The 114,517-nt window shown below is 72.8% G+C and carries 100 protein-coding genes and 1 tRNA gene (2 of these 101 only partly in view); 56 read left to right on the top strand and 45 right to left on the bottom strand.

Going from position 1 to position 114,517, the window contains the following annotated elements; all coding sequences use genetic code 11:
* The 5 genes in view from CG736_RS37110 to hisF are tightly spaced (at most 29 nt apart) and all read left to right on the top strand, a layout consistent with a single transcriptional unit that may run on beyond the window.
* On the top strand, positions 1-70 hold the final stretch of the coding sequence (locus CG736_RS37110; protein WP_043913442.1) for a hypothetical protein. The gene continues 74 nt to the left of window position 1, outside the view; only the last 70 of its 144 coding nucleotides appear in the window; its start codon lies beyond the left edge, outside the window; it ends in the stop codon at positions 68-70.
* A gap of 12 nt (positions 71-82) precedes the next feature.
* Positions 83-718 (top strand): imidazole glycerol phosphate synthase subunit HisH, encoded by a 636-nt coding sequence (gene hisH / locus CG736_RS16615; RefSeq protein ID WP_100586991.1) that lies wholly within the window; start codon positions 83-85, stop codon positions 716-718.
* A 29-nt stretch (positions 719-747) separates the two neighbouring features.
* Positions 748-1,476 (top strand): bifunctional 1-(5-phosphoribosyl)-5-((5-phosphoribosylamino)methylideneamino)imidazole-4-carboxamide isomerase/phosphoribosylanthranilate isomerase PriA, encoded by a 729-nt coding sequence (priA, locus tag CG736_RS16610; RefSeq protein WP_035861549.1) that lies wholly within the window; start codon positions 748-750, stop codon positions 1,474-1,476.
* Positions 1,473-1,907: a Rid family hydrolase gene (locus CG736_RS16605; RefSeq protein WP_100586990.1), complete on the top strand. Its 435-nt coding sequence runs from the start codon at positions 1,473-1,475 to the stop codon at positions 1,905-1,907. Before priA ends, CG736_RS16605 begins: the two co-directional genes overlap by 4 nt.
* Complete coding sequence (gene hisF, locus CG736_RS16600) at positions 1,904-2,674, top strand: imidazole glycerol phosphate synthase subunit HisF (protein ID WP_100586989.1); 771 nt, start codon at positions 1,904-1,906, stop codon at positions 2,672-2,674. Before CG736_RS16605 ends, hisF begins: the two co-directional genes overlap by 4 nt.
* Positions 2,675-2,701: 27 nt before the next feature.
* Here hisF and CG736_RS16595 read toward each other — a convergent pair whose 3' ends face one another.
* From CG736_RS16595 to CG736_RS16585, 3 genes are all read right to left on the bottom strand, one after another.
* Complete coding sequence (locus tag CG736_RS16595) at positions 2,702-3,481, bottom strand: VOC family protein (protein WP_100586988.1); 780 nt, start codon at positions 3,479-3,481, stop codon at positions 2,702-2,704.
* Between the two features lie 79 nt (positions 3,482-3,560).
* Entirely contained in the window at positions 3,561-4,199 is a 639-nt protein-coding gene (locus CG736_RS16590; protein WP_100586987.1) for a TIGR03085 family metal-binding protein, read from the bottom strand.
* 21 nt (positions 4,200-4,220) lie between these two features.
* Positions 4,221-4,691: a septum formation family protein gene (locus tag CG736_RS16585; protein ID WP_100586986.1), complete on the bottom strand. Its 471-nt coding sequence runs from the start codon at positions 4,689-4,691 to the stop codon at positions 4,221-4,223.
* Positions 4,692-4,883: 192 nt separating this feature from the next.
* Between CG736_RS16585 and CG736_RS16580 the strand changes: the two genes are divergently transcribed.
* Positions 4,884-5,150: a hypothetical protein gene (locus CG736_RS16580; RefSeq protein WP_100586985.1), complete on the top strand. Its 267-nt coding sequence runs from the start codon at positions 4,884-4,886 to the stop codon at positions 5,148-5,150.
* The gene (locus CG736_RS16575) at positions 5,150-6,832 is read left to right on the top strand and encodes a WXG100 family type VII secretion target (protein ID WP_100586984.1); all 1,683 of its coding nucleotides are present in this window, start codon (positions 5,150-5,152) and stop codon (positions 6,830-6,832) included. Before CG736_RS16580 ends, CG736_RS16575 begins: the two co-directional genes overlap by 1 nt.
* 39 nt (positions 6,833-6,871) lie before the next feature.
* Here the strand turns inward: CG736_RS16575 and CG736_RS16570 are convergent, their stop codons facing one another.
* Positions 6,872-7,570 carry a hypothetical protein gene (locus tag CG736_RS16570; RefSeq protein WP_100586983.1) on the bottom strand — a complete coding sequence of 233 codons (699 nt, stop codon included), beginning with the start codon at positions 7,568-7,570 and terminating at the stop codon, positions 6,872-6,874.
* 108 nt (positions 7,571-7,678) lie between these two features.
* Between CG736_RS16570 and hisI the strand changes: the two genes are divergently transcribed.
* The 16 genes from hisI (at position 7,679) to CG736_RS16500 (ending at position 25,003) form a co-directional block, all read left to right on the top strand.
* Complete coding sequence (gene hisI, locus CG736_RS16565; protein WP_100586982.1) at positions 7,679-8,053, top strand: phosphoribosyl-AMP cyclohydrolase; 375 nt, start codon at positions 7,679-7,681, stop codon at positions 8,051-8,053.
* A 51-nt stretch (positions 8,054-8,104) separates the two neighbouring features.
* Positions 8,105-9,607, top strand: coding sequence for an anthranilate synthase component I (locus CG736_RS16560; protein ID WP_100586981.1), 1,503 nt, complete (start codon positions 8,105-8,107; stop codon positions 9,605-9,607).
* A gap of 280 nt (positions 9,608-9,887) precedes the next feature.
* The gene (locus CG736_RS16555) at positions 9,888-10,436 is read left to right on the top strand and encodes a TIGR02234 family membrane protein (protein WP_100586980.1); all 549 of its coding nucleotides are present in this window, start codon (positions 9,888-9,890) and stop codon (positions 10,434-10,436) included.
* 131 nt (positions 10,437-10,567) lie between these two features.
* Positions 10,568-10,816, top strand: coding sequence for an HGxxPAAW family protein (locus CG736_RS16550; protein ID WP_100586979.1), 249 nt, complete (start codon positions 10,568-10,570; stop codon positions 10,814-10,816).
* A 91-nt stretch (positions 10,817-10,907) separates the two neighbouring features.
* Positions 10,908-11,342, top strand: a complete 435-nt coding sequence (locus CG736_RS16545) for a DUF2752 domain-containing protein (protein ID WP_232734029.1) — start codon at positions 10,908-10,910, stop codon at positions 11,340-11,342.
* Between the two features lie 196 nt (positions 11,343-11,538).
* Positions 11,539-12,351: an indole-3-glycerol phosphate synthase TrpC gene (gene trpC / locus CG736_RS16540; RefSeq protein WP_043913417.1), complete on the top strand. Its 813-nt coding sequence runs from the start codon at positions 11,539-11,541 to the stop codon at positions 12,349-12,351.
* 9 nt (positions 12,352-12,360) lie between these two features.
* Positions 12,361-12,510: a tryptophan biosynthesis modulator TrpM gene (trpM, locus tag CG736_RS38965; RefSeq protein ID WP_167349402.1), complete on the top strand. Its 150-nt coding sequence runs from the start codon at positions 12,361-12,363 to the stop codon at positions 12,508-12,510.
* A gap of 55 nt (positions 12,511-12,565) precedes the next feature.
* Complete coding sequence (gene trpB / locus CG736_RS16535) at positions 12,566-13,798, top strand: tryptophan synthase subunit beta (protein WP_100586977.1); 1,233 nt, start codon at positions 12,566-12,568, stop codon at positions 13,796-13,798.
* Positions 13,799-13,800: 2 nt separating this feature from the next.
* Positions 13,801-14,610: a tryptophan synthase subunit alpha gene (gene trpA / locus CG736_RS16530; protein WP_100586976.1), complete on the top strand. Its 810-nt coding sequence runs from the start codon at positions 13,801-13,803 to the stop codon at positions 14,608-14,610.
* A gap of 173 nt (positions 14,611-14,783) precedes the next feature.
* Complete coding sequence (locus CG736_RS36275) at positions 14,784-14,954, top strand: hypothetical protein (RefSeq protein ID WP_157815609.1); 171 nt, start codon at positions 14,784-14,786, stop codon at positions 14,952-14,954.
* A 129-nt stretch (positions 14,955-15,083) separates the two neighbouring features.
* A complete protein-coding gene (locus CG736_RS16525) occupies positions 15,084-15,596 on the top strand; it encodes a MauE/DoxX family redox-associated membrane protein (RefSeq protein WP_100587073.1) in 513 nt (170 codons plus the stop codon).
* Positions 15,597-15,644: 48 nt separating this feature from the next.
* Entirely contained in the window at positions 15,645-16,517 is an 873-nt protein-coding gene (locus CG736_RS16520) for a DsbA family protein (protein WP_369880206.1), read from the top strand.
* A gap of 90 nt (positions 16,518-16,607) precedes the next feature.
* A complete protein-coding gene (lgt, locus tag CG736_RS16515) occupies positions 16,608-17,600 on the top strand; it encodes a prolipoprotein diacylglyceryl transferase (protein ID WP_100586974.1) in 993 nt (330 codons plus the stop codon).
* A 184-nt stretch (positions 17,601-17,784) separates the two neighbouring features.
* Positions 17,785-18,525 carry a VIT1/CCC1 transporter family protein gene (locus CG736_RS16510; RefSeq protein WP_100586973.1) on the top strand — a complete coding sequence of 247 codons (741 nt, stop codon included), beginning with the start codon at positions 17,785-17,787 and terminating at the stop codon, positions 18,523-18,525.
* Between the two features lie 426 nt (positions 18,526-18,951).
* Positions 18,952-23,550 (top strand): glutamate synthase large subunit, encoded by a 4,599-nt coding sequence (gene gltB, locus CG736_RS16505; protein WP_100586972.1) that lies wholly within the window; start codon positions 18,952-18,954, stop codon positions 23,548-23,550.
* A complete protein-coding gene (locus CG736_RS16500; RefSeq protein ID WP_100586971.1) occupies positions 23,543-25,003 on the top strand; it encodes a glutamate synthase subunit beta in 1,461 nt (486 codons plus the stop codon). The genes gltB and CG736_RS16500 overlap by 8 nt, the downstream gene beginning before the upstream one ends.
* 151 nt (positions 25,004-25,154) lie before the next feature.
* Here CG736_RS16500 and CG736_RS16495 read toward each other — a convergent pair whose 3' ends face one another.
* Positions 25,155-25,520, bottom strand: a complete 366-nt coding sequence (locus tag CG736_RS16495; RefSeq protein WP_100586970.1) for a nuclear transport factor 2 family protein — start codon at positions 25,518-25,520, stop codon at positions 25,155-25,157.
* Between the two features lie 97 nt (positions 25,521-25,617).
* Here CG736_RS16495 and CG736_RS38615 point away from each other — a divergent pair, with 97 nt between their 5' ends.
* The 3 genes from CG736_RS38615 (at position 25,618) to CG736_RS16480 (ending at position 30,787) form a co-directional block, all read left to right on the top strand.
* Positions 25,618-28,278, top strand: coding sequence for an AAA family ATPase (locus tag CG736_RS38615; RefSeq protein WP_304528211.1), 2,661 nt, complete (start codon positions 25,618-25,620; stop codon positions 28,276-28,278).
* Between the two features lie 124 nt (positions 28,279-28,402).
* Positions 28,403-29,272, top strand: coding sequence for a helix-turn-helix transcriptional regulator (locus tag CG736_RS16485; RefSeq protein WP_100586969.1), 870 nt, complete (start codon positions 28,403-28,405; stop codon positions 29,270-29,272).
* A 57-nt stretch (positions 29,273-29,329) separates the two neighbouring features.
* Entirely contained in the window at positions 29,330-30,787 is a 1,458-nt protein-coding gene (locus CG736_RS16480) for an aldehyde dehydrogenase family protein (RefSeq protein WP_100586968.1), read from the top strand.
* An 86-nt stretch (positions 30,788-30,873) separates the two neighbouring features.
* On the opposite strand, the gene CG736_RS16475 is transcribed toward CG736_RS16480, so the two are convergent.
* The 3 genes from CG736_RS16475 to CG736_RS16465 all read right to left on the bottom strand — a co-directional run bounded on the left by CG736_RS16475 (position 30,874) and on the right by CG736_RS16465 (position 34,245).
* The gene (locus tag CG736_RS16475; RefSeq protein WP_100586967.1) at positions 30,874-31,380 is read right to left on the bottom strand and encodes a GNAT family N-acetyltransferase; all 507 of its coding nucleotides are present in this window, start codon (positions 31,378-31,380) and stop codon (positions 30,874-30,876) included.
* A gap of 9 nt (positions 31,381-31,389) precedes the next feature.
* The gene (locus CG736_RS16470) at positions 31,390-32,283 is read right to left on the bottom strand and encodes a hypothetical protein (RefSeq protein WP_157815608.1); all 894 of its coding nucleotides are present in this window, start codon (positions 32,281-32,283) and stop codon (positions 31,390-31,392) included.
* A 126-nt stretch (positions 32,284-32,409) separates the two neighbouring features.
* The gene (locus tag CG736_RS16465) at positions 32,410-34,245 is read right to left on the bottom strand and encodes a bifunctional UDP-sugar hydrolase/5'-nucleotidase (protein ID WP_100586965.1); all 1,836 of its coding nucleotides are present in this window, start codon (positions 34,243-34,245) and stop codon (positions 32,410-32,412) included.
* A gap of 350 nt (positions 34,246-34,595) precedes the next feature.
* Here CG736_RS16465 and pyk point away from each other — a divergent pair, with 350 nt between their 5' ends.
* Positions 34,596-36,023 carry a pyruvate kinase gene (pyk, locus tag CG736_RS16460; RefSeq protein ID WP_100586964.1) on the top strand — a complete coding sequence of 476 codons (1,428 nt, stop codon included), beginning with the start codon at positions 34,596-34,598 and terminating at the stop codon, positions 36,021-36,023.
* Between the two features lie 41 nt (positions 36,024-36,064).
* On the opposite strand, the gene CG736_RS16455 is transcribed toward pyk, so the two are convergent.
* Positions 36,065-36,991, bottom strand: coding sequence for an NADP-dependent oxidoreductase (locus CG736_RS16455; protein WP_100586963.1), 927 nt, complete (start codon positions 36,989-36,991; stop codon positions 36,065-36,067).
* 268 nt (positions 36,992-37,259) lie between these two features.
* On the opposite strand from CG736_RS16455, the gene CG736_RS38960 reads away from it, so the two are divergent.
* The gene (locus CG736_RS38960; RefSeq protein ID WP_100586962.1) at positions 37,260-38,579 is read left to right on the top strand and encodes a response regulator transcription factor; all 1,320 of its coding nucleotides are present in this window, start codon (positions 37,260-37,262) and stop codon (positions 38,577-38,579) included.
* A gap of 106 nt (positions 38,580-38,685) precedes the next feature.
* Here the strand turns inward: CG736_RS38960 and CG736_RS16445 are convergent.
* Positions 38,686-38,759 (bottom strand) — tRNA-Leu (locus CG736_RS16445).
* A 68-nt stretch (positions 38,760-38,827) separates the two neighbouring features.
* Between CG736_RS16445 and CG736_RS16440 the strand changes: the two genes are divergently transcribed.
* The gene (locus CG736_RS16440) at positions 38,828-39,511 is read left to right on the top strand and encodes a response regulator (protein ID WP_043913385.1); all 684 of its coding nucleotides are present in this window, start codon (positions 38,828-38,830) and stop codon (positions 39,509-39,511) included.
* 67 nt (positions 39,512-39,578) lie between these two features.
* Here the strand turns inward: CG736_RS16440 and CG736_RS16435 are convergent, their stop codons facing one another.
* The 7 genes from CG736_RS16435 to CG736_RS16405 form a co-directional block, all read right to left on the bottom strand.
* Positions 39,579-40,295 carry an ABC transporter ATP-binding protein gene (locus tag CG736_RS16435; RefSeq protein WP_100586960.1) on the bottom strand — a complete coding sequence of 239 codons (717 nt, stop codon included), beginning with the start codon at positions 40,293-40,295 and terminating at the stop codon, positions 39,579-39,581.
* Positions 40,292-41,119: an ABC transporter ATP-binding protein gene (locus tag CG736_RS16430; protein WP_232734040.1), complete on the bottom strand. Its 828-nt coding sequence runs from the start codon at positions 41,117-41,119 to the stop codon at positions 40,292-40,294. The genes CG736_RS16435 and CG736_RS16430 overlap by 4 nt, the downstream gene beginning before the upstream one ends.
* A 5-nt stretch (positions 41,120-41,124) precedes the next feature.
* Positions 41,125-43,089, bottom strand: a complete 1,965-nt coding sequence (locus tag CG736_RS16425) for a branched-chain amino acid ABC transporter permease (protein WP_100586958.1) — start codon at positions 43,087-43,089, stop codon at positions 41,125-41,127.
* Between the two features lie 4 nt (positions 43,090-43,093).
* Positions 43,094-44,023 (bottom strand): branched-chain amino acid ABC transporter permease, encoded by a 930-nt coding sequence (locus CG736_RS16420; RefSeq protein WP_100586957.1) that lies wholly within the window; start codon positions 44,021-44,023, stop codon positions 43,094-43,096.
* An 87-nt stretch (positions 44,024-44,110) separates the two neighbouring features.
* Positions 44,111-45,340 (bottom strand): branched-chain amino acid ABC transporter substrate-binding protein, encoded by a 1,230-nt coding sequence (locus tag CG736_RS16415; RefSeq protein ID WP_043913377.1) that lies wholly within the window; start codon positions 45,338-45,340, stop codon positions 44,111-44,113.
* A gap of 288 nt (positions 45,341-45,628) precedes the next feature.
* Entirely contained in the window at positions 45,629-46,288 is a 660-nt protein-coding gene (locus CG736_RS16410) for a Tat pathway signal sequence domain protein (RefSeq protein ID WP_100586956.1), read from the bottom strand.
* A gap of 97 nt (positions 46,289-46,385) precedes the next feature.
* Complete coding sequence (locus CG736_RS16405) at positions 46,386-46,838, bottom strand: PaaI family thioesterase (protein WP_043913376.1); 453 nt, start codon at positions 46,836-46,838, stop codon at positions 46,386-46,388.
* A gap of 201 nt (positions 46,839-47,039) precedes the next feature.
* Here CG736_RS16405 and polA point away from each other — a divergent pair, with 201 nt between their 5' ends.
* The 3 genes from polA (at position 47,040) to CG736_RS16390 (ending at position 50,947) form a co-directional block, all read left to right on the top strand.
* Positions 47,040-49,724: a DNA polymerase I gene (polA, locus tag CG736_RS16400; protein WP_369880210.1), complete on the top strand. Its 2,685-nt coding sequence runs from the start codon at positions 47,040-47,042 to the stop codon at positions 49,722-49,724.
* A gap of 99 nt (positions 49,725-49,823) precedes the next feature.
* A complete protein-coding gene (locus tag CG736_RS16395; protein ID WP_100586954.1) occupies positions 49,824-50,417 on the top strand; it encodes a GNAT family N-acetyltransferase in 594 nt (197 codons plus the stop codon).
* A 56-nt stretch (positions 50,418-50,473) separates the two neighbouring features.
* Positions 50,474-50,947, top strand: coding sequence for a lipase chaperone (locus CG736_RS16390; protein ID WP_100586953.1), 474 nt, complete (start codon positions 50,474-50,476; stop codon positions 50,945-50,947).
* A gap of 12 nt (positions 50,948-50,959) precedes the next feature.
* Here the strand turns inward: CG736_RS16390 and hrpB are convergent, their stop codons facing one another.
* Positions 50,960-53,476: an ATP-dependent helicase HrpB gene (gene hrpB, locus CG736_RS16385; protein ID WP_100586952.1), complete on the bottom strand. Its 2,517-nt coding sequence runs from the start codon at positions 53,474-53,476 to the stop codon at positions 50,960-50,962.
* Between the two features lie 2 nt (positions 53,477-53,478).
* Positions 53,479-54,390 (bottom strand): class I SAM-dependent methyltransferase, encoded by a 912-nt coding sequence (locus CG736_RS16380; protein ID WP_369880209.1) that lies wholly within the window; start codon positions 54,388-54,390, stop codon positions 53,479-53,481.
* A 423-nt stretch (positions 54,391-54,813) separates the two neighbouring features.
* Here CG736_RS16380 and rpsA point away from each other — a divergent pair, with 423 nt between their 5' ends.
* From rpsA to CG736_RS16365, 3 genes are all read left to right on the top strand, one after another.
* Complete coding sequence (gene rpsA / locus CG736_RS16375) at positions 54,814-56,304, top strand: 30S ribosomal protein S1 (RefSeq protein ID WP_043913368.1); 1,491 nt, start codon at positions 54,814-54,816, stop codon at positions 56,302-56,304.
* 1,608 nt (positions 56,305-57,912) lie between these two features.
* A complete protein-coding gene (locus CG736_RS16370) occupies positions 57,913-60,018 on the top strand; it encodes an MMPL family transporter (RefSeq protein ID WP_198520520.1) in 2,106 nt (701 codons plus the stop codon).
* 56 nt (positions 60,019-60,074) lie between these two features.
* The gene (locus CG736_RS16365) at positions 60,075-60,719 is read left to right on the top strand and encodes an MBL fold metallo-hydrolase (protein ID WP_100586950.1); all 645 of its coding nucleotides are present in this window, start codon (positions 60,075-60,077) and stop codon (positions 60,717-60,719) included.
* Positions 60,720-60,726: 7 nt separating this feature from the next.
* Here the strand turns inward: CG736_RS16365 and CG736_RS16360 are convergent, their stop codons facing one another.
* Positions 60,727-61,605 carry an alkaline phosphatase family protein gene (locus CG736_RS16360; RefSeq protein WP_100586949.1) on the bottom strand — a complete coding sequence of 293 codons (879 nt, stop codon included), beginning with the start codon at positions 61,603-61,605 and terminating at the stop codon, positions 60,727-60,729.
* 207 nt (positions 61,606-61,812) lie between these two features.
* On the opposite strand from CG736_RS16360, the gene coaE reads away from it, so the two are divergent.
* From coaE to CG736_RS16330, 6 genes are all read left to right on the top strand, one after another.
* On the top strand, positions 61,813-62,409 hold the full coding sequence (gene coaE, locus CG736_RS16355) for a dephospho-CoA kinase (RefSeq protein ID WP_100586948.1): 597 nt from the start codon (positions 61,813-61,815) through the stop codon (positions 62,407-62,409).
* Between the two features lie 113 nt (positions 62,410-62,522).
* Positions 62,523-64,616 carry an MMPL family transporter gene (locus CG736_RS16350; protein WP_100586947.1) on the top strand — a complete coding sequence of 698 codons (2,094 nt, stop codon included), beginning with the start codon at positions 62,523-62,525 and terminating at the stop codon, positions 64,614-64,616.
* Positions 64,617-64,773: 157 nt separating this feature from the next.
* Positions 64,774-66,033 (top strand): helix-turn-helix domain-containing protein, encoded by a 1,260-nt coding sequence (locus CG736_RS16345; protein WP_100586946.1) that lies wholly within the window; start codon positions 64,774-64,776, stop codon positions 66,031-66,033.
* Between the two features lie 65 nt (positions 66,034-66,098).
* A complete protein-coding gene (locus CG736_RS16340; protein WP_232734039.1) occupies positions 66,099-66,848 on the top strand; it encodes a TIR domain-containing protein in 750 nt (249 codons plus the stop codon).
* Complete coding sequence (locus CG736_RS16335) at positions 66,845-68,794, top strand: hypothetical protein (protein WP_100586944.1); 1,950 nt, start codon at positions 66,845-66,847, stop codon at positions 68,792-68,794. Before CG736_RS16340 ends, CG736_RS16335 begins: the two co-directional genes overlap by 4 nt.
* On the top strand, positions 68,791-69,930 hold the full coding sequence (locus CG736_RS16330) for a hypothetical protein (protein ID WP_100586943.1): 1,140 nt from the start codon (positions 68,791-68,793) through the stop codon (positions 69,928-69,930). Before CG736_RS16335 ends, CG736_RS16330 begins: the two co-directional genes overlap by 4 nt.
* 48 nt (positions 69,931-69,978) lie before the next feature.
* Here CG736_RS16330 and CG736_RS16325 read toward each other — a convergent pair whose 3' ends face one another.
* From CG736_RS16325 to soxR, 3 genes are all read right to left on the bottom strand, one after another.
* Positions 69,979-70,809, bottom strand: coding sequence for a sulfurtransferase (locus CG736_RS16325; RefSeq protein WP_100586942.1), 831 nt, complete (start codon positions 70,807-70,809; stop codon positions 69,979-69,981).
* 68 nt (positions 70,810-70,877) lie between these two features.
* The gene (locus CG736_RS16320) at positions 70,878-71,729 is read right to left on the bottom strand and encodes an SAM-dependent methyltransferase (protein WP_100586941.1); all 852 of its coding nucleotides are present in this window, start codon (positions 71,727-71,729) and stop codon (positions 70,878-70,880) included.
* A gap of 99 nt (positions 71,730-71,828) precedes the next feature.
* Positions 71,829-72,320 carry a redox-sensitive transcriptional activator SoxR gene (gene soxR, locus CG736_RS16315; RefSeq protein WP_100586940.1) on the bottom strand — a complete coding sequence of 164 codons (492 nt, stop codon included), beginning with the start codon at positions 72,318-72,320 and terminating at the stop codon, positions 71,829-71,831.
* A 65-nt stretch (positions 72,321-72,385) separates the two neighbouring features.
* On the opposite strand from soxR, the gene CG736_RS16310 reads away from it, so the two are divergent.
* The gene (locus tag CG736_RS16310; protein ID WP_100586939.1) at positions 72,386-73,090 is read left to right on the top strand and encodes a hypothetical protein; all 705 of its coding nucleotides are present in this window, start codon (positions 72,386-72,388) and stop codon (positions 73,088-73,090) included.
* Positions 73,091-73,141: 51 nt separating this feature from the next.
* On the top strand, positions 73,142-74,047 hold the full coding sequence (locus CG736_RS16305) for a transketolase family protein (RefSeq protein ID WP_100586938.1): 906 nt from the start codon (positions 73,142-73,144) through the stop codon (positions 74,045-74,047).
* Positions 74,048-74,064: 17 nt separating this feature from the next.
* On the opposite strand, the gene treZ is transcribed toward CG736_RS16305, so the two are convergent.
* From treZ to glgX, 3 genes are read right to left on the bottom strand one after another with little or no spacing between them, the layout of a single operon-like run.
* On the bottom strand, positions 74,065-75,798 hold the full coding sequence (gene treZ / locus CG736_RS16300; RefSeq protein ID WP_100586937.1) for a malto-oligosyltrehalose trehalohydrolase: 1,734 nt from the start codon (positions 75,796-75,798) through the stop codon (positions 74,065-74,067).
* Complete coding sequence (gene treY, locus CG736_RS16295; protein ID WP_100586936.1) at positions 75,798-78,188, bottom strand: malto-oligosyltrehalose synthase; 2,391 nt, start codon at positions 78,186-78,188, stop codon at positions 75,798-75,800. Before treY ends, treZ begins: the two co-directional genes overlap by 1 nt.
* Positions 78,189-78,245: 57 nt before the next feature.
* Positions 78,246-80,369, bottom strand: coding sequence for a glycogen debranching protein GlgX (gene glgX / locus CG736_RS16290; protein ID WP_100586935.1), 2,124 nt, complete (start codon positions 80,367-80,369; stop codon positions 78,246-78,248).
* Between the two features lie 437 nt (positions 80,370-80,806).
* On the opposite strand from glgX, the gene CG736_RS16285 reads away from it, so the two are divergent.
* Together CG736_RS16285 and CG736_RS16280 are read left to right on the top strand one after the other, a co-directional pair.
* Positions 80,807-82,057: an SAV2148 family HEPN domain-containing protein gene (locus CG736_RS16285; protein WP_232734027.1), complete on the top strand. Its 1,251-nt coding sequence runs from the start codon at positions 80,807-80,809 to the stop codon at positions 82,055-82,057.
* A gap of 103 nt (positions 82,058-82,160) precedes the next feature.
* Positions 82,161-82,865, top strand: a complete 705-nt coding sequence (locus CG736_RS16280; RefSeq protein ID WP_100586934.1) for an exonuclease domain-containing protein — start codon at positions 82,161-82,163, stop codon at positions 82,863-82,865.
* A 21-nt stretch (positions 82,866-82,886) separates the two neighbouring features.
* On the opposite strand, the gene CG736_RS16275 is transcribed toward CG736_RS16280, so the two are convergent.
* The 4 genes from CG736_RS16275 to CG736_RS16260 all read right to left on the bottom strand — a co-directional run bounded on the left by CG736_RS16275 (position 82,887) and on the right by CG736_RS16260 (position 88,683).
* Positions 82,887-84,335 carry a S1 RNA-binding domain-containing protein gene (locus tag CG736_RS16275; RefSeq protein WP_100586933.1) on the bottom strand — a complete coding sequence of 483 codons (1,449 nt, stop codon included), beginning with the start codon at positions 84,333-84,335 and terminating at the stop codon, positions 82,887-82,889.
* An 89-nt stretch (positions 84,336-84,424) separates the two neighbouring features.
* Complete coding sequence (locus CG736_RS16270) at positions 84,425-85,408, bottom strand: polysaccharide deacetylase family protein (protein ID WP_100586932.1); 984 nt, start codon at positions 85,406-85,408, stop codon at positions 84,425-84,427.
* Positions 85,409-85,539: 131 nt separating this feature from the next.
* Positions 85,540-86,427: a phosphotransferase enzyme family protein gene (locus tag CG736_RS16265; RefSeq protein WP_100586931.1), complete on the bottom strand. Its 888-nt coding sequence runs from the start codon at positions 86,425-86,427 to the stop codon at positions 85,540-85,542.
* Between the two features lie 48 nt (positions 86,428-86,475).
* Positions 86,476-88,683, bottom strand: a complete 2,208-nt coding sequence (locus CG736_RS16260; RefSeq protein ID WP_100586930.1) for an MMPL family transporter — start codon at positions 88,681-88,683, stop codon at positions 86,476-86,478.
* A 512-nt stretch (positions 88,684-89,195) separates the two neighbouring features.
* Between CG736_RS16260 and CG736_RS16255 the strand changes: the two genes are divergently transcribed.
* The 3 genes from CG736_RS16255 to CG736_RS16245 all read left to right on the top strand — a co-directional run bounded on the left by CG736_RS16255 (position 89,196) and on the right by CG736_RS16245 (position 93,799).
* Positions 89,196-91,364, top strand: coding sequence for an MMPL family transporter (locus tag CG736_RS16255; RefSeq protein WP_100586929.1), 2,169 nt, complete (start codon positions 89,196-89,198; stop codon positions 91,362-91,364).
* Between the two features lie 311 nt (positions 91,365-91,675).
* Entirely contained in the window at positions 91,676-91,879 is a 204-nt protein-coding gene (locus CG736_RS16250; RefSeq protein ID WP_043913331.1) for a cold-shock protein, read from the top strand.
* Between the two features lie 174 nt (positions 91,880-92,053).
* Positions 92,054-93,799 (top strand): DEAD/DEAH box helicase, encoded by a 1,746-nt coding sequence (locus CG736_RS16245; protein WP_232734026.1) that lies wholly within the window; start codon positions 92,054-92,056, stop codon positions 93,797-93,799.
* 79 nt (positions 93,800-93,878) lie between these two features.
* Here CG736_RS16245 and CG736_RS16240 read toward each other — a convergent pair whose 3' ends face one another.
* Positions 93,879-94,328 carry a MarR family winged helix-turn-helix transcriptional regulator gene (locus CG736_RS16240; RefSeq protein WP_100586928.1) on the bottom strand — a complete coding sequence of 150 codons (450 nt, stop codon included), beginning with the start codon at positions 94,326-94,328 and terminating at the stop codon, positions 93,879-93,881.
* 126 nt (positions 94,329-94,454) lie between these two features.
* Between CG736_RS16240 and CG736_RS16235 the strand changes: the two genes are divergently transcribed.
* From CG736_RS16235 to CG736_RS16215, 5 genes are all read left to right on the top strand, one after another.
* Positions 94,455-94,961 (top strand): hypothetical protein, encoded by a 507-nt coding sequence (locus CG736_RS16235; RefSeq protein WP_100586927.1) that lies wholly within the window; start codon positions 94,455-94,457, stop codon positions 94,959-94,961.
* Between the two features lie 128 nt (positions 94,962-95,089).
* On the top strand, positions 95,090-95,416 hold the full coding sequence (locus CG736_RS16230; RefSeq protein ID WP_043913321.1) for a type VII secretion target: 327 nt from the start codon (positions 95,090-95,092) through the stop codon (positions 95,414-95,416).
* Complete coding sequence (locus CG736_RS16225; RefSeq protein ID WP_100586926.1) at positions 95,413-96,348, top strand: WXG100 family type VII secretion target; 936 nt, start codon at positions 95,413-95,415, stop codon at positions 96,346-96,348. Before CG736_RS16230 ends, CG736_RS16225 begins: the two co-directional genes overlap by 4 nt.
* A gap of 25 nt (positions 96,349-96,373) precedes the next feature.
* Positions 96,374-96,979, top strand: coding sequence for a hypothetical protein (locus tag CG736_RS16220; RefSeq protein WP_100586925.1), 606 nt, complete (start codon positions 96,374-96,376; stop codon positions 96,977-96,979).
* Positions 96,980-97,008: 29 nt separating this feature from the next.
* Positions 97,009-97,395, top strand: coding sequence for a hypothetical protein (locus CG736_RS16215; protein WP_100586924.1), 387 nt, complete (start codon positions 97,009-97,011; stop codon positions 97,393-97,395).
* A gap of 30 nt (positions 97,396-97,425) precedes the next feature.
* Here CG736_RS16215 and CG736_RS16210 read toward each other — a convergent pair whose 3' ends face one another.
* The 11 genes from CG736_RS16210 to CG736_RS38955 form a co-directional block, all read right to left on the bottom strand.
* Complete coding sequence (locus tag CG736_RS16210; RefSeq protein ID WP_100587069.1) at positions 97,426-98,211, bottom strand: sirohydrochlorin chelatase; 786 nt, start codon at positions 98,209-98,211, stop codon at positions 97,426-97,428.
* Positions 98,212-98,399: 188 nt separating this feature from the next.
* Positions 98,400-99,290 (bottom strand): ABC transporter permease, encoded by an 891-nt coding sequence (locus CG736_RS16205; RefSeq protein WP_100586923.1) that lies wholly within the window; start codon positions 99,288-99,290, stop codon positions 98,400-98,402.
* Positions 99,277-100,080, bottom strand: a complete 804-nt coding sequence (locus tag CG736_RS16200; protein WP_043913313.1) for an ABC transporter ATP-binding protein — start codon at positions 100,078-100,080, stop codon at positions 99,277-99,279. The genes CG736_RS16205 and CG736_RS16200 overlap by 14 nt, the downstream gene beginning before the upstream one ends.
* A 139-nt stretch (positions 100,081-100,219) precedes the next feature.
* Positions 100,220-101,362, bottom strand: a complete 1,143-nt coding sequence (locus CG736_RS16195) for an aliphatic sulfonate ABC transporter substrate-binding protein (RefSeq protein ID WP_100586922.1) — start codon at positions 101,360-101,362, stop codon at positions 100,220-100,222.
* A 223-nt stretch (positions 101,363-101,585) separates the two neighbouring features.
* Positions 101,586-102,923 carry a sulfate adenylyltransferase subunit 1 gene (locus CG736_RS16190; RefSeq protein WP_100586921.1) on the bottom strand — a complete coding sequence of 446 codons (1,338 nt, stop codon included), beginning with the start codon at positions 102,921-102,923 and terminating at the stop codon, positions 101,586-101,588.
* 2 nt (positions 102,924-102,925) lie between these two features.
* Entirely contained in the window at positions 102,926-103,855 is a 930-nt protein-coding gene (gene cysD, locus CG736_RS16185; protein ID WP_369880208.1) for a sulfate adenylyltransferase subunit CysD, read from the bottom strand.
* A 5-nt stretch (positions 103,856-103,860) separates the two neighbouring features.
* Entirely contained in the window at positions 103,861-104,427 is a 567-nt protein-coding gene (gene cysC / locus CG736_RS16180; protein ID WP_100587068.1) for an adenylyl-sulfate kinase, read from the bottom strand.
* 54 nt (positions 104,428-104,481) lie between these two features.
* Positions 104,482-105,180: a phosphoadenylyl-sulfate reductase gene (locus CG736_RS16175; RefSeq protein WP_100586919.1), complete on the bottom strand. Its 699-nt coding sequence runs from the start codon at positions 105,178-105,180 to the stop codon at positions 104,482-104,484.
* Entirely contained in the window at positions 105,164-105,340 is a 177-nt protein-coding gene (locus CG736_RS37105) for a hypothetical protein (protein WP_189271285.1), read from the bottom strand. The genes CG736_RS16175 and CG736_RS37105 overlap by 17 nt, the downstream gene beginning before the upstream one ends.
* Entirely contained in the window at positions 105,337-107,061 is a 1,725-nt protein-coding gene (locus CG736_RS16170; protein ID WP_100586918.1) for a nitrite/sulfite reductase, read from the bottom strand. The genes CG736_RS37105 and CG736_RS16170 overlap by 4 nt, the downstream gene beginning before the upstream one ends.
* Positions 107,062-107,250: 189 nt before the next feature.
* Positions 107,251-107,334 (bottom strand): putative leader peptide, encoded by an 84-nt coding sequence (locus tag CG736_RS38955; protein WP_318264789.1) that lies wholly within the window; start codon positions 107,332-107,334, stop codon positions 107,251-107,253.
* A gap of 172 nt (positions 107,335-107,506) precedes the next feature.
* On the opposite strand from CG736_RS38955, the gene CG736_RS16165 reads away from it, so the two are divergent.
* Complete coding sequence (locus CG736_RS16165; RefSeq protein WP_100586917.1) at positions 107,507-108,712, top strand: YihY/virulence factor BrkB family protein; 1,206 nt, start codon at positions 107,507-107,509, stop codon at positions 108,710-108,712.
* A 305-nt stretch (positions 108,713-109,017) separates the two neighbouring features.
* Complete coding sequence (gene rsgA / locus CG736_RS16160) at positions 109,018-110,100, top strand: ribosome small subunit-dependent GTPase A (RefSeq protein ID WP_100586916.1); 1,083 nt, start codon at positions 109,018-109,020, stop codon at positions 110,098-110,100.
* 115 nt (positions 110,101-110,215) lie between these two features.
* On the opposite strand, the gene CG736_RS16155 is transcribed toward rsgA, so the two are convergent.
* From CG736_RS16155 to CG736_RS16145, 3 genes are all read right to left on the bottom strand, one after another.
* Positions 110,216-110,731 (bottom strand): methylated-DNA--[protein]-cysteine S-methyltransferase, encoded by a 516-nt coding sequence (locus CG736_RS16155; protein ID WP_100586915.1) that lies wholly within the window; start codon positions 110,729-110,731, stop codon positions 110,216-110,218.
* The gene (locus CG736_RS16150) at positions 110,728-112,275 is read right to left on the bottom strand and encodes a DNA-3-methyladenine glycosylase 2 family protein (protein ID WP_232734025.1); all 1,548 of its coding nucleotides are present in this window, start codon (positions 112,273-112,275) and stop codon (positions 110,728-110,730) included. The genes CG736_RS16155 and CG736_RS16150 overlap by 4 nt, the downstream gene beginning before the upstream one ends.
* Before the next feature lie 174 nt (positions 112,276-112,449).
* Positions 112,450-112,947: a MarR family winged helix-turn-helix transcriptional regulator gene (locus tag CG736_RS16145; protein WP_100586914.1), complete on the bottom strand. Its 498-nt coding sequence runs from the start codon at positions 112,945-112,947 to the stop codon at positions 112,450-112,452.
* A 144-nt stretch (positions 112,948-113,091) separates the two neighbouring features.
* Here CG736_RS16145 and CG736_RS16140 point away from each other — a divergent pair, with 144 nt between their 5' ends.
* Positions 113,092-114,517, top strand: the 5' portion of a protein-coding gene (locus tag CG736_RS16140) for an MFS transporter (RefSeq protein ID WP_100586913.1). It continues 23 nt past the right edge of the window; only the first 1,426 of its 1,449 coding nucleotides appear in the window; the start codon lies at positions 113,092-113,094; its stop codon lies off the right edge, out of view.

Here is a 114,517-nt window from a genome sequence, read left to right as displayed (position 1 = left end):
GAAGAGCGTGATCCTCGTCCTCGCCTTCGCGTCGGCCATGTGCCTGGCCGGCGGCATCCTGCGCTACTAGGAGTACCGCGACATGAGCAAGAACGTGGTGGTGCTGGACTACGGCTCCGGCAACCTGCGCTCCGCCCAGCGCGCCGTCGAACGGACCGGCGCCGACGTCACCGTCACCTCGAACTTCCAGGAGGCGATGAACGCCGACGGGCTGCTGGTGCCCGGCGTCGGCGCCTTCGAGGCGTGCATGCGCGGCCTGAAGGCGGTGCGCGGCGAGCAGATCATCGGCCGCCGGCTGGCCGGCGGCCGCCCGGTGCTGGGGATCTGCGTCGGCATGCAGATCCTGTTCGAGCGGGGCGTCGAGCACGGCGTCGAGACCGAGGGCTGCGACGAGTGGCCCGGCGTGGTCGAGCCGCTGGAGGCGCCGGTCGTCCCGCACATGGGGTGGAACACCGTGGACGCCCCCGAGGGCACCCGGATGTTCGCCGGGATGGACGCCGACACCCGGTTCTACTTCGTGCACTCCTACGGTGTGCGGCACTGGCTGCTGGAGACCCACTCGGAGAAGATCCGCGCCCCCAAGGTGGCATGGACCACCCACGGGCAGCCGTTCGTCGCCGCGGTGGAGAACGGCCCGCTGTGGGCCACCCAGTTCCACCCCGAGAAGTCCGGCGACGCCGGCGCCGCCCTGCTGACCAACTGGGTCGACACCCTCTGACGCCCTCCGACTTGGGAGACCAACGGAACATGACGAACCGCCTCGAACTGCTGCCCGCCGTCGACGTCCGGGACGGCCAGGCCGTCCGCCTGGTCAAGGGCGCCTCCGGCACCGAGACCTCCTTCGGCGAGCCGCTGGCCGCCGCCCTGGCCTGGCAGAACGCCGGCGCCGAGTGGCTGCACCTGGTCGACCTGGACGCCGCGTTCGGCACCGGCAGCAACCGCGACCTGCTCCGCGAGGTCACCGGCCGACTCGACATCAAGGTCGAGCTGTCCGGCGGCATCCGCGACGACGAGTCGCTGGCCGCCGCGCTCGCCACCGGCTGCACCCGGGTCAACCTCGGCACCGCCGCCCTGGAGAGCCCCGAGTGGGTCGCCAAGGTGATCGCCGAGCACGGCGACAAGATCGCCGTCGGCCTGGACGTGGTCGGCACCACCCTGCGCGGCCGCGGCTGGACCCGCGACGGCGGCCAGCTGTTCGACGTCCTGGCCCGCCTGGACTCCGAGGGCTGCGCCCGCTACGTGGTGACCGACGTCAACCGCGACGGCACCCTGACCGGCCCCAACCTGCAGCTGCTGCGCGACGTCTGCGCCGCCACCGACCGACCCGTGGTCGCCTCCGGCGGCGTGTCGTCGCTGGACGACCTGCGCGCGATCGCCACCCTGGTGCCGGAGGGCGTCGAGGGCTCGATCGTCGGCAAGGCCCTCTACGAGCAGAAGTTCACCCTCGAAGAGGCCCTGGAGGCTGTGTCCCGATGACCGACGAAACCCCGGCCGCCGCCCCTCAGCACTCCGAGACGTCCCTCCGGGAGGACGCGTACGGATACTCCCGGGCAGTGGCGGCCGGGGACTTCGTCCTGGTCGCGGGCTGCACCGCCTTCGAGGACGGGGTCGCCCCGGTCGAGGGCGGCCCGTACGAGCAGACGATCGCCGCCTTCAAGGCGGCCTTCGACGCGCTCGACCCCTACGGACTCACCGCCGCCGACGTGGTCCGCACCCGGATGTACCTCAACCACCTCCGGGACCGCGACGAGGCCGGCCGCGCCCACAAGGAACTGTTCGACAAGGTCCGCCCCGTCACCACGATCGTGGTGGTCGAGGGCCTGACCGACTCCCGCATGATGGTCGAGGTCGAGGTGGAGGCCCACCGCCCCGGCCTGGCCCGCACTCTGGAAGGCAAGCAGCCGTGACACTCGCAGTACGCGTCATCCCCTGTCTGGACGTGGACGCCGGACGCGTCGTCAAGGGCGTCAACTTCCAGAACCTGCGCGACGCCGGCGACCCGGTCGAACTCGCCAAGCTCTACGACGCCCAGGGCGCCGACGAGTTGACCTTCCTCGACATCACCGCCTCGTCCGGCTCCCGGGAGACCACCTACGACGTGGTCCGCCGCACCGCCGAGCAGGTGTTCATCCCGCTCACCGTCGGCGGCGGCGTGCGCACCGTCGAGGACGTCGACAAGCTGCTGCGGGCCGGCGCGGACAAGGTCGGCGTCAACACCGCGGCGATCGCCCGCCCCGAGCTGATCCGCGAGATCGCGCAGCGCTTCGGCCGCCAGGTGCTGGTGCTGTCGGTGGACGCCCGGCGCTGCTCCGAGGGCACCCAGACCGCCTCCGGCTTCGAGGTCACCACCCACGGCGGCCGCCGGGGCACCGGCCTGGACGCCGTCGAGTGGGCGGTGCGGGCCGCCGAACTGGGCGCCGGCGAGATCCTGCTGAACTCGATGGACGCCGACGGCACCAAGGACGGCTACGACCTGGAGATGATCGGCGCCGTCCGCAAGGCCGTCTCGCTGCCCGTCATCGCCTCCGGCGGCGCCGGCAAGCTCGCCGACTTCGCGCCCGCCGTCGACGCCGGCGCCGACGCGGTGCTCGCCGCCAGCGTCTTCCACTTCGGCGACCTGACGATCGGCCAGGTCAAGGACGAACTGCGGACCACCGGGCACCCCGTCCGCTGAGCGCGGTGACGCCCCGTCGGTGAACGGCTACCGACGGGGCTCCGGCTCCAGGATCGCGAACTGCGCGCCGAACGGGTCGGCCAGCACCGCGATCCGCCCCACCGTCGGCACCTGCTCCGGCGGCACCACGACGCTCCCGCCGGACGTGCGCACCTGATCGGTGGTCAGCAGCGCGTCCGCCACCGCGAAGTGTGCCAGCCAGCCGACGTTCACCCGCGGGTGCACCCCGGCCACGCCGCCGAACGAGTCCTTGAACGGGTCCTCGCCCTCGGCGGTCGACAGCACCGTGTAGTCCACGCCCGGCACGCCGCTGTCCCGGGTCCGCCAGCCGAACAGCGCCCGGTAGAAGCGCAGCGCCTCGGCGGCGTCGGAGGTGTGCAGCTCCGCCCAGCACATCGCCCCGGTCTCCCCGACCGCCTCCAGGCCGCGGGTCCGCCCGGGCTGCCAGACCGCGAAGTTGCCGCCCGTCGGGTCGGTGAACTGCGCGAACCGGCCCTCCGCCGGCACGTCCGACGGCGGCACCCGCACCGTGCCGCCGGCCCGGGTGACGGCCGCCGCGGTGCCGTCGGCGTCCTCGGTGCGGAAGTACACCGTCCAGGCGGGCAGCGCCTCCGCCTCGGTCAGCGGGCCGGCCGCGGCGACCGTGCGGCCCTCGTTGCGGAAGAAGCCGTAACCGCCGGCCGCCGGGCCGCCCGACTCGAAGGTCCAGCCGAACACCGCGCCGTAGAACAGCTCGGACTCGGCGAGGTCGGGGCTGCCGAGGTCGATCCAGTTCGGCGATCCGGTCCGGAAATCGGTGCTGACCATGGGCGCTCCAAGGAGGACGGGGTGGGCGGGCCACCGCCAGGCTGGCAGCTCCGGCCCGGCGGGGCGGGCCGACGCGCCGTCAGTCCTCGGGCAGCGGCAGCACCTCGGCCAGCTCGGCGACCGCCGCCGGCTCGCCCTGCACCGTCACCGCGGCCTTCGCGCCGCGCCCGAACAGGAACAGCACCAGCTCGCCGGGCTCGCCGGTCACCGTCACCACCGGCCGGTCGTGCCGACGGACCGTCACCTCCCGGCCGTCCGGGCGCACCAGCCGCAGCGACACCGGCGGGCGGGTCTCGCCGAACCGGGCCGCCATCGGCACCCGCCGCCACAGCGTCTCCGCCAGCTCGGGCGCCACCGGCTCCGGCTCGAACGGGACCGCCCGGCGGACGTCCTCGGCGTGCACGAAGTACTCCAGCAGGTTCGCCGCCTCGTCCACGCCGGGCAGGTTGAACGGCGACAGCGCGGGCGGGCCCGAGCGGAAGGACTTCACCAGCCGGTCGTACGGGCGCCGGGCGGTGCGGTCCTGCACCCGCCGGGTCCACCCGGCGAGCGGCCGGATCCTGATCCCGGCGGCCGCGTCCGGCCGGCCCTCCCGCACCACCAGGTGCGCCACCAGGTCCCTGGTCAGCCACCCCGCACACAAGGTCGGCCGGTCCGGGCCGGCCGCCGACAACAATCCGGAAAGACGGGCACGCTCGGCCCGCGCAAGGCTCGACATGCCGCACAGCCTACGCAGCGGTCAGGCCTTGAAGGTCAGCGCACAGGTGATGCCGCGCATGCCCTGCTGGTAGAACTCCACCGGCAGGCCGACCGAAGTGCCGTGCCGCGGGCCGCCGGTGGTGCGCGCCAGGGCCTGCCTGGTCGGCTCCTTGCACAGCTCGGTCATGCTGCGGAAGATCGCCGGCAGGTCGGCCAGCCCGTCCGGCAGGTCCGCGTTGGCGATCGACTCGGCGTCGTGCGGCTGGTCGCAGGGAACGGCCGTGGGCTGCTGCACGTTGCTCAGTCGCGGCACCTGGAAGCACGTCCCCGGGGTGAAGTACGGGTACGGAATCTCCTTGGTCGGACTCGGTGAAGGTGCCGGGGACGGGCTGTGCGCGGGCGGCGGAGCGGCGACCGGGGGGTGCGGGTCGGGCCACAGCAGTACGGCGGCCACCGCCGCGAGAACGACCGCCACCACCGCGGTCAGGACGGTCTTCTGACGCCCGCTCATGCCAACCCCCTGTTTCCCCCGCCATTGTGCTGGTCCGCAGGTGGCCGCGTCAGTCCTTTTCGGACATCTGTTTGCGAAGCCTTTGCCCACGGATCAGTAGGATGACCGGCTTGTTGCATAGGTCGCCGAGAGAGGGCAACTGCCATGGGGGACAGCGGGTTTCGGGTGGAACAGGGAGCACTTGACCGATATGTGTCACTGCTCGTGGAACAGTCCGAACAGCTGAGCAGGATCGCGTCGGCCACCGCCGCGATCACCATCTCGTCCGATGCTTTCGGACACCTGCCGAACGCCCAGCACCTGGCGTCGGCGTACCAGGAGCACGCGAGCGCGAACCGGGAGAACATCGGCGCCCTCGGCAGCGCCGTCGGCGGCACCTCCGAGGGGCTGGCGGGCGTCTCGCAGAACTACCAGGACCACGAGCAGTACGTGGTGCGCGTGATGGGCGGTGGCCAGTAATGCGGGGCGGGCGCAGCGGGGGCGGCGGAGGCCGGACCTCCACGGGCGGTTCGAGCAGCCACGGCGGCAGCACCGGCAGCCACGGCGGCCAGACCGGCAGCACCGGCAACCACGGCGGGCAGTCCGGCCCGCCGCCGCACGTGCCGCAGCAGCAACAGCCGCACGTCCCGGCGCAGCCGCAGCAGCCGCCGCACACCGGGCAGCAGCCGCAGCCGCACGTCCCGGCGCAGCAGCAGCCGCCCCACAACGGCCAGCAGCAGCCGCAGCACCCGGCCGACGACGACGGGGACGGCGCGGACGGCGTCGGCCCGATCGACCCGCGGGAGAACTGGTTCAAGGGCAAGCTCAAGGACAGCGCCGGCACCGTCATCGACAGCGTGAGCCAGCGCGCCGGTGACTGGGCGGCCGACAAGCTGTTCGGCCCGAAGGACCCGGAGAACCCCGAGCCGGGCGGCGGCGCCGCGCCGTCGACCGAGCTGGACGGCGCCGGTGCGGGCGGCGGGGACGTCGAGGGTCCCGGCAGCATGCTCGGCCGGGTGGCCGGTCAGGTCGGCGCCGAGGCGGCGGGCGGCGGCTGGGGCGACACCGGCACCGGCCGGATCATGATCGGCCGGGGTTCGCTGCCGCCCGGTCTGTCCCTGGACGGCCCCAGCGACGCCTACGCCTGGGCGCACGCCCGGGTCGAGCAGGCGATGGCGAACCTCGATCCGGCGCAGCACCCCGACCGGGGCGGTCTGGGCGGGATGCTCGACGAGGCGGTCGAGTGGGCGCTGGAGCAGTCCGGCCTGCTGGGGATGCTGGAGAAGGTCACCGGCAACCTGGCCGAGCTGAACGCCGCCGCGGAGGAGTGGCAGGCGCAGGCGCACGCCGTCCAGTCGGTGGCGTCCGAGCTGCGCGGCGGCGCGGTGCCGCTCTCCCAGGGGTGGGCGGGCAGCGCCAGCGACGCGTTCGGCGGCCACATGGGCGAGGTCGCGGACGCGCTCGACCAGACCGCGAAGGGCATGGAGCAGACCGCCCGGATCATCAACTCGGCCGCGCAGGAGTGCGCGATGGCCGAGGGCATGATCATCGAGATCATCAGCGAGGCGATCGAGTCGCTGATCGAGTCGCTGGCCGCCGAGGCGGTGATCGCGGTGGTCACCATGGGCGTCGGCCTGATCGCGGACGCGCTGATCACCGAGGCGCAGATCGCCCGCTTCGTGGCGAAGGTCGCCAAGGTCTCCACCGAGCTGGCGCGCAAGCTGGAGGAGCTGCTGAAGGCGCTCAAGGAGCTGGGCAGCGCCGTGAAGGCCGTCCGCAACCTGGAGGGCATCAGCAAGGCGCTGACCAAGGTCAAGGACGTGAAGACGGCGTTCAACGGCCTCCGCGAGCTGGAACAGGGCGAGGGGAAGATCGCCCAGGCCGCCCAGAAGCTCGACGCCAAGGCGAGCGAGTGGGCGGAGGGCAAGCTCCGGGAGGGGCTGGGGATCGAGGACGGCGACCCGGCGCAGCGCGGCGACGGCACGCTCAAGGGCAGCCTGAAGGCGGCCGGGCAGTCCTCCTGGGCGGTCGCCAAGGAGGGCCTGACGAGCGACGTCAACAAGGAGGCGGTCAAGCAGGAGCTCCTGCACGACGTCGGCCTCGCGCACGACCCGGCGCCGTACCGGGTGGACGAGTCGCGGATCGCGACCGCCTTCGGCTGACCGGCCCCGCCGGGGTGGCGGCGGGGCCGACCGGTACGGTCAGCGCCCCGCCGTCGCCGCGCGGAACGCCTCCCGCTCGTCCGAGTCCTGGAAGTCCAGGGCGATCCAGGAGCCGTCCGCGAACAGCAGGTCCTGGCGGGCGGCCCAGACGTCGTTCGGGGTGTCCGGGCGCAGCCACCAGCTGCCGAAGGGCAGTTCGTACAGCGGGACGGCCCGGTAGTGCTGGTTGTGCTGAAGGCTGGTCCAGCGGCTGAGGACCAGCAGCCGACGGTCCGTCAGCAGCACCGTGAACCAGTCGTGGTCGGCGCGCAGCTTCTCGCCGGGCGTGGTGCGCACCGCCCGCCAGAACTGCCGTGCCGTCGAGCCGTCGCCGCCGCTCAGCGAGCCGCCGTGCAGCGGCCGGCGCAGCGCGCGGTAGGCGCGCCGGGTCAGCGACAGGCCGTACGGGCGGCGCAGGTGCAGGTTCGGCACGAAGACCTCGACGAACCAGCGCGGCAGGAAGTACGTCCAGAATCCGCGCCAGAGCGCGGCGAAGAAGTTGTGGATCCAGGCCAGCGGGGCGTAGCTCGCCGCGCGGACGGTGTCCCGGTCCCACCAGAGCGGCGCCAGACGGTCCAGTTTCATCGCCCAGGCGCCGATCATCGGCTCGCCGGGGTGGAGGTGCTCGCCCGCCGTCCGCTGGAGCCGGTAGTCACCGAACGCGGCGGCGGGCAGTGGTTGCGACTGGTACTGGCTCACCTGGCAAATCCCCCAACATGCACAGCAGCTCTGCTTTTTGTCGGGGCTCAAACTACCGGGTCGGGCCACCCGCCCGGGCCGACCCGGGCGCCCTGCGAGAATGGGGGAATGTCGACCAACCCCGCCGCCCCCGGCAGCACCGCCCTGGACCCGGCGATCGCCGCCCGCCTCAAGCGCACCGCGGACGGCCTGCTGCCCGCCGTCGCCCAGCAGTACGACACCGGTGAGGTGCTGATGCTCGGCTGGATGGACGACGAGGCGCTGCACCGCACCCTGACCACCGGCCGCTGCACGTACTGGAGCCGCAGCCGCAACGAGTACTGGGTGAAGGGCGACACCTCGGGCCACTTCCAGCACGTCAAGCACGTCGCGCTGGACTGCGACGGCGACACCCTGCTGGTCAAGGTCGACCAGGTCGGCGCGGCCTGCCACACCGGCGACCGGACCTGCTTCGACGCCGACGTGCTGCCGCTGTCCCGCTAGCCTGTCCCTGCTTCGACTGCCCACCTGCCCCTCTCATCCGATCGGTGCCCCATGGAACTTGAGGCTTTCCGCACGCTCGCCGCAGACACCCGGGTCATTCCCGTCACCCGCCGGCTCCTCGCGGACGGCCTCACCCCGATCGGCGTGTACCGCAGCCTGGCGGCCGAACGGCCCGGCACCTTCCTGCTGGAGTCCGCCGAGCAGGGCAGCTGGGCCCGGTACTCGTTCGTCGGGGTGCGCTCCGGCGCCGTCCTGACGGTCGGTCAGGACGGCGGCGCGCGCTGGCTGGGCGAGCCCCCGGTCGGCATCCCGACCACCGGCGACCCGCTGGAGGTGCTGCGCGCCACGCTGGCCGCCCTGCACACCCCCCGGCGCCCCGACGACGGCCTGCCGCCGCTCACCGGCGGCCTGGTCGGCTACCTCGGCTACGACGTGGTCCGCCGCCTGGAGAACCTGCCCGACCTCACCCCGGACGACCTGCAACTCCCCGAGCTGACCCTGCTGCTGGCCACCGACCTGGCGGTGCTCGACCACGCAGACGGCACCGTGCTGCTGATCGCCAACGCCGTCAACCACAACGACCTGGCCACCGGCGTGGACGAGGCGTACGCCGACGCGGTGGCCCGGCTGGACGCGATGGAGGCCGACCTGCGCCGCCCCGTCGACCCGGGCCTCGCCACCTGGACACCGACCGAGGTGGCGGCGCACTCGCCGTTCGGCGGCGAGCCCTACCGCAAGGCGGTGGAGGTGGTGAAGGAGCGGATCCGGGCCGGCGAGGCGTTCCAGGTGGTGCCCTCGCAGCGCTTCGAGTCCCCGTGCGAGGCGTCCGCGCTGGACGTCTACCGGGTGCTGCGGACCACCAACCCCAGCCCGTACATGTACCTGTTCCGCTTCCCCGGCCCGGACGGCGGCGCGGAGGGCGGCTTCGACGTGGTCGGCTCCAGCCCGGAGGCGCTGGTCAAGGTCGCCGAGGGCGAGGCGATGGTGCACCCGATCGCCGGCACCCGGCACCGCGGCGCCACCGCGCTGGAGGACGCCGAGCTGGCCGCCGAGCTGCTCGCCGACCCGAAGGAGCGGGCCGAGCACCTGATGCTGGTCGACCTGGGCCGCAACGACCTGGGCCGGGTCTGCGCGCCGGGCTCGGTCGAGGTGGTGGAGTTCATGACGATCGAGCGCTACAGCCACGTCATGCACATCGTCTCGACCGTCACCGGCAAGGTCGCCGAGGACCGCAGCGCGCTCGACGTGCTCACCGCCTGTTTCCCGGCCGGCACGCTGTCCGGCGCGCCCAAGCCCCGTGCCATGCAGATCATCGAGGAGCTGGAGCCGACCCGCCGCGGCCTGTACGGCGGCTGCGTCGGCTACCTGGACTTCGCCGGCGACTCGGACACCGCGATCGCGATCCGCACCGCGGTGATCCGCGGCGGCACCGCGTACGTCCAGGCCGGGGCGGGCGTGGTCGCCGACTCCGACCCGCACGCCGAGGACACCGAGTGCCGCAACAAGGCCACCGCGGTGCTGCGGGCGGTCGCCGCCGCCAACACCCTGCGCTGACCGGCCCCGCGGCGGGGTGCCGACGTGCGGTCGGGGCTGTGTCGGTCGGTGGCGGTCGGGCTGCGGTGTGCGGTCGGGCTGTGTCAGTTGGTGGCGGGCGGGCGGTGGTGAGGGGCGGTGGCGGGCTGCGGTGTGCGGTCGGGGCTGTGTCGGTCGGTGGCGGGTGGCAGGTGGCCGGGTGGTGGTGAGGGGCGGTGGCGGGCTGCGGCGTGCGGTCGGGGACACTGGACGGGTGAGTGAGACCCCCGCTGCCCCCAAGTCCCGAGGCACCCTCGCGCTGATGCTGCTGCTGACCGCGCTCGGTGCCACGCTGGTGCTGACCGCCGTCGGCCGCACCTGGGCGGAGGGGGTGGCGCCCGGCACGGCCGGCGGCCGGATCGAGATCGCCGCCTCGGGCAGCAAGCTGACCGGCCTGCCGACCGGCATGGCGCTGGTGGCGATGGCCGCCGCCGTCGCGGTGTTCGCGGTGCGCGGCCGGGCCCGGATGCTGGTCGGCCTGCTGACGGTGCTGGCAGGCGTCGGCGCGGTCGCCGGGGCGGTCATCGGCCGCACCGACACCGCGGGCCTGCACGACCTGGCCGCCGCGCAGCTCGGACTGACCAGCGCGCACGCCGAGGGGATCACCCGCACCGGCTGGCCGTGGGTGGCGCTGGCGGGCGGGCTGCTGCTGTTCCTGGCCGGCGCCGTGACGGTCCGCTTCGGCCGGAACTGGCCCGCCATGGGCTCCCGTTACGAGGCGCCGACCGCCCGGCGGTCGCCCCGCCCGGCCGGGGACAGCCCCGCTGACCTGTGGAAGGCCCTGGACCGCGGCGAGGACCCCACCGGCTGAGTGTGCTCGGCACCACTGCGGCCCCCGCTTGGGGACGCCGTGTTCGGCCCGGCACAATGGGGGTGTCAACCCGTCGAGCGCCGCCCAGGATCGCCCGACCGGGGCCCCGGATAACAAGGAGCAGCATCAAGATGGCTTCAGCAGCGCACGGCCACACTCCCGCCGCGTGGACCGGCGTGGTCATTTCCTTCGTCGGTTTCTGCGTGGCCGGCGTGGCCATGATCATGCCGAACGTCGTGCTGACCATTGCGGGCCTCGCCGTGGTCCTGATCGGCGGTGTCGTCGGCAAGGCGATGTCGATGGCAGGCATGGGCAAGCAGCCCAGCAAGAACTACGCGCCGGCGTCCGCCGAGGAGCGCAGCGCGGTCACCGCGGCCTGACCGCGGGACACGGTACGAACGGCGGGCCGCGCGCCCGCCGTTCGGCGTTTTCCGGGGAGTTTTCCGTACCGGCCCGGGCACAATCGTGCCCGTGAACGCTCCCTCCGCCCCCGTCGCCGGCTCGGCCCCGCGCCGCCTGGTCCGCCCACTGGCCGCGCTGGTCTCGGTGGCGATGCCCACCGCGTTCGTCGCCGCGGTCGACCCGAACACGCCCGGCCACTACCCGGTGTGCCCGGTGCTGCAGGCGACCGGCTGGTGGTGTCCCGGCTGCGGCGGCCTGCGCTGCGTGCACGCGCTGACCAGGGGCGACCTGCTGACCGCCGGCCACGACAACCTGCTGGTGACGCTGCTGGCGCTGACCGCCCTGGTGCTGTGGGTGCGCTGGACGGTGCGGGCGGTGCGCGGCCGTCCCGCCGGCTTCCGACTGACCGGCCGGCAGGCGGTGCTGCTGATGCTGGTCCTGGCGCTGTTCGCGGTGGTGCGCAACCTGCCGATCGGCGCCGGACTCGCGCCCCCGGCGGTCTAGAACCCCGCCGACTCGCGCCCCCGGCAGTCCGGAACGGGCTTCGGGACGGGCCCTGAACGCGCGCCCGGCGGTCCGCCGATCGAGACGCGCGCCGGACGGATGCGGAGTGCGCCCCCCGGGCCCGATACCATCGAAAGGCCGGGGCCGTGCACCTGTGTCCCCGGCCACACCAGCGAAACATGATGGGGGCGCACGCGTGACTGTGCTCGACGAGATCATCGACGGGGTCCGGCAGGACCTCGCCGAGCGACAGGCCCGGACCTCCCTGGACGAGCTCAAGGAGCTCGCCGCGAAGGCGCCCGAGGCGAAGGACGGCGTGGCCGCGCTGCGCGGCGACGGCGTCCGGGTGATCTGCGAGGTCAAGCGCTCCAGCCCGTCCAAGGGCGCACTCGCGGCGATCGCCGACCCGGCCGCGCTGGCGGTCGACTACGCGGCCGGCGGGGCCGCCGCGATCAGCGTGCTCACCGAGCAGCGCCGCTTCGGCGGCTCGCTGGCCGACCTGGACGCGGTGCGCGCCGCGGTCGAGACCCCGATCCTGCGCAAGGACTTCATCGTCACCGCCTACCAGCTGTGGGAGGCCCGCGCGCACGGCGCGGACCTGGCGCTGCTGATCGTCGCCGCGCTGGAGCAGCCGGCACTGGTCTCGCTGATCGAGCGGGCCGAGTCGATCGGGCTGACCCCGCTGGTCGAGGTGCACGACGAGGAGGAGATCGCCCGCGCGGTGGACGCCGGCGCGAAGATCATCGGCGTCAACGCCCGCAACCTGAAGACCCTCCAGGTCGACCGGAACACCTTCGGCAACGTGGTGGACGCCATCCCGGCGCACATCGTCAAGGTTGCCGAGTCCGGCGTGCGCGGCCCGCACGACCTGATCACCTACGCCAACCAGGGCGCCGACGCGGTGCTGGTCGGCGAGTCCCTGGTGACCGGCCGCGACCCGCGCACCGCGGTCGCCGACCTGGTCGCCGCCGGCGCCCACCCGGCGCTGCGCAACAACGGGCGGGGCTGACCCGCCGCCATGTCGATCGCCACCCGTCTCGCCCCCGGCTGCCGCCCGCGCGGCTGCCGCGCGCCCGCACGCCGGGTGCTGGGGCGGCGGGTGCGCTACGTGATCGGCTGCGAGCCCGGGCAGGTCCCCGGACGTCGATGGCGCGGAACCCGCGGCTGACCATTCGCCGCCCGTTCCACTTTTCACGCCGTCACTTCCACTTCGAGGACGAGTCATGTCCGAGCTCAACCTTCCGGGTACCCAGGTCCCGGACAGCCGCGGTTACTTCGGCGCCTACGGCGGCCGCTTCATCCCGGAGGCGCTGGTCGCCGCCGTCGAGCAGGTCGCGGAGGAGTACGAGAAGGCCAAGGCCGACCCGGCGTTCGCCGCCGAACTCGACGCCCTGCTGAAGGACTACACCGGCCGGCCCAGCCCGCTGACCGACGTCCACCGGTTCTCCGCCGAGGCCGGCGGGGCGCGGGTCCTGCTCAAGCGCGAGGACCTGAACCACACCGGCTCGCACAAGATCAACAACGTGCTGGGCCAGGCGCTGCTGACCCGCCGGATGGGCAAGACCCGGATCATCGCCGAGACCGGCGCCGGCCAGCACGGCGTGGCCACCGCCACCGCCTGCGCGCTGTTCGGCTTCGACTGCACCATCTACATGGGCGAGGTCGACACCCAGCGGCAGGCCCTGAACGTCGCCCGGATGCGGATGCTGGGCGCCGAGGTGATCCCGGTGAAGTCCGGCAGCCGCACCCTGAAGGACGCCATCAACGAGGCGTTCCGCGACTGGGTCGCCAACGTCGACTCCACCCACTACCTGTTCGGCACCGTCGCCGGCCCGCACCCGTTCCCGATGATGGTGCGCGACTTCCACCGGGTCATCGGCATCGAGGCCCGGCAGCAGGTGCTGGACCGCACCGGGCGGCTGCCCGACGCGGTGGTCGCCTGCGTCGGCGGCGGCTCCAACGCGATGGGCATCTTCCACGAGTTCATCCCGGACGCGGGCGTGCGCCTGATCGGCTGCGAGGCGGCCGGCGACGGCGCCGACACCCCGAAGCACGCCGCCACTCTGACCAAGGGCGACCCGGGCGTGCTGCACGGCTCGCGCACCTACGTGCTGCAGGACGAGGACGGCCAGACCATCGAGTCGCACTCGATCTCGGCCGGCCTGGACTACCCGGGCGTCGGCCCCGAGCACGCCTGGCTGAAGGACACCGGCCGGGCCGAGTACCGCCCGGTCACCGACCGCGCCGCGATGGAGGCGCTGCGGCTGCTGTCCCGCACCGAGGGCATCATCCCGGCCATCGAGTCCGCGCACGCCCTGGCCGGCGCGCTCGAACTCGGCCGCGAGCTCGGCCCGGAGGCGACCATCCTGGTCTCGCTGTCCGGCCGTGGCGACAAGGACATGCACACCGCCGCCGAGTACTTCGGCCTCTACGACGACGCCGAGGGGACCAACTGACCATGGCCGACACCAAGCTCACCACCGCCCTCGCCGCCGCCAAGGCCGAGGGCCGGGCCGCCCTGATCGGCTACCTGCCGGCCGGCTTCCCGACCGTCGACGGCGGCATCGCCGCGATCAACGCGCTGATCGAGGGCGGCTGCGACGTCGTCGAGGTCGGCCTGCCGCACTCCGACCCGGTGCTGGACGGCGCGGTCATCCAGACCGCCGACGACATCGCGCTGCGCGGCGGCGTGAAGATCAAGGACGTGCTGCGCACCGTCGCCGAGGTCGCCGCCGCCCACCCGGCCGTGCCGGTGCTGGTGATGACGTACTGGAACCCGGTGGACCGCTACGGCGTCGCCCGGTTCGCCGCCGACCTGGCCGCGGCCGGGGGAGCGGGCTGCATCCTGCCCGACCTGCCGGTCGAGGAGTCGGTGGAGTGGCGCAAGGCCGCCGGGGAGCACGGCCTGGACACCGTGTTCGTGGTCGCCCCGTCCTCCCAGGACGCCCGCCTGGCCGAGGTCACCGCGGCCGGCTCCGGCTTCGTCTACGCCGCCGCCGTGATGGGTGTCACCGGCACCCGCTCCGCGGTCGGCAACCTGGCCGAGGACCTGGTGGCCCGGACCCGCGCCACCACGGCGCTGCCGGTCTGCGTCGGCCTGGGCGTCTCCAACGCCGACCAGGCCGCCGAGGTCGCCGCCTTCGCGGACGGCGTGATCGTCGGCTCCGCGTTCGTGAAGCGCCTGCTGGACGCGGCCGATCCGGCGGTCGGCACGGCCGCCGTCCGGGCGCTGGCCGCGGACCTGGCGACGGGTGTGCGCCGCAAGTAGCGCCCGAAGCCGAAGGCCCGGAGCCGTCCGGGGAGCAACAGCCGCTCCCCGGGCGGCTCTTCGGCGTTCTGGGGCCGCCACCTGATCGGGTGAACTGTCCGGGCCGCTCGGTGATCTTGTCGGGGCTCCGGCCGTTGAACCGGCTGACGGTGGGTCGGCGGAAGGGCGGGCGGATGGCGCGGGTGCAGAGGGCGGTCCTGCTGCGGGCGCTGGCGGCCGGTCTGGCGCTGGTCGCGGCGCTGGCCGGAAGCGGCGGCGTGGAACGGGAGTTGGCCCGCCGGGGCGCGGAGCGGGCGGTGGTGTGCCAGCAGCCGGAGGCGGGGTGCGGAGAGCCGGGACGATGATCTGCCGAACCGGACGTATGTCCGCATAACCTCACTCATCCGGCGTAACTCGCGAATATGGAGGAACCACCCGCCATCCCCTACGGTTCATCAGGCAGGAAACGGCGGAGCGTGCCCGAGGGGGAACTGATGGCCAGTCAGCAGGCCGAACACGACCGGGTGAGCGGGTTTCGCCGGGTGGTGGACGGTCCGGCGGCGGAGTGGTTCGGGCTGGCGGTGCGGCTGGGCCTGGCCGTGGTGTGGGGCTGGGCCGGTCTGGCGAAGGTCGCCGACCCGGCGGAGGCGGCGCAGGCCGTCCGGGCCTACGAGATCCTGCCCGAGTCGCTGGTGAAGCCGGTCGGCTGGGGGCTGCCGTTCCTGGAGCTGGCCCTGGCCGTGCTGCTGGTGCTGGGCCTCGGCACCCGGGTGGTCGCGGTGATCTCCGCGGCGCTGCTGCTGCTGTTCATCGCCGGCATCTCCTCCGTCTGGGCGCGCGGCATCTCGATCGACTGCGGCTGCTTCGGCGGCGGCGGCGCGGTGAGCGAGTCGCAGACCAAGTACGTCCAGGAGATCCTCCGCGACACCGGCTTCCTGCTGCTGTCCGCGTGGCTGATCTTCCGCCCCCGCACCAAGCTCTCGGTGGACGCCTGGCTGGCCGCCTGAGCACCCCGTCCCCGCTCCACCCCTCGAAGAGAACCGACCCCTGGACCCATGGCAGAGCACCTCATGAGCGACAAGAACCAAGAAGGCAAGCGCAGCGCCCGTGAGCGGATGCTGGAGGAACGGGCGGAGCAGGAGGCCCGGGCGAAGCGGAAGAAGAAGCTGGTGGTCGGCGGCGCGGTGGTCGCCGTGATCGCCGCCGCCGTGGTGGTCGGCGTGGTCGTGCAGAACCAGCGCTCCAAGCCGGAGACCCCGACCGCCGCCCCGGCGGGCACCATCGGCGACAAGAACCTGATCATCCCGGTCGGCGCCGCCAACGCCCCGTCCACCCTCACCGTGTACGAGGACCCGCGCTGCCCGGCCTGCGGCGCCTTCGAGCGCACCTTCTCGCCGACCATCGACCAGCTGGAGGACGCCGGCAAGGTCTTCGTCAACTACCACATCGTCTCGTTCATCGACCGCTCGCTGGGCGGCAACGGCTCCAAGTACGGCGCCAACGCGCTGGGCTGCGCGCAGAACGCCGGGCACTTCCGGGACTACCACGACGTGCTGTACCGCAACCAGCCCGGGGAGACCGAGGACACCTTCGGCACCAAGCAGACCCTGATCGACCTGGGCAAGCAGGTGCCGGGGCTGGACAACGCGGAGTTCCGGTCCTGCATCGACACCAACAAGTTCGGCGGCTGGGTCTCCGCGGTCCAGCAGGACTTCGACAAGTCCAGCTTCAAGTCCACGCCGACGGTGCTGCTCAACGGCCAGCCGATCTACCCGAAGAAGGGCGACGAGCAGATCAGCACCGATAACCTGGTGAAGTGGGTGGACGAGGCCAACCAGGGCAAGCAGCTGGGCACCCCCGGCCCGCACGGGCAGAGCCCGGCGCCCACCTCGACCGCCGCCGAGCCCAACACCTCGCCCACGCCCTGACCGCCGGACGACCGACCGGGAGGTTTGATGCTTCCGTGACCCGCTCCGGTGCCGGTGCGAGGGGCGGGACACGGTAGCGTCGAGGGTGTCATGGATCTCGCATACATTCCGAGCCCGTCGCGGGGCGTCCTGTACCTCGGACCCATCCCGCTGCGCGCCTACGCCTTCTGCATCATCATCGGTGTCGTCGTGGCCGTGTGGCTCGGCAGCAAGCGCTGGGTCGCCCGCGGCGGCGGCCGGCACACGGTCGGCGACATCGCGGTCTGGGCGGTGCCGTTCGGTCTGGTCGGCGGCCGGCTGTACCACGTCATCACCGACAACCAGCTGTACTTCCGCGAGGGCAAGCACCCGCTCGACGCGCTGAAGATCTGGGAGGGCGGCCTCGGCATCTGGGGCGCCATCGCCTTCGGCGCGGTCGGCGCCTGGATCGGCGCCCGCCGCCGGGGCGTCCCGCTGCCCGCCTGGGCCGACGCGCTCGCCCCCGGCATCGCGCTCGCCCAGGCCATCGGCCGCTGGGGCAACTGGTTCAACCAGGAGCTGTACGGCAAGCCCACCACGCTGCCCTGGGGCCTGAAGATCGACAAGACCCTGCCGAACGGCGACGTGGTCACCGGCATCTACCACCCGACCTTCCTGTACGAGTCGCTCTGGTGCGTGCTGGTCGCGGTGCTGGTGATCTGGGCCGACAAGCGCTTCACCCTCGGCCACGGCCGGGCCTTCGCGCTGTACGTCGCGCTCTACACGCCCGGCCGGTTCTGGACCGAGTGGCTGCGGATCGACGAGGCGCACCGCTTCTTCGGCCTGCGGCTGAACGACTGGGTGGCGATCCTCGTCTTCATCGGCGCAGTGGTCTACCTGGTGGTCTCCGCCCGGCTGCGCCCGGGCCGCGAGGACCCGGACGAGATCGACCCGCAGGCCACCCGCGAGCGCGCCGAGGCCGCGGCTGCCGCGGCCGGCGCCGGGGACGCCCCGGCCGACGACACGCCGAAGGACGCCAGGGGCCTCGAGGACCCGAAGGACCCGAAGGACGCGAAGAGCGTCCAGGCCGCCAAGGCCGCCAGGGACGCCGAAAAGTCCTCCTGAGCGCACCAGTTGACCCTCCACGGGGCCGCTCCGCCAGCACCGGCGGGGCGGCCCCAACTGCCTTTGGGCAGGCTTACTTTGCTGGAAACTCGCAGGTCAAAAGGCTAGTTTCGAAGGGCACGAGCAGCCTGTCCGGAACCCGGCCTGGGGGGTGTTCGCCGTGCCCGGAAGGGGAGCCGCCCGTATGAGCACCGTCACCGTCGACCACCACACCGACAGCCCGCAGCCCCGGATACCCGCCGACGGCCACCACCGGGACGTCAACGGCGGCTGGCTGCGTCCGGCCGTGTTCGGCGCCGTGGACGGCCTGGTGTCCAACTTCGCGCTGATGACCGGCGTGGTCGGCGGGGCCGCCGAGCCGAGCACCGTGGTGCTGACCGGACTGGCCGGCCTGGCGGCCGGCGCGTTCTCCATGGCAGTGGGGGAGTACACCTCGGTGGCCTCCCAGCGCGAGCTGGTGGAGGCCGAGCTGGAGGCCGAGCGGATCGAGCTGCGGCGCAACCCGCACGGCGAGCTGGCCGAGCTGGCGCAGCTGTACGTGGCCAAGGGCGTCGAGCCGGAGCTGGCCATGGAGGTCGCCCGCCAGCTGTCCGCCGACCCGGACACCCTGCTCGCCGTCCACGCCCGCGAGGAGCTCGGCGTGGACCCGGAGGACCTGCCCTCGCCGCTGGTCGCCGCCGTCTCCTCGTTCGGCTGCTTCGCGCTGGGCGCACTGCTGCCCGTGCTGCCCTACCTGCTCGGCGCGACCGCGCTGTGGCCGGCCGCGCTGCTGGCCATGCTCGGCCTGTTCGTCTGCGGTGCGGCGGTGGCCCGGGTGACCGCCCGTACCTGGTGGTTCAGCGGCCTGCGCCAGCTCGCGCTGGGCGGCGCGGCGGCGGCCGTCACCTTCCTGCTGGGCCGACTGATCGGCGGGGCGATCGGCTGACCGGGCCTCCGGACGGGCCTGTACGAACACCCAGATCTCTGCATGACTATGCATTGGAGCGCGTGATGTTCCACACATGGGCACGGGCCGTCGCCTTGCCCTAGTCTCAACATCCGGTCGCCGACCCGCACAATCCCAACCGCGGTCGGCGTCCTGGTCGGAGAATCCCAGGCCGGCCCCCGGCGGGGTCGTTCCGGGGGCGTTTCGCCCCTGTTTCGACCCCCTCGACCCCGGGCACACTGGTCTGGACGCGCGACGCTGCGCCTTCCCTCCATCCGCCCCGTGACCTGGGGTTGCGTCCGCGATACGGACGCAGGAATCCACTTCCCGGGACCACCGGCATCATGTAACCTGCACCGACCAATCGCATCAGGGCCAACGTCGTCCCTTTGCATCAAGCAACTGATCACGACGACGGGAGAGCCGATGCTGTCTGCATCCCTGCACTCCGGCCACGAGGACGACCCGGCCACCGGCGGCCCCTACGCCCTCGTTCCGGACGCGCGTCCCCAGGCCCAGGGTCTCTACGACCCGCGCAACGAGCACGACGCCTGCGGCGTCGGCTTCGTGGCCACGCTCACCGGCATCGCCGACCACAGGATCGTCGAGCAGGCGCTGACCGTGCTGCGCAACCTGGAGCACCGCGGCGCCACCGGCGCCGAGCCCGACTCCGGCGACGGCGCGGGCATCCTGACCCAGATCCCGGACGCGTTCCTGCGCGCCAACGTCGGCTTCGAGCTCCCCGCCGCCGGCTCCTACGCGGTCGGCATCGCCTTCCTGCCCCAGGACGACGAGGCGACCGAGGCCGCCGTCGCCCGGATCGGCGCGATCGCCGCCGAGGAGGGCCTGACCGTCCTCGGCTGGCGCGACGTCCCCACCGCCCCGGAGCTGCTGGGCGCCACCGCCCGCTCCGTCATGCCGCGCTTCCGGCAGTTCTTCGTCTCGCACGGCGAGCGGGCCGACATCGAGCTGGACCGGATCGCGTTCGTGGTGCGCAAGCGCGCCGAGCGGGAGGCCGGGGTGTACTTCCCCTCGCTGTCCGCCCGCACCCTGGTCTACAAGGGCATGCTGACCACCGGGCAGCTGGAGCCGTTCTTCCCCGACCTGTCGGACCGGCTGTACGCCTCCGCGATCGGCCTGGTGCACTCGCGGTTCTCCACCAACACCTTCCCGAGCTGGCCGCTCGCCCACCCGTACCGCTTCGTCGCGCACAACGGCGAGATCAACACGGTCAAGGGCAACCGCAACTGGATGACCGCCCGGGAGTCGCAGCTCGCCACCGACCTGATCCCCGGCGACCTGAGCCGGATCTTCCCGGTCTGCACCCCGGACCACTCCGACTCGGCGTCCTTCGACGAGGTGCTGGAGCTGCTCCACCTCGGCGGCCGCTCGCTGCCGCACGCGGTGCTGATGATGATCCCGGAGGCGTGGGAGAACCACGCCACCATGGACCCGGCCCGCCGCGCGTTCTACCAGTACCACTCCAACCTGATGGAGCCCTGGGACGGACCGGCCTGCGTCACCTTCACCGACGGCACCCGGATCGGCGCCGTCCTGGACCGCAACGGCCTGCGCCCCGCCCGGTACTGGATCACCGAGGACGGCCTGGTGGTGCTCTCCTCCGAGGTCGGCGTGCTCGACATCGACCAGGACAAGGTCGCCAAGAAGGGCCGCCTGCAGCCCGGCCGGATGTTCCTGATCGACACCGCCGAGCACCGGATCGTCGAGGACGAGGAGATCAAGTCCGCCCTCGCCGCCGAGAACCCCTACGAGGAGTGGGTCGCCGCCGGGCAGATCCAGCTCGCCAAGCTCCCCGAGCGCGAGCACATCGCCCACACCCACGCCTCGGTGACGCGCCGTCAGCAGACCTTCGGCTACACCGAGGAGGAGCTGCGGGTCATCATCGCGCCGATGGCCAAGACCGGCGCCGAGGCGCTCGGCTCGATGGGCACCGACTCGCCGATCGCCGCGCTCAGCGAGAAGCCGCGGCTGCTGTTCGACTACTTCACCCAGCTGTTCGCCCAGGTCACCAACCCGCCGCTGGACGCCATCCGCGAAGAGCTGGTCACCTCGCTGCACAGCAACCTCGGCCCCGAGGGCAACCTGCTGGACGCCACCCCCGCGCACTGCCGCTCGGTCGGCATCACCTTCCCGGTGATCGACAACGACGAGCTGGCCAAGCTGATCCACGTCAACGCGGACGGCGACCAGCCCGGCCTGAAGGCCGTCACCCTCTCCGGCCTGTACAAGGTCGCCACCGGCGGCCAGGGCCTGGCGGCCCGGCTCGCCGAGATCGCCGCCGAGGCCGACGCGGCGATCGCCGACGGGGCCCGGATCATCCTGCTCTCCGACCGGCACTCGGACGCCGAGCACGCGCCGATCCCGTCGCTGCTGCTCACCTCGGCGATCCACCACCACCTGATCCGCACCAAGCAGCGCACCCAGGTGTCGCTGCTGGTCGAGGCCGGCGACGTCCGCGAGGTGCACCACGTCGCGCTGCTGATCGGCTACGGCGCCGGCGCGGTCAACCCGTACCTGGCGATGGAGTCCGTCGAGGACCTGGTCTCGCAGGGCGTCTTCGTGCAGGGCGCGGAGCCCGAGAAGGCGATCAAGAACCTGATCAAGGCGCTCGGCAAGGGCGTGCTGAAGGTGATGTCCAAGATGGGCATCTCCACCGTCGCCTCCTACCGCGGCGCGCAGGTCTTCGAGGCCATCGGCCTGTCCCAGGAGCTGGTGGACACCTACTTCGCGGGCACCACCACCAAGCTCGGCGGCATCGGCCTGGACGAGATCGCCCGGGAGACCGCCGCCCGGCACGCCAAGGCGTACCCGGCGTCCGGCATCTCCGCCGCGCACCGCGCGCTGGAGATCGGCGGCGAGTACCAGTGGCGCCGCGAGGGCGAGCCGCACCTGTTCGACCCGGAGACGGTGTTCCGGCTCCAGCACTCCACCCGCACCAAGCGCTACGACGTCTTCAAGCAGTACACGGGCCGGGTGAACGCCCAGTCCGAGCGGCTGATGACGCTGCGCGGCCTGTTCCGGCTGGACGGCCTCGGCCGGACCCCGATCTCGGTGGACGAGGTCGAGCCGGTCTCCGAGATCGTCAAGCGGTTCTCCACCGGCGCGATGTCCTACGGCTCCATCTCGATGGAGGCGCACGAGACCCTCGCGATCGCGATGAACCGCCTCGGCGGCAAGTCCAACACCGGCGAGGGCGGCGAGGACCCGGAGCGCCTGTACGACCCCGAGCGCCGCTCGGCGATCAAGCAGGTCGCCTCCGGCCGGTTCGGCGTCACCTCCGAGTACCTGGTCAACGCCGACGACATCCAGATCAAGATGGCCCAGGGCGCCAAGCCCGGCGAGGGCGGCCAGCTGCCCGGCCACAAGGTCTACCCGTGGGTGGCGAGGACCCGGCACTCCACTCCGGGCGTCGGCCTGATCTCCCCGCCGCCGCACCACGACATCTACTCCATCGAGGACCTGGCTCAGCTGATCCACGACCTCAAGAACGCCAACCCGGCCGCCCGCATCCACGTGAAGCTGGTCTCCGAGGTCGGCGTCGGCACGGTCGCGGCCGGCGTCTCCAAGGCGCACGCCGACGTGGTGCTGATCTCCGGCCACGACGGCGGCACCGGCGCCTCCCCGCTGACCTCGCTCAAGCACGCGGGCGGCCCCTGGGAGCTCGGCCTCGCCGAGACCCAGCAGACCCTGCTGCTCAACGGCCTGCGCGACCGCATCGTGGTGCAGACCGACGGCCAGCTGAAGACCGGCCGCGACGTGGTCATCGCCGCCCTGCTGGGCGCCGAGGAGTTCGGCTTCGCGACCGCCCCGCTGGTGGTCTCCGGCTGCATCATGATGCGGGTCTGCCACCTCGACACCTGCCCGGTCGGCGTCGCCACCCAGAACCCGGTACTGCGCGAGCGGTTCACCGGCAAGCCCGAATTCGTGGTCAACTTCTTCGAGTTCATCGCCGAAGAGGTCCGCGAGATCCTCGCCGAGCTGGGCTTCCGCTCGATCGAGGAGGCCGTCGGCCACGCCGAGCACATCGACGCGCGGGCCGCGATCGACCACTGGAAGGCCGCCGGGCTCGACCTCGCCCCGCTGCTCCACGTCCCCGAACTGCCCGAGGGCGCGGCCCTGCACCGCACCACCGAGCAGGACCACGCCCTCGACAAGGCCCTCGACAACCAGCTGATCGAGCTGGCCGAGGACGCCCTGGAGCGCGGCGACGCCGTCCGCATCCAGCTGCCGATCCGCAACGTCAACCGCACCGTCGGCACCATGCTCGGCCACCGCGTCACCCAGAAGTACCGCGGCGAGGGCCTGCCCGAGGGCACCATCGACGTCACCTTCACCGGCTCGGCCGGCCAGTCGTTCGGCGCCTTCGTCCCCCGGGGCGTGACGCTGCGCCTGGAGGGCGACGCCAACGACTACGTCGGCAAGGGCCTGTCCGGCGGCGTGCTCGTGGTCCGCCCCGCCCGGGACGCCGCCGCGATCGGCGCCGACGCGCAGCACCACGTGATCGCCGGCAACACCATCGGCTACGGCGCCACCTCGGGCCGGATCCACCTGCGCGGCAAGGCCGGTGAGCGCTTCGCCGTCCGCAACTCCGGCGCCACCCTGGTGGTGGAGGGCGTGGGCGACCACGGCCTGGAGTACATGACCGGCGGCCGAGTGGTGATCCTCGGCGAGACCGGCCGCAACCTGGCGGCGGGCATGTCCGGCGGCATCGCCTACGTGCTGGACCTGCGCCCCGCCAACGTCAACAGCGGCATGGTGGGCATCGAGGCCCCGGGCGCCGCCGACCGCGAATGGCTGCGCGAGACCGTGCAGCAGCACTACGAGGAGACCGGCTCCACCGTGGCCGCCGAACTCCTGGCCGACTGGGGCAGCGGGGTCTCCCGCTTCTCCACGATCATGCCGACCGACTACAAGGCAGTGCTCGCCGCCAAGGACGCCGCTGAGCGCGATGGCCTCTCCGAGGCCGACACCACCGCGAAGATGATGGAGGCGGCACGTGGCTGACCCCAAGGGCTTCCTGACCACGCCCAAGCAGCTGGCGGAGCGCCGTCCGGTGGACGTGCGACTGCGCGACTGGAACGAGGTCTACGTCGAGCGCAGCCTCCTTCCGATCATCAGTGAGCAGGCCGGGCGCTGCATGGACTGCGGCATCCCGTTCTGCCACAACGGCTGCCCGCTCGGGAACCTCATCCCCGAGTGGAACGACCTCGCCTACCGGGACGACTTCGTCGGCGCCATCGAGCGCCTGCACGCCACCAACAACTTCCCGGAGTTCACCGGCCGCCTCTGCCCCGCCCCGTGCGAGTCGGCGTGCGTGCTCGGCATCAACCAGGACGCGGTGACCATCAAGAACGTCGAGGTCACCATCATCGACAAGGCCTGGGACCGGGGCGGCGTCACCCCGCAGGTCCCGGAGCGGCTGTCCGGCAAGACCGTCGCCGTGGTGGGCTCCGGCCCGTCCGGTCTGGCCGCCGCCCAGCAGCTCACCCGGGCCGGGCACACCGTCGTCGTGTACGAGCGCGCCGACCGGATCGGCGGACTGCTGCGCTACGGCATCCCCGAGTTCAAGATGGAGAAGCGCCACATCAACCGCCGCATCGAGCAGATGCGCGCGGAAGGCACCCGGTTCCGCACCGGTGTCGAGGTCGGCGTCGACCTCACCGGCCAGGACCTGCGCTCCCGCTTCGACGCGGTCGTGGTCGCGGCCGGCGCCACCACCGCCCGTGATCTGCCCGTCCCCGGACGGGAGTTGAACGGCATCCACCAGGCGATGGAGTACCTGCCGCTGGCCAACAAGGTCCAGGAGGGCGACTACGTCGACTCCCCGATCTCGGCCAAGGGCAAGCACGTCGTGGTCATCGGCGGCGGCGACACCGGCGCCGACTGCGTCGGCACCGCGCACCGCCAGGGCGCGGCCTCCGTCACCCAGTTGGAGATCATGCCGCGGCCGTCGGAGGCCCGTCCGGCCGGCCAGCCGTGGCCGACCATGCCGATGACGTACAAGGTGACCTCCGCCCACGAGGAGGGCGGCGAGCGCGTGTACTCGGTCTCCACCACGCACTTCGCGGGCGACGAGGACGGGAACGTCCAGGAGCTGCACCTCGTCGAGGTCGCCTTCAAGGACGGCAAGTTCGAGCCCGTGCCCGGCAGCGAGAAGGTGATTCCCGCTCAGCTGGTCACCCTCGCCATGGGATTCACCGGCACCGACGTCAGGAACGGCCTGGTCGAGCAGCTCGGCGTCGACCTCGACGCCCGCGGAAACATCGCCCGCGACGGCAAGTTCGGCACCAACGTCTCCGGGGTGTACGTTTGCGGTGACGCCGGTCGCGGTCAGTCGTTGATCGTCTGGGCGATCGCGGAAGGCCGCTCGGCCGCCGCGGCGGTCGACAAGTACCTGGGTGGCAAGACACCGCTCCCCGCCCCGATCAAGCCGACCGACCGTCCCCTGGTGGTCTGACCACCTCCAAGAACGCCAGCCCCCCTCACGGGGGGTGCGGCCGACAAACACCGACCCGCCAGAGCCGCCGGGATCCGGTCGACGCCTGCCCCTTCCCCGACCAGGTACAGGGCAGGCGTCGTTGTTTTCGCAGGCAGGGAGAGCAGGACCACTATGCGGTCGGCACCTTGTCCAGGAAGCCGACGACCGTCGCGATCCGTCCGTCCTCCGCGGCCGTGAGGACGTCGAAGCCGATGACCAGGGCCTCGTCCGCGCCCTCCGGGGCGAGTTCCCAGGTGAAGCGGGCGACGTTGTGGTGGGCGTCGACGGGGCCGGCGAGGCGGAAGGCGAGGCCGGCGAACTGGGACTGGACGGCGGCGAGGGTGGCGTCGAACTCGTCGTGGCCGTGGGTGGCGACCAGGGGGTCGGTGTAGGCGCCGTCGGTGGTCCAGGCGTCCTCGACGAGCTTGCGGCGGGCGGTCGGGTCGGTCTCGTTCCAGGCGGCGAGGTAGCGCTCGGCGAGGTTCTGCAGGTCCATGGTGTGCTCCGTTTCGCGTGGTGTCTTCCTTGCGGGACAAGAAGCTACGGAGCTTGCGCGGACGGCGAATCGGTCGCGGATAGGTAGGGTGCTGGGCATGCTGCTGTACGGACGGGGGTCGGAGCAGTCGGTCGTCGGCCGGCTGCTGGAGTCGGCGGGCGCGGGTCGGGCCGGGGTGCTGGTGCTGCGCGGGGAGCCGGGGGTGGGCAAGAGCGCCCTGCTGGCCGCCGCGGCGGAACTCGCCTCGGGGCGGGTGCTGCGGGCGGCCGGGGTGGAGTCGGAGGCCCGGCTGCCGTACGCGGCGCTCAGTCAGCTGCTGGCCCCGGTGCTGGACCGCACGGCCGCCCTGCCGGGTCCTCAGCGGGCCGCGCTGGAGCGGGTGTTGGGGCTGGCGGACGGCCCGGCCGGGGATCGGCTGCTGGTGGGCCTCGCGGTGCTGACGCTGCTGGGCGATCTCGCCGAGCAGGGCCCGTTGCTGTGCCTGGTGGACGACGTGCAGTGGGTGGACCGGGAGTCCGCGGAGGCGTTGCAGGTGGCGGCGCGCCGGCTGGGCGCGGAGGCGGTGGTGCTGCTGCTGGCGACCCGGGTGGACGGGCCGGAGCTGCCCGGGCTGCCGGAGTTGCGGGTGGAGCCGTTGGGCGAGGCGGCGGCCGCCGAGCTGCTGGCCGCCGTCGCGCCGGAACTCGCGGACGTCGAGCCGGTGTTGGCGGCGGCGCAGGGCAATCCGCTGGCCCTGGTGGAGCTCGCGGCGGGCGGCGCCGACGGGGTGCTGCCCCCGGCGGGGCGGCTGCGGGTGGCGTACCACGGGCAGGTGAGCCGGCTGCCGGGCGGTGCACAGCGGTGGCTGCTGCTGGCGGCGTTGGAGGAGTCCGGTTCGCCGGAGGTGCTGCTGCGGGCCGCGGAGGAGTCCGGGTTGACGGCGGCGGATCTCGCTCCGGCCGAGCAACAGGGCATGATCCGGGTCGAGTTGACCGCGAATCAGGTGGTGTTCCGGCACCCGTTGCTGCGGTCGGTGCTGGTGGACCGGGCACCGCTGGCAGATCGGCTGGCCGCGCATGCGGCGCTGGCCCGGGCGTACGGGGAGCGGGAGCCGTTGCGGCGGGCGTGGCACCTGGCGTTGGCGGCGACCGGCCGGGACGCGGCGGTGGCGGAGGAGTTGGCGGCCGCGGCGGCCGGGGCGGCGTCGCGCGGCGGGCACACGGGGGCGTCGGCGGCGTTCGAGCGGGCCGCGCGGCTGAGCCCGGACCCGGCGCGGGCCCGGGAGTTGACGGTGGAGGCGGTGGAGGCGGCGCTGGAGGCGGGCGAGGTCGGCCGGGCCGAGGCGCTGGCGGCCGCGGCGGACGGTCCGGGGCTGGACGCGGCGACCCGGGCGCACCTGCTGTTCGCCCGGGGGGTGGCGGAGTTCTGGCGGGGCGAGCACCGCTCCGCGCACCGGCGGCTGGGCGAGGCGGCGGGCCTGGTGGCGGAGTTCGCGCCCGGCCCGGCGGCCCGGGTGCTGGTGCAGGCCGTGCACGCGGCCTGGTACCTCGACGCGGCGGCGGTGCGCGGGACGCTGACGGCGCTGGGCGCGGTCGAGCTGCCGGCGGACGATCCGCTGGTGCCGGTGGTGCGGTACGTGACGGGGGCGCTTGGGGACGGGCCGGACGGTCCGGCGCTGGCGGAGGCCGAGCGGGCGGCGCGGGCCGCCGGGGCGGTGGCGCCGGTGGACCTGGCGCTGGCGTGCGGGGCCGCCCTGCTGCCGGGCCGGGACGAGGAGGTGCTGGACCTCGCGGGCCGGCTGGTCCGGGAGGCCCGGGAGGGCGGCGCGTTCGGGACGCTGCCGACGCTGCTGTTCTTCCTGGCCGAGGCCGAGCTGTTCACCGGCCGCCCGGGCACCGCCGACGAGCACGCGGGGGAGGCGCTGCGGCTGGCCGAGGACTGCGGGCAGCCGCTGTGGACCGGGCAGTTGCACGGTTTCCTGGCGTACCTGGCGGCGGCCCGCGGCGAGGACGCCCGGTGCCGGGAGCACGCCGGGCTGGCGCGGGCCCGCGGCGCCTCCGGGGTGCCGTGGGCGCAGTGGGCGCTCGGCGTGCTGGAGTTGGGCGCGGGCCGGGCCGAGGACGCGTTCGGGCAGCTGACGGCGCTGGCCGGCGGCGGGCAGAACTTCCAGGTGTCGGCCGTCCGTTCGGTGCCGGACCTGGTGGAGGCGGCGGTGCGGCTGCGCCGGCCGGAGGAGGTCGCCGAGCCGCTGGCCCGGTTCGAGCGGTGGGCGGACCGCAGCGGGCTGCCGTGGGCCCGGGCGCTGGTGCACCGCTGCCACGCGCTGCTGGCGCCGGAGGAGTTGGCGGAGGAGTGCTACCTGGCGGCGCTGGCCCGGCACGCCGAGCAGCCCCGTCCGTGGGAGCAGGCCCGCACCGAGCTGCTGTACGGCGAGTGGCTGCGCCGGGGCCGGCGCAGGTCGGAGGCCCGGGCGCCGCTGCGCTCGGCCGAGCAGGCGCTGCGTCAACTGGGCGCGCTGCCGTGGGCGGAGCGGGCCCGGCTGGAGCTGGACGCCACCGGCGCGCCCGCCGCGCGCGGCCCGGCCGGGGCGGTGGCGGGCCTGACCCCGCAGGAGTCGCAGATCGTCCGGCTGGCCGCGCAGGGCCTGTCCAACCGGGACATCGCCGCCCAACTGTTCCTGAGCGCCCGCACCGTGGGCCACCACCTGTACAAGGCGTACCCGAAACTCGGGGTGAGTTCGCGCACCGATCTCGCCCAGGTGTTGCCGACGCTGTCCTGAGTGACGCCGCAGCACAACTGTGCAACGGCTTGGCCAAATGCCGGAAGCCCCTCGCGGAGTGTCGTCGGGCAGTGGCAGACTGCATCCCACAGGGTCCAACTGGTGGTTCGGGGCGGAGGTTTGCATGACGGGCCTGCAGACGGGCAGCGGTGCGACCGCGCGTCGCATCCAGTTGGGCGCCCAGTTGCGCCGCCTGCGCGAGGCCCGAGGCGTGACCCGGGAGGACGCGGGCTACTCGATCCGCGCCTCCGAGTCGAAGATCAGCCGGATGGAGCTCGGCCGGGTCGGCTTCAAGCAGCGCGACGTGGCGGACCTGCTGACGCTGTACGGCGTGGAGGACGAGCACTCCCGGGCGGCGCTGCTCGGCCTGGTCGTCGAGACCAACACCCCGGCCTGGTGGCACGGCTACGGGGACGTCATCCCCGGCTGGTTCCAGACGTACCTCAACCTGGAGGACGCGGCGAACCTGGTGCGCAGCTACGAGGTGCAGTTCGTGCCCGGGCTGCTCCAGACGCCCGAGTACGTGCACGCGGTGATGCGGGCGGGCAGCCCGACGGTGCCGGACGAGGAGATCGCCCGGCGGGCGGCCGTCCGGCTGCGCCGCCAGGAGCGCTACCTGGCGGCGGACACCACCGCCCGGCTGGAGCTGATCGTCGACGAGACGGCGCTGCGCCGTCCGTGCGGCGGGCCCGAGGTGATGCGCGGTCAGCTGGCCCGACTGGCCGAGCTGTCGCTGCGGGAGACCATCAGCCTGCGGGTGCTGCCGCTGGGCATGGGCGCGCTGGCCGCGGACAGCGGGGCGTTCACCGTGCTGTGCTTCCCCGAGCCGGACCTGTCGGACGTGGTGTACGTCGAGCAGTTCACCACCGCGCTGTACCTGGACAAGCCGAGCGAGGTCGCCGAGTACACGGCCGCGCTGGACCGGGTGTCGGCGGCGGCGCTGTCCGAGGAGGAGACCCGGGTGCTTCTGGCGGAGATCCTCCAAGAGAGCTAGTCCGCACCTAAGATGATGATCCGTCAGTAGGTGATCGTCAGCACCGAAAGGGATCCGATGTCCTTGATCGCGGAACTCGCCCAGCAGTACATCGACGGCCAGTGGCGGCCGGGAACCGGCTCCTGGGACATCGTGGACCTCGATCCCTTCAGCGGGGAGAAGCTGGCCTCCTTCACCGTGGCCACCGCCGAGGAGATCGACCAGGCCTACCGCGCCGCCGAGCGGGCCCAGCCCGCCTGGGCCGCCGCCAGCGCGTACGACCGCCGACTGGTGTTCGAACGGGCGCTGCAGGTGGTCGAGGCCCGCGAGGCCGAGATCCTCGACGTGCTGACCGTCGAGCTCGGCGGCACCCTGATGAAGTCCGCGTTCGAACTCTCGCTGGTCAAGGACATGCTGCGGGAGTCGATGTCGCTGGCGCTGAGCGCCGAGGGCCGGATCCTGCCCTCGCCGGTGCCCGGCAAGGAGAACCGCCTCTACCGGCTGCCGGTCGGCGTGGTCGGCGTGATCAGCCCGTTCAACGCCCCGATCTTCCTGTCGCTGAAGGCCGTCGCGCCCGCGCTCGCCCTCGGCAACGCGGTCGTCCTCAAGCCCCACCAGGACGCACCGGTGGCCGGCGGCACCCTGATCGCCAAGATCTTCGAGGAGGCCGGGCTGCCCGCCGGCCTGCTCAACGTCGTCCTCACCGACATCGCCGAGATCGGCGACGCGTTCATCGAGCACCCCGTGCCCAAGGTGATCGCCTTCACCGGCTCCGACACCGTCGGCCGGCACGTCGCCACCGTCGCCGCGAGCCACCTCAAGCGGACCGTCCTCGAACTCGGCGGCAACAGCGCCCTCGTGGTGCTCGACGACGCCGACATCGACTACGCGGTGGACGCCGCCGTGGCCAGCCGCTTCGTCCACCAGGGCCAGATCTGCATGGCCGCCAACCGGATCCTGGTCGACCGCAGCCTGTTCGCCGAGTTCAGCGAGAAGTTCACCGCGAAGGTCGCCTCGCTGCGGGCCGGCGACCCCGGCGACCCGGAGACCCAGCTCGGCCCCCTGATCAACACCGCCCAGGCCGAGTCCGTCACCGCCGAGGTCGACCGGGCGATAGCCGCCGGCGCCCGCCCGCTGCTGCACGGCGCCACCGTCGGCACCCTGGTGAAGCCCACCGTCCTCACCGACATCCCGGTCGGCGCCCCGATCCTGCACCGCGAGATCTTCGGCCCCGTCGCCCTGCTGATCCCCTTCGACGGCGAGGACGAGGCCGTCCGGATCACCAACGACACGCCTTTCGGCCTGTCCGGGGCCGTCCACACCGCGAACATCGAACGCGGCGTGCGATTCGCCCAGCGCATCGACACCGGCATGATGCACGTCAACGACGGCACCATCGCCGACGAACCGATCGTCCCGTTCGGCGGCCAGAAGAACTCCGGCCTCGGCCGCCTCAACGGCGAGAGCAGCGTGGACGCGTTCACCACCGTCAAGTGGATCTCGATCCAGCACGGGCGCTCGCGCTTCCCGTTCTGATGAGGGGTTGGCAGGACGCGAACCGACAGGGGGTCCGGGGGTAGCCCCAGCGCCCCTGTCGGTGCAACCCCCGGTTTCGGGCCCGCTTATCGCCCGAGCCGGAAGGCTTCCAGCTCCGTGCCGTACCAGCGGTCGGTGCGGCCGAGCGGGGTCATGCCCAGGCGGTGGCAGACCGCCGCCGAGCGGGTGTTGTCCGGGCGGACGAGGGCGTACAGCTCTGTCAGGCCGTCGGCGAAGGCGCGGTCGCGGATCGCGGTCGCGGCCTCCGTCGCGTAGCCGTGGCCCCAGCTGTCCGGGTGGAAGTGCCAGCCGATCTCGATCTCGCCGGCGCCGTCCGGGATCGGGATCAGCAGCAGTGTCCCGGCGATCACGCCGGTCTCACGGACCTCGACCGCCCAGACGCCGTGCCGGCCGTCCGGTGTGCAGCGGGAGCGGAAGCGGGCGATCAGGTCGTCCGCCTCGGCGGGCTCGGCGAGGGCGCGGGGCTCGGCGCCGAGCCAACGGGCCACCTCCCACCGGGAGTAGAGGTCGAAGGCGCGGTCGCGGTCGGCGGGTTCCCAGGGGCGCAGGGTGAGGCGCTCGGTGGTCGGCATGCGGTCAGGCTACTGCGGCGCCGGGGTCTGCGGGCGGCCGTCGGCGAGGCCCAGGACGGCGCGGGTGCCGAGCGGGCGGGAGAGGCGGAACTCGACCGGGGTGGCGCGCAGAGCGGCGTCGCAGACCTGGTCCCGGGCCGGGTCGACGCGGCCGATCAGGACGACGGCCCGGTCGGTCTCGTGGACCTCGCCGGGCCGGACGGTGTCGCAACTGCCGTGCGGGACGGACGCGGTGAGCACCAGACCGTCCGCGGAGACCGAGCGCAGCGTGGTGGCGCCGGTGACGGGGGCGGCGGGCGTGATGGGGGCCGGCGCCTGGGAGAGCACGGCGGGGTAGCGGAACGGCCGGTCGTAGCCGGAGACGGTGAACTCCCAGACCGGGATGACGGCTTGGCCCCGGCTGGTGGCCACGGTGGTGGTGCCGGGTCGGGCGGCGGTGACGGTCAGTCGGGTGTCGCAGTCGGCGGCGCAGGCGCTGCGGCGCCGGGTCAGTGAGTCGAAGACGGTCTTCGCGGAGCGCTGCGGCAGGGCCAGTCGGGAGCCGTCCGCGAACACCACCTCGGTGGTGCCGGAGACGGACACCGGCAGGGTGGTCGCCAGGTCGACGTGGCCGGCCAGGTAGGCGGCCTTGTCCGCGCCGTTGCGGAACGCCCCCTCGGGCAGCCACTCGGTGGCGTCCTGGAGGGGGAAGTAGCCGTGCTCCCAGGCCTGTTGGGCGGCCGATCCGGGCCAGGCGGCCGTCACCTCGGCGGCCCGCCGGGCGGCCTCGCCGGTGGCGGTGCGCACCTCCGGTCCGGCCGTGATCAGGCTCGGCCCGATCGCCGAGCTCTTCGGAGCCGTGCTGCTCGCGCACCCGCCGAGCAGCAGAACCAGCGCCGCGGCCACCGCAATTCGTCCACGCATCGCCGTGATCCCCCTCGAAGCCCGTTCACAGGACGCGAGTTGGACGGGGCAGCCGGCGATCCGGTTCCGCGGGAGACGGCCGGGGCCGTCCGGACACGGTCCGAACGGCCCCGGTGCGAACGGGAGTTAGAAGACCGGCACGCCGGCCCGGACCAGGCGCCAGCCGGACTGGCCGTAGAAGTCGGCCGGGTCGATGACGCCCTTGGCCTTCACCCAGGCGATCATGGTGTTGCGGATCTCGTCGGAGTTCGCCCACAGCTGCTGCGCCTTGGCGACGTGCGGGAAGTTGCCGCCGCCGTTGGCACGGTAGTTGTTGACGGCGAGCACGAACTGCGCGGTCGGGTCGACCGGCTTGCCCTGGTACGACAGGTTGACGATGCGGCTGCCGACCGGCTGCGCGATGTCGATGTCGTAGCTGACGCCGTAGAGGGAGTCGTAGTTGTAGTCGGGCGTGTTGTTGGCCTGGTTGGTGAGGGTGTCCAGGTTGATCGGCGCGCCCGGGGCGACCTGGGCGTAGTACTTGGCGGAGTACTCCAGGTAGTCCTTGATCTGGGTGCCCGTCAGCAGGCGGGCCTCCAGGGTGTTCTCGTAGATGTACAGGCCGGCCGCGTCGCGCAGCTTGACCTGGCCGGACGGGATGACCGCGGTGCGGTTGAACGGCGCGGCCTGGGCCAGCACCGGCAGGTTCGCGTACTGGCCGCCGGCCAGCGCGGTGCGGACGGCGTCGGCCTGGACGCGGCCGATCAGGTCGATGATCGGGGTGTCCTTGAACCGGGACTCGGCGATGGAGAGGGTCTCCTTGCAGGTGCCGATGACCTGGTTGACGTAGGCGACGACCTTCTTGTGCTGGGCGTCCACCAGCTTGACGATCTTCGGGTCCTCGGCGACCGTGTTGGAGTTCAGCAGGCGCGAGGTGACGCCGGTGACGGTCCACTGGCCGCGGGCGAACTCGACCTCGAAGTCGAAGCAGGTCAGGCGCTCGCCCCAGCACAGCGGCTCGGACAGCACGACGTTCTTGCCGGTCTGGGTGTTGACCACGATCCGCTGCGCGATCTCCTTGTGGGCGTGGCCCACCAGCACCGCGTCGATGCCGGGAACGGTGGCGGCCATCGCGGCGCCCGCGTTCTCCGCGTAGGGCAGCTGGTCGCCCCAGGAGGACGGGTCGTCGACGCCGGTGTGCGCGGAGACCACGACCACGTCGGCGCCGGCGGCGCGCAGCTTCGGCACCCACTTGGCGGCGACCTCGGGGATGCCCGGGAAGGTCAGCTGTCCCTGGACGTTGGCCTTGTCCCAGATCGCGATGCCGGGGTTGGTCAGGCCGAGGATGCCGACCCGGATCGGACGGCCGTGGCCGAGGTGCAGCTCGCGGATCACGTACGGCGGGAAGGCCGGCTTCTCGTTCTTGGCGTTCAGCGCGTTGGCGCCGAGCAGCGGGAAGTCCAGCTGGTCCTGGTAGGCGCGCAGCAGCGGGATGCCGTAGTTGAACTCGTGGTTGCCGAGCGCGGCGGCGTCGTAGCCGATGGCGTTCATGGCGGCGGCCATCGGGTGGACCGGGGCCTTCTTGCCGGTGATCGGCTCGACCCGGGCGTAGTAGTAGGACAGCTGGGTGCCCTGGATGGTGTCGCCGGCGTCGATCAGCAGGGTGCGGCCGTGGCCCTTCTCGGCACGGACCTGCTCGACCAGGGTGGAGATCTTGGCCAGGCCGACGTCGTTGTGGCTCTTGTCGTCGAACTCGGAGTCGGTGAAGTACTCCCAGTTGAAGACGTGGCCGTGCAGGTCGGTGGTGCCCATCACGGTGAAGCTCGCCTTGAACGGGACGGGGCCCCGGCCGCGGGACTCGCCCTGGTTCTGGTCCGCCGCGGCGGCGGGGGTGGCCGTGGCGGCGGTCAGGCCGCCGGCCAGGGCGGCCCCGGCCGCGGTGGCGGCGGAGCGGGCGACGAAGTCACGGCGGTTCAGGGCCATCAAGGTCTCCAAGTCGAGCGGTACGGGCCGTCGGGCGGCATCGGCGACAGGGCAGCTGACACCCCGCCACCTGCCGTGACGCGCGTAGAAAAACGCGTGTGGCAGTCTGCCGTCTTCTGGCCTCCGGTACCAGCCCCGAGAGCTGTCCAACAGGTGAGATCTGGGCAACTCTCCCGTGACACCGGCCCGCCCGGCCGCACACCAGTGCGTCAACCGGAGTCGATCGTGCTCACCCCGTACGCCACCGTCGCGACTGTGTCGGTCCGTTCATCAAATCTTTCGCCAACTGCCATGGGACGACTGGCCGGAAGCGTGCTGTTACGGCCGGGTAATACCTAGGCTTCTGAGGTATGCGCCGAGCAAAAATCGTTTGTACTCTCGGGCCTGCCGCGGACTCGTACGACCAGATCAAGGCCCTGGTCGACGCCGGCATGGACATCGCCCGACTGAACCTCAGCCACGGCTCCCACGCGGAGCACGAGGATCGTTACCACCGGGTCCGCAAGGCCTCGGACGAGTCGGGCCGCAGCGTCGGGGTGCTCGCCGACCTGCAGGGCCCGAAGATCCGGCTGAGCACCTTCGCCGACGGCCCCGTGCTGCTGGAACGCGGCGACGAGTTCACCATCACCACCGAGGACGTCCCGGGCGACCGGGAGATCTGCGGCACCACCTACCAGGGCCTGGCCGCCGACGTGTCGCGCGGTGAACGGATCCTGGTCGACGACGGCCGGGTCTGCCTGGAGGTCACCCACGTCGAGGGCCCCCGGGTGCACTGCATCGTCATCGAAGGGGGCCTGGTCTCCGACCACAAGGGCCTCAACCTGCCCGGAGTCGCCGTCTCCGTGCCCGCGCTCTCCGACAAGGACGTCGAAGACCTGCGCTGGGCCCTGCGGACCGGCGCCGACCTGATCGCGCTGTCGTTCGTGCGCAGCGCCAAGGACGTCGAGGGGGTGCACCGGATCATGGCGGAGGAGGGCCGTCGGATTCCGGTCATCGCCAAGATCGAGAAGCCGCAGGCGGTGGAGAACCTGGACTCCATCGTGGACGCCTTCGACGGCCTGATGGTCGCCCGCGGCGACCTGGGCGTCGAACTCCCGCTGGAGCAGGTGCCGATCGTCCAGAAGCGGGCGATCAAGCTGGCCAAGCGGAACGCCAAGCCGGTGATCGTCGCCACCCAGATGCTGGACTCGATGATCAACGCCTCCCGGCCGACCCGCGCCGAGGCGTCCGACGTCGCCAACGCGGTGCTCGACGGCACCGACGCGGTGATGCTGTCCGGCGAGACGTCGGTCGGCAAGTACCCGGTGGAGACGGTCCGGACGATGGCCCGGATCGTCGAGGCCGCCGAGACCGACATCCTGGCCGGCGGGCTGCCGCCGCTCACCGAGAAGAGCAAGCCCCGCACCCAGGGCGGAGCGGTGGCGCGGGCCGCCGCCGAGATCGGCGACTTCCTGGACGCCAAGTACCTGATCGCGTTCACCCAGAGCGGCGACACCGCCCGCCGGCTGACCCGCTACCGCTCGCCGATCCCGGTCCTGGCGTTCACCTACGAGCCCGCCGTGCGCAGCCAACTGGCCCTCACCTGGGGCGTGGAGACCTTCCTCGGCCCGTTCGTCACCACCACCGACGAGATGGTCGCCCAGGTCGACGCCCAGCTGCTGAGCCTCGGCCGCTGCAAGCGCGGCGACATCGTGGTGATCACCGCGGGCTCCCCGCCCGGGCTGGCCGGCTCCACCAACCTGGTGCGCGTGCACCACGTCGGCGAGCTGGACAACTGACGGACGCGAGGGCCGCCCGGCGCCGGGCGGCCCTTCGCCCGTCACACCGTCAGGACGATCTTGCCGCGCAGGTGGCCGTGCTCGCTGAGCCGGTGCGCCTCGGCGGCCTCCGCCAGCGGCAGCACCCGGTGGATCGGCAGCACCAGCGTGCCCGCCTCGTGCAGCGCCAGCACCGCCGCGTACGCGCCCGGGTGGTACGGCTCGGCCTCGGCGCCGCCGGTGAAGCGGACGCCGTACTGCTGGCCCGCCAGCGGCGAGGTGATCGTCAGCACCCGGTCGGCGCTGCCGGTCAGCTCGATCGACACCGCCACCTCGTCGGCCTTCCCGGACGCGTCCAGCGCCCGGTCCACCCCGCCCGGGGCGGCCGCCCGCACCCGCTCCGCCAGGCCCTCGCCGTACGCCACCGGGATCGCGCCCAGCTCCCGCAGGTAGGCGTGGTTGCCCTCGCTCGCGGTGCCCACCACCGTGATGCCGCGGGCCCGGGCGAACTGCAGCAGCAGCGTGCCGACCCCGCCCGCCGCGCCGTGCACCAGCAGGGTCTCGCCCGGCCGCACGCCCAGCACCCCGAGCACCCGCTCCGCGGTCTCCGCCGCCGTCGGGATCGCCGCCGCCTCCTCCCAGCTCAGCCCGGACGGCTTGGCCGCCAGCAACTCGACGTCCACCAGGGCGTGTTCGGCGTAGCCGCCGCCCATCACCGCGCCGAACACCTGGTCGCCGACGGCGAACTCGGCGACCTCCGCGCCGACCGCCTCCACCGTGCCCGCCACCTCGTAGCCCGGCACCGAGGGGAAGACGACCGGGAAGAACCCGTCCAGCGCGCCGCTGCGCAGCTTGTGGTCCAGCGGGTTGACGCCCACCGCCCGGACCGCGACCCGCACCTGACGGGGCCCCGGCTCGGGCAGGTCGAGATCGATCGGGCCCAGCACGTCCGGGTCGCCGTAGTGCGCGAAAGCAATGGCCTTGGTCATGGCAATGTCCTTTGATTCATGGGGAGTTGCTTCGTTCCGACGGGTTCCATCCTGCGCCCCGGGCGGCAGCCGCCCGGCCGGTCTTTCGGACGGTTCCACCTGGCCGAAATGCCAGGACGGCCGCATCTCCGCAGGCGGACCCGGGTGGACGTGCCGACCGTCTTCGACCGGTTCGCCCTCAGGCTCCCCGGACGGCCCGCCTTTCGGCCAGGTCGACCCAGCCGAAAGGCCAGGGTCGGTACCCGCGGCCCGAACTAGGCTGGCGGGTATGGACGAGACCGCCCCCTGGGCCCGCCCGCAGGATGCGCTGGCCCGCGCCGTCGAGGTGCTGCGCGAACCCCGGCCCGGCCTGCTGCCGAAGCTGTCCGAGGTGCTCGAACCGCTGGTCCCGCACCTGGCGGCCGCCCAGCTCAGCGGCGTCTGCGCGTACTCCCCGGCGAACACGGTCGGGCCGCGGGAGCTGACGGAGGCCTTCGGCAGCCTGGTGATCTCCCGGCTCGGCGAGCGCGCGCTGGCCGAGGCCGGGCCCGGCCGGCCCTGGCAGGGGGAGGCCGAACTCGCCGGAGCGGAGCGGCCGTTGGCGGTGGTCGCCACCACGCCGGGGGCCGGGAAGGGCGCCGTGCTGGTGCTGATCCGGTCGGACGGGGCGCCGCTGACGACGGACGTGCTGGAGGTCCTGCAACAGCTGTGGGACCTGGTGGTCACCCACTCCGACCACCGCGCCACCGACGCCGCCCCCGCGCAGGCCGCCGTCTCCCGGGTCTCCGCGAACGCCCGCGCCTGGGCGATCGCCAAGTCCACCGGCACCCACAGCGCCGCGCTGACCGCCATCCTCGCCCCGCTGCGCTCCGCCGACCTGGACGACGCCGCCGCCCGCCGCGCGGCCACCGAACTCGCCGTCACCGCCCTGCTCGACCTGCGCCGCTCCGCCGACCTGGACCGCGTCCTCAGCGAGGAGCCCGCCGACGCCGCGTTCGCCCGGCTGGCCCGCGAACTGCGGCCGCTGCTGCGCCACACCCGGGTCCGCCTCGACGTCGCGCCCCCGGCCGACGGCGCCCGCTCCGTCCCCGCCGACCTGGCGCACACCGCGCGGGACGCCGTCCGGGCCGCCGTGCTGGTGATGCTGGACCAGGAGAAGCCCGGGCGGCTGCACGTCAGTTGGCAGTTCACCGCCGATTCGGTGCTGCGCGCGGTGGTGCGCGGCGACGGCCTCGGCGCGCTGGCGGCCGACGCGCTGGGCGTGCACCGCACCGCGGAGCGGATCGCCGCGCTGGGCGGGCGCAGCACCGTCGAGGCGGTGCCCGGCTGGGGCGCCACCATCACCGTGGACCTGCCGCTCGCGCTGCCCGAACCCGCCTCGGTCGGCGACCCCCTGGACGGCCTCCAGCCGCGCGAACGGGAGGTGCTGGACCAGCTGGCCCGGGGCCGCCGCAACCGGGACATCGCCGCCGCGCTGCACATCAGCGAGTCCACGGTGAAGTTCCACGTCGCCAACATCCTGGCCAAGCTCGGCGTCGCCTCCCGGGGCGAGGCGGCGGCCCTCGCCCACCGGGCCGGCCCGTCCGCCGGACTGCACCTGGCGTCCTGAGCCGGATCCCTCGGCAGTCGGGCGGGGAAACGATTCGCGCCGCCGTGGTGATGGTCACCGCGGCGGCGCGCAGCCAAGGTCGGTGACCTTGGAATTGAAGAGAAAGTGCCCCGAGTGGGATTCGAACCCACACCGGACGGTGTTTGAGACCGTTGCCTCTGCCGATTGGGCTATCGGGGCCCAGCGGTTCGAAGGTCAAACCCCCCACCGTGGTGAACCAAACATACCGTGTCTGGGTAGGCTCGTGCATGCAGCACCCCGCCGGACCGAGGAGCCCCGTGAGCACCGCCGACGAGCAGCCCCAGCCGCTTGAGACCGACTCGCCCCAGATCACCCGAATCGTCATCGCCGAGGACGAGGCACTGATTCGCCTCGATCTCAAGGAGATGCTGGAGGAGGAGGGCTACACCGTCGTCGGTGAGGCCGGTGACGGCGAGACCGCGGTACGGCTGGTCGAGGAGCTCAAGCCCGACCTGGCCATCCTGGACGTCAAGATGCCGGTGCTGGACGGCCTGTCCGCCGCCGAGCGGATCCACGAGCAGCACCTCGCCCCGGTGCTGATGCTCACCGCGTTCTCGCAGCGCGAACTGGTCGACCGGGCCCGCGACGCCGGTGCGATGGCCTACATCGTCAAGCCGTTCAGCAAGAGCGACCTGGTGCCCGCGATCGAGATGGCGGTCTCCCGCTACACCGAGATGCGGACCCTGGAGCAGGAGATCGCGGATCTCTCGCAGCGCCTGGAGACCCGCAAGCTGGTCGACCGGGCGAAGAGCGTGCTGCAGACCAAGTTCGGGCTGAACGAGCCCGCCGCGTTCCGCTGGATCCAGAAGACCTCGATGGACCGCCGGATGACCATGGCCGCCGTCGCCGAGGCCGTGATCGAGGAGGGCGCCGCCCAGGACCGCAAGAAGGCCGAGGCGGCCGAGGGCTGACCGCCCCCGAGCGCACGAGTGCCCCCGCTGGACTTCCGGCGGGGGCACTCGCCGTACTGACGGTCCGTCAGTCCTCGCCCAGGTACGCGCGGCGCACCGTGTCGTCGCGCAGCAGCTCCGCGCCCGTGCCGGAGAGGGTGATCTCACCGGTCGTCATCACGTACGCGCGGTCCGAGAGCGAGAGCGCGGCCTGCGCGTTCTGCTCCACCAGCAGGATGGTGGTGCCCGAGGCGCGCAGCTCCACCACGGTCGCCATGATCTTCTGCATCATCAGCGGCGACAGGCCCATCGACGGCTCGTCCAGCAGCAGCAGCTTCGGGTTGGACATCAGCGCCCGGCCCATCGCCAGCATCTGCTGCTCGCCGCCGGACAGCGTGCCCGCGGCCTGCTTCCGGCGCTCGGCGAGGATCGGGAACAGCGTGCAGGCCCGTTCCACGTCCCGGGCGATGCCCGCCTGGTCGCGCCGCAGGAACGCGCCCAGCAGCAGGTTCTCCTCGATGGTCATCCGCGGGAAGATGTGCCGGCCCTCGGGGGAGTGCGCCAGGCCCAGCGCGACGATCCGGTGCGCGGGCACCGTGTCGATCGGCTCGCCCTCGAACAGGATCCGACCCGCGGTCGGCCGGAGCAGGCCGGACACGGTGCGCAGGGTGGTGGTCTTGCCCGCGCCGTTGGTGCCGATCAGGGTGGTGACCTCGCCCTGTTCGACGGTGAAGCTGATGCCCTTGACGGCCTCGATCTTGCCGTAGGCGACGCGAAGGTCCTCGACCTCCAGCAGAGCGGTCACTGGTCGGCCTCCGTAGCGGTGGTGGTTCCTTCGAGCGGCTCGCCCAGGTAGGCGGTGACCACCCGCTCGTCGTTCTGGACGGTCTCCCGGTCGCCCTCGACGATCTTCTGGCCCTGCACCAGCACCGCGGTGCGGTCGCACAGGTTGAAGATGAACTTCATGTCGTGCTCGATCACCAGCACCGCGATCCCGAGGTCCCGGATCGCGAACACCAGTTCCTCGGCGGACCGGGTCTCCTGCGGGTTCATGCCCGCGGTCGGCTCGTCCAGCAGCAGCAGACCCGGCTCGGAGGCCAGCGCCCGGGCGATCTCCAGCTTGCGCTGCTCGCCGTAGGGCAGGTTGCGGGCCAGGTGGTCGGCCTTCCCGGACAGGCCGCAGAACTCCAGGAGCTCCATGGCCCGTTCACGGCTCTCGGCCTCGGCCCGCCGGTACCCCGGACCGCGGAGGATCGCCGAGAACAGGCCCTCCTCGGTGCGGGTGTGCCGGCCCACCAGGACGTTCTCCAGCACCGTCATGTTGGAGAACAGCCGGATGTTCTGGAAGGTCCGGGCGATGCCGGCCTGGGTGACCAGGTGCGGCTTGGGCGGCAGCACCTGGCCCTTGTACCTGACGACGCCCGAGGTCGGGACGTACAGCCCGGTCAGGCAGTTGAAGAAGGTGGTCTTGCCGGCGCCGTTCGGGCCGATCAGACCGACGATCTCGCCCTGCCGGACCGTCAGGTTGACCTGGTTGACGGCGGTCAGGCCGCCGAAGCGCATCACCACGTCGGTGGCTTCCAGGACCGTCTCGGCGAGCGGTGCGGCGGGCGCGGTGTCGGTGGTCATGGTGCTCACGCCCCTGCCTTCGAGAGTGCGTCGTCGGTCGGGCCGCCCTGCGCGGGCAGCTCGGCCTCGTGGAACTCCAACTTCCGGCGGCGGTTGGCGATCAGCCCCTCGGGGCGGAAGCGCATCAGCAGGATCAGGGCGACGCCGAACGCCAGCAGCTGGTAGGACTGCAGGAACTGGAGCTTCGCCGGGATCAGGAACAGCAGCGCCGCGCCGACCAGCGGTCCGCTGATGGTGCCCATGCCGCCGAGGATCACCGCGGCCAGCAGGAACGCCGAGTTCGGCGGGACCGGCCCGGCGAACTGGTACTGGTCGGGGGAGACCGCGCCCGCCACGTGCGCCTGCACCGCGCCGGCCAGGCCGGCCAGGGTGGCGCCCAGCGCGAAGGCGATCAGCTTCACCCGGAAGCCGTTGATGCCCATCGCCTCGGCCGCCGTCTCGTCCTCGCGGATCGCCACCCAGGCGCGGCCGATCCGGGAGTTGGCGACCCGGCCGAACACCACCACGACGATCGCGGTGACCACCAGCATCAGCAGCAGGTAGTTGCCGAACTTGCCGAGCTGGACGAAGCCGAAGTCGTGCGGCTGGCCGAAGTCGAAGCCGAACAGGTTGACGTCGGGGATCGCCGCGACGCCGTTCGGGCCGTTGGTCAGGCTCGGGCCGGAGCGGCCGTCCAGGTTGTTCATGGCGATCCGGAAGATCTCACCGAAGCCGAGCGTCACGATCGCCAGGTAGTCGCCGCGCAGCCGCAGCGTCGGGGCGCCGATCACCACGCCGAACACCAGCGCGGCCAGCGCGCCGATCAGCACCGCGAGCGGGAACGGCAGGTGCAGGCCGCGGAACACCGAGTACGGCGAGCCGGAGACCAGCGCGGCCGCGTACGCGCCGACGCCGAGGAAGGCGACGTAGCCGAGGTCCAGCAGACCGGCCAGGCCGACCACCACGTTCAGGCCGAGCGCCACCGTGGCGAAGATCAGGATGTTCGCCCCGATCAGCACGTACGTCTCGCTGCTCTGGGTGAACGGGAACGCGCCCGCGGCGGCGAACGCCGCGCCGGTGGTCACCGCGCGGTGGCGGGTGGTCAGTTCGCTCAGCCGGGCGACCGTGCCGCCGGCCAGCAGCGCGGCGGTGGCGAAGACCGCGAGCAGCAGGAAGCCGACGAACAGCTCGCCGTACTCGGTGGAGATGCCGAACTCGACCACGCCCAGGCCGAGCGCGAACACCGCGGTGATCACCAGGATCTCCGCCCAGGACGGCAGCGCGCGGGCGGCGGGCAGCGGGCGTTCGATCCGGCCGATCCGCAGCCAGGCGTCCAGCAGCTGCCAGAGCCGGAAGCCGAGGATCACGACCGGCACGGCGACGAAGAACCACAGGTTCTCGGTGAAGAGCGGCCGGACGCCGGGCGGGACGGCGTTCAGCGCCCAGCCCTGGCCGAAGCCGACCCGCAGCACCACCGCGACACCGGCGACCAGGTACCACCACGGGGCGACGGGGGTCTGCTTGACGGTGCGGCGGCGGTCCAGCGGCAGGCCGAGCGCGCCGACCACGGCGAGCAGCGAGCCGACCGCGGCGACCCAGCCGCCCGGGTCGAGGTTGACCAGGCCGTCCAGCTGGACGGTGATCGCGATCGCCGAGTACCAGCACACCGCGAGGGTGCCGAGGGCGGCGAACAGCACGCCGTTGTGGCTGCCGGACGGGCTCAGCCAGCGCAGGCCCTTCAGCCCGTGCGCGGCGAGCGCCAGCAGCGCGGTCAGCAGGCCGCCGACCAGCGCCAGCCACTGCAGGCCGGCCGGGGAGCCGTAGTAGGTGAGGTCGCCCGGGAACTGGTCGGTCCAGGTCCAGGACATCGCCGCGGACGCCGCGGCCAGCACCCCGCCGGCCACCGCCGCGGCGAGCGCCGCGGTGCCGGGGAGCCGGAGAACGGGCGTGGTCTCGTGCGAGGCCGCGAATTTCTGGGACGAAGTGGTCATCTGCTCACGCCCGATCCGCGACGCGCTCGCCGAGCAGGCCCTGTGGCCTCACCAGCAGCACGACGATCAGCAGGACGAACGCCCACACGTTGGCCCAGGCGCCGCCGCCGAGCTGGTGCATGCCGGGGACGTTCTGGATGTACGCGGTGGCCAGCGATTCGGCGACGCCGAGGACCAGCCCGCCGAGCATCGCGCCGTAGATGTTGCCGATGCCGCCCAGGACGGCGGCGGTGAAGGCCTTCAGACCGGCCAGGAAGCCCATCATGAAGTCGACCTGGCCGTACCTCAGGCCGTGCGCCACGGCCGCGATCGCGGCGAAGGCCGCGCCCAGCGCGAAGGCGATCACGATGATCCGGTCGGTGTTGATGCCCATCAGCTTCGCGGTGTCCGGGTCCTGCGCGGTGGCCTGCATGGCCCGGCCGGTGCGGGTGAAGCGCACGAACGAGGCCAGGATCAGCATGCACAGCGGCGCGGCGGCCAGCAGGAACAGGTCGTTGCGCTGGAGGTGGAACAGGCCGAGGTCGACGGTGTCACCCGCGAACTGCGGGAAGGAGATGGCCTTCTTGGCTCCCGGGTAGAACGCCCAGACCACCTGCTGCAGCGCGATGGACAGGCCGATCGCGGTGATCAGCGGGGCCAGCCGGGGCGCGGTCCGCAGCGGGCGGTAGGCGAACCGTTCGGCCGCGGTGGCGGTGAGCACGGAGGCGATCACGCCGCCCAGGATCATGACCGGCAGGGCCAGCCAGAGCGAAGTGCCGTGCGGCAGCGCGGCGTAGGCGGTCAGGGCCCCGAAGCCGCCGATCATGAAGATCTCGCCATGGGCGAAGTTGATGAGTTGGACGATGCCGTAGACCATCGTGTACCCGATGGCGATCAGGCCGTACATCAGGCCGAGCATCAGTCCGTTGGCCAGGTTTTGCGGCAGTTCGTGCACCGCGGGCCTCCGTGGATAGGGGGGTATGAGGAGGCGGGGGGCACTTGTGGCGCCCCCCGCCGGACATCGGCTGGTGCAGGTGCGGGATCAGCCGTTGTAGGTACCGCTCTTGACCGCCTTCCACTCGCCGCCCTTGACGCTGTAGACGGTGAGCTGCTTGTTCGTGGTGTCGCCGTACTGGTCGAAGGAGACCTGGCCGGTGACGCCGGAGAAGTTCACCTTGGCCATCTCGGCCAGCACCTTGGTGCGCAGGTCGCTCGGCACCTTGCCGCCGTTGTGCTCCACCGCGGCCTTGACGGCCTCGATGATCGACCACGCGGCGTCGTACGAGTAGCCGCCGTACGCGGAGTACGCGTCCTTGTAGCCGGCCGCGGTGTAGTCGGCGACGAAGGTCTTGGCGGAGGACAGCTCCTCCACCGGGGCGCCGACCGAGGTGGCCAGGTCGCCGTCGCTGTTGTTGTTGGAGAGCTTGATGAACTCGGGGTCGTAGATGCCGTCGCCGCCCATCAGCGGGACCTTCGCGCCGGCCTTCTTGATCTGGTCGGTGAGCGGGCCGGCCTCCGGGTACTCGCCGCCGTAGTACACCGAGTCGGCGCCCGAGGAGGCGACCTTGGTGGCGACCGCGGAGAAGTCCTTGTCGTCCGGGTTGATGTGGTCGGAACCGGCCACGGTGCCGCCGAGCTTCTTGAACTCCTCCTGGAAGATGGCCGCCAGGCCCGCGCCGTAGGTCTTCTTGTCGTCGATGACGTAGACCTTGGTCTTCTTCGCCTCGTTGAACAGGTACTGGGCGGCGTACTTGCCCTGCACCACGTCGGTGGTGGCGGTGCGGAAGTACGAGGCGTACGGGCGGGTGAACTTGCTGCTGCCCCAGTCCGGGCCGAGCGACAGTTCGGGGCTGGTGTTGGCCGGGGAGACCTGGGTCAGCTTGGCGTCGTTGAAGACCTTCTGCATGGTCTGCGAGACGCTGGAGTTCAGCGGGCCGACCACGCCGACGACGTCCTTCATGTCGACCAGGGCGGTGGCGTTCTGCTTGCCGGAGGTCGGGTTGGCCTGGTCGTCCTTGGCCTCGATGGAGAAGGTGACGCCCGGAACCAGGTTGTCCTTGTTGGCCTTCTTGGTGGCCAGGTCGGCCGAGTTCTTGATGCCCAGGCCCAGCGCGGACAGCTTGCCGCTGATCGGGGCGTCCACGCCGATGACCACCTTGGTGGTGCCGCCCGCGTTGTCCGAGCCGGTCTTGGCACCGCGCGAGCCACAGGCCGAGAGGGTGAGCGCTCCGGTAACTGCAATGGTCACGACAAGAAGTGAGCTCTTTCGCACGACGGGGGTCTCCTTCTGGACGGAAGACACGCGCACAGGGCTGGCGGTGCCGGAACGCGTCGACCGGGCCCGAAAATCGGACGGGCGGTGACTGGGCGTGACTCTAGACCGCGCGTGGCGGTGCGGTCAGTGGGGCGGATGAGGCTGTGATTCTCTTGTTATGACCACGCCGGAAGTTGATCTCAGTGCGTGGGAGAAAACCGCAGGTGGAGCCCGCTGTTCCGGGATCCGGCCGGTGGCGCGGGCGGTCGGGGCGCCCAACTCCCCAGGCAGGGTTGGAAGATCCGCTTATCGGACAGGTATGTCCGAGCTGCTCGGGCTGGTCGTGGGCGTTCGATTATCGGGAGTGTCGCAGGTCGCGTGCAGTGCCGCGGAGAGGTCCCGGGCGTAGGAATCGCCCAGAATCTGACTTGTCGTCTCCAATGCGCGCGTGTTACGCAGCGTGACATCGAGGAAGGGCAGGCCGGCGTCCGCCGGAGCCGCCGAGCAGTCCGTCACCTTCAGGCCGACCCGCAGCGACACCGTCTGCCCCGGCGGCACCGTCTGCGGCAGCCATCCCCCCACCACCACCGACAGTCCGCGGTAGCCCTGGCTCACCCCCAGGACGTCCACCGGGCCGGTGCCGGCGTTGTGCACCGTCAGGGACAGCGCGAACGACTCCTGCCCGACCGGCAGCTTGCCGCCGTACTGGAACCGGGTGGACTGTGAGGGGAACGCCGGCTCCGGCGGCGGCGAGTTGGCCGCGGCCGCCGTGCGCTCCATCGCGTGACGCGCCGTCAGGAGCAGCGCCAGCGCCAGCAGGAGCAGCACCAGGACCGCCTTCAGGCGTCTGCTCAGCAGTCGCGGCGGTTCGTCGACGTACAGTCGGAGCGGCGTCCAGGTGCCCTCGCCCGGCTCCACCGGGCCGAGAAACCCCTTCGGCTCGCCCGGCGGCGGTTCTGCGGACATGGCGGCGCCCCCTCGTCCAGCCGAGAATTCCCGTGTCGGGAAAAGGCCAAACCCAGGGGGCGCGTGGGGAGTTGAGGCCTTTTGCGGCCTCGCGGCGCTACAGGTCGCGCAGCATGCAGGTCAGTCGGCAGCTGGTGATCCGGCGGCCGGTGTCGTCCGTCACCGCGATCTCGTAGGTCGCCGCGGTGCGGCCCTTGAAGACCGCCGTCGCCACGCCCGTCACCAGGCCGGAGGTGGCCGAGCGGTGGTGGGTGGCGTTCAGGTCCACGCCCACCGCGTAGCGGCCCGGGCCGGCGTGCAGCATCGCGCCGATCGACCCCAGCGTCTCGGCCAGCGCGGCCGACGCCCCGCCGTGCAGGAGTCCGTACGGCTGCTGGTTGCCCTCCACCGGCATGGTGCCCACCACTCGGTCCGGGGAGGCCTCGACGATGGTGATGCCCAGCTTCTCGCCCAGCAGGCCACCCGAGAAGGTCTCCGGGTTCACCCCCAGCTTCGCGAAGTGGTCCAGCACGTCCTGGGGCACGTTCAGTACGGGCGCCGCGTCGGTCATGGTGCTCCTGTTCGGGGTTCACTTCGTTGTGCGCGTCGATCGTACGACTGTCTACCCGTCGGTAGGGAGGTGCTCCGCGCCGCGCCGGGAGATGTCGGCCCCGGGCCATAGGATCGGGGACGGCAGTGCAACCGGGCAGGAACGGGATGTGACGTGGCGACACAGGGTGCAGGCAAGAGTGCGGCCGGGCGGCCCCGGCTGATGCTGCTGGACGGGCATTCGATGGCCTACCGGGCCTTCTTCGCCCTGCCGGTGGAGAACTTCTCCACCACCACCGGCCAGCACACCAACGCGGTGTACGGCTTCACCTCGATGCTGGTCAACACCGTCCGGGACGAGGCGCCCACCCACCTCGCGGTCGCCTTCGACATCTCCCGGCAGACCTTCCGCGCCGCCGAGTTCCCCGAGTACAAGGCCAACCGCGCCAAGACCCCCGACGAGTTCCGCAGCCAGATCCCGCTGATCGGCGAACTCCTCGACGCGATGCGGATCCCCCGGCTCACCGCCGAGGGCTTCGAGGCCGACGACATCATCGCCACCCTCGCCACCGCCGCCGCGGCCGAGGGCTTCGAGGTGCTCATCGTCACCGGCGACCGGGATTCGCTCCAGCTGGTCAACGAGCACGTCACCGTGCTCTACCCCACCAAGGGCGTCTCGGAGTTGACGCGCTACACCCCGGAGAAGGTCGCCGAGAAGTACGGCGTGCGCCCCGACCAGTACCCGGACCTCGCGGCGCTGCGCGGCGACCCGTCCGACAACCTGCCCGGCATCCCCGGCGTCGGCGAGAAGACCGCCGCGAAGTGGGTCAACCAGTTCGGCTCCTTCGAGGAACTGGTCGAGCGGGCCGACGAGGTCAAGGGCAAGATCGGCGAGAAGCTGCGCGAGCACCTCGACTCGGTCAAGCGCAACCGGGTCCTCACCGAGCTCGTCCGGGACGTCGAACTCCCGCTCGGCGTCCCCCAGTTGGAGCGCACGCCGTTCGACCGGGAGGAAATCGCCCGGCTGATGGAGGCGCTGGAGTTCCGCAACCCCAACTTCCGCGACCGGGTGGCCGGCATCGACCCGGCCGGAGCCGAGACCGCAGCCGCCGCCGACATCCCCACCGGCCCCGCCGTCGAGGGCGACCTGCTCACCGTCCCCGGTGCGCTCGCCGCCTGGCTGGAGGAGCACACCGGCAAGGGCGAACGCACCGCGATCGCCGCCGACTACGAGTGGGCCGTCGGCGCCGGCCAGGTCAAGCAGGTCGCGCTCGCCACCGGCACCGCCGCCGCCTGGTTCGACCCCGCCGCCCTGGAGGAGGACGACGACCGGGCGTTCACCGCCTGGCTCGCCGACCCCGCGCGCCCCAAGGCCCTGCACATCGCCAAGCAGGTCATGCGCGCCTTCGCCGAGCAGGGCTGGCAGTTCGCCGGCGTCAGCGCCGACACCGCGCTCGCCGCCTACCTGGAGAAGCCCGGCCGCCGCACCTTCACCCTCGACGTCCTCGCCGAGGAGTACCTGTCCCGCTCGCTGGCCCCCGCCGCCCAGGCCGAGACCGGCCAGCTCAGCTTCGACGCCGACGAGCCCGACCCGACGGCCGGCGCCCAGGCCCAGATGACCGAGGCCCGCGCCGTCCACGACCTCGCCGAACTCTTCGACACCCGGCTCGCCGAGGTCGGCGCCGACAAGCTGTTCCACGACATGGAACTGCCCATCGCCGCACTGCTCGCCCGGATGGAGCGCTACGGCATCGCCGCCGACCGCGGCTGGCTGCAGGGCCTGGAGGCCCAGTTCGCCGCCGAGATCCAGCGCTGCGTCGAGGAGGCGCACGCCGCCGCCGGGCGCGAGTTCAACCTCGGCTCGCCCAAGCAGCTCCAGGAGGTCCTGTTCGGCGACCTCAACCTGCCCAAGACCAAGAAGATCAAGACCGGCTACACCACCGACGCCGACGCCCTCACCTGGCTCGCCACCCAGACCGACAACGAACTGCCGGTCATCCTGCTCCGCCACCGCGACCAGGCCAAGCTGCGCACCACCGTCGAGGGCCTGCTCAAGACGGTCTCCCCGCAGGGCCGCATCCACACCACCTTCAACCAGATGGTCGCCGCCACCGGCCGGCTCTCGTCCCAGGACCCGAACCTGCAGAACATCCCGGTCCGCACCGAGGAGGGCCGCGCCATCCGCCGCGCCTTCGTGGTCGGCGAGGGCTACGAGTCGCTGCTCACCGCCGACTACTCGCAGATCGAACTGCGCATCATGGCGCACCTGTCCGAGGACGAGGCCCTGATCGAGGCCTTCGCCTCCGGCGAGGACCTGCACACCACCGTCGCCTCCCAGGTCTTCTCGGTCGCCCGCGACCAGGTCGACGCCGAGATGCGCCGCAAGATCAAGGCCATGTCCTACGGCCTCGCCTACGGCCTGTCCGCGTACGGCCTCTCCCAGCAGCTCGGCATCAAGCCCGCCGAGGCCCAGGGCCTGATGGACACCTACTTCGAGCGCTTCGGCGGCGTCCGGGACTACCTGCACAACGTGGTCGAGGAGGCCCGCGCCGTCGGCTACACCGAGACGCTGCTCGGCCGCCGCCGCTACCTGCCCGACCTCACCAGCGACAACCGCCAGCGCCGCGAAATGGCGGAGCGGATGGCCCTCAACGCCCCCATCCAGGGCTCCGCCGCCGACATCGTCAAGATCGCCATGCTCCGCGTCGACGAGGCCCTGCGCGCCGCCGACCTGAAGTCCCGCATGCTGCTCCAGGTCCACGACGAAATCGTCCTCGAACTCGCCTCCGGCGAGCGCGAGCAGGTCGAAGCCCTGGTCCGCGAGCAGATGGCCGACGCCTACCCCCTCCGCGCCCCGCTCGACGTCTCGGTCGGCGTCGGCACCGACTGGGAGGCGGCCGCGCACTAGCCCGTCGGCCCCGGGCGTGGTCCACCGGCCCCGGGCGGCAGTCCCCGCGAACGGCTAAATCGTTTGCGGGCCTCCGCCCGGGGCTCGGAGACTGGCCGAATGACTGATCAACTCTCCACTCCCGCCGCCACGTTCGCCGACAAGCCGACGCTGGAGGGGGAGCGGATCATCCTTCGGCCGGTGCGGGCGGAGGAGGATCTGCCGATGCTCCGGGTGATGGTTCAGGACCCGGAGGTGCTCAAGTACACCTCGAACGTGTACACCCCCGTGGCGCCCGAGTGGGACGAGGCGATGGAGGCGCGCATCGTCGAGTGGTACTCCACCCGCAACGAGCAGACCGACCGGCTCGACCTGATCATCGTCGACCGGTCCACCGGCCGAGGCGTCGGCGAGGTCGTCCTCAACCAGTGGGAGGAGGCCAACCGCTCTTGCAACCTCCGGATCTGCATCGGCCCCGACGGCCGTGACCGCGGCTTCGGCACCGAGGCCGTCCGGCTCACCACCGACCACGCCATCCGCGCCCTCGGCCTCAACCGGGTCTCGCTGGGCGTGTACGGCTTCAACGCCCGCGGCCGGCGCGCGTACGAGAAGGCCGGCTACCGGGTCGAGGGCGTCCGCCGTCAGGTGCTGCGCTGGGGCGACCAGTGGATCGACGACATCGACATGGCTGTTCTCGCCGAGGACTGGGTGTAGCGCCGACCGGTAGGCTCCGCGCGCACGTTCGGCAGGTGGGCGAGAGGTGGGGCGGGATGAAGGTGCCGCAGGGCGGAAGAGCGCGGGCGGGGATCGTACTGGCCGCAGCCGCGGTGGTGGCCGGCGGCACGCTGTGGGCAGCGCACCCGGGCCCCGCCCCGCAACCGGCCACCCCGCCCCAGGCCGCGCCGGTGGTCGCCGAGACGCCGAGCGGGAGCGCCTCGCCCTCGCCCACCGAGTCACCGGCCCCCGCCGAGACCGCGACGCTGACGCCGACCGAGGAGCCGGAGACCACGGCCGCCGTCACGCCCCGGTCGACAGTGACCGGGGCGAAGCCGAAGGCGACGCGGACGCCGATCACCGAGGTGACGCCCGGGACGCATCCCAACAGCGACGACACCAGGCCGACGCGGAACCCGGACTGCCACTACGACCAGTCGGGCCGGCTGATGGCGTGCGGGCCGATCCTGTCGCTCGGTCCGGTCGCGCCGAACCCGCACACCTCGCCGTCCTCGCTCCCCGCCGGCTGACCCGGCACGACGTCACTTGCGCGGGTTGGCCCGGCGGGTGGGTTCGGCCGTGGTCGGGTCCTCCGGCCACGGGTGGCGGGGGTAGCGGCCGCGCAGGTCGGCGCGGACGGCGCGGTAGCCCTCGCGCCAGAACGCGGCCAGGTCGCCGGTGACGGCGGCCGGGCGGCCTGCGGGGGAGAGCAGGTGGACGGTGAGCGGGGCCCGGCCGTCGGCCAGCGCCGGGGCGGCGTCCCAGCCGAACAGCTCCTGGAGCTTGACGGCGAGGACCGGGCGGTCGCCCGAGTAGTCGACCCGGATCCGGCTGCCGCTCGGCACCGTGATCCGCTCCGGGGCGAGCTCCTCCAGCCGGCCGGCCTGGCCGCCCGCCCACGGCAGCAGGCGCTGCAGCGCGGCGGCGGTGTCGATCCGCTCCAGGTCGGCGCGGCGACGGGCCCGGGACAGCTCCGGCTCCAGCCACTGCTCGGCGGAGGTCAGCAGCGCGGCGTCGCTCACGTCCGGCCACACCCCGCCGAGGGTGCGGTGCAGGAACGCCAGCCGTTCGCGCAGCCCCGCTGCGGCCGGCGGCCAGGACAGCAGCGCGCCGACGCCCTCGCGTTCGAGGCCGGTCAGCAGCGCCTCGCGCACCAGCGCCGGATCGGGCGCCGTCAGCGGCGCCGCGGCGAGCTCGACCGCACCGAGGGCCTCCACCCGACGGGCCGTCACCTCCCGCTGCCGGGTCGACCAGCCGACCTCCTCCCGCCCGTCCAGCAGCGGCCCGCCCGCCCGGCGAGCCGTCGCCTCGTCGATCGCCACCGCCCGCAGCACCCGCGCCGACGGCGACCCGGCGGGCCGGTCGGCCACCGCGATCGCCAGCCACCCGCCGGCCGGCAGCCGCGAGCCGCCCTGCACCTGGGCCGCCGTCCCGGAGGCCATCAGGTACGCGCCCTCGCCGCCCTCACTGCCCCCGCGGGCCTTGGCGAGCCGCTCCGGGTACGCCAGGCCGACCACCAGGCCGACGGCCGAGGCCGCGGCCGGCTCCGGGGATTCGCCCGACGATCTGTCGATCTGCTGTTCCAGTCGGCGGGTCTCGTCCTTCCAACGGCGCGCGTACGGGTCGTTGCCCTGCCTGACGGTGCGCCAGATGTGGGCCAGGTCGTCGCCGAGCGCGCGCGGCGGCTCCTCGGAGAGCAGCGCGACCAGCTCGGCCGCGCGCCGGGAGCCCACCGCCGCGGCGCCGTCCAGCAGCGCGCGGGCCAGCCGGGGGTGCAGGCCGGTACGGGCGATCGCCCGGCCGCGGTCGGTGGGGCGGCCGTCGGCGTCCACCGCGTCCAGCGCGCGCAGCGTGGTGCGGGCGGCGGCCATCGCCCCGGCGGGCGGCGGGTCGGGGAGGGCGAGGCCGGTGGCGTCCGGGTCGCCCCAGCAGGCGGCCTGGAGGGCGAACGACGTCAGGTCGGCGAGCGCGATCTCGGGCGTCGGGAAGCGGGCCGCGCGGGCGTCCTCCACCTCCGCCCAGCACCGGTACACCGTGCCGGGAGCCTCCCGCCCGGCCCGGCCGGCCCGCTGCCGGGCGGCGGCCAGCGAGGTGCGGACGGTGACCAGCCCCGACAGGCCGCGGGCGTGGTCGGTGCGCGGCTCCCGGGTCAGCCCGGAGTCGACCACCACCCGCACGCCCGGCACCGTCAGCGAGGACTCGGCGACCGAGGTGGCCAGCACCACCCGCCTCCGCTGCCCGGCCGCCAGCGCCGCGTCCTGCACCGCCTGCGGCGCCTGCCCGTGCAGCTGCAGCACCTCGACGCCGTCCAACTGCCCGGCCACCCGGGCGATCTCGCCCACGCCCGGCAGGAAGCACAGCACGTCCCCGTCCCGCTCGGCGAGCGCCCGGCGGACCGTCGCCGCGACGTGCTCCAGCAGCGCCGGGTCGACCCGCGTCCCGTGCGGCGGCCGGACGGTGCCCGGCGGCGGCGCCCACACCGCCTCCACCGGGTGCGACACGCCCTCGGCGGCCACCACCGGCGCGCCGTCCAGCAGTTCGGCCCAGGCGTCGGTGTCGGCGGTGGCCGAGGCCAGCAGCAGCCGCAGCTCCGGGCGGAGCGCCGCCCGGACGTCCAGCAGGAACGCCAGCGCGGTGTCCGCGTCCAGGTGCCGCTCGTGGCACTCGTCGAGCACCACGGTGTCCACGCCCGGCAGCTCGGGGTCGCGCTGCAGACGCTGCAGCAGGACGCCGGTGGTGACCACCTCGACCAGGGTGTCCGGGCCGACCCGGCGCTCGCCGCGCACCGTGAACCCGACCCGGCCGCCGACCTGCTCGCCCAGCAGCCAGGCCATCCGGCGGGCGGCGGCCCGCACCGCCAGCCGCCGCGGCTCGGCGACCAGCACCCGGCGCGGCGGACCGGGGAAAGCTTCCAGCAGGCCCGCCAGCGCGAGTGGCACCAGCGTCGTCTTTCCGGTGCCGGGCGGAGCGGACAGCACCGCCGCGCCGTGCCCCTCCAACGCCTCGGCCAACCCGGGCAGCGCAGTGCGGACCGGCAGTTCGAGCCCCCCGGTGCGCACCGTCAGCCGTCCCGGCGGGCGACGAAGATCGCCGTGCCGGGGATGTGCCGGCCGCGCAGCGGGCTCCAGCCGCCCCACTCCTGCTCCAGCTCCTCCGGCCACTCCGGCTCGATCAGGTCGAGCAGCACGAACCCGGCCCCGACCAGCTCCCGCACCCGGTCGCCCAGCGTCCGGTGGTGCTCGACGTACGTCGCCACGCCCTGCTCGTCCTGCTCCACGTACGGCGTCCGGTCGAAGTACGACGACGACGCCGTCAGGCCCTCCTCGCCCGGCTCGTCGGGGAACGCCCAGCGGATCGGGTGCGTCACCGAGAACACCCACCGCCCGCCCGGCCGCAGCACCCGGTGCACCTCGCGCATCAGCCGCGAGGTGTCCGCGCTGAACGGCACCGCGCCGTACGCCGAACACGCGTGGTCGAACGAGCCGTCCGCGAACGGCAGCGTGGCGGCGTCAGCCTGCACCACCGCGACCGGCTCCAGGCCGCGGCCCAGATCGATCCGCCGCGAGTGCTGCAACTGCCGGTACGAGATGTCCAGCGCCACCGGCCGGGCGCCCTGCGCCACCAGCCAGCGGGAGCACTGCGCCGCGCCCGAACCGATCTCCAGCACATCCGCGCCCTTCAGCGCCGCCGGCTCACCGAGCAGCCGCACCTCGGCCTCGTCCACCCCCTCCGGACACCAGGTGAACCGGTCGTCCCCGAGGAACTCCCCGTGCTCGTCCTGGTAGTCGTCCGCGTTCCGGTCCCACCAGTGCCGACTCGCCCGGCTGGACTCCACCTCCCCGGCCTCCCGCCGGAGCGCCTCGCCGTCGTCGTCGTCCGGCTCGGCGTCGGTGCGGTAGGCGCTCGGGACGTCGTACTCGGCGGGGTCGTAGTCGCGGGACGCGTCGGGGCCGGGGGTGGTGGAGTGGGTCATGGAATCCGTCACGTAAGGTATGGGATGCGGAAGCGCCACTGCCGCGGAGTCGGTCCCGTACGGGACCGGGTCGGGCCGTGGCATCCGGGGTAGGGCCGGTGTTCGAGCCGCCGCGAGGTGTGCCTTCGGAGGATATGGCCTGATCCGTCCCGGCCTCTACCGGTCTTGCCGCCTTCGGCATTGACCGTGTCCGGGTGTCCCCGTATGCTACAAGTTGCGCTGCGGGCCTGCGCGCCTCGGACGGAGCAGGTCGCGCTCGCATCTGTCGAAGACCCCAACGGTCGTCAGACGGGCATCGGGATTCCGGTTGATGGAATCGATTCGGTGGCCGTTTTCCGGCCTGTACGGCTTTCGGTGGGAGCGATCAGGGCCCTCCGCGTGGCATTACTACGACTTCATGTCCGTACCGGAGCCCTTTTCCTAATGACGAGCCCCACCGACACCTCTGTCAGCACCACCCCGCAGGTTGCGGTCAACGACATCGGCGACGCCGAGGCCTTCCTCGCCGCCATCGACGAGACCATCAAGTACTTCAACGACGGCGACATCGTTGAGGGCGTCATCGTGAAGGTCGACCGTGACGAGGTGCTCCTCGACATCGGTTACAAGACCGAGGGTGTCATCCCGTCCCGCGAGCTCTCGATCAAGCACGACGTCGACCCCCACGAGGTTGTCGCGGTCGGCGACAACATCGAGGCCCTGGTTCTCCAGAAGGAGGACAAGGAGGGTCGCCTGATCCTGTCCAAGAAGCGTGCGCAGTACGAGCGCGCCTGGGGCACGATCGAGAAGATCAAGGAAGAGGACGGCATCGTCACCGGTACCGTCATCGAGGTCGTCAAGGGTGGTCTCATCCTCGACATCGGCCTCCGCGGCTTCCTCCCGGCCTCGCTGGTCGAGATGCGTCGCGTCCGCGACCTCCAGCCCTACGTGGGCAAGGAGCTCGAGGCGAAGATCATCGAGCTGGACAAGAACCGCAACAACGTGGTCCTGTCCCGCCGTGCCTGGCTCGAGCAGACCCAGAGCGAGGTTCGCCAGACGTTCCTCACCACCCTGCAGAAGGGTCAGGTCCGCTCCGGCGTCGTCTCCTCGATCGTCAACTTCGGTGCGTTCGTCGACCTCGGCGGCGTCGACGGTCTGGTGCACGTCTCCGAGCTGTCCTGGAAGCACATCGACCACCCGAACGAGGTTGTCGAGGTCGGCCAGGAGGTCACCGTCGAGGTTCTCGACGTTGACATGGACCGCGAGCGCGTCTCCCTGTCGCTGAAGGCGACCCAGGAGGACCCGTGGCAGCAGTTCGCCCGCACGCACCAGATCTCCCAGGTCGTGCCGGGTAAGGTCACCAAGCTGGTTCCGTTCGGTGCGTTCGTCCGCGTGGACGAGGGCATCGAGGGCCTGGTCCACATCTCCGAGCTGGCCGAGCGCCACGTCGAGATCCCGGAGCAGGTCGTCCAGGTCGGCGACGAGATCTTCGTCAAGGTCATCGACATCGACCTCGAGCGTCGTCGCATCAGCCTCTCGCTGAAGCAGGCCAACGAGTCCCTCGGTGCCGACCCGGCGTCGGTCGAGTTCGACCCGACCCTGTACGGCATGGCCGCGTCCTACGACGACCAGGGCAACTACATCTACCCGGAGGGCTTCGACCCCGAGGCGAACGACTGGCTGCCCGGCTTCGAGAAGCAGCGCGAGGAGTGGGAGCGGCAGTACGCCGAGGCCCAGGCCCGCTTCGAGCAGCACCAGGCCCAGGTCATCAAGTCCCGCGAGGCGGACGCGGCTGCTGCCGCCGAGGCCGGCGAGGAGGCCCCGGTGTCCGGTGGCGGCTCGTACTCCTCCAGCAGCGACGAGGGCTCCGGCGCGCTTGCCTCGGACGAGGCGCTGGCTGCTCTGCGCGAGAAGCTGGCCGGCGGCCAGAGCTGAATCGCTCTCGCTGAGTAGTTGACTCACGCAGGGACCCCCTGCCCAGGCTTTCCTGGGCGGGGGGTCCCTGTTTTTGCGCCCACGCGCCGACGGAGGACGCTGCGCGCGGCTGGGTGGGGCTTGCTGTTCTTGGCGCCCACCCGCCGGCGGGGGGTGTGTTGTGCGGGGGGTTGGCGTGGGGTGTGCTGCGCGGGGCCTGGTGGGGCTTGCTGTTTTTGCGCCCACCCGCCCGCCCGGGCACCCGCCAGGGGAGGGTGCGCTGCGCGAGGGTTGGCGTGAGGTGCGCTGCACGGGAGGCTGGGCGGGGCTCGCTGTGTCTTGCGCCCGCACGTGCACCCGCCAGGGGAGGGTGCGCTGCGCGGCCAGGCGGGGCTTGTTGTTTTGCGCCCGTCCGGGCACCTGCCAGGGGGCGCTGCGTGGAGGGTTGGCGTGCCGTGCGCTCTGCGGGGCTTGCTGTTTTTGCGCTCACGCGCTCACGCGCTCACGCGCCAGCGGAGAGTGCGCTGCGCGGGGGCTGGCGTGAGGTGCGCCGCACGGGAGGCTGGGGGGCTCGTGTTCTGCGCCCACCCGCCAGGGGAGGGTGCGCTGCGCGAGGGCTAGGCGGGGCTTGTTGTTTTGCGCCCGCACGTGCACCCGCCAGGGGAGGGTGCGCTGCGCGAGGGCCAGGTGGGGCTTGCTGTTTTGCGCGCGCACGTGCACCTGCCAGGGGGCGCTGCCGCCCACGCGCCCGCCCGGGCACCCGCCAGCGGAGAGTGCGCTGCGTGGGGGGTTGGCGTGCCGTGCGCTGCGCGCGGCTGGGGGGCCTGATGTTCTTGCGCCGGCGGCCGAGTGCCCGGTGGCAGGCAGGGGCCCGCTGCGTGGTGTGAGCTGGAGGCCGTGCGTGGTGGGGGCGAACCGGGCCGTCGGGGGTAGCCTGCTGCACGGCCCGAGCTGGAGGCTGTGCGTGGTGGGGGCCGGGCCGTCGGCAGTGGCCTGCTGCACGGCCCGAGCTGTTGGCTTCGCCCGGCCGCCATCTGCGGGATGCCGAGCCCCGCTTGGCTGCCAAGTTGCTCGTGCAGCGCTCAGTCCCACGCGGGTGCCCGCAGACGAGACGGCCGTATTGAGCGGCGGAGGTCGTGGCGAGTTCGGGTACCCGACTGCGCCCGCCCAGGTGGGAAAGGCCCGCTTTGGCTCGCTGAGGCGCCCAGTTGCTCGCCCTCGGGGCCGGCGGCCGCCTGGTGAGTCCGCTCAGCCGTGCAGCTGCTCATGCGTCGGCGAGGTGGGCTACCGGCTGAGCTCGCCCGGAGAGGCGCCGGACGTCGTCCGAGCGAGCTGTCTGCTTCGCGCAGCGTCCCGTCATCAGTGCTGCGCTCCCGCCCCCTCGTCTCGGGCCGAGGTATTGCGCGTCCTTTTGAGGAGCTTAAGTGGCGTTTATGTGAAGGGAATTGTGAGATGAGGCTCATCGTCCGGCTATAGGACGTTCAGGGCGTGACGCATACCTTGGGGTGAGTTGTCCGAAAGGCTCCCGGCATGCGCAGCTCTCGCTCCACCGCAGCAGAGGTCCAGGTTTTCCAGGTTCACGGTCGGTTGGCCGGGCTTGGGCGAGTGTGTTTTCGGTATCGGCGTTGGGTGTTGGGGTTCTGGGCGCTGGTGCTCGCGGTGGGGGTGCTGATCGGCGGGCGGGTGTTCGAGGGGTCCGTGGCGGGGACGGGGGGCGGGGGGTCGGAGTCGGCGCGGGGTGCGGCGGTCGTGCAGGCGGCGGATCCGGTGCAGGGCACGGTGACGGCGGTGGTGGACGGCGCGCCGGTGGGGAGCGAGGGGGTCAAGGCGGCTGTTCAGCGGGCGAGTTCCGAGGTGGCGAAGCTGCCGGGGGTGGTCTCGGTGGCGGACACGTACTCGACCGGGGGTCGGCTGAGCGCGGGTGACGGCCGGGCGTCGCTGGTGAACGTGCGGATCGCGGACGGGGCGTCGGCGAAGCAGCTCAAGGCCGTGACGGACCGGCTGGAGCAGATCACCGCGGACGGGGCGCACACGGTGGTGGGCGGGGATCCGGTGCTGCAGCAGGAGGTGAAGGACCAGACGGCGCGGGACACCCGGTTCGGGGAGATCGTGACGCTGCCGCTCACTCTGATCGTGATGGTGCTGGTGTTCGGCGGGCTGGCCGCGGCGGGGCTGCCGGGGATCGGGGCGGTGGCCTCGGTGGGCGGGGCGTTGCTGGCGATGTTCGGGTTCAGCCGGATCATGGACATCGACACCAGCGTGCTGCCGATCGCGACGGTGCTGGGGCTGGGGCTGTCGATCGACTACGCGTTGCTGATGGTGAACCGGTTCCGGGAGGAGCGCGGCCTGGGCGCGACGATCGCGCAGGCGGTGGAGCGGACGTCGGCGACGGCCGGTCGGACGGTGGCGTTCTCGGGGCTGACGGTGGCGGTGGCGCTGAGCGGCCTGTTCGTGTTCACCAGCCCGGTGTTCCGGGCGGTCGCCGTGGCGGGGGTGAGCGTGGTGGTGATCGCGGTGGCGGCGGCGCTGACGCTGGTGCCGGCGCTGCTGGGGTTCATGGGGCGGCGGATCAAGACGCCGAGCGCACCCGTCCCGGACGAGGGGTTCTTCTCGCGGACGGTGCGCCGGGTGCAGCGGCGGGCGGTGCCGGTGATGCTGGCGTGCGTGGCGCTGCTGCTCGCGGCGGGGGCGCCGTTCCTGGGTTCGCACTTCCGCATCTCGGGCGCCGATGTGCTGCCGAAGAGCTTCGCGTCCCGGCAGGTCGCCGAGGCCGTGCAGGAACGTTTCCCGGCGCAGGCTCCGGCCCCGGTGCAGGTGGTGGTCGAGGGGACGCCGCAGCAGGCGCAGCACTACGCGGACAGCGTGGTGGCGTCGCTGCCGGGCGTGTCCGGGGTGCGGGCCGTCACTCCCGTGTCGGACGGGGTGCAGACCGTGGACGTGCTGGTGAAGGGCGACCCGCAGGGCGCGGAGGCCAAGCGGGTGGTCGGTGAGCTGCGCGAGCACCGGGGCGGCCTGGAGACGTACGTGACGGGCGACGCGGCGTCGCTGGTGGACTTCCAGCACGAGCTCGGCTCGCGCGGGCCGTGGGCGGTCGGGCTGGTCGCGGCGGGGACGCTGGTGCTGCTGTTCATGATGACCGGGTCGGTGGTGCTGCCGGTGAAGGCGCTGCTGATGAACGTGCTGTCGTTGGGCGCGTCGCTGGGGGCGCTGACGCTGGTGTTCCAGCACGGGTACTTCAGCGGGCTGCTCGGGTTCACCCCGACCGGCGGTCTGGAGACGGTGATCCCCGTGCTGGTGTTCGCCTTCGCGTTCGGGCTGTCGATGGACTACGAGGTGTTCCTGCTGTCCCGGATCAAGGAGCTGCACGACCAGGGCCACGGCTGCCTGCGGTCGGTGGAGCTGGGGTTGCAGCGCAGCGGTCGGATCATCACTTCGGCCGGGCTGCTGATGGTGATCGTGTTCGCCGGGTTCGCCTTCGGGCAGATGCTCATGGTCAAGCAGATGGGCATCGCGCTGGCCGTCGCCGTCGCCGTGGACGCCACCCTGGTGCGCACCCTGCTGGTGCCCGCCACCATGTCGCTGTTCGGCCGCCTCAACTGGTGGGCGCCCGCCCCGCTGCGCCGCCTGCACCGTCGCATCGGCCTGAGCGAGCACGTCGAACTGCCGCCGCTGCGTCCGGCGGAGCTGCCCGTGCCGCGGCTGCCGAAGGAGCCGGGACTGGTGGGCGCGCCCTAGGACCGTCGGCGTCGTGCGCCCGGCAGGATCGGCCGGTCAGGTCCTAGGGTGGCGGTATGCGACTGACGAAGTTCGGCCATGCCTGCGTCCGGATCGAGCACGCGGAAGGGGCGGTGCTGATCGATCCCGGCATGTTCACCGGCCCCGAGGCGGTGCGGGACGTGCGCGCCCTGCTGATCACCCACGAGCACGTCGACCACTTCACCGAACCGCAGGTGCGGGCCGCCGTCGAGGCGAACCCGGGGCTGCGGGTGTACACCAACCGTTCGGTGGCCCGGCAGTTGGAGGGCATCGGGGCACGGGTGACGGTGGTCGGCGAGGGCGACGCGTTCGAGCTGGACGGGCTGCCGGTGACGGTCCACGGCGAGTGGCACGCGGAGATCCACCCGGACATCGAGCGGATCCCGAACATCGGGTTCCTGCTCGGCGGCCGGGTGTTCCACCCGGGCGACGCGCTGACCGTCCCGCCGGACACCGTCGACACGCTGCTGCTGCCGCTCGGCGCGCCCTGGCTGCGGGTCGGCGAGCTGGTCGACTACCTGCGCGACGCCCGGCCCCGGCAGGCGGTGGCGATCCACGACGAGACGCTCAGCCCGGCCGGCCGGGCCGTGCACGGGCGGCTGCTCGGCCCGCAGGGGCCCGGCACCGGCGGGGTGGCGTACCGGACCCTCGACGTCGGGGAGTCGGTCGAGCTGGTCTGACGGTCGGTCAGAGGGCGGGCGCGGCGGCCGTGAACGGGCGGCCGTCGAGCGTCCAGTGCGAGTCGGGGACGATCTCCAGCGCCGCGTACACGTGCGCCGCGACGTCGGTGTGGTGCAGCGGGCCGACCGGCGCGCCCGGGGTGATGCCGGGGCCGAACGCGGCGATCCAGGCGGTGCGTTCGAGGTCGCTGCGGCCGCCGTGGCCGCCCGCGTCGACGTGGCCGTGGTCGGTGACGACGATGACCGTCCACTCCTCGGCGGCGTACGTGGACCGTTCGCGCAGCGCGGCCAGCAGGCGGCCGAGGCGGGCGTCGGCGGTCTCGATGGAGCGGCGGTAGTCCTCGCCGCAGCCGCGGAAGTGCGCCGTCTCGTCGACCGCGCCGAGGTAGACGAAGGACGCCTGCGGGTCGTCGTCGGACCGGGCGAGCACGTACTCGGCCTCGGCGGTGACCCGCTCGTCGCAGACCTCCCACGCCTCCGGGGTGTCCTCCAGCGGGGCGATGTACGAGAGCCGGCCGGGAGCGTTGAACAGCGGGCCGCCGTCGCGGGCCAGGAACAGCGGCTCCCAGCCGCCGACCGCGAAGGTCCGGCGGCGGTGGGCCTTGGCCAGCCGGGTGGTGAAGTCCGGGAACACGTCGAGCCGGTGGCCGCCCAGGTGGTTGCCGAGCACGCCGTGCTTGGCGACGCCGACGCCGGTGGCGATGGTCGCCCAGCACGGGCCGGACATCGTCGGGGTGGCGTCGTCCACCTCGACGGGGCTGAGGAAGCCGGCGGCGGCGACCGCGTCCAGGTGCGGGGTGTGCAGCTCGGGCAGCAGGTCGAGACGGACGCCGTCGATGCCGACGACCAGGACCCGGCGCGGGCCGGCGGGCCAGATGCTGGACACGGATGATGCTCCGATCGTTCGAGGGTGGTGCAGGTGTTCGAGCTGTTCGGCACCTTAGCGGCCCGCGCGGACCCGTAGAGCTGTACAACCAACTTTTTTCCGGACGTCCCTTGGGCGAGGGCCCGGAGAGTTCCTGCGGAGTTCGCCCGGTGTTCGTCCCGCCCGGGCCGCCGCGGGCGCCGCGGTACGGGCCGGTAACCTGGCGGCATGCTGAGGATCGGACTGACGGGCGGCATCGGCGCGGGCAAGAGCGAGGTCTCCCGCCAACTGGCCGCGCTGGGCGCGGTGATCGTCGACTCGGACCTGATCGCCCGTGAGGTGGTCGCCCCCGGGACGCCCGGACTGGCCGCGGTGGTCGCCGAGTTCGGCCCCGAGGTGCTGCTGCCCGACGGCGCGCTCGACCGTCCCGCGCTCGGCCGGATCGTCTTCGGCGACCCGGCCCGCCTCGCCGCGCTCAACGCCATCGTGCACCCGCTGGTGCGGGCCCGGTCCGCCGAACTGGAGGCCGCCGCCGGCCCGGACGCGATCGTCGTGCACGACGTCCCGCTGCTCGCCGAGAACGGTCTCGCCCCGCTGTACGACCTGGTCGTGGTCATCGACGTCCCCGACGCCGAACGCCTGCGCCGCCTGACGGCGCTGCGCGGCATGCCCGAGGACGAGGCCCGAGCCCGGATGGCCGCCCAGGCCACCCGCGAGGACCGCCTCGCCGTCGCCGACCTGGTCCTCGACAACAGCGGCGACCTCGACGCTCTCACCTCCCGCGTCCGGGAACTCTGGCGGCAACTGGAGCAGCGCAGCGACTGACCTGCGCCGATCGGGTCGCGGCGCGCGCGGGCCGGCGGGCCCGGCCCGATGCTGGGACGAGGAGGGCGCGGCGGACGGCCCCGCCCGGGGTCGTCGACTGGGGGCCGGTCGCGATGAGTTCCGGCAGAAGATGGTCCGCGCTGCCGTGCGGGCGGCGCCGCAAGTGGGTGGTGCTGGCGCTGTGGCTGGTACTGCTGCTGGCCGCCGCGCCGACGGCCGGGAAGCTGATGGGCGCCGAGGACAACCAGGCGTCCAGCTGGTTGCCCGCGAACGCCGAGTCGACCCGGGTGCAGGAGGCGCAGCGCCGGTTCCAGCCGGTGGACACCGCCGAGGCCGTGGCGGTGTACCAGCGGCCGGGCGGCGTCACCGCCGAGGACCGGGCCGCGGCGGCCCGCGACGCCGAGAGCTTCGCCGGCGCGCCGCACGTGGTCGGACCGGTGGTCGGGCCGACCGTCTCCGCGGACGGGCAGGCGATGCAGACCGTGGTGTCCGTCGAGGTCGGCACCAGTGGGTGGAACAACCTCAAGCCCGCCGTCGACAGCATGCGCGCCACCGCCGCGGCCGACGCGCCGCCCGGGCTGGTCACGCACGTCACCGGCCCCGGCGGGATCGCCGCCGACCAGGCGAAGGCGTTCTCGGGCATCGACAGCACGCTGCTGTTCGCGACCGTCGGCGTGGTGGTCGTCCTGCTGCTGCTCACCTACCGCAGCCCCGTGCTGTGGCTGCTGCCGCTGCTGTCCGCCGGGGCGGCGCTGACGGTGGCCGAGGCCGTCATCTACCTGCTGGCGAAGCACGCCGGACTGACCGTCAACGCGCAGAGCGCCGGCATCCTGATCGTGCTGGTGCTCGGCGCGGGCACCGACTACGCGCTGCTGCTGACCGCCCGCTACCGGGAGGAACTGCGACGCCACCGGGACCGGCACGAGGCGATGGCCGCCGCCCTGCACCGGGCCGGGCCGGCCGTCCTGGCCAGTTCGGCGACGGTCGTCGCGTCGATGCTGTGCCTGCTGGTCGCCGAGATGAACTCCACCCGCGGCCTCGGCCCGGTCTGCGCGATCGGCGTGGTCGTCGCCCTGCTCGCGATGCTCACCCTGCTGCCCGCGCTGCTGGTGACCGTCGGACGCTGGGTGTTCTGGCCGGTCCGCCCGGGCTACGGCACGCCCGAGCCGACGAAGACCGGGCGCTGGGCGCGGATCGGCGCCTGGATCGCCGACCGCCCACGCAAGGTGTGGATCGGTACCGCGCTCGCCCTGGCCGCCTGCACCGCCGGGCTGGTCTCGCTCGACGCGACCGGTCTGAGTGCCGCCGGATCGTTCACCGGCACTCCCGACTCCGTCACCGGCCAGCAGGTGCTGGCCGCGCACTTCCCCGGCGGGACGGGCGCGCCGCTGTCGGTGATCAGCAACGCCGGCCCGCCGCTGGACGCCGTCCGGCAGGCCGCCGCGAGCACCCCCGGCATCGCCGGGATCGGCCCCGCCGAGGTGCGCGGCGGCGAGGCCTTCTTCCCGGCGACCCTCGCCGACGCCCCCGACAGCGCCGCCGCCCGCGCGACCGTCGACCGGGTCCGGACGGCCGTGCACGCCGTGCCCGGGGCGAACGCCCAGGTCGGTGGCCCCACCGCGGTCGTCCTCGACGCCGGACGGGCCGCCGCCCGCGACAACCGGGTGATCATCCCGCTGGTCCTGGCCGTGGTGCTGCTGATCCTCGCCGCCCTGCTGCGCGCCGTGGTCGCGCCGCTGGTGCTGATCGCCACCGTGGTCCTCTCGTACGCGGCGGCGCTCGGCATCAGCGCCTTCTTCTTCGCGCACGTCTTCCACTTCGAGGCCCAGGACCCGGCGTTCCCGCTCTTCGTCTTCGTCTTCCTGGTCGCCCTCGGCATCGACTACAACATCTTCCTGATGACCCGCGTCCGCGAGGAGTCCGCCCACCTCGGCACCCGCCGCGGCGCCGTCGCCGGCCTCGCCGCCACCGGCGGCGTCATCACCTCCGCCGGCCTGATCCTCGCCGCCACCTTCGCCGTCCTCGGCACCCTCCCCCTGGTCGCCTTCGCCGAAATCGGCTTCGCCGTCGCCCTCGGCGTCCTCCTCGACACCCTGGTCGTCCGCTCCGTCCTGGTCACCGCCCTCACCGCCGACCTCACCCACCACATGTGGTGGCCGGGCCGGCTGTCCCACGCGCGGCCGCCGGCGGCGGAGGTCGGCCAGTAGGACTGTCGGGCTAGCGGCGTTTGGCGACAGGAAACCCTTACAGAACGCCACCGGGTGAATGCACCGCGTGCCAGACTTCTTCCCCAGGGGCGGAGGAGATGCCCCCGGTTCCCCGCGGTTTTTCGATGAGCGGGACGACTTCGGAGGAGATAGTGGCATGTCCATGTCTTTGTCGTTCGGCGCCGAACTGCGGCGCCTTCGCGAGGAGCGGGGGCTCTCGCTCGACGGCCTGGCCAGGCGACTGAGGTACAGCAAGGGGTACCTCAGCAAGGTCGAACGGGGCGAGCGGGCGGCATCGATCGACCTCGCCCGCCGGTGCGACGCGGCGCTCGGTGCCGAGGGAAGCCTGTCCGATCTGGTCCGGGGAGCGAGCGGGGGCGAGCACGCGGAGACCGGCGAGGAAGGGGGCGTCTCGGGGCGTCGCGAGTTGATGGCGGCAGGCGCGTTCTCCCTGCTCGCGCTGTCCGCGGCCGGCCGTCCTGCCGGTGTCCGCGGGCAGGTGGGCGCGGCGGCGCCCGTCGAGTTCGGGCCGACCGTGCTGCTGAGGGAGGAGTACGACCGTGCCCGGCGGCTCGGACAGTGCGTCGACCCCGCCGTCCTGCTGCCCCTGCTGGTGGAACAGGGTCGCACCACCGCCCGCATCGCGGCCTCCACCACCGGACGGACCAGGTCGGAACTGCTCCTGCTGGCTTCCAGGTTCGCCGAGTTCACCGGGTGGATGGCGCAGGAGGCCGGGGACACCCGTGCCGCCCTCACGCACACCGCCGAGGCGGTGGACCTCGCGGAGGAAGCCGGAGACCAGCACCTCGCCTCGTACGCGCTGGTGCGCCGGGCGCTCGTGACGTTCTACGACGGAGACTCGGCCCAGACCGTCGCGCTGGCCGCCGCGGCCGCCGAGAACCGAAAACTGCCCCACCGCATCAGGGGCCTCGCCGCCCAGCGGGAGGCGCAGGGCCACGCCCTGGCAGGAGACCACCTGCGCTGCATGCGGAGCCTCGACCAGGCACACGACTTCCTGGCCTCCGCCGACCGTGACGGAGCGTCAGGCCCGCTCATCGGCACCAGCAATCTCCCGGACCCCGCCGCGATGGTCACCGGCTGGTGCCTGTACGACCTGGGCCGTCCGCAGGAGGCGTCGGAGGTGCTGGACCGCGAGTGTGCGCGCATCCCGGCGCACGCCCTGCGGACCCGGACCCGTTACGGACTGCGTCGGGCTCTGGCCTACGCGGCCGCGGGGGAGGTCGACCAGTCCTGTGCGGTCGCGGGCGAGCTCGTCGGCATCGCCGGTGAGGTGCGCTCCGCCACGGTCGCCGCCGATGTCCGGCGACTCGACCGTGAGCTGGGCCGGTTCCGTTCCCACCGCGCCGTCCGGGAATTGCAGCCGGCCCTGCTCGAAGTGCTGGCCGACCGCCACTGAGACGCAGTCGGCTGCCTCATGCCCAATCCGTCCATTCTCGAAGGAGGCTGTTCAGCTTGTCCATTGTGTTCGTGAACTACCGTACGGGAGACGGCGATGCGGTCGCCGCGTTGCTGGAGCACGAGCTGTCCGACAGGTTCGGGAGCGACCAGGTGTTCCGTGCGAGCAAGTCGATCCCGGCGGGGAGCCGTTATCCCCGGGAGCTGATCACCGCGGCGCGTCGGTGCCACGTGTTGCTCGCGGTGATCGGCCGCGGTTGGTTCGACCCGCGAGAGAACGGGGATCGTCCGGCGATCGAGGACCCGTCCGACTGGACGCGGCGGGAGATCATCGAGGCGTTCGAGACCGGTGCGATGGTCATTCCGGTGCTGACCGACTCCGTGCGACTCGACCGGAGCCGCCTGCCGGCGGAACTCGCCGAGCTCGCCGACTGCCAGTACCGCCGGCTGGACATGCGGAACTCGCGTGCGGACCTCGCCCGGATCGGCGACGACCTCGCGGAACTGGTGCCCGCGCTGGCCAAGCTCGACTCCCGACGTGAGGACCCCGAGGCGCGCCGAGAGCCGGAGCAGGGACCGGGCCGTGCCCACCAGGTGCGGATGCGGGACGGAGTCGGGGCCGTAGGAGGGGACCTGTCCGGAACGGTGATCAACTCGCCGCGCGGGCCGATCCACACGGGCAGCGGCAGCCTGAACAGCGGGCCGCAGTTCAGCGGCGACGGCATGGGCGTCCAGTACATCACCGGCGGCGACTTCAGGAAGTCCCAGCAGCAGTTCGGAGGAACGTTCGGACGCGAGAACGGCCGGGAGCGGTGAGCGTTCCGGGCAGTACCCGGATCGAGGACCTGCACGGCCCGGCCCACTCCGGTTCGGGCGATCAGTACAACTACATCTATCCGGCGGGTGGCTTCCCGCACTCACGCGAGCGCGTCCGGATCGCGGCGGAGGATCGGCGCTGGCTCAGCCAGCGGTTCGTGCGGCCCCGCAATCTGGGCCGGGCGTCGGAGCGGCTGGCCAAGCCCGGGGCCACCGTCCTGCTGGTCGGCGAGGCCGGCATCGGGCGGCGCGCCGCCGGCACTGTGCTCCTGCACGAACTTCCGGGAGAAGAAGGCAGTTTCGAGGAGCTCCCAGCCGAACGCGACCCCGACGGCCGGCTGGAGTTCGGACCGGACGACCGGCTGCTGCTGGACCTGTCGGAGACGACGGTGGAAGGCAGTTCCACAGTGTTGGACGGGCTGGGCGTCTATCGATCCGCGACGGAGCGTACCGGCGCCAGACTGGTGGTGATCCTCTCCTCGGAGCTCGAGCAGGCGCTTGCTCCTGAGCTCCAGCTTCACGTGGTGAGGCTCGAACGGCCCCGCGGCGATGCCGTGTTAACCAGATACCTGCGATCCGACGAGCTTCTCCATCAGCCGGGCGACCTTGAGCTTCCGGAACTCAAGAGTCTGCTGGCGACCGCACCGATGCGGGACATCGCCCGGCTGGTCCGGATCATCGGCGAGGTCAAGGCGAGCCGGCGGCACGGTACTGTCTTCGCGGGCTGGTGCGCCGCAGCGATGGAGGCGATCACCGACTGGTCGGACCAGGTCGCGCGGCAGGTGGACGAGTTGACCGACGGCCGGAAGCGCGCCTTGCTGCTGGCCGGGGCGATGCTCGACCGAGCTCCGGCGGACGTTGCTGCCCAATGGGCCGATCAACTGCTCCGGCTCGTCGATCACCCGGACAACAGCGAGTCGGCCCTGGCCGGTCCGGACCTGTTGGCTCAGCTCCACGGGCTGAAGATGACGCGAAGCCAGGACGGCCGGATCGACTTCGAGAGGCTGTCCTACGGTGCGGCGGTACGGTCGCACTTCTGGACCTACTTTCCCGGCCTGCGTGACCATTTGAGGGACTGGGTGGCCGACGCGATCCACCTGGCCGGTCTCGGCCGCGCCGAGCGCAGTGAGCTGGTGATCCGCTTCGCCGAACAAGCTCTGGCGGCCGGACGTCCGGACGACCTTCGCATGCTCGCCGAACAATGGACGTCCAACAGCGGATCGCTGCCGACCGAAGCCGCGTTGCTGCTGGTCCAAGGATTGGAGCATGAGAAGTACGGCGGCGCGGTGAGAAGGCAGATCTACCAGTGGGCCGCCAACGGCCGACCGGCACCGCTGCTGGCCCGGGTGCTGACCGAGGTGTGCCGTCATGAGCTGGCCGCGACCCATCCGGATCTCGCGCTCACGCGGCTCTTCCACCTGTCGAAGCGCGGCGAGTCGACGGACGCGACCGAGGCGGTGCTCGAACTGGCCCGAGGTGAATTGCGGCTGCTCCGCCACTTGCTCGAGAGGATCTTCCGGAACGGCCGCGCGGCGTCGAAGCACGGGTACGGACTCCTGCTCGACCTGCTCGACCCATCCCTCCTCCGGGTCCTTCCGACGGCTCCCGAGCTGGAACTGGTCTGGCACCGGGTGCTGACCGGAGCGGACCGGGCCCGCTGGGCGCCGGCAGTGCGCAGCTGGCTCACCGCCGCCGCAGTGTCACCCGCCTGGGAGAGCGGACCGGACGTCATGGTGCGAGCGGCCGGCAGCCGGGCCGGAGTTCTCAACGAGCTCTACCTGACGGCCCTGGAATGGCAGCGGACCAGGTCGGACGACCCCGCCGCGCCCGACCCGGCCCGTCTGGCCACCGCGGAGCGCTTCTGGCGTTCGATCGACCGCGTCGAGGGCGCGGGCGAGCACCAGCACACCGATTACCAACCAGCCGACTCGTGGGAGGTCTCGTGAACCACCGCAACAGGGCCCAGTTGTTCCTCGCCGTCGTCGTCGGCGGGCTGCTACCGATCTATGCAGGCTGGAAGCTGGGCTGGCCGATCTGGCTCTGGTTTCTGGTGAGTGCCGCGTCGATGGCGCTGGTGGGCCTGGTCCTGATGGCCCGGGTGACACAACCAGCTGTGTCGGAACCCCCGGTGCAGTACTCGGTGGAGCCCCCATTGTCCCGACCGGAGCCGCCGACCGAATTGCCCTTCAACGAGACCCGGTTGGACGACCTGGCACTGCCGAGCTGCCTGCCGGACTACGACCTCAGGTTCTCGGCGACGGTTCGATGGCGGCCGTCGCGCCCGCACCAGGCGTATGTGCACGCCAACCTGGCTGCTGCCGCCGTCGACACGGTTGTGGCCCGGGCCAGGCAGCTGGCCGCCGGTGAGCACCCCGGGCGGACCGACCTGGCGGCGTACCGACTCAATGGCGCCCTCGGCACCCCGGTCAACGACAGCTCGGGCCTGGTGACCGTCATGGCGGTGGCCGTCATGGTCACTGTGACAGAGGAGGACCGGGTCAGGCTGGAGAACCTGGCCTCACTGCGGAAGACCGAGGACGCCTGGGAGCAGCAGCGTCAGCACGAGCGCAATCGGTGCGCCTATGTCGGTGGCGAGGTCCTGAAGAGTCCCGGCTCGGCAGTGGTGTGGTGGTTGTCCAGGCACGAGGACCAGATCGAGCAGGCTGTCAGCCTTATCGGGCCGCTCGCCGAACTGTCTGCGGCTGCCAACGATGCCGAGGTGCCGGAGGTGTTCCGCCCCTACCTCGGGCGCCGGCCCGGCGAGGCAGAGGATCCGGTGGATGTCGAGTACGCCGACCTGTTGAGGCAGGAGCAGGAGGCCGCAACCCGGGTCGACACCGAGGACTCTGCCGCGCAGCGGATCATGGAGTTGATGGACGAGCTGGGAGTCAGCCCGGACAGCGACAGGGGCAAGGTGTGGCTGCACCGGCTGGGGCGCGCGACCCAGGAAGCGATGCGCGACGATCCGGAGGACGTTCGGCCCGGGCCCGACAGGTCGGAGGTGGACCTGGACGGCGGGCTCGGCTCCGAATGGGACGACGCGGCACCGCCCCGTGGCAACGAGGGGCCGACCGGGGATTGAAAGGCTGCGGTCCCGAGTTGCGGACAGCTCGGGGCCGTTGGCGGCCCGTCAGGAGCCCGTGGCGACCGGCAGGGCGGTTTCCGGGCGGCCCCAGTCGGACCAGGAGCCGTCGTAGACGGTGGGGGTGGGGTGGCCGGTGAGGTGGGCGGCGAAGGCGAGGATGCAGGCGGTGACGCCGGAGCCGCAGGTGGTGATGAGGTGGGGGCGGTGGGTGGTGGCGGTGGTGAGGCGGGTGCGGAGGGCGGGGAGGGGGAGGTAGCGGCCGTCGGGGGTGAGCAGGTCGGAGAAGGGGAGGCTGGTGGAGCCGGGGAGGTGACCGCGGCGCAGGTGGGGGCGGGGTTCGGGGGCGTCGCCGGTGAAGCGGTCGTGGGAGCGGGCGTCCAGGACGGCGGTGGCGGGGTCGGTGAGGGCGGCGGCGACGGTGGCGCGGTCGACCAGCAGGCCGGGGCGCGGGCGGGCGGTGAAGTCGCCGGGGGAGTACGGGAGTCGATGGGCGGCGACGGGGTGGCCGGCGGCCTGCCAGGCGGGGAGTCCGCCGTCCAGGACGGCGGCGCGGTCGAAGCCCATGGCGCGCAGCATCCACCAGGCGCGCGGGCTGGAGTAGATGCCCGCGCCGTCGTAGACGACCACGGTGGAGCGGTCGTGGACGCCGAGGGCGCGCAGTTCGCGCTGGAAGTCGGCGGCCGGCGGCATGGTGTGCGGGAGTTCGGACGACGGGTCGGACAGCGGTCCGTCGAGGTCGAACGGGCGGGCGCCGGGGATGCGGCGCGCGGCGTGGCGGTGGGCGCCGACGCTCGCGTCGAGGACGACCAGGTCGGGCCGGTCGAGGCGGGCGGCCAGCCAGGCGGCGTCGACCAGGAGCGGCGGCAGTGCGGTCATGGCGGGGGCTCCGTCGGTGAGGGGAGCCTCATGATCGCACCGCCGCCGCCCGGCGGTTGAGGACGGCGTCAGGGCTTGCGGGCGACGCCGGCCCAGATGGCGACCTGGCCGTCGGTGTCCTGCGGGGCCTGGTCGGGGCGCCACAGCGGGGCGGTGACCAGGCCGGGTTCGAGCAGTTCCAGGCCGTCGAAGAAGCGCAGCACCTGTTCGCGGCTGCGCATGGTGAGCTGCGCGGTCGCGGAGCGGTAGACGGCGGGGCCCTTCGAGACCTCGGCCGGGTCGACGAAGTCGGCGGTGCCGTGCGAGAGCGCGAGGTAGCTGCCGGAGGGCAGGGCGTCGACCAGGGTGCGGACGATCCCGTACGGGTCGTCGGCGTCGTCGATGAAGTGCAGGATCGCGAACAGCATCACGGCGACCGGCTTGCCGAGGTCGAGCAGTTCGCGGACGGCGGGGTCGGTGAGGATCGCCCCGGGGTCGCGCAGGTCGGCCTGCAGGACGCTGACGCTGCCCAGCTGCGCACCGGCCAGCAGGGCCCGGCCGTGCACCAGCACGATCGGGTCGTTGTCCAGGTAGGCGACCTTGGCGGTGGGGTCGACGGCCTGGGCGATCTCGTGGGTGTTGCCCGCGGAGGGGATGCCGGTGCCGATGTCGAGGAACTGGCGGATGCCCTGCTCGGCGGCGAGGGTGCGGACCGCGCGCTGGAGGAAGGCGCGGTTGGCGAGGGCGCTGATCCGCACCAGCGGGCTGAGCGCGAGCACCTGTTCGGCGGCGGCCCGGTCGGCGGGGAAGTTGTCCTTGCCGCCGAGGTAGTAGTCGTACATTCGGGCCGGGTGCGGGATCTCCGGGCGCAGCTCGGCGGACGGCGGCGGACTCTGCTCGCCGGACATCCAGTCGAGTGAGATCTCCTGATGATCGGTCATATCCGGCCCCCCGTCGGTGGAACACGCTTTCGGGGGCAGCATAGACGGCCGGGAAACCGGTTCGACGACGGATGGCCGAAACCGGTCCCTCCGGCCAGGTTAGCGGTCCGGTCCGACAGCGGGTTCGGGCCCGTCGTCCGGGTCGCGGGTGAGCAGGTAGCGGGCGCCGGGTCCGGCGGCGGCGGCCCGGTCGTCGGCGTTGTACAGCAGGCAGCGGCTCAAGGAGAGGCAGCCGCAGCCGATGCAGCCCGTCAACTTGGCCTTCATCAGCTGGAGTTCGGCGATCTGCCGGTCGATCCGGTGCTGCCAGGCGCCGGCCACGGTGTGCCAGTCGCGGGGCGTGGGCGCGCGGTCCACGGGCAGTCGGGCGAGCGCGGTGCGGACCTCCTCCAGCGAGAGTCCGACCTGCTGGGCGGCCCGGACGAAGGCGATCCGGCGCAGCGCCGCGCGCGGGTAGCGGCGCTGGTTGCCGGTGGTGCGTTCGGCGTGGATCAGGCCGAGGCTCTCGTAGTAGCGCAGCGCGGAGGTGGCGAGGCCGCTGCGCTCGGCGAGCTGGCCGATGGTGAGGCGGTCGTGCCGGGTGGGCGTCATGGCCCGGAACACTACCGGCGCACGGCCTTGACCTGAAGCGCACTTGAAGTTGGATCCTCGTTGGCATGACGAGCGAAGCAACGCGCACTCCCGGCGGTTTCGACGAACTGCCCCACCTGATCTCGCTGATGACCGGCGACGAGAAGCACTCGCCGGCCGCGAACTCCACCCTGGACGCGCTGTGGGTGCTGTACGACCGGGTGCTCAAGGTCGGCCCGGCCACCGTGGACGCGCCCGACCGGGACCGTTTCCTGCTGTCCAAGGGCCACGGCCCGATGGCGTACTACGCGGTGCTGGCCGCGAAGGGCTTCTTCCCGGTGGAGCTGCTGCCGAGCTTCGGGTCGTACGACTCGCCGCTCGGCCACCACCCGGACCGGCTGCTGGTGCCCGGCGCGGAGATCGGCTCCGGGTCGCTGGGACACGGGCTGCCGCTGGCCGTGGGCACCGCGCTGGGCCTGCGGGCGCAGGGCCTGGACGCCCCGGCGGTGTGGGTGCTGATCGGGGACGCCGAGTTCGACGAGGGCAGCAACCACGAGGCGGTGGCGTTCGCCGGGGCGTACGGCCTGGAGCGGCTGCACGCCGTGGTGATCGACAACTCCTCGGCCACCCACGGCTGGAACGGCGGCATCGCGGCCCGGTTCGCGGGCGAGGGCTGGTCGACGGCCACCGTGGACGGCCGCGACCACGACGAGCTGTACCGGGCGTACACCGCCCCGCACCCCGGCCGCCCGCACGTGGTGGTGGCCCGCACCGAGCCCAAGTTCGGCTGAGCACCCCAAGAACAGCTGCCCGAGAACGACCGAGAGCGGAGACCGCAGACCATGACCACCCAGGAGTTCACCATGCGCGACCAGTTCGCGCTGACCACCGCCGAGCTGCTCGACCAGGACCCGCGCACCGCCCTGGTGCTGGCCGACATCGGCGCCGCCCAGTTCCCCGAGGCGGCCCGCGCCCACCCCGACCGGGTGGTGAACGTCGGCATCCGCGAGCAGCTGCTGATCGGCGTCGCCGGCGGCCTGGCGCTGACCGGGATGCGGCCGATCGCGCACACCTTCGCCAGCTTCCTGATCGAGCGGCCCTTCGAACAGGTGAAGCTGGACCTGAACCACCAGGGCGTCGGCGCGGTGCTGGTGAGCGCGGCCGGCTCCTACGACTGGCCGGCCGGCGGGCGCACCCACATGGCGCCCGGCGACGTCGCCCTGCTGGACACCCTCCCCGACTGGCACGTGCACGTCCCCGGCCACCCCGCCGAGGCCGACCTGCTGCTGCGCCACGCCGTCGCGGCGGGCGACAGCCTGCAGTACGTGCGGCTGTCCGCCCAGCAGAACCGCGAGGCCCGGCCGATCGTCCCGGGCCGGTTCCTGACGGTCCGTGAGGGTGCCCGGGGCGTGGTGCTGGCGGTCGGCCCGATGCTGGACGCGGTGCTGGAGGCCACCGAGACGCTGGACGTGACGGTGCTGTACGCGGCCACCGTGCGGCCGTTCGACGCGGCGGGCCTGCGGGCGGCGATCGGCGGCCGGGCCGACGTGGTGCTGGTCGAGCCGTATCTGGCCGGCACCTCGGAGCGCGAGGCGCACCGGGCGCTGGAGCAACTGCCGCACCGCGTCCTCGGGTTGGGCGTGCCGGTGGCCGAGCACCGGCACTACGGGTCGCTGCCCGAGCACCTGGCGGCGTACGGCCTGGACGCGGCCCACCTGCACGCCCGGATCGCCGCCTTCCTGCGGTGAGCCCGGCCCGGGGCGAGTCAGGCCGTGCGCAGCACCGCCACCGCGTCCGGCCCGAGCAGCACCGCACCGTTCGCCCCGGCCTTCACCTCGCCGAACGAGGCCTCCAGGGCGGCGAGTTCGCCCTCCAGCGGGACGGCGGCGGGCTGCTCGCCGCCGAGCCTGGCCAGCACCCGGTAGCGGCCCCGGTGCACGGCCAGCCAGCCCTCCGCCGCGTCGTGCCGCACCCGCACCGCCGCCAGGTCGCCGGCCGCCAGCTCGGGCGCGGCGCGCCGCAGTCGGATCAACTCCCGGTGCCAGGCGAGCAGTTCGGCGTGCGGGGCGCGGCCCGGCTCGGACCAGTCCAGGGTGGAGGCGCGGACGGTGGCCGCGTCCTGCGGATCGGGGACGTCCTCGGCGCGCCAGCCGTGCCCGGCGAACTCCCGGCGCCGGCCCTGCCGGACGGCCTCGGCGAGCTGCGGGTCGGTGTGGTCGGTGAAGTACTGCCAGGGGGTGGACGCCCCCCACTCCTCGCCCATGAACAGCATCGGCGTGAAGGGCGAGGTGAGCACCAGGGCCGCCGCGGCGGCCAGCCGGCCGGGCGGCAGCGACGCCGACAGCCGGTCGCCGGTGGCCCGGTTCCCGATCTGGTCGTGGGTCTGCGCGTAGCCCAGCAGCCGGTGCCCGTAGGCCGACGGGAACGGGCGGCCGTGCGAGCGGCCCCGGAACGAGGACCGGCTGCCGTCGTGGAAGAAGCCGCGGGTGAGGGCCTTCGCGAGCGCCGCCCACGGGTCGGCCGCGAAGTCCGCGTAGTAGCCCTGGCTCTCGCCGGTCAGCAGCGCGTGCAGCGCGTGGTGGAAGTCGTCGCTCCACTGCGCGGTCAGCCCCAGCCCGCCGGCCTGCCGGGGCGCGGTGGTCCGCGGATCGTTCAGGTCCGACTCGGCGACCAGGAACAGCGGGCGGCCGGTGGCCTCCGCCAACTCCTCGACGGCGACCGCGAGTTCCTCCAGGAACGGCAGCGCCCTCTCGTCCGCCAGCGCGTGCACCGCGTCCAGCCGCAGCCCGTCGATCCGGTAGTCGCGCAGCCAGGCCAGCGCGCTGCCGATCAGGTACGCCCGGACCTCGTCCGAGCCCGGCGCGTCCAGGTTCACCGCCGCGCCCCACGGCGTCCGGTGCCGGTCGGTGAAGTACGGGCCGAACCGGGGCAGGTAATTGCCGGACGGGCCGAGGTGGTTGTGCACCACGTCGAGGATCACGCCGAGGCCGCGCAGGTGCGCCGCGTCCACGAACCGCTTCAGCCCGTCCGGGCCGCCGTACGGCTCGTGGACCGCCCACGGCGACACCCCGTCGTAGCCCCAGCCGTGCCGGCCCGGGAACGGGCAGACGGGCATCAACTCGACGAAGTCCACGCCGAGTTCGACCAGGTGGTCGAGGCGGGCGGCGGCCCCGTCGAAGGTGCCCTCGGCGGTGAAGGTGCCCACGTGCAGCTCGTACACCACCGCGCCCGGCAGCGGGCGGCCCCGCCAGGCCGTCCCCGACCAGTCGAACGCGGCGTGGTCGACGGGGCGGCTCAGCCCGTCCGGGCCGGACGGCTGGCGGGGCGAGCGCGGATCGGGCAGCGCCGGGCCGCCGTTCAGCCGGAAGCCGTAGTCGCCGTCCGGGCCGTCCCCGTGCCACCAGCCCGGGTGCGCCGGGTCGCGCTCCAACAGGTACGGGATCGCCCCGACCTCCACCTCGACCACCCTGGCCTCCGGCGCCCACACCCGGTACCGCATCACGCCCCCTTCGCCAGCAGCGCCACCGGCGCCTGCTGGAACAGATACGCCAGTTCGACCGTCCCGCCCGTGAAGTGGCGGCCCGTCAGCCGGTCCGTCCAGCGGCCCGGCGGCAGCTCCAGCAGGGTGCCGCGCCAGCCGCCCGACCGGAGCAGCCCGTACGGCAGCCGGGTCGCCGCCCCCACCACCTGCCGGCCGCGGGCGAACGCCAGCAAGTGCTCGGCCGCCGGGCCGATCCCCCTCAGCGGGCGGTAGGCGCCCAGCGGGCCCTCGCGGCGCAGGTGCAGGGCGGTGGTGGTCAGGTGCAGCTTCTCCCGGGCCAGGTCGCCGGGGCGCGGCGCGGCCGCGTCGGTCAGCCGCACCGCCAGCGCGTCCAGGTCCACCGGGGCCCGGTTGTCCGGGTCGACCAGCGTGTACAGCGGCTCCTCGCCGCCCTGGAACACGTCCGGCACGCCCGGCGCCAGCAGGTGCAGCAGCGCCGCCGACAGCGAGTTCACCCGGGCGAACGGCTCCAGCATGCCCACGAACCCGGCGATCCGCGGGCACAGCCCCGGATTGGCCAGCGCGTCCCGCACGTACTGGGCGAGCCGCTGCTCGAACACCTCGTCCGGCGCCGTCCACGAGGTGCGGCGCTTCGCCTCCCGCACCGACTTCAGCACCACGCCCAGCAGCCGCTCCTCGGTCAGCGGCCACGCCGCCAGCAGGGTCTGCCACAGCAGCCACGCCGAGGCCCGGTCCGGGCACGGCCCGGCCGCCACCGTCCACGCCGCGCACTCCGCCGCCCACGCCTCCGGCAGCTCCGCCAGCACCGCGAGCCGGGCCCGGGCGTCCGCGCTGCGCTTGGTGTCGTGCGTGGACAGCGCCGTCATCGCGTGCGGCCAGTGCTGCTCCTGCTGCTCGCACCAGCGGTGGAAGTCCGCCGGGGCGACGCCCGGGTGCTCCGGCAGGCCGCCGACCTCGTTCAGCGACAGCAGCGCGTTGAACCGGTAGAACGCGGTGTCCTCCACGCCCTTGGCCGCCACCGCCGAGGCGGTCTGGCCGAAGCGGTGGCAGAACTCGTCCTTCGCGGGGGAGCGGCCCAGCGCGCCGAGCGCGAGGCGGCGCACCAGCAGCTCGGTGTCCGACGCGCCCTCGGGCGGGGCGAGCGCCTCGGCGGCCTCGGCCGGGGCCGGCTCGCCGGGCACCACGTACGGGCGGTACACCGGGTACTCGGTGAGCAGGCCCTCCAACGCCCGGCGCACCGCCAGCGGCGAGTGGTCGGCCAGCTCCGGGCCGTCCGCGCAGATGCGCTCCACCAGGCGCACCAGCCGGTCGGTCTCCGCGGACAGCGCACCGTCCGGCGACACCATCTCGGCCCGGCCGATCAGCGCCGACGCCGCCGCGTCCGCCCGGTCGCCGACGTCGCGCCGGTAGGCGATCGTCAGCCGTTCCGCGCCCAGGTGGTCGGTCAGCACGCCGTCGATCCGGCGCAGCGCGTCGTAGCCGGTGGTGCCCGCGCACGGCCAGTCGGCGGGCAGCCGCTCCTCGCCGGTGAGGATCTTCTCCACCACCGTGTACGCGCCGTCGGTGGCCTCCGCGAGGCGCCGCAGGTAGCCGCGGGGGTCGGCCAGCCCGTCGGGGTGGTCGATCCGGAAGCCGTCCAGGACGCCCTCGCGGTGCAGCCGCAGCAGCACCGCGTGCGTCGCCTCGAACACCTCCGGGACTTCCATCCGCACCGCGATCAGCTCGTTCACGGTGAAGAACCGCCGGTAGTTGATCTGCTCGTCGGCCAGCTTCCACCAGGCGAGGCGGTACCACTGGCGGTCCAGCAGCTCCGGCAGCGGCAGGTGCGCGGTGCCGGGGCGCAGCGGGAACTCGTGCTCGTGGTAGCGCAGCACCTCGCCGTCCACCGTCAGCGCGCCGAGCTCCGCGCCGAGGCGGCCGCCGAGCAGCGGCAGCAGCAGGCGGCCGCGCCCGGGGGCGTCGACCGGGCCCGACTGGGCCGTCCAGTCGATGTCGAACCAGGCGGCGAACGGGTCGTCGGGGCCGTTCGCCAGCACCTGCCACAGCGGCCGGTTCAGTTGCTCGGGCACCGGCAGCGCCATGTGGTTGGGCACCACGTCCGCGATCAGGCCGAGGCCGTGCCGCCGCGCCTGCGCCGAGAGCTCGCGCAGCGCCTGCTCGCCGCCCAGCTGCTCCGCGACCCGGCCGTGGTCGACTGTGTCGTAGCCGTGCGTGGAGCCCGGCGCCGCCTCCAGCAGCGGCGACAGGTGCAGGTGCGAGACGCCGAGCGCCGCCAGGTACGGCACCGCCCGGCGGGCGTCGTGCAGGGTGAACTCCGGCTGCAACTGGAGCCGGTAGGTGGCCGTCGGGAAGCGGGCCGTCGAAGGGCGCGCGGCGACTGACGTCATAGCCGCATCCCTACCCGGACCGCCCGGCGCCTACCGCCCATTGCCCCGAACGGGGTGCTAGGCCGGTCGCTGCAGCACCAGCAAGGAGCGGTCCGGCAGGTGCAGGGTGTCGCCGGCCTTGGCGCGCGGGCCGGTGCCGGGCGCGGGGAGGGCGGGCAGCGAGGTGTCGACGACGATCTGCCAGGCCTCGCCGTGGCCGGCCGGGACGGTGAAGGCGATCGGCTCCGAGTGGGCGTTGAACATCAGCAGGAACGAATCGTCGACGATCTTGCCGCCGCGCCGGTCCGGCTCGGAGATGGCGTTGCCGTTCAGGAAGACCGTCAGCGACTTCGCGTACGAGGTCGACCAGTCCGGATCGGTCATCTCCTCGCCGCCCGGGGTGAACCAGGCGATGTCGGTCAGCGCGTCGTGGGTGCCGGAGACCGGGCGGCCGTGGAAGAACCGGCGGCGGCGGAAGACCGGGTGGTCGCGGCGCAGCCAGATCATGCCCTGGGTGAACTCCAGCAGCCGGCTGTCCGCCGGCTCGCCCTCCCGGCTCGGCCAGGCCACCCAGGTCAGCCCGGAGTCCTGGCAGTAGGCGTTGTTGTTGCCGTGCTGGGTGCGGCCCAGCTCGTCGCCGTGGGAGAGCATCGGCACGCCCTGGGAGAGCATCAGGGTGGCGATGAAGTTGCGCTGCTGGCGGGCTCGCAGCTCCAGCACGCCCGGGTCGGTGGTGTCGCCCTCCGCGCCGCAGTTCCACGAGCGGTTGAAGGACTCGCCGTCCCGGTTGTCCTCCCGGTTGGCCTCGTTGTGCTTGTCGTTGTACGACACCAGGTCGCGCAGCGTGAAGCCGTCGTGGCAGGTGACGAAGTTGATCGAGGCGATCGGGCGGCGGCCGTCGTCCTGGTACAGGTCGGAGGAGCCGGTCAGCCGGGAGCCGAACTCGGCCAGGGTCGCGGGCTCGCCGCGCCAGAAGTCGCGGACGGTGTCGCGGTACTTGCCGTTCCACTCGGTCCACAGCGGCGGGAAGTTGCCGACCTGGTAGCCGCCCTCGCCGAGGTCCCACGGCTCGGCGATCAGCTTGGCCTGCGAGACCACCGGGTCCTGCTGGACCAGGTCGAAGAACGAGGACAGCCGGTCCACCTCGTGGAACTGCCGGGCCAGCGTCGCCGCCAGGTCGAAGCGGAACCCGTCCACGTGCATCTCGGTGACCCAGTAGCGCAGCGAATCCATGATCATCTGGAGCACGTGCGGGGAGCGCATCAGCAGCGAGTTGCCGGTGCCGGTGGTGTCCTCGTAGAACCGCTGGTCCTTCGCCAGCCGGTAGTACGAGGCGTTGTCCAGACCGCGGAAGGACAGCGTCGGCCCGAGGTGGCTGCCCTCCGCGGTGTGGTTGTACACCACGTCGAGGATCACCTCGATGCCCGCCGCGTGCAGCGCCTTCACCATCGACTTGAACTCCTGCACCTGGTGCCCGCGGTCGCCCGTCGAGGAGTACGAGGAGTGCGGGGCGAAGAAGCCGATCGTGTTGTAGCCCCAGTAGTTGGACAGCCCCAGGTCCCGCAGCCGGTGGTCGCGGACGAACTGGTGCACCGGCATCAGCTCGATCGCCGTCACGCCCAGCTTCGCCAGGTGCTCGATCACCGCCGGGTGCGCCAGGCCCGCGTACGTGCCGCGGATCTCCTCCGGGATGCCCGGGTGCCGCCTGGTCAGGCCCTTCACGTGCGCCTCGTACACCACGGTGCGGTGGTAGTCGGTGCGCGGCGGCCGGTCGGTGCCCCAGTCGAAGTAGGGGTTGATCACCACCGAGTGCATGGTGTGCGGCGCCGAATCCAGGTCGTTGCGGCGCTCGGGCGCGCCGAAGTGGTAGCCGTACACCGACTCGTCCCAGTCGATGTGGCCGCTCATCGCCTTCGCGTACGGGTCCAGCAGCAGCTTCGACGCGTTGTGCCGCAGACCCAGCCCGGGCTGGAACGGGCCGTGCACCCGGAACCCGTAGCGCTGGCCCGGCTGGACGCCCGGCAGGTACGCGTGCCGCACGAAGGCGTCGGTCTCGCGCAGTTCGACCGCCGTCTCCGAGCCGTCCTCGGCGATCAGGCAGAGCTCGATCCGGTCCGCGCTCTCGGAGAACACCGCGAAGTTGGTGCCCGCGCCGTCGTAGGTGGCGCCGAGCGGGTAGGGCTGCCCCGGCCAGACCTGCATGTGTCCTCAACTTCCCCGTGCCAGACGCCAATCGGCGCTCCCACGGGTGGTCACCCGGTGGAGCGCCCGAGCATGTGCGGGCGTCAGTGGCGCGACGGGCGTGACGCACCGCACATCCGCATACTCCTCGCCGGACGGCCGAACCCGGCGTCCATCCGCCTCCATTCGCCCGTTGTTCGCCCGGACGGGTGTCCCGGCTTCCGGGCCGGACAGCCCGCCGTGGCCGGGCCGTGACGGACCGTCGGCCGCAGCGGTGCGCGCCGCGGTGCGTGCTGTCAAGAGGGCTGTGTCGCGGCCACCGAGGGCGATACCCTTGATCGTCCGGACCGCGAGAACCCCGGGCCCGTGTGCGGCCGGCGACCAGGGGCCGTCATGGTGGACCGAGTCAGCGGACAGCCCGTCAGTCGGCGGGCGGCGGGCGAGAGGTGAGGTGGCGGATGGCGTTCCCCGCCGACGGCGACGGACCCGACCCGCGGGCCGGCGGCAGCGAGGCCCCGACGCTGGTCGTCCGCACCGGCGGCCGCGGATCGCTGCCCCCGCAGGGCGGCCCCGCCGAGGGCGTGCCGCCCGCCTGGGCCGCCGACCAGTGGGAGGACGCCTACCGCCGGGTCCGGCTGGCCGGCCGCGCCTACGTCTGGCTCAACCTGGTCGAACAGCGGATGCGCGCCCTGGTCCACGAAGTGCTGCGCCCCGTCTACGCGCCCGTGCACGGCGAGGAGTGGGTCACCGCCGCCGCCGGACCGGTCGGCGAGGAGTGGGTGCACCGGGCCGCCGCCGTCCGCGAGGTCTCCCGCCGCAAGGGCTACCTGCTCGACCCCGTCGACGACGACCCGCTGGTCTTCCTCACCCTGCCGCAGCTGCGCGAACTCATGGTCCAGCACTGGCCGTGCTTCGAACCCCACCTGGTGGACCGCCGCGAGGTCGAGCTCGCCCTCGACGAACTCGAGGTCGCCCGGCACGTGGTCTCCCGCAACCGGGCGCTCACCCAGACCGTCCTCGACCAGACCGAACGGGCCGCCGCCCGCCTGCTCGCCGTGCTCGACGGCACGCTCGGCGGGGTGCCCGCCGACGTCGTCGAGGAACTCGTCGCCGGCCGCTACTCCGACGTGGTCGCCGTCCACCCCGACCGGGTCCGCCTGCAGCGCGACCTGCCCGTCGAGGACCTGCTCGACGGCGCCCGGCGGCTCGACGCGGTCGGCATCGGCCTCGGCATGCTCTGCCAGAACTACACCGGCAAGCGACTGGTGCGGCTCGCCACCGACGGCTGCCGGGTGCGGCTGCTCTTCCTCAACCCGGCGAGCAGTGCGGTGCGCCGCCGCGAACGCGAACTCGGCATCGGGCGAGGCGAGTTGGGCCGCTCGGTGGAGATGAACATCATGCACGTGCGCCGGGTGAGGGCCCGGCTGCGCGACCCCGGCAGCTTCGAGATCCGGGTGTTCGACGAACTGCCCCGGTTCACCGCCTACCTGGTCGAGGGCCCGCGGACCACCGGCGCGGGCGGCCGCCGGCGCTCCACCGACCTCGGCGTCGTCCAGCCCTACCTGCGCCGGGCCCGCGGCATCGAATCGCCCGCCCTGGTGCTGCGCGGCGGCGCCGGACAGGAGGCCGGCGGCACCGAACCCGGCCTGCTGGAGGTCTACCGGGAGGAGTTCGAGGACCTCTGGGGAGACTCCCGCGCGGTGTCCTGACCAGCAGGATCGCGCCCCGTGGAGCGGACGCGCCGTCGGCGCTGTCACAGCGGCAGGCGATGATGGTCCGCGTCTTGGCAGTGCCGACGGAAGGACACACCCCATGACCTGGTGGAAGGGGCCGCTCACCGGTTTCGACCTGGAGACCACCGGCACCGACCCGGAGGAGTCCCGGATCGTCACCGCCGCCGTGGTCGACACCCTCGGCGGCCGTGTCGAAGGGGCCACCAACTGGCTGATCGACCCCGGCGTCCCGATACCCGCCGAGGCCACCGCCATCCACGGCATCACCGACACCGAGGCCCGCACCCACGGCCGGCCCGCCGCCGAAGCCGTCGAGGAGATCGCCCGCGCCCTGCACCAGCGGCTCGCCGCCGGCCGGCCCGTGGTCGCCTTCAACGCCCCCTACGACCTGTCGCTGCTCGACGCCGAACTGCGCCGCCACGGCCGCCCCACCCTCGCCGACCGCCTCGGCGGGCCGGTCACCCCCGTGGTCGACGCCATGGTGGTCGACCGCGCCCTCGACAAGTACCGCAAGGGCTCCCGCACCCTGCAGCGGGTCTGCGAGGTCTACGGGGTCGAACTCCACGACGCCCACGAGGCCGGCAGCGACGCGCTCGCCGCCGTCCGGGTCGCCGTCGCCCTCGGCCACCGCTACCCCCAGGCCGGCGACCTGCCGCTGGACGAACTCCACCGGCGGCAGATCGACTGGTACCGGACCTGGGCCACCGACCTGCAGGCCTGGCTGCGCCGCAAGGACCCGGCCGCCACCGTCGACCCGCGCTGGCCGCTCAAGGCGGCGTCCTGAGGACGGTTCCGCGGCTGCCGATCAGTCGAGCGCCCGGCGGCGGGACAACAGGAACCGCCGCCGGGCCAGGTCGACCTCGGTGATCCTCACGGCCAGCGGGTCGCCGACCTGAACGGCCTCCCCGGCCGACTCGGCCGTGGGGACCAGCCCTTCGAGACCGTCCGGCCGGTCCTCGATCCGGACGAAGACACCGAACGGCACTGCCTTCGTCACCACGCCGTCCACCAACTCTCCGACGCGATCGGCCAGTTGCGTGAGCGGATCGTCCTGAAGGGCCTTCAGCGACAGATACAGCTCCTCGCGCACCAGGTCGGCGCCGAGCACCGCGGCCGTGACCTGCCGGCCCACCGCGACGACGGCCGACGGGTCGCCGATCCACCGCCAGGACAGCTCCGGCTGTCGGATCCGGGCGGTGAAGCCGTCGACGTCCACGAAGGTGACGGTGCCGGCGATCCCGGTGACCGTGCCGGTGACGGCCTGCCCCGGGCGCAGCGCGTTCAGGAACGCCCAAGTCCGGTCGCACGGCGACCAGGTGGTGCGCCAACGGGCCCGCAGGACGCCGTCCGGGTCGGGCAGCACCGCGGCGGACAGCGGCCGGTGCTCGTCGACCGTGGTCGGCAGCGCGGCGGCGGCCCGTGCGCCCGCCGCCAGGGCCGCCAACTCCTCGCGCTGCTCCCCGTTCACCCGGACGCCGGTGATCGTGCCCGCAGCGTCCGCGCGGACGAACTCCACCTGGCCGTCCTCGGGGACCGAGGCCAGCACGGCCGCCACGTCGGTGGACAGCGGCGGCCAGACGGTCAGCATCGCGCGCGGTGCGAGCCCCGCGCGCACCGCGTCGACGGTGTCGGGTGTCAGGCGGTGCCAACGGGAGACGTTCTGGATGGGCGACTCCTCCAGGACACCGGCCTGCCCCGAGGCGACCAACCAGTGCACCCGCGCCCAGAACTCCTCGTCGGCGGGCCGCTGCGGGCCGTCCGGCTCCTCGGGCTCCTCGGAGTAGGGCGACTCCGGTATCGGCTCCGGGAACAGGCCGAGCCGGCGGGCGCGGGCCGCGGCGCGCTCGCACGGCCGGTCGGTGCCGATGTACATGTACTGGTCGTAGCCGATGTGCACGAAGAACGCGTCGCCGGCCTCCAGCAGGCACCAGCCCTCGTCGCCGCGGAGCATCATCCGCACCAGCTCCAGCGCGACCTCCAGCGGGACCTCCGCGCCGTCGTGGAAGTCCCACAGGCTCGGGAGCAGGTCCTCCAGGCGCATCCCGTCCTCGTCGGGTTCGAGCAGGAACGCGCTCGGATCGCGGACGGACAGCCGGTCGACGCCGCACTCCTCGGCGAACGCGACCACGGCCTGCAGGTAGGCCGCCTCGATCGGCCCCCGGTCGCTGTCGACGTCGTCGTCGGCCAGGTAGTGGCCGCGCTCGTCGCGGTTGGCGGGGTCGTACTTGGTGACGCGGTGCACGAACTTCGGCACGCTGCTCCCGGGTCGGTCGGCGGACGGTGGCCCGCGCGACCTCGGCGGCGTCCCGACAGGCCGTCAGGACGCCACGGCCGAACGGCCGGTCAGGACTGCGGGAAGTCGAAAGTGTAGCCCTGCGCCACCATCCACGGCAGCAGCTGCTTCAGCGCCGCCACGGTCTGGCTGCGGTCGCCGCCGCCGTCGTGCATCAGCACCACGCTGCCCGGGCGGAGGTTCTGCTCCACGGTGTTGACGATCGACTGCACGCCCGGGCGGGACCAGTCGCGCGGGTCGACCGACCAGCCGAGGGACTTCATGCCCTGGTCGGCGCCGATCTTCTCGTTCTCGGCCGTGAAGTCGCCGCCCGGGGCGCGCCACCAGGTGATCTGCGCGTTGCCGCCGGCGGCGTTCTCGATCTGCGTCTTGGCGTCGGCGATCTCCGCCACCTGCTGCTGGTGCGACTGGGTGTGCATCGGCTGCGGGTGGTCGACGGTGTGGTCGCACAGGCGGTGGCCCTCGGCGACGATCCGCTTGACCGCCGCCGGGTTCGCCTTCGCGTTGTCGCCGATCTCGCAGAACGTCGCCTTCGCGTCGTACTTCGCCAGCAGGTCCAGCACCTGGCCGGTGGCCGGGCCCGGACCGTCGTCGAAGGTCAGCGCCACGGTCCTGCCGCCCGAGGCGGTGTGCGCCAGCACGTGCGTCGCCGGGGCGGGGGTGTGCTGCCCGCCGGCCGGCGTCGAGGGGCCGGAGCCCGGTGCGGACGGGGTGGTGGCGCCGGTCGCCGGCGCGGACGGCGGGGTGGTCGCCGCTGTCGACCCGGCGCCGCTCGGAGTCTGCCGGCTCGGCGAGCCGAACGGGGACGAGGAGACCCCGCTCGGGGTCGGCCGGGCCGCGATCGAGGAGCTCCCGCTCCCGCTCGGCGTCGTGCTCGTGCTCGCGCTCGGCGTCGCCGAGGGCTGCGCGGCGTCCCCCGCCGCGAGGGGGGAGCCGTGCGCACCGCACGCCGCCAGCAGGGCCGGGGCGAGCAGTGCGGCGGACACGCCGAGGAGAAGAGGACGACGACGGGCGGATATGCGGGACTTCACCATGGAACGACTCCTGACGTCGTACCGCGGCCGCCGATGCGGCGGGGCGTCTGGTGGGATACGACGCCGGGCACGAACGAGGTGGTTCCGTCCGGGTGTGCGCTGCGCCACAGGGCGGGCACCGAACGGAGCGGTCAGAACGCGAACCAGCGTACTGCCGCCTCGCCGTCACGCAGCGAGTCGACGCGGCGACGGAACTCGGCCCGGGCGGACGGGTTTCCGGCCGTCTGCTGGGCCACCCAGGCGGCGCTCGCGGTCTCCCGCGCGCCGCGCAGCACCGCGAATCCCGGCCACTCCCGGACGTCCCAGCCGTAGGCCGTGTTGAACGCCGCGACCTCCTCGGCCGGTACGCCGTACCGGTCCTGACTGAGCGCCAGCACCACCAGGTCGTGCTCGCGCAGGTCCGAGGCCATGTACTCCAGGTCGAGCAGCACCGGGCCGGCGGGGGTGATGTGCACGTTGCGGGGCAGGGCGTCGCCGTGGATCGGGCCGAGCGGGAGGTAAGGGGTCAATTCGGAAATAGCGGTGACAAAGGTCTCTTTCCGGTCACGGAGGAAGGCGGCGTCCGCCGGATCGATGTGACCATCCGCGGTCACCAGCCAGCTGTCCACCGGGGCGAGCAGGTCGCGCCGACCGAGCGGCGCCGGCGGCGCGGGCTCCGCGGGCAGGGCGTGCAGGGCGCGCAGCAGCGGGGCGAGGTCGGCGGGGCGGGCCGGGCGGACGGCGGGCTCCAGCCGGTGCCACAGCGTGACGGGGTGCTCCTGGGCGAGGTGCACGACGGGGTCGGCCGGGCGGACCACCGGCACGCCCGCGCCGTCCAGCCAACCGGCCAGCGCGAGTTCGCGGGCGGCGCGGTCGGCCGAGCCGGGGGTGCGGCCGACCTTGGCGACCAGGCCGAGCTCCGGCAGGTCGAAGACGGCGTTCTGGCCGAGCGAGATGAGCGCGGCCCCGGCCGGGTCGATGCCGGCCGGGGCGCACGCCTGCTGCAGGAGGGCCCGGGCCCCCGATTCGTCGAAGATCACCTGCTCATTGTCGGCGAACCGGGGGCGTTCCCGGAGGGAGGGGTGGGGTCAGCCGACCAGCTCGTGCTCGTCGCGGCCGCGGTGGGCGCCGGTGCCGGCCGGGGCGGCGGCGGGCGCCTCGCCCTCCAGCCGGGGCAGCCAGTGCAGCCAGCGCGGCAGGTACCAGTTCCGGTCGCCGAGCAGGGACATCACGGCGGGGAGCAGGACGGCGCGGATCACCGTGGCGTCGATCAGGACGGCGACGGCGAGGCCGACGCCCATCTGCTTCATCACCTGCATGGAGAGCGTCCCGAAGACCGCGAACACTCCGACCATGATCACAGCGGCGCTGGTGACCACGCCGGCGGTGGTGCGGATGCCGTGGGCGACGGCCGCGCCGGTGGGCAGGCCGCGGTCGTACGCCTCCTTGATCCGGGAGACCACGAAGACGTGGTAGTCCATCGACAGGCCGAACAGGATCACGAACAGGAACAGCGGGATCCAGCTCTCCACCGCGCCGACGCCGTCGGTGCCGATCAGCGAGGCGCCGATGCCGTGCTGGAAGACCAGCGTCAGCACGCCGTAGGCGGCGCCGACCGAGAGCAGGTTGAGCAGCACGGCGGTGACGGCGATGGACAGCGAGCGGAACGAGGAGAGCATCAGCAGGAAGGCGAAGGCGACCACGAACCCGAAGACCGGGAGCATCGAGCCGGACATCTGCTTGTTGAAGTCGACCGAGCCGGCGGTGCTGCCGGTGACCGGGGCCTCGGCGCCGGCGATCCTCCCGACCGTGGCGGGCACGACCTGCTCGCGCAGCACCTTCAGCGCCTCGGCGGAGGTGGTGTCGTTGCCGGTGCCGTAGAGCGGGATGTCGACCGTGGCGACGTTCTGCGCGGCGTGCACCGTCAGGCTGGTGGGGCCGTGCATCCGGCCGGTGGCGAGGGCCTTGGACTGGAGATCGGCGAGCGCCTGCGTCATCTCGGGCGAGGAGATGTCCTTCGCCCTGACCACCACGGTGGCGGGGGAGGGGCTGCCGGGGAAGGCGTCCTGGATCCGCTGCGAGATGGCCACCAGGGTGTTGTCCTTGGGCAGTTGCTGCTGGAACGTCAGGTTGGCGGTGTGCATGGTGAGCATCGGCGCGGCGATCGCCAGCAGGGCGGCGGTGGCCAGGCCGGCGGCGGCCAGCGGGTGGCGCAGCACCGGGGTGAGCACCGCGTTCCAGAACCGGCTGCCCTCGTTGGCGCCGCGGCGCAGGCGGTGCAGGAACGGGATCCGGCCCTTCTCCACCCGGTCTCCGAGCAGCGACAGCAGGGCGGGCAGCACCGTCAGCGAGCCGAGCACGGCGGTGATCACGACCAGGATGGTGGCGAAGGACATCGCCTTGAAGGTGGCGATGCCGGTGAGGAACATGCCGGCCATCGCGACCACGACCGTGATGCCGGAGACCAGCACGGCGCGGCCGCTGGTGGCGGCGGCGATCCGCAGCGCCGTCTCGGCGTCGTGCCCGGCGGCGCGCTCCTCGCGCTCGCGGCGCAGGTAGAACAGGCAGTAGTCGACGCCGACGGCGAGGCCGACCAGCAGCATCACCGAGGAGGCGTCGTTGCTGGTGTGCAGCAGGCCGGAGGAGAGCGCGACCAGGCCGGAGGCGGCGACGAAGGCGGTGAGCGCCAGCACCACCGGGAGGACCGCGGCCACCAGCGCGCCGAAGGCGACCAGCAGGATGCCGAGGGCGAGCGGCACGGCCGTCCACTCGGCGCGGGCGAAGTCGTCGCTGAACTGCTCGTTGAACCACTTGCCGGCGCTGGCCTCGCCGAACTCCTCGACCAGCAGCTCGGGGTGCTGCTTCCGCACGGCCGTCACCGCGTCCATCACCGCGGGCACGTTGGCCACGGCCGTCTCGCGGTCCTCCCCCTTGACCGTGAACTGGATCAGCGCCGAGTGCTTGTCGCCGGAGACCGCGCCCGTCTCGTACGGGCTGTGCAGCTCGCCGGCCTTGCCGGTGGCCCGGACGGCGGCGCCGACCTGCTCGACGACGGCCTTGAACGACGGGTCGTCGGCCGTCAGCGTGCGGCTCTGCACCAGGACGGTCTCGCCGGCCGGCGACTTGATGCCCGCGTCGTCCAGGATCTTGGCGGCCTGCGCGACCTGGCCCGGCATCTGCTCGGCGTCGGTGACCTTGGTGGCGCCGTGCACGCCGCCGAGGTAGGCGGCGAGGACGACGAAGAGCAGCCACCCGAAGACCGCGGTCTTTCTGTGGCGGGCGCTCCAGGCGCCCATCGTGGCGGCGATTCCATGCTTCACGGTAGGTGTTCCCCCAGGGGTGTCGGACGGGTGCGGGCCGCCCGGGTCGATGGGCCGCCGGGCTGCATCCGGCGGCACAACAGACGCTATGAGCTGGGGATCTGAGGAACCATCCGGCTAGTCACCGACTTTTCCCTGGTCCTTTCCTCAGGGGTGAATAGGGGGTTAGCCCTACCCCCGGGCTCGGGTTCTCCTCCTTGAGGGCAGCCGGACGTCCACCCTGAGGGGGAGCGATCTCCACCCCGGGCACGAGGTGGGAAGGGCCCCGGCCGGGTGACGATGGATCAGGGCCGGCTCCGTGGCCGCCCTGGGGGGCACAGACGAAACCCACTTGCCGGGCGGCAAGCAAGGTCCCGTAAGATGTGCTCACTCATACTTACCTGCCGACCGGCTAGGCCCTGCCGAGGGTTTCGCGTGCCGGTCCTGCCGTTGCCCGGTACCCCGTCCCCCGGCTGCGGTGAACCATGCCCAGGGGAGGCATTTCCAGCATGTTCCACCGACTTGGACACTTCGTCGTCAAGCGGGCCTGGTGGGTGATCATCGCGTGGGTCATCGGCTCCATGGCCTTGATCTCCCTCGCTCCGAAGATGAGCGCCTCGACCGACGAGTCAGAGTTCCTGCCGAAGCACTACGAGTCCATCCGGGCCGCCGTGGTCCAGCAGGACAAGTTCCCGGCCGAGTTCACCCCCAGCGCGATCCTGATGTTCGAGCGCACGGACGGCGGCGCGCTCACCGACGCCGACAAGGCCGACATCGCCAAGATCACCAAGGGCCTCACCGACAAGCACATCCCGCTGGTCGAGCAGGTCATCCCCCCGATGGAGGGGCGGACGATCTCGCAGGACGGTCACTACGCGATGGGCATGGTCTCCATCGACAAGACCAAGATGCAGACCGACGAGTACCTGACGGCCGCCAAGGACGTGCGCGACCAGGGCAAGGAACTCGCCAAGGGCACCGCGCTGAAGTACCAGGTCGGCGGCCAGGCCGCGATGGGGCTGGACCAGAAGGAGTCCTCCAGCGCCACCGACGCGATCACCATGGTCGCCACCGTGGTCCTGATCGTGGTCATCGTCGGCGTGATCTTCCGCGGCATCCTGGTCGGCTGGCTGCCGGTGCTGCTGTCGATGTTCCCGATGATCGCGGCCTCCGGCCTGATCGCCTTCGTCACCAAGCTGTTCGACCTGAAGTCCTCGCCGATCGCCTCCGCGATCGACATCGTGGTGATCCTCGGCGTCGGCACCGACTACTTCCTGTTCCTGATGTTCCGCTACCGCGAGCGCCTGCGGGCCGGCGACGACCGCAAGGCCGCCGTGGCCAACGGCGTCGGCCGGGTCGGCGAGGCGATCGCCTCGGCGGCCGGCGCGGTCACCGTCGCCTTCGCGGTGCTGCTGCTCTCCGAGCTCGGCATGTTCACCGCGCTCGGCCCGGCGCTGGCGATCTCCGTCGTCGTCACCGCGCTCGCCTCGCTCACCCTGACCCCGGCGCTGCTCGCCGTCATCCCCGCCAAGGCCACCTTCTGGCCCGGCCGCAAGTGGATGCAGGAGCCGGAGGGCGCCCGCTTCCACAAGCTCGGCCGCGCGGTCGGCCGTCGCCCCGGTCTGATCGCGCTGGTCTCCGGCGGCCTGCTGGTGGTCCTGTCGCTGGCCGGCCTCGGCTACCAGGGCACCTTCGACATGGCGAAGAGCATGATGCCGAAGGACAAGGAGTCCATGGTCGTCATGGACGCCATCGGCAAGGGCTTCTCGGCCGGTGCGGCCGACCCCACGCACGTCTTCCTGACCACCGGCACCAAGGGCGGCGGCAAGCTCGACCCGAACGCCCTGGGCGGCTTCGGCGCCAAGCTGGGCCAGGTCCCCGGCGTCGCCACCGTCCAGCCCGAGCCCAAGCTCAGCGAGGACGGCACCACCGCCGACTTCGTCGTGATGCTCAAGGACTCCGCGGCCAGCAACGCGGCGATCGACACCGTCACCGAGGTGCGCACGGCCGCCCACGCGGCCGCCCCCGCCGGCTCCGAGGCGCTGGTCAGCGGCACCTCGTCGGTGTACAAGGACATCAACCTGGCGATGGCGCACGACTACAAGCTGGTCTTCCCGGTGGCGGGCGTGCTGATCCTGCTGATCCTGGGCCTCCAGCTGCGCAGCGTGGTCGCGCCCTGGTACCTGATGGCCTCGGTCGGCCTCGGCTTCGCGGCCACGCTGGGCGCCACCACGGTGGCCTTCCTCAAGCTCGGCTCCGAGTCCGGCCTGATGTTCATGCTGCCGATCTTCATCTACCTGTTCGTGGTGGCGATCGGCACCGACTACAACATCCTGATCATCGCCCGGCTCCGCGAGGAGGCCCGCGAGGGCCGCAGCCCCCGCGAGGCGGCCAGCGAGGCGGTCCGGCACGCCGGTCCGACCGTCGCCGCGGCCGGCTTCATCCTGGCGGCGTCCTTCGCGACCTTCATGCTGGCCGGCAACGTGCTCTTCGCCGAGCTGGGCTTCGCGCTGGCCATCGGCATCGTGCTGGCGGCCTTCGTGATGGCGATGTTCTTCACCCCGGCGATCACCGCGCTGCTCGGCAAGAAGGCCTGGTGGCCCGGTCACGGCGCGATGCCCGAGCCCGGTCGCGAGCCCGTCGGCGAGTACGAGCCGCAGCCCGTCGGCAGGGCCTGAGCGGCTGCCCGCGGGTAGCCGCGGGCAGCACCGGGTGAGAGGGGCATGCGGTCCGGCCGGACCGCATGCCCCTTCGGCGTCGCGGCGAAACACGGTGTGACCAGCGGAACTTTTCCCGCCGTTGACGAGGGTGGCCGTGCTATTGTCGAAGCAGTTGCAGTATTGGTTCCCATGAACGTGTGTGTGCGCCTGCTGGTTCCAACCGACAGGCGCATTTGTTTTGTCCGGTGTTTAGTCTCCGGATGGGGATCGCGGCTACGTGGGGCGCACGAGGTGTGTGTCCCAACGCCCCAGTGAAAGTGGAGACGGTTATGGCTACCGGCACCGTGAAGTGGTTCAACAGCGAAAAGGGCTACGGCTTCATCGAGCAGGACGGCGGCGGCGCTGACGTCTTCGCTCACTACTCGAACATCCAGTCCCAGGGCTTCCGTGAGCTCGTCGAGGGCCAGAAGGTCGAGTTCGACGTGACCCAGGGCCAGAAGGGCCCGCAGGCGGAGAACATCCGCACCATCTGAGTCCCGGCCTACGCCGACTCAGTTGTCGCAGGCGAGGGCCCGTACCTCCTCAGGTACGGGCCCTCGTCCATGCCGCCCGACGGCCGGGGCGGCCCTCCTCCTCCTCGTCGGCCGACATCCCGCCGCCGCGCGTCCCGCGCGTCGGCCGACGGCCCTCCAGGAAGAGGAACACGCATGCCCGAGCAGTCCCGTCCGCAGTCCGGCCCGCAGTCCGCTCCGCGTGGTGACAAGCCGCGCACCCGCAGCGGGAAGCCGCGCACCGGCGCCGCCCGCGGCGAGGGCCGCGTCGGCGCGCCGCGCACCGGCGGTTCGCCCCGTGGCGGCGAGCAGGCCCGTACCGAGCGCCCGCGCCGGCCGCGTCGGGGCGCCGCCCCGGTGGCCGCGCCCGCCGAAGACTTCACGCCCGTGCAGGGCACCCCGTCGCGTCCGCCGGCCGCGAGCTTCGCCGAGCTGAACCTCTCCGCCGGACTGCTGAAGGAACTGGGCGCGCAGGGCGTCACCGAGCCGTTCCCGATCCAGGCCGCCACCCTGCCGGACGCGCTGGCCGGACGCGACGTCCTCGGCCGCGGCCGCACCGGCTCCGGCAAGACCCTGGCGTTCGGCCTGCCGCTGCTGGTCCGCACCGCTGGCAAGCGGGCGACCGCCCGCCACCCGCTGGGCCTGGTGCTGGTGCCCACCCGCGAGCTCGCCCAGCAGGTCACCGAGGCGCTCGCCCCCTACGCCGGGGTGCTCGGCCTGCGGATCACCACCGTGGTCGGCGGCATGTCGATCACCCGCCAGTCCAACCAGGTCCGCCGCGGCACCGAGGTGCTGGTGGCCACCCCCGGCCGGCTGGACGACCTGATCCAGCGCGGCGACGTGCGGCTCGACGACGTGGCGATCACCGTCCTCGACGAGGCCGACCAGATGGCCGACATGGGCTTCCTGCCGCAGGTCGTCAAGCTGCTGGAGCAGGTCGCCGAGGGCGGGCAGCGGATGCTGTTCTCCGCCACCCTGGACCGCAACGTGGACCGCCTGGTCAACCGCTTCCTCAGCGACCCGGTCACCCATTCGGTGGACCCGTCGGCCGGTGCGGTCACCACCATGGACCACCACCTGCTCCAGCTCGACCCCGCCGACAAGGCCGAGACCACCGCCCGGATCGCCGCCCGCGAGGGCCGAGTGATCATGTTCGTGCACACCAAGCACGGCGCGGACCGGCTCGCCAAGCAGCTGCGCGCCCACGGCGTGGTCGCCGCCGCACTGCACGGCGGCAAGTCGCAGCCGCAGCGCAACCGGGTCCTCGACCAGTTCCGCGACGGCCAGGTCACCGCGCTGATCGCCACCAACGTCGCCGCCCGCGGCATCCACATCGACGGCCTCGACCTGGTCGTCAACGTCGACCCGCCGATCGACCACAAGGACTACCTGCACCGCGGCGGCCGCACCGCGCGGGCCGGCGAGTCCGGCACCGTGGTCACCCTGGTGCTGCCCGAGCAGCGCCGCGAGGTCAACCGCCTGATGAGCATCGCCGGCATCCGGCCCACCATCACCAAGGTCCGCCCCGAGGACGGCGAGCTGAAGCGCATCACCGGCGCGCGGACGCCGTCCGGCGTGGCGGTCATGCTCCCGGTTCCGGCGACGGCGATCGTCGCGGCCGCGCCCGAGCAGACCGAGAACCGCGGCCGCGGGCGCGGCGGGGCGAAGCCGGCGGACGGCGAGGCGCGACGACGCCCGGCGAAGCGTTCCGGCGGGCTGCCCAAGGACGTCGACATGAGCGGCAACCCGCGCCGCCCCCGGCCCAAGCAGCGCCCGGGCGGCGGGAGTTCGCAGATGGCGGCGGGCTTCATCGGCAAGTCGTCGGGGCGGGCGAAGCCGGGCTCCGGGACGAAGAGCGGCTCCAACTACGGGACGGGGCGGCAGCGGCGCCAGGCCGACTAGTCGGGCGCGAAAACCGGGGGCGCGTGGGGTACCTCCCGAGCTGGGAGGTACCCCACGCGCCCCCGGTTTTCGCGCTCTGTCAGCGCGTCGGCTGCGTCGCGCGGACGGTGGCGACCAGCGGGGCCAGCTCCGGGCGCTGTTCTGCGGTGGTGAGGGCCTCGGCGAGGGCCTCGTCGTTTGTGGGTCGGGCCTTGGCGAGCAGGTCGAGGCCGGCCGGGGTGACGTTGGTGTAGATGCCGCGCCGGTCCGTGGGGCAGAGGTAGCGGGCGAGCAGGCCGCGGTCCTCCAGCCGGGTGACCAGGCGGGTGGTGGCGCTCTGGCTGAGCACGACCGCGTCCGCGAGCTGGTTCATCCGGAAGTGGCCGCCGTCGCCGTCGTGCTGCTCGCTGAGGACGTCGAGGACGGAGAACTCACGGACGCTGAGCTCGTGTTCGGCCTGCAGGGCACGTTCGAGGTGGGCCTCGATCCGACCGTGCAGAGCGGTCAGGGCGCACCAGCCGTGCGCCAGGGCAGGATCCGGGCGGGTCATCGGCCGCGCTCCCTTCCAAGTGGTTTCACTTCGTACAAGCTTAGTCGAGATGTGCAAATTCCCGCGCCTGCAAGTATCGGGGTGGTCGTTCGCGGGAGGCCCGGGCGGAACGCGAGGAGACGGTCGATGGAGCAGCACGCGCGCCTGGACGCGCAGGAGGCGGCGCTGGACGCCCTGCTGGAGGCTCTCGACGTGCCGGCGGAGGTGCCGCAGGACGACCGGGTGGCGCGCCTCGCCGAGCGGGCCCCGGGCTATGCGCAGTACCACCGGATCGGTCACAAGCGGCAGGCCGCGTACCGGCGGCTGACGGCGGACCGGGCGGCCGCGCACCACGCGTACCCGCTGGTGCTGGCCGCGCTGCTGACCGACGACGACCCGTCCTCGCCGCGCTGGTTCGCGCAGGTGCTGCTGACGGCGGGCGGCCGGCGGAGGCTGCAGGAGGAGCTGGTGGCGGCGGTGGCGGCCGACGACGCGCTGCGGCAGGTGTGCGCGGTGGGCGCGTGGCGGTGGGCGGACGCCGCGGACGGGCCGCTCGCCGAGCGCTTCCCGGCGGCCCGTCGGGAGGCGGCGGCACGCTGCGTCGACCCGTGGGCGCGCGAACGGCTGGCCGAGCGGCCGACCGGGCGTCAATAAACCGCAGCGGGCTACCTCTTGAGGGCGACGCCGTGTTAGCTTCTTTGCCAATTCATGGTCCTCGCATGGGGTGGCCTATGCCGTCGCCCGCGTCGCGGACCCTGACAACGGGGAAGAGGTACGCCGACATGGCGGGGGAGTTCACGGTCGACCCGGACGCGCTGCGCCGGTTCGCCCGCACCAGTGCCGAACGGGCCGAGCGGCTGCGGGCGATCCGCGCCGAACTCGGCGGACACCAGCTGTCGCCGTCCGCCTTCGGGAAGCTCCCGGAGTCCGACGAGACCGGCCGCGACTACGTGGAGCGCTCCGAGGCGGCGATCGACAACGCCGGGGCCGCCGCCGACACCATGGACCGGATCGCCGAGTACGCCGACGGCATGGCCGGCGCGTACGAGCGCACCGACGAGGGCATCGGGCGGACCATGCAGGCGATCGCCGGAGGGCTGGGCGGATGAGCGGCCCCATCGCGGGCGCCGTCGACGCCTACACGAAGATCAACGACTGGATGACCCCGCTGGGCAGCGTGATCGACGAGATCATGCGTCCCCTCGTGGAGCCGCTCGCCGAGCCGCTGGAGTTCGTCACCGGCGACCCGGAGGGCCTGGAGGCCGCCGCCCAGCTGTGGCAGAAGCAGGCCGAGCAGCTGCGCGAAGTGATCGCCGACCAGCGCCGCGACCGGGCCGCCCTCGCGGGCGAGTGGCAGGGCGCGGCGTCCGAGGCGTTCCAGCGTGAACTCGCCGAGTACGAGCAGGCGCTGGAGGACGAGGCGGAGGACATGGCGGGCACCGCCGAACTCCTCACCGAAGCCGCCGCCGAGGCCCGGATGGCGCAGGACCTGGTCGAGACGATCATCCGCGAGCTCATCGAGTGGGCGATCATCACGCTCGCCGCGTCGCTCGCCTTCAGCGTGATCACCGCGGGCATCTCGCTGGCCGCCGAAGCCGCCGCGGCCGCGGCCGAGGGCGCCATCGCCAGTGCCCGGATAGCCAACCTGGTGCGCAAGCTCGCCGGCGCGCTGAAGAAGATCGCCGACGCGATGAAGGCCCTCAAGGCGGTCTCCAAGCGCCCGCACCTCAACCCCAAGAAGCCCTGGACCTGGAACAAGCCGCTGGACGTCGAGGCGTACCTGGCCAAGACCGCCGTCAAGACGGTCGGCAAGGCCGGCCTGCACGGCATCGGCCTGACCGGGAACCCGGCCGGCGAGGCGCTCCAGCAGATCACCCAGAGCGGCGCCGGGATCCTCGCCGACGAGGCCGACGACCGGATCAGCGGCAACCACGGCCCCAGCACCGGCCTGCGTCAGCGCACCGGCATCGCCCAGCCCGCCCAGGCGCCCGAACTCAGCCCCGAGGAACGCCGCCGGCGCTTCGAGGACGCCTTCGGCTGAGCCGACCACCTCAAGGAGAACCCACGTGCTCGACCGGGACCGCCAGTTCGCCGCCCCGTTCCTCGCCGCCGACGAGCGGCTGCTCGGCGCTGCGCCCGTCTCGCTGGCGCCCGGCGTCCCGCGCCCGCCGGAGGAGTTGCTGACGCCGCGTCGGCCCGGCGAGCTGGAACAGAAGCTGGCCGGGCCGTTCAGCCTGCTGCGGCGCGCGTACGCGGTGGTCAACCCGGTGTCGGCGGGCGTCGGCGCCGTCGAGGACCGGATGATGGACGCCGTGCCGGACTCCGTCTGGCACGGCAAGGGCATGGCCGGCGACTGGCACACCACCGCCGGCCGCCTCGTCGTCCGGCTCCACGAGGACGGCGCGAACGGCGGCGCCCTGCTCGCCCTCACCGACCGCCGCCTGTTCCTGCTCGCCGACCGCGCCAAGCTCTGGCAGCTCACCGAACAGCACGCCCTCCAGTTCGAACTCCCCCGCCACGAGGTCGCCGCCGCCCACCGCAACGCGAAGGGCGTCACCCAGCGCGGCCGCCTCGACCTGCACTTCCGCGACGGCTCGTGGGTCGGCGTCACCACGCCACTGCCGTCGGCGGCCGACGAGCTGGCGGCCGCGTTCCAGGCATTCGGCTCCTGAGGGCCGGGGCCGGGAGGGTGACGCCGACCGTGTACGACGTGACATCGACTGTCGGCCGGGCGGGGAGCCGATCCCACTGGTCGGGCGAGAAGGCGATGAGCGCTGCCCGTGCGGCGGCCCTGGTGGTGGCGGCGGAGATCGACTGGGACGGTGACGCCGGCGAGGACTGGGTGAGCCTCCTGGTGCGGGGCGTCCCGGTCCTGATGATTTCCGCGAAGGTTCCGTTGGCCGTTTCGCTGGAGGGATCGCGCTGGGCGCCGGTGGGGATCGAGGTCGTTTCCGTCCCCTCGTTCGAGGCTCCGCTGCTGCGCTGTGAATTCGCGGTCCTGAGCGAGGTGTTGGGTGACGGCCGAGCGGCTCTCGCGCTGGACGCCGATCGATTCTCGGCGAGCGACCTCTGGTTCGCCACTGTTTGAGGCTGGATCAGACGCTGGTGATCCGATCCGTCAGGCGGTGCGGGCCGCCGAGGTCGCGATCGCCGCCTCGGCGTGGCGGGCGAGGACGAGCCGGGCGAGTTCGGGCGCGGCGCCGAGGGTGGGCGCGAGGTGGTCGGCGCCGGAGGCCGTGGCTGCCGTGGCGATCCGGTCCGGGAGGAGTCCCGGGGCGAGGAGGTACGGGGCGACGGCGGTGGCACGGACGGCCGGGTCGGTGCGGAGGGCGGTGAGGGCGTCCGCGACGGTGGGAGCGGTGGCGGAGGCGTAGGCGGCCTTGACGGCGGCCCAGCCGCGGGTGCGCCGCCAAGTGGCCGCCACCGCACGGGTGGTGGCGTTCGCGGCCGGGTCGGAGGAGCCGGCGGCGGCCAGGACGACGCCGGTGCGGGCGCGGACGGCCGGGTCGGTGACGTCGAGCCCGGTCTCGGCGAGGCGCCGGTCGAGGGCGTCGAGGAGCAGCGGGGACGGCCCGAGGACGTCGGCGACCGGGATGGCGGAGCCGGCGGCGCGGAGGGCGGCCGGGATGTCGTGCTTGGCGTGGAAGGCGCGGTTGAGGAGGAGCGGGACCGCGATGGCGTCGGTGAGGCGGGGGGCGACCTGGGCGATGCGAGGGGCGCAGTGGTCCAAGTAGGCGGTGGCCACGGCGAGTTCGGGGCGCAGCGCACGGATCTCGTCGGCGAGGGCCTCGACGGTGGCGGCGTGCCGGGGGTCGCGGGAGCCGTGGGCGAGAAGGAGAAGCGGTGCGGCGGCAGCGGGGCGCGAGCGGTGGGTGGGGGTGGGCGCGGTGCCCGGCTGCGGCAGGTCGTCTTCCGCTGCGCGCAGTTCCCCGCGCCCCTGACGGGGCGCGGGGCTGCTGTGCGTCGGGTTGCTTCGCCCCTGGCGGGGCGCCGCGGCCGCAGGTGCCAGGGCGCTGCGCTCCTGACGGGGTGTGGACCGCGTCAGGGCGCTGCGCTCCTGGTGGGTGGGTGCGGTGCGGGGAGGCATCGGTTTCAGCGGGTGGTGACGAGGAGGCCGCGGCTGCGCAGGACGCGGCGCTCCAGCGGGGAGAAGAACAGCAGGTCGATGGCGACGCCGACGGTGAGGATGAGGAGGATGCCGAGGAGGACGCCGGACATGTTGGTGAACTCGCGCTGGTTCTCCAGGTAGCGGCCCAGGCCGAGGCCCAAGTCCGGGGAGGACGCGATGAGTTCGGCGGCCATCAGGGAGCGCCAGGAGAACGCCCAGCCCTGCTTGAGGCCGGCGAGGTAGCCGGGGAGGGCGGCGGGGAGCAGGATGTGGCGCGCCCCGCGGAGCCCGCTGGCGCCGAGGGTCTGGCCGGCCCGGAGGAAGAGCGGGGGCACCTGGTCGACGCCGGCGATGAGGCCGTTGGCGATCGAGGGGACGGCGCCGAGGAGGATCACCGCGTACATCGCCGAGTTGTTGATGCCGAGCCAGATGACGGCGGCGGGGACCCAGGCGACCGAGGGGAGGGACTGGAGGCCGGAGAGGACCGGGCCGAGGGCGGCGCGGACCGGCTTGACCTGGGCGACCAGCAGGCCGATGGGGGTGCCGATCACGACGGACAGCAGGAAGCCGGACAGGCCGCGCCAGACGCTGGTCCAGACGATGGAGAACAGCGTTCCGGCGTACCAGAGTTCGGTGAGTGAGTCCCAGACGTCGGCGGGGCTGGGGAGCTTGTCGGGGGTGGTGAGTTCGAGGGTGTACGCGAGCTGCCAGACGGCGAGGACGAGGACCACACCGAGGACGGGCGGGAGGACCGAGCGGCGCAGGACGGTGGTGAGCGGGGTGCGCTGGGCCTGGACGGTTTCGAGTGCGTCGAGGCCGGCTTCGACGCCGGCGGAGTCGTCCGCCGCGGTGGGCAGGGTCTCAGTGCTGGACATGGCGGCGGATCTCCCCACGCAGTTCTTCGGTGATCTCGATGGACAGATTCGCGGCCCCGGCGGACTCGATGCGGCGCGGCCGCGGCAGGTCGACGTGCCACTCGCGGGCGATCCGGCCGGGGCGGGAGGAGAGCAGGACGACGCGCTGGGCGAGGCAGACGGCTTCGCGGACGTTGTGGGTGACGAACAGGACCGTGAGTTGCCGCTCGGCCCAGATGCGGGTGATCTCGTCGTGCAGGACGTCCCGGGTGATGGCGTCGAGGGCGGCGAACGGCTCGTCCATCAACAGGACCTGGGAGCCCTGGGCGAGCGAGCGGGCGAGTGCGACGCGCTGGCGCATGCCGCCGGAGAGTTCGTGGACGCGCTTCTTGTAGGAGCCGGTGAGGCGGACCAGTTCGAGCAGGCGCTCGGCCTCGGTCTGCCGGTCGGCCTTGGCGACGCCGGCCAGTCGGAGGGCGAGTTCGATGTTCTTGCCGGCGGTGAGCCAGGGGAAGAGGGCGTGGTCCTGGAACATCAGGGCGGGGCGGCCGCCGGGCACCTCGATGGTGCCGGAGGTGGGCCGGTCGAGGCCGGCGACCAGGTTGAGCAGGGTGGACTTGCCGCAGCCGGAGGCGCCGAGCAGGGTGACGAACTCGCCGGGGGCGACGTCCAGGCTGATGTCGTCGAGGACCGGGGCGGCGGTGCCGGGTCGGCCGAAGGTCTTGTGCACGTGCGAGAGCCGGACGGCGAAGTCGCCGACCGGGTGGCCCGCGCCGGGGGCGTCGGGCGAGGTGGTCAGTGCCGTGGTCACGGGCACCTCCTGCGGGTCTGGTCTGGTCCGGGCAGGGCGGGAAGCGGCAGGATCGGTGTTGTCCGGGGTCCGCCCCGCGCCCGCCCGCTGAGTGGGCATCGATGGGCGGGAACGAGGCGGAACCCGGGGCCTGGAGGGGCTACTTGGCGCCGAGGCCGGCGTCGGCGACCTCGGGCCGGCCGGCGGCCTTCAGCACCTTGTTGAGCAGGGTCAGGTCGTAGATCCCGGCCAGGTTCGGCTTCTTCAGCAGGCCGGCGGTGACGGCGTGGTCGGCTTCGGCCTGCAGGGTGTTGGCCAGCGGGTCGTCGATGAAGTCGATGTCCTGCCAGGCCGGGTCGAGGACGGCGGCGTCCAGCGCGTTGCCGGCGTCGGCCTTGATCTGCTCGTTCGCGACGGCCTTGGCCTGGTCCGAGTTGGCCTTGATCCAGGCGTTGGTCTTCACCGAGCCGCGCAGGACGGCCTCCACCACGTCGGGGTGCTCGGCGAGGAACTTCTGCGACACGATGATGTTGGTGATGACGAACTTCTTGTCCGGCCAGACGTCCTTCTCGTTGAGCAGGACCTTCGCGCCGAGGGTGACCAGCTTGGAGGCGGTCGGCTCGGGCACCCAGGCGCCGTCGATGGAGCCGGACTTGTAGGCGTCGGGGGTGACCTTGTTGTCGCTGCGGATCACCTTGACGTCGCCGTCGCCGGTGTTCGGGTCGACCTTCAAGCCCTTGCCCGCGAGGTAGTTGAGCAGCGCGACGTCCTGGGTGTTGCCGATCTGCGGGGTGGCGAGCCGCTTGCCCTTGAGCTCGTCGACCGAGCCGATCTTCGCCGGGTTGACCACCAGCTTGACGCCGCCGGAGGCCGAACCGCCCACGATCTTCAGGGACTTGCCGCCGGTCTGGGTGAAGCCGTTGATCGCGGGGGAGGGGCCGATCCAGCCGATGTCGATCGAGCCGGCGTTCAGCGCCTCGATCTCCGCGGGGCCGGCGTTGAACACCTGGGTCTTGATCCGGGTGCCGCCGAGCTCCTGCTGGAGGATGCCCTGCTTGAGGCCGACCAGGGCGGTGCCGTGGGTCAGGTTGGCGAAGTAGCCGATCTTCACGGTGTCGGCGGAGAGCTTCGCGCCGGACGCGGCCGGGGCGGCCGAGGACTTGTCCTCGCTCTTGGAGCCGTAGCCGCAGGCGGAGAGCAGTCCGGCCGCGGTGAGGACGGCGACGGTCGCCACGGCGGCCCGTCTGATCCGCCCGGCGGCGGGGCGGGCGTGGCTATGGGTGGGCAGGGCGCTGGAAGCCATGAAAGGTGTCCCGTTCGTGGAGAAGGATGAAGTCGTGCCTGACCGGGGCCGGGCCGCCCCGCCGTACCCGCTGTGGACAGGTGCGGCGGGCCGGGCCCGGTGACAGGGGCTCAGCGCCCCTGTCCGCCCCCACATCGCGTCAGGCCGCCCTGGCCGCTGCCGAGGACGCCGCTGCCGATGCGGCCGCCTTCCTTGTCCATGCCCGAGAACGCCTCGCTGGGCATCAGACCCAGTCCTCCTCAATGGAAGCGTCGGTGGTGCTGACGATGGTGTCGAACGCCTCGCCCGCCATGCCGGCGGTGAGCGTGGTCCCGTCGGCCGGGTCGATCAGGATGAACGAGCCGGTCCGGCGGTTGTCGTGGTACGTGTCGAGGGCCAGCGGCTCGGCGGTGCGCAGCACCACGTGGCCGATGTCGTTGACGTTCAACCCCTCGGCGCCGGAGCGCTGTTCGAGGGTGTCGATGTCGATCCGGTAGGAGATCTCCTTGACCAGCGCGCGCACGGTGCGGGTGGTGTGCTTGAGCAGCACCCGCGCGCCGACGTTCAGCGGACGCTCGTTCAGGTGGCAGACGGTCGCCTCGATGTCCTTGGTGGGCGTGGCCGCGGGACCGGCGGCGATCAGGTCGCCGCGGGAGATGTCGATGTCGTCCGTCAGGCGAACCGTCACCGACTGCGGGGCCCAGGCGAGTTCGGTCGGGACGCCGAGCGCGTCGATCGCCGCGACGGTGCTGGTGTGGCCCGAGGGCAGCACCGTCACCGGGTCGCCGACCCGCAGCACGCCGGAGGCCAACTGCCCGGCGTAGCCGCGGTAGTCGTGGAACTCCTCGCTCTGCGGCCGGATCACGTACTGCACCGGGAACCGGGCCGGCTCGACGCCCGGGTCGGAGCCGACCGGGACGGTCTCCAGGTGCTCCAGCAGGGTCGGGCCGCCGTACCAGTCCATGTTCCCGGACGGCTCGACCACGTTGTCCCCGGCGAGCGCCGAGATCGGCACCGCCACCACGTCCTTGACGCCCAGCGAGGCGGCGTACGCGGTGAACTCCTCGGCTATCCGCGCGAAGACCGGCTCCGCGTACTCGACCAGGTCCATCTTGTTGACGGCCAGGACGACGTGCGGGACGCGCAGCAGGGCGGCGACCGCGGCGTGCCGGCGGGTCTGCTCGACCACGCCGTTGCGGGCGTCGACCAGCACCACGGCGAGTTCGGCGGTGGAGGCGCCGGTCACCATGTTGCGGGTGTACTGCACGTGGCCGGGGGTGTCGGCGAGGATGAACCGGCGGCGGGCGGTGGCGAAGTAGCGGTAGGCCACGTCGATGGTGATGCCCTGCTCGCGCTCGGCGCGCAGACCGTCGGTGAGCAGCGCCAGGTCGGGTGCGTCCTGACCGCGGCGGCGCGAGGCGTGCTCGACGGCCTCCAGCTGGTCGGCCAGCACCGACTTGGAGTCGTGCAGCAGCCGGCCCACCAGGGTGGACTTGCCGTCGTCGACGCTTCCGGCGGTGGCGAAACGCAACAGCGAGGTGGCGGTGCCGGTCTGGGAGATGTCGGCCTGGGTGGTGCTCATCTCTAGAAGTACCCCTCGCGCTTGCGGTCTTCCATCGCGGCTTCGGACAGCTTGTCGTCGGCCCGCGTGGCGCCTCGTTCGGTGAGGCGGCTGGCGGCGATCTCGGCGATCACGGCCTCGATGGTGCCGGCGTCGGAGTCGACCGCGCCGGTGCAGGACATGTCGCCGACCGTGCGGTACCGCACCAGGCGGTTCTCGACGGTCTCGTGCTCCTTCGGGCCGCCCCACTCGCCTGCGGTCAGCCACATGCCGTCGCGCCGGAACACGTCGCGATGGTGGGCGTAGTAGATCTCGGGGAGGGCGATCTCCTCCCGCTCGATGTACTGCCACACGTCCAGCTCGGTCCAGTTGGACAGCGGGAAGACCCGGACGTGCTCGCCGACGGCGTGCCGGCCGTTGTACAGCGACCACAGCTCGGGCCGCTGGCGGCGCGGGTCCCAGGCGCCGAACTCGTCGCGCAGCGAGAACACCCGCTCCTTCGCGCGGGCCTTCTCCTCGTCCCGGCGGCCGCCGCCGAAGACCGCGTCGAACTTGCCCGACCCGATGGCGTCCAGCAGCGGCACGGTCTGCAGCGGGTTGCGGGTGCCGTCGGGGCGCTCGCGCAGCACGCCGCGGTCGATGAAGTCCTGGACGGAGGCGACGTGCAGCCGCAGGCCGTGCTGCGCCACCGTGCGGTCGCGGTACTCGATGACCTCGGGGAAGTTGTGGCCGGTGTCCACGTGGAGCAGGGCGAACGGCACCGGCGCGGGCGCGAACGCCTTCAGCGCCAGGTGCAGCATGACGATGGAGTCCTTGCCGCCGGAGAACAGGATCACCGGCCGTTCGAACTCGCCCGCCACCTCGCGGAAGATGTGCACCGACTCGGCCTCCAGCGCGTCCAGGTGGGACAGCGCGAAGGGGTTGTCGTCGGTGCGGACCGGGCTGTCGGTCACCGTGGTCACGCGAGGCCCCTCTCGATCAGGAAGGCGTGCAGTTCGGCGGCGGACTCGGCCACCGCCCGACCCTGCGTCTGCAGCCGCAACTCCGGCTTCTCCGGCGCCTCGTACGGGTCGTCGACGCCGGTCAGACCGGAGATCTCGCCGGCCGCCTGCTTGGCGTACAGGCCCTTCACGTCCCGCTCCGAGCAGAGCTCGACCGGGGTGGCGACGTGGATCTCCAGGAACTCGGTGCCGTTGGCGGCGTGCCGCTCGCGCACCGCGGCGCGGGAGTCCGCGAACGGGGCGATCACCGGCGCGAGCACCTTGACGCCGTTGGCGGCGAGCTTCTCGGCGACGAAGCCGATCCGGGTGACGTTGGTGTGCCGGTCCTCACGGGAGAACCCGAGGCCCTTGGAGAGGAACTCGCGGATCTCGTCACCGTCCAGCACCTCGACCCGGTGGCCCTCGGCGCGCAGCCGCTCGGCCAGCGCGAACGCCAGCGTGGTCTTGCCGGCGCTGGGCAGGCCGGTCAGCCACACGGTGGCGCCGCGCTCGCGGCCCGCTGCCTGCGTGTCGGCGGTGGTCACGGTGGTCACGGTGGTAACTCCTGACGGTCGGTGACGGTAAGTCGGTCGCGTTGCTCAGAGATGGATGCCGCACTCGGTCTTGCCCGAGCCCGCCCAGCGGCCGGCCCGGCCCTGCTCGCCCTCGCCGGGCTTGGCCGTGCAGGACAGCGGCGAGCAGCCGATCGAGGTGTAGCCCTCCCAGAGCAATGGGTTCATCAGTACCCCGTTGGTCTGCGCGTACGCATCGACGTCGTCCTGCGTCCAGCGGGCGATCGGGGAGAGCTTCACCTTGCGGCGCTTGGCGTCCCAGGCCACCACCGGGGTGTTCGCCCGGGACGGCGACTCGTCGCGGCGCAGCCCCGTGGCCCAGGCGTCGTAGCCGGCCAGGCCCCGGTTCAGCGGCTCGACCTTGCGCAGCGCGCAGCACAGGTCCGGGTCGCGGTCGTGCAACTGCGGCCCGTACTGGGCGTCCTGCTCGGCCACGGTGAGCTTCGGGGTCAGCGTGATCACGTTGACCGGCATGGTCGCGGCGACCGCGTCCCGGGTGCCGATGGTCTCCGCGAAGTGGTAGCCGGTGTCCAGGAACACCACGTCCACGCCGGGCAGCACGGTCGACGCCAGGTGGGCGACCACCGCGTCCTCCATCGAGGAGGTGACGCAGAACCGCTTGCCGAACGTGTCGGCCGCCCACTGCAGGATCTCCTGCGCGGACGCCTCCTCCAGCTCCCGGCCGGCCTTGAGCGCGACCGCCTCGTAGTCAGTCGTGGTCGCCATGCCCGGTCCCCCCGTCGGAAGTCGCCAACAGCCCGAGGAACTTCAGCTGGAAGCCCCGACGGCAGGCCCGGCACTCCCAGGAGCCGTGGCCGCTCTCGGACGGGCGCAGGTCCTCGTCCCCGCAGTACGGGCAGTAGAACGGTGCAGCGCGCTCGCTCACGACAGCTGCTCCTCGGTGGCCCGCACCGCCCACTGCGCGAAGCGCTCGTCGTCCTGCCGGTCCGCCTGGTAGCGGGTCAGCAGGCGCTCGACGTAGTCGGGCAGTTCGGCGCTGGTGACCTTCAGACCGCGGATCTTGCGGCCGAACGCGGCGTTCTCGAAGCCCAGCGAGCCGCCCAGGTGGACCTGGAAGCCCTCGACCTGCTGCCCGTTCTCGTCGGTGACCAGCTGGCCCTTGAGACCGATGTCGGCGGTCTGGATGCGGGCGCAGGCGTTCGGGCAGCCGTTGATGTTGATGCTCAGCGGCTCATCGAACTCCGGCAGGCGGCGCTCCAGTTCCTCGATCAGGGTGCGGCCGCGGTCCTTGGTGTCGACGATCGCGAGCTTGCAGTACTCGATGCCGGTGCAGGCCAGCGTGCCGCGCCGGAAGGTGGACGGGTTGACCCGCAGGTCGAGCGCCTCCAGCCCGGCCACCAGCGAGTCGATCCGGTCCTGCTCGACGTCCAGCACGATCAGCTTCTGCTCGACGGTGGTGGCCACCCGGCCCGAGCCGTGCTCGGCGGCCAGGTCGGCGACCTGCTGGATCAGCTTGCCGTTCAACCGGCCGACCTTCGGCGCGAAGCCGACGTAGAACCGGCCGTCGTTCTGCGGGTGGACGCCCACGTGGTCGCGCCAGCGGCCGGCCGGCTGCTCCGGGCCCGGGCCGTCGGTCAGTTCGCGCTTCAGGTACTCGTCCTGGAGGACCTGCCGGAACTTGGCCGGCCCCCAGTCGGCGACCAGGAACTTCAAACGGGCCCGGTTGCGCAGGCGGCGGTAGCCGTAGTCGCGGAAGATGCCGATCACGCCGGCCCAGACGTCCGGGACGTCGGCCAGCGGCACCCAGGCGCCGAGCCGGACGCCCAGCTTCGGGTTGGTGGACAGGCCGCCGCCGACCCACAGGTCGAAGCCCGGGCCGTGCTCGGGGTGGACCACGCCGACGAACGCGATGTCGTTGATCTCGTGGACCACGTCCAGCAGCGGGGAGCCGGAGATCGCGGTCTTGAACTTGCGCGGCAGGTTGGAGTACTCGGGGTTGCCGATGTACTTGCGGTTGATCTCGTCGATCGCCCAGCTGCCGTCGATGATCTCGTCGGCGGCGATGCCCGCCACCGGCGAGCCGATCACCACGCGCGGGCAGTCGCCGCAGGCCTCGGTGGTGGACAGGCCGACGGACTCCAGCTTCTCCCAGATCGCCGGGACGTCCTCGATCCGCACCCAGTGGAACTGGACGTTCTGGCGGTCCGTCACATCGGCGGTGCCGCGGGCGTACTGCTCCGACGCCTCGCCGATGGCGCGCAGTTGAGCGACCGTCAGCTGGCCGCCGTCGATGCGGACCCGGAGCATGAAGTACTCGTCCTCGAGCTCGTGCGGCTCCAGGATCGCGGTGCGGCCGCCGTCGATGCCCTGGCGGCGCTGGGTGTACAGCCCCCACCACCGCATCCGGCCGCGGAGGTCCGCCGGATCGATCGACTGGAAGCCCGACTTGGAGTAGATCGTCTCAATACGTGTCCGTACATTGAGACCGTCGTCGTCCTTCTTGAACTGCTCGTTCGCGTTCAGCGGGGTGTAGTGCCCCATCGCCCACTGGCCCTCGCCGCGGTGACGGGTCACCTTACGGGCAGCGGGGCGGGCCGCGTCGGCGGCGCCGGCCTGGGGCTCGTCCGGCTCGGGAGTGCGGGCCATGATGTCAGTCCTTTGAGCGGCGTGGCAGGAGCGGGAAGACTGCTGATCCCGGGCGCGCACCGCTCCCACCTGCGGATATCAACAGGCGGCGGGTGGGGTGACGCTGGGCCGGGGAGGGTGGAGCGCGCATCCGCGACGGCGGGGATGGGCGAGCAGGGCGCCGATGCGGAGGCGGCGTGCGAGTGGGGCTCAGGTCACTGGACAGATGGCGCTGGACACGCGAAGGAGGTCGACGTGGAGTCGGCCAACTAGGGTGGTTCCGGCGCTAGACATGGCAAGAGATTCGCACGGCGAGCGACTCGCGGTCCACTATCGTCCGAATCCTGGACTCTGACGTTTCGCATGCTGGGACGACAGGGAGAGTGCTGCCGCTCCGCACCCTGCGGCCCGTCAGTTCCCGGCGGCGGCGCACCGGCCCACGAGTACGGGCCGATACCGTAGGGGCGTGCAAGCAGCAGGCAGTACTCCGCATCCACCCGGGGGGACCGGGGCGACCGGCGACCGGCCCTCCCGCCACCGCGGCGGACGCCGCCGCGCCGCCAAGCGAACCACCTGGTACCGCACCCTGTGGGCACTGGTGAAGGACACCACCAACACCTGCGTCGAGTACCGGGTCACCGGCCTCGCGGCCGAGGCGGCCTTCTTCACCCTGCTCTCCATCCCGCCGCTGCTGCTCTGCCTGGCCGGCACCCTCGGCTACCTCGACGACATCCTCGGCGCCGGCACCATCGTGCGGCTGGAGGCGGACATCGTCTCAGCAGCTGGGACGGTGCTCTCACCGAGCTCCATCGACCAGATCGTCCAACCGCTGCTCACCAGCGTCTTCGACAACGCCCGCCCCGACCTGATCTCGATCGGTTTCCTGCTCTCGCTCTGGTCCGGCTCCCGGGCGCTGTACATCTTCATAGACACCATCACCGTGATGTACGGCCTCGACGGCAAACGCGGCCTGGTCAAGACCCGGCTGATGTCGCTCGGCCTCTACCTCGGCGCGCTGGTGATCGGCTCGCTGGTGCTGCCGCTGCTGGTGGTCGGGCCCGGGCTGCTGATCAACACCTTCCAGGCCTGGGCCGGAGTGATCAACTCCCTCTACTGGCCCGCCGCGATCCTGCTGCTGGTGGTCTTCCTCACCACCCTCTACCACGTGGCCGTCCCGGTCAGCACGCCCTGGCGCGAGGACATCCCCGGCGCCCTCGTCGCCCTGCTGGTCCTGGTGGTGTGCAGCGTCGCCCTGCGCGTCTACCTGGTCTCCTCCGTCGAGGGCCACTCGGTGTACGGCTCGCTCGCCGCACCCGTCGCCGTGCTGCTGTGGATCTTCGTGGTGGCGCTCGCCGTCCTGATCGGCGCCGCGATGAACGCCGCCATAGACCGCCGCTGGCCCGCCGTCGAGACCGCCGACGCCCGCGCCGAGGTCGAACGCCTCACCGAGGACGCCGCCGTCCAGCGCGGCCGCGAGGCCGCCGCCCGCCGAGCCGCCGAACGCGCCGAACGCACCCGCCAGTTCGGCCTCGCCGAAGGCCACGACGACGACCTTTTCGACGAGGACGACGACGAGCCGGTACCGAGCGAATACCCCGAACGCTGGGCCGGCTTCCTCCCGCACGACGACGTCCGCCGCCGACTCGGCAAGGTCCGGCGCGGCCGCAAGTAACGGGCGTCGGTGGGGTGTTCCGGCGTCCGTCGAAGGGTGGCGGAAATTCGGTGGCGGCCGGGGCGGGCGGGTACTAACGTGGCGTACGCCGATCGAGGGCGCCCCAGGGCGGGGTGCGCGAGGCGCGTCGCAGCAGAGGAGGTGAGGACCCGTGAGGCCTGTTCTTGCAGGTGTTGTTCCCCGCGTTCAGAAGACCACCGAGTCCTGTACCCCCAGGTCCGCGGCCGACCTCGAACCGGTGTCGCCCATACGCTGACACTGCCGTCGTCCGGCCGGGGCCGCGTGTTCCCCGAAGGGTTCACCCCGTGCTTTCCGCCACTTCCGCTGCCCACCCGCTCTCCGGCCTCGGCTGGGACGAGGATCGGGCCGCCGATTTCCACCCGCTCGCCGAGGCAGGCCTGCTCGCCGGGCGGATCACCCGCATCGACCGGGGCCGTTGCGACGTGCTGCTCGTCGATCCCGAGACCGGCGAGCCGACCACACTGCGCGCCGACACCCGGCCGGTCACCGGCGCCGACACCGTCCACAACCCGTGCACGGGCGACTGGGTGGCCGTCGACCCGGCCGCCCGACCACTGCCAGCCCTCACCGCCGTGCTGTCCCGCACCACCGCGATCATCCGCAAAGGCGCCCACAAGCGCTCCGAAGGTCAGGTGCTGGCCGCCAACATCGACACCGTCCTGATCGCCGTCTCACTCGCCGCGGAACCCGACCTGGGCCGGATCGAGCGCCTGCTCGCCCTCGCCTGGGAATCCGGGGCCGACCCGCTGATCGTCCTCACCAAGTCCGATTTGGTGCACGACGGCGAATTCGTCCGGGCGGACGTGGAGGCGGTCGCCCCCGGGGTCACCGTGTTGACGGTCAGCGCCGAGACCGGAGCGGGCATGGACGCCCTGCGCGCCCTCACCACCGGCTCCTGCGCCCTGATCGGCCAGTCCGGCGCCGGCAAGTCCACCCTCACCAACGCCCTCGCGGGCACCGACACCATGACGGTCCAGCAGGTCCGCAGCGTCGACGAGAAGGGCCGCCACACCACCACCACCCGGGAACTCGTCCCGCTCCCCGGCGGCGGCGCCATCATCGACACTCCCGGCCTCCGCGGCGTCGGCCTCTTCGGCGGCGAGGGCATCGACCTCGCCTTCGCCGACATCGACGCCCTCGCGGCCGGCTGCCGTTACGACGACTGCTCCCACCGCACCGAACCCGCCTGCGCCGTCCGCAAGGCCCTCACCGACGGCACCCTCCCCGAGCGCCGCTGGGAGTCCTACCTCAAGCTCCAGCGCGAGAACGCCTTCATCGCCTCCCGCACCGACGCCCGCCTCCGCGCCGAACGCGCCCGCCACCACAAGTCCCGCACCAAGGCCGCCCGCACCTCGCACCGGCCCTGACACCCGAGCGGGGTGACGGCAGCCGTTCGCCGGGATCCCGTCAACGCCCCGGCGCATCAACGTGCCGGGGCGTTCTCGCGTCGCTGTGCTCGACCGACATCGGGCTGACGAGCAGTCAGAACAGCTGCCCCGACTCCTCGCTGCTCTCGTGGGCGAGGAGCCAGCGCTTGGCGTCGATGCCGGCGGCGAAGCCGGTGAGGTTGCCGTTGGCGCCCATGACGCGGTGGCAGGGGCGGATGACGAGGAGGGGGTTGGCTCCGACGGCGCCGCCGACGGCGCGGACGGCGCGGGGGGACTGGCCTGCGGCGTCGGTGAGTCGGCCGTAGGTGGTGGTGGTGCCGTAGGGGATGTCGTCGAGGGCGTCCCAGATCCGTTGGCGGAACTCGGTGCCGACGGGGGCGAGCGGCAGGTCGAAGGTGGTGCGCTCGCCGGCGAAGTACGCGGTGAGCTGTTCGACGGCGGGGGCGAGCGCCTCCGCGTCGGGCTGCCAGTCGGCGGCGGGCTCGGCGAGCGCGCCCTTCTGGCCCGGGGCGGTGACGGCGGCCAGGGCGAAGCCGTCTTCCTCGTCGAGGGTGCCGCTGAGCAGCAGGGTGCCGAGCGGGCTGTCCATGGTGGTGAACACAGTGGTCATGCCGGTTCCTTGCGGGTGTCACGGGTGGTCCGGGCCTTGGCGGCGCGGTTGGCGTGGTGGGCCCCGGCGGCCGACCACAGGTGGTGCAGGGCGTAGGAGCGCCAGGGCGCCCAGGCGGCGGAGCGCTCGGCGGCGCTGCGCGGGTCGCCGCTCTCGCCGAGGGAGCGCAGGCCGTCGCGGACGCCGATGTCGGTGGGCAGGAAGACGTCCGGGTCGGCGAGGGCGCGCATCCGCAGGTAGCCGACCGTCCACGGGCCGATGCCCGGCAGGGCGAGCAGGTCGGCGGCGGCCTGCTCGCGGTCCACGCCCGGATCGAGCCGGACGGTGCCTTCGGCGAGGGCGGCGCACATGCCGAGCAGCGCGCGGCGGCGGGACTGCGGCATCTTCAGGTGCTCGGGATCGGCGGCCGCGAGGGCGGCGGCGGTCGGGAACAGCAGGCGCAGGCCGCCGTCGGCGGCGGGCAGCGGAGTGCCGTACGCCTCGGCGAGCCGGCCGGCCAGGGTGCGGGCCGCGGCGACGGTGATCTGCTGGCCGAGGACGGCGCGGACGGCGAGCTCGTGCGGGTCGACGTGGCCGGGGGAGCGCAGCCCGGGCCGGGCGGCGGCGAGCGGGGCGAGCAGCGGATCGGTGGCGAGCCGGCCGTCGACCGCGTCCGGGTCGGCGTCCAGGTCGAACAGGGCGCGCAGCCGGTGCACAGCCGTGGTGAGGTCGCGCAGGTCGCTGAGGGTGAGCCGGCAGTCCAGCCAGCCGCGGGTCCGCGGGTCGTCCGGGGCGAGGCCGTCGACCTCGGCGATGCCGTGCCCGTACGGCAGGGTCAGGGTGCGCCGGTAGGTGCGGGTGCCGGGGTACGGGCCGGGGACGACCTCCTCGACGCCCGGGACGGCTCGCAGCGCGAGGAAGTCCAGCAGGTGATCGGTGTCGACGGCGCCCCGGTAGGCGAGCCGCAGGGCGAGCGAGCCGGCCGCGACGGGGGAGCGGCGGTGGCCGCCGTGCTCGGTGCGCAGCGTGCTGGGGGTCCGGTCGTAGACCTCGCGGATGGTGTCGTTGAACTGCCGCACCGAGGCGAAGCCCGCCGCGAACGCCACTTCGGTGACCGGGAGTTCGGTGGTCTGCAGGAGCAGCCGGGCGGTCTGGGCGCGCTGCGCGCGGGCCAGTGCGAGCGGGCCGGCGCCGAGTTCGGCGATCAGCTGGCGCTGGAGCTGGCGGGCGCTGTAGCCGAGCCGGTCGGCCAGGCCCGCGACGCCCTCGCGGTCCACCACGCCGTCGCCGATCAGCCGGACGGCCCGGCCGACCAGGTCGGCACGGTGGTTCCACTCGGGCGAGCCCGGCACCGAGTCGGGCCGGCAGCGCCGGCAGGCCCGGTAGCCGGCGCCCTGGGCGGCGGCCGCGGTCGGGAAGAACGAGCAGTTGCTGCGCTTGGGGGTGGTGGCCGGGCAGCTCGGACGGCAGTAGATGCCGGTGGTGCGGACGGCCGTGAAGAACACCCCGTCGAAGCGGGCGTCCCGGCTGTGCACGGCTCGGTACCTGTTCTCGTCGTCGATCACGCCATCCAGTCTGCGCCATCGTCAGGGCCGCGACTGGCGGGAATCGGACGTCGCCATGGGGTGGACCGCCGACGTGTCGACGGGACCGGCCGGCGCCCGTCGGGGTCTCGGCGGGCTGGCGCCCCGGCGGGTCGGTCGACGCCCGGCGGGCCGGCGTTCCGGCGGGGCGGCGTCTCAGCGGGCCGGGTCGGTGCCCGCCAGGGCGTGGGCGAGGTGGTCGAGCCCGGGGAGGGCGTGCATGACGGCTTCGCGGTCGGCGGGGGTGAGGCCGGCGAGGGCGGCGGCGAGGCGGCGCTCGTGGGCGCTCTGCCAGTCGCGGAGCTGTTGGTGGCCGGCCTCGGTGAGGGCGATCCGGGCGGTGCGGCGGTCGCCCGGGTCGGGTTGGCGGTCGACCAGCCCGGCGTCGAGGAGCTTGGAGATCAGGCCGCTGACGGTGTTGGGCGCCAGCCGTTGCCGAGCGGCGAGTTCGCCGACCCGCATGGGGGCGACGGCGAGGGTCTGGAGGAGCTCGACCTGGGCCATCGGCAGGGCCTCCCAGGGGAACTCGGACCGGATCGAGCTGCGCAGCGCACGGCGCAGCCGGGTGATCACGTCGGTGAGCTGCTGGGCCCCGGCGAGTGCGTCGGTGTCCGGTGCGAGGGGGCCGGGCGCGGGCTGGGGCTGCGAGGACATGGCGGACAGCGTAGCGCCAGGTGGTGTCGGTGCTGTCCGTCGTCCGTTCGGTGACCAGCGGGAACGGTTGTCGGCCGCAACCAGATGGCTCGGCTCCGGAAAGAGTCCTTGAGCGATTATGTCTGCGGCCGATATATTCGGACCATGGCCGAACCCGCCCTCGCCCCACGGCTGCTCGACACCCTGCAGGACGCCCTGCAGCGCGCCGAACGCCCGCGCCCGCGCGCCGTCGCGCGCTGGCCGCACGCGCACTGGCTGGCCGTCGGCACGGTCTGCCTGGGCGCGTTCCTCGGCCAGCTGACCGCGAGCGTCACCTCGCTGGTGTTCCCCGCGTTGGAACAGCGGTTCGACGCGGGCTTCGCCGCCGTCGAGTGGGTGTCGCTGTCGTACCTGCTGGTGCTGGTCGCCCTGCTCGCCCCGGTCGGGCGGCTGTCCGACCTGGTCGGCCGCAAGACCATGTACCTGGGCGGCTTCGCGGTGTTCGCGGCCGCGTCGCTCGGCGCGGGACTGGCCGGCAGCCTGGCCGTGCTGGTCGCCTGTCGCGCGGTGCAGGCGGTCGGCGGCGCGATGATGCAGGCCAACAGCGTGGCGCTGGTCGCCCGGGGGGTACCCGAACGGGCGATGCGCACGGCGCTCGGCATCCAGGCCGCCGCCCAGGCCCTCGGCCTCGCCCTCGGCCCGACCCTCGGCGGCCTGCTGGTCACCCACGCCTCCTGGCGCTGGGCGTTCTGGGTCAACGTCCCGATCGGCTTGCTCGGCATCCTGGCGGGCTGGTTCCTGCTGCCGCGCACCTTCCCCGACGGTCGCCGCCCGGCCCGCCCGGCCCGTTCGAAGGACGCCGGCGGACGCTTCGACCTGGCCGGACTGCTGCTGCTGGCCGGCGCGTCCACCGCGCTGCTGCTGGCGCTGTCCGCCGCGTCCGGGCTGCCGCTGCCCGGGTGGGCGGTGGCCGCGCTGGCGGTGCTCGCGGTCCTCGCCGCGGCCGGGCTGGTCCGGCAGGAGCGGCGCGCGGACCGGCCGATCGTCCCGCCCGGGCTGGTGAACACCCCCGGCATCCGGGCCGGTCTGGTGGTGGCACTGATCGGCTACCTGCTGCTGTTCTGCCCGCTGGTGCTGGAGCCGGTGGTGCTGGCCGGCCGTGGCGTGCCCGCCGCCACCGCCGGCGTGGTGATCACCGCGCTGCCCGCGGCGTTCGCGCTGGCCGCCACGGTCGGCGGCGGGCTGCTGCCGCGCGGCTGGAGCGACGCGGTGCGCTGCCGGGCCGGCGCGCTGCTCGCCGCGGCCGGACTGCTGGTGCTCGCCGTGCTGCCCGCGCCCGGCGCCGGCGCGGCGGTGGGGCCGCTGCTGGCGGCCGGCTACGGGCTCGGACTGCTGCTGCCCGCCAACAACGCCCTGGTGATGCGGGCGATACCCGCGCAGAGCTCGGCCGTCGGCGGCGGCCTGGTGAACATGGTGCGCAGCCTGGGCACCGCGCTCGGCACCGCCCTGCCGGTGCTCGCCGTCCACCTCGCCGGAGCGGCGTCCGGCGGCCGGGCGGTCCTGCTGCTGCTCGCCGCGGTCGCGGTGCTGG

The organism is Kitasatospora sp. CB02891 (genome assembly GCF_002803145.1).
GTDB lineage: Bacteria > Actinomycetota > Actinomycetes > Streptomycetales > Streptomycetaceae > Kitasatospora > Kitasatospora griseola.
The sequence above is the reverse complement of the archived record's forward strand: the minus strand, read 5'-3'. Positions and strand labels throughout refer to the sequence as shown.

Coding starts and splice junctions, on each gene's coding strand:
- CG736_RS16345 (WP_100586946.1), top strand. CDS start 64,774: ATGTCCATGTCTTTGTCGTTCGGCGCCGAACTGCGGCGCCTTCGCGAG.
- CG736_RS16405 (WP_043913376.1), bottom strand. CDS start 46,838: ATGACCGACGCGGCGCCCGTACTGAACGTGCCCCAGGACGTGCTGGAC.
- CG736_RS16590 (WP_100586987.1), bottom strand. CDS start 4,199: ATGTCGAGCCTTGCGCGGGCCGAGCGTGCCCGTCTTTCCGGATTGTTG.
- CG736_RS16240 (WP_100586928.1), bottom strand. CDS start 94,328: ATGACCCGCCCGGATCCTGCCCTGGCGCACGGCTGGTGCGCCCTGACC.
- CG736_RS38955 (WP_318264789.1), bottom strand. CDS start 107,334: ATGTCTAGCGCCGGAACCACCCTAGTTGGCCGACTCCACGTCGACCTC.
- CG736_RS36275 (WP_157815609.1), top strand. CDS start 14,784: ATGGCGCGGGTGCAGAGGGCGGTCCTGCTGCGGGCGCTGGCGGCCGGT.
- rpsA (WP_043913368.1), top strand. CDS start 54,814: ATGACGAGCCCCACCGACACCTCTGTCAGCACCACCCCGCAGGTTGCG.
- trpB (WP_100586977.1), top strand. CDS start 12,566: ATGTCCGAGCTCAACCTTCCGGGTACCCAGGTCCCGGACAGCCGCGGT.
- CG736_RS16520 (WP_369880206.1), top strand. CDS start 15,645: ATGGCAGAGCACCTCATGAGCGACAAGAACCAAGAAGGCAAGCGCAGC.
- CG736_RS16285 (WP_232734027.1), top strand. CDS start 80,807: ATGGCGTTCCCCGCCGACGGCGACGGACCCGACCCGCGGGCCGGCGGC.
- CG736_RS16145 (WP_100586914.1), bottom strand. CDS start 112,947: ATGTCCTCGCAGCCCCAGCCCGCGCCCGGCCCCCTCGCACCGGACACC.
- CG736_RS16485 (WP_100586969.1), top strand. CDS start 28,403: ATGACGGGCCTGCAGACGGGCAGCGGTGCGACCGCGCGTCGCATCCAG.
- CG736_RS16205 (WP_100586923.1), bottom strand. CDS start 99,290: ATGTCCAGCACTGAGACCCTGCCCACCGCGGCGGACGACTCCGCCGGC.
- CG736_RS16605 (WP_100586990.1), top strand. CDS start 1,473: ATGACCGACGAAACCCCGGCCGCCGCCCCTCAGCACTCCGAGACGTCC.
- pyk (WP_100586964.1), top strand. CDS start 34,596: ATGCGCCGAGCAAAAATCGTTTGTACTCTCGGGCCTGCCGCGGACTCG.
- CG736_RS16595 (WP_100586988.1), bottom strand. CDS start 3,481: ATGGTCAGCACCGATTTCCGGACCGGATCGCCGAACTGGATCGACCTC.
- CG736_RS16390 (WP_100586953.1), top strand. CDS start 50,474: ATGAAGGTGCCGCAGGGCGGAAGAGCGCGGGCGGGGATCGTACTGGCC.
- CG736_RS16320 (WP_100586941.1), bottom strand. CDS start 71,729: ATGACCGATCATCAGGAGATCTCACTCGACTGGATGTCCGGCGAGCAG.
- CG736_RS16555 (WP_100586980.1), top strand. CDS start 9,888: ATGCTGCTGCTGACCGCGCTCGGTGCCACGCTGGTGCTGACCGCCGTC.
- CG736_RS16480 (WP_100586968.1), top strand. CDS start 29,330: ATGTCCTTGATCGCGGAACTCGCCCAGCAGTACATCGACGGCCAGTGG.
- CG736_RS16305 (WP_100586938.1), top strand. CDS start 73,142: ATGACCACCCAGGAGTTCACCATGCGCGACCAGTTCGCGCTGACCACC.
- CG736_RS16575 (WP_100586984.1), top strand. CDS start 5,150: ATGCGGGGCGGGCGCAGCGGGGGCGGCGGAGGCCGGACCTCCACGGGC.
- CG736_RS16230 (WP_043913321.1), top strand. CDS start 95,090: ATGGCGGGGGAGTTCACGGTCGACCCGGACGCGCTGCGCCGGTTCGCC.
- CG736_RS16190 (WP_100586921.1), bottom strand. CDS start 102,923: ATGAGCACCACCCAGGCCGACATCTCCCAGACCGGCACCGCCACCTCG.
- soxR (WP_100586940.1), bottom strand. CDS start 72,320: ATGACGCCCACCCGGCACGACCGCCTCACCATCGGCCAGCTCGCCGAG.
- priA (WP_035861549.1), top strand. CDS start 748: ATGACGAACCGCCTCGAACTGCTGCCCGCCGTCGACGTCCGGGACGGC.
- treZ (WP_100586937.1), bottom strand. CDS start 75,798: ATGCGGTACCGGGTGTGGGCGCCGGAGGCCAGGGTGGTCGAGGTGGAG.
- CG736_RS16270 (WP_100586932.1), bottom strand. CDS start 85,408: ATGGTGAAGTCCCGCATATCCGCCCGTCGTCGTCCTCTTCTCCTCGGC.
- CG736_RS16250 (WP_043913331.1), top strand. CDS start 91,676: ATGGCTACCGGCACCGTGAAGTGGTTCAACAGCGAAAAGGGCTACGGC.
- hisI (WP_100586982.1), top strand. CDS start 7,679: ATGTCGACCAACCCCGCCGCCCCCGGCAGCACCGCCCTGGACCCGGCG.
- CG736_RS16175 (WP_100586919.1), bottom strand. CDS start 105,180: ATGGCGACCACGACTGACTACGAGGCGGTCGCGCTCAAGGCCGGCCGG.
- CG736_RS38960 (WP_100586962.1), top strand. CDS start 37,260: ATGGACGAGACCGCCCCCTGGGCCCGCCCGCAGGATGCGCTGGCCCGC.
- CG736_RS16430 (WP_232734040.1), bottom strand. CDS start 41,119: ATGACCACCGACACCGCGCCCGCCGCACCGCTCGCCGAGACGGTCCTG.
- CG736_RS16495 (WP_100586970.1), bottom strand. CDS start 25,520: ATGGACCTGCAGAACCTCGCCGAGCGCTACCTCGCCGCCTGGAACGAG.
- trpA (WP_100586976.1), top strand. CDS start 13,801: ATGGCCGACACCAAGCTCACCACCGCCCTCGCCGCCGCCAAGGCCGAG.
- treY (WP_100586936.1), bottom strand. CDS start 78,188: ATGACGTCAGTCGCCGCGCGCCCTTCGACGGCCCGCTTCCCGACGGCC.
- CG736_RS16255 (WP_100586929.1), top strand. CDS start 89,196: ATGTTCCACCGACTTGGACACTTCGTCGTCAAGCGGGCCTGGTGGGTG.
- CG736_RS16410 (WP_100586956.1), bottom strand. CDS start 46,288: ATGTCCGCAGAACCGCCGCCGGGCGAGCCGAAGGGGTTTCTCGGCCCG.
- CG736_RS16170 (WP_100586918.1), bottom strand. CDS start 107,061: ATGGCCCGCACTCCCGAGCCGGACGAGCCCCAGGCCGGCGCCGCCGAC.
- CG736_RS16380 (WP_369880209.1), bottom strand. CDS start 54,390: ATGACCCACTCCACCACCCCCGGCCCCGACGCGTCCCGCGACTACGAC.
- glgX (WP_100586935.1), bottom strand. CDS start 80,369: ATGCAGGTCTGGCCGGGGCAGCCCTACCCGCTCGGCGCCACCTACGAC.
- polA (WP_369880210.1), top strand. CDS start 47,040: ATGCTGCTGGACGGGCATTCGATGGCCTACCGGGCCTTCTTCGCCCTG.
- CG736_RS16235 (WP_100586927.1), top strand. CDS start 94,455: ATGGAGCAGCACGCGCGCCTGGACGCGCAGGAGGCGGCGCTGGACGCC.
- lgt (WP_100586974.1), top strand. CDS start 16,608: ATGGATCTCGCATACATTCCGAGCCCGTCGCGGGGCGTCCTGTACCTC.
- coaE (WP_100586948.1), top strand. CDS start 61,813: ATGCTGAGGATCGGACTGACGGGCGGCATCGGCGCGGGCAAGAGCGAG.
- CG736_RS16510 (WP_100586973.1), top strand. CDS start 17,785: ATGAGCACCGTCACCGTCGACCACCACACCGACAGCCCGCAGCCCCGG.
- CG736_RS38615 (WP_304528211.1), top strand. CDS start 25,618: ATGCTGCTGTACGGACGGGGGTCGGAGCAGTCGGTCGTCGGCCGGCTG.
- hisH (WP_100586991.1), top strand. CDS start 83: ATGAGCAAGAACGTGGTGGTGCTGGACTACGGCTCCGGCAACCTGCGC.
- CG736_RS16155 (WP_100586915.1), bottom strand. CDS start 110,731: ATGACCACTGTGTTCACCACCATGGACAGCCCGCTCGGCACCCTGCTG.
- CG736_RS16525 (WP_100587073.1), top strand. CDS start 15,084: ATGGCCAGTCAGCAGGCCGAACACGACCGGGTGAGCGGGTTTCGCCGG.
- CG736_RS16195 (WP_100586922.1), bottom strand. CDS start 101,362: ATGGCTTCCAGCGCCCTGCCCACCCATAGCCACGCCCGCCCCGCCGCC.
- CG736_RS16455 (WP_100586963.1), bottom strand. CDS start 36,991: ATGACCAAGGCCATTGCTTTCGCGCACTACGGCGACCCGGACGTGCTG.
- CG736_RS16365 (WP_100586950.1), top strand. CDS start 60,075: ATGCGACTGACGAAGTTCGGCCATGCCTGCGTCCGGATCGAGCACGCG.
- CG736_RS16225 (WP_100586926.1), top strand. CDS start 95,413: ATGAGCGGCCCCATCGCGGGCGCCGTCGACGCCTACACGAAGATCAAC.
- CG736_RS16350 (WP_100586947.1), top strand. CDS start 62,523: ATGAGTTCCGGCAGAAGATGGTCCGCGCTGCCGTGCGGGCGGCGCCGC.
- CG736_RS16440 (WP_043913385.1), top strand. CDS start 38,828: ATGCAGCACCCCGCCGGACCGAGGAGCCCCGTGAGCACCGCCGACGAG.
- CG736_RS16585 (WP_100586986.1), bottom strand. CDS start 4,691: ATGAGCGGGCGTCAGAAGACCGTCCTGACCGCGGTGGTGGCGGTCGTT.
- CG736_RS16395 (WP_100586954.1), top strand. CDS start 49,824: ATGACTGATCAACTCTCCACTCCCGCCGCCACGTTCGCCGACAAGCCG.
- gltB (WP_100586972.1), top strand. CDS start 18,952: ATGCTGTCTGCATCCCTGCACTCCGGCCACGAGGACGACCCGGCCACC.
- CG736_RS16425 (WP_100586958.1), bottom strand. CDS start 43,089: ATGACCACTTCGTCCCAGAAATTCGCGGCCTCGCACGAGACCACGCCC.
- CG736_RS16280 (WP_100586934.1), top strand. CDS start 82,161: ATGACCTGGTGGAAGGGGCCGCTCACCGGTTTCGACCTGGAGACCACC.
- CG736_RS16465 (WP_100586965.1), bottom strand. CDS start 34,245: ATGGCCCTGAACCGCCGTGACTTCGTCGCCCGCTCCGCCGCCACCGCG.
- CG736_RS16550 (WP_100586979.1), top strand. CDS start 10,568: ATGGCTTCAGCAGCGCACGGCCACACTCCCGCCGCGTGGACCGGCGTG.
- trpM (WP_167349402.1), top strand. CDS start 12,361: ATGTCGATCGCCACCCGTCTCGCCCCCGGCTGCCGCCCGCGCGGCTGC.
- CG736_RS16470 (WP_157815608.1), bottom strand. CDS start 32,283: ATGCGTGGACGAATTGCGGTGGCCGCGGCGCTGGTTCTGCTGCTCGGC.
- CG736_RS16325 (WP_100586942.1), bottom strand. CDS start 70,809: ATGACCGCACTGCCGCCGCTCCTGGTCGACGCCGCCTGGCTGGCCGCC.
- CG736_RS16560 (WP_100586981.1), top strand. CDS start 8,105: ATGGAACTTGAGGCTTTCCGCACGCTCGCCGCAGACACCCGGGTCATT.
- CG736_RS16310 (WP_100586939.1), top strand. CDS start 72,386: ATGACGAGCGAAGCAACGCGCACTCCCGGCGGTTTCGACGAACTGCCC.
- CG736_RS16475 (WP_100586967.1), bottom strand. CDS start 31,380: ATGCCGACCACCGAGCGCCTCACCCTGCGCCCCTGGGAACCCGCCGAC.
- CG736_RS16260 (WP_100586930.1), bottom strand. CDS start 88,683: ATGGGCGCCTGGAGCGCCCGCCACAGAAAGACCGCGGTCTTCGGGTGG.
- CG736_RS16245 (WP_232734026.1), top strand. CDS start 92,054: ATGCCCGAGCAGTCCCGTCCGCAGTCCGGCCCGCAGTCCGCTCCGCGT.